This is a genomic window from Arthrobacter sp. 8AJ, assembly GCF_902506025.1.
In the GTDB taxonomy this organism is placed as follows: Bacteria; Actinomycetota; Actinomycetes; order Actinomycetales; family Micrococcaceae; genus Arthrobacter.
This window is the reverse complement of sequence record NZ_LR733289.1, coordinates 2,630,963-2,742,769: the sequence shown is the minus strand read 5'-3', so window position 1 is coordinate 2,742,769 and position 111,807 is coordinate 2,630,963. Positions and strand designations below refer to the sequence as shown.

Here is a 111,807-nt window from a genome sequence, read left to right as displayed (position 1 = left end):
GTCCAGGGCGAGGATCCGGCGGGAAATAGTGGTGTGTGTGGTGCCCAGGGTCTCGGCCACCGCATTGAACCGGCCCAGGCGCGCCACGGTCAGCAGGATGAGCAGGTCGTCGGGGCTGGGCAACCGTCTCGAATCCACGGGCGGCCTTCCTCTTGTGTGCATCAATGCACAGAGCGTCTGTAATTTTTCCCCTTGATTGCACTCTAGCAGGGTGTGATCGTAGACACAGACATGCCGGCAGTAACGCCGGAATGGAAGCAAAGGAGCTTACGCATGGCAGTTATCGGATGGATCGGCCTGGGCAACATGGGCGGCCACATGTCGGTGAACCTGGTGAAGGCCGGGCACGATGTGCGCGGCTTCGACCTTAACCCCGCGGCACTGGCAGCCGCCGAGGCAGGCGGCGTCAAGCGTGCAGCCAGCATCGCCGAAGCGGTGGACGGCGCGGACGCCGTGTTCACCATGCTGCCCAAGGGTGAACACGCCCGCGCCGTCTACCTTGGGGAGGACGGTGTTCTGAAGCATGCGGATACCCGCACGCTGCTCATCGACTCCTCCACCATCGACATCGCCTCCGCGCAGGAACTGCACGACGCCGCTGCTGCCGCCGGCTTCCGCTTCGTGGACGCCCCGGTGTCCGGCGGAATGAGCGGCGCCGAGGCCGGAACCCTGACGTTCATGGTGGGCGGTGAAGAGGGTGCCGTCAAAGACGCCTCGGGCTACATCGGGCCCATGTCCGGAAATATCATTCCCACGGGTGGCCCCACCACGGGCCAGGCAGCCAAGATCTGCAACAACCTGATGCTCTTCATCAACCTCGCCTCCACCGCGGAGGGTGCTGTCCTGGCTGACCGGCTGGGCCTGGACAAGCAGGTCTTCTGGAACATCGCCTCGGTCTCGTCGGGGGACTCCTGGGCGCTGCGGACCTGGTACCCGGTCCCCGGCGTGGTTCCCACCGCGGCCTCCAACAACGACTTCGCACCGACGTTCACCACCGAGCTCGCGAACAAGGACATCGGCCTGGCCATCAGCGCCGCCGAGGACACCGGCACGCCGCTGGAAATTGGCAAACATGTGCAGCAGCTCTTCCAGCGGCTTATCGACGCCGGTGATGCGGGCAAGGACTGCTCCATGATCATCAAGCTCGTGGACGGCTCGCTCCAGCCCGCCGACGGGACGCCGTCCAACTAACCGCGCCGTCCAACGCAGACACGCAGTCCAACCAACCACGCCGCAAGAACCGCAGGAAAAGAGACACCCTTGGAAACCATTCCGCACTACATCAACGGCGCCCGCGTCACCGATGCCGACCGCTTCGGTCCGGTCTTCAATCCCGCCACCGGCCAGCAGGAGAAGCAGGTGGCGCTCGCCTCGGCGGCACGGACAGAGGAAGCCATCGCCGCAGCCCGCGCCGCGCTGCCGGCCTGGCGGGCCACCAGCCTGGCCAAGCGCACCACCATCTTCTTCAAGGTCCGCGAGATCCTCACCGAGCGAAAGTCCGAGCTCGCGGCGATCCTCACCAGCGAGCACGGCAAGGTCCTCTCCGACGCCGAAGGTGAAATTGCCCGCGGCCTGGAGAACATCGACTTCGCCACAGGCCTGTCCCACATGCTCAAAGGCGAACGCTCGGAGCAGGTCTCCAGCGGCATCGACGTGCACTCCGTCCGCCAGCCGGTGGGCGTGGTGGCGTGCATTACCCCGTTCAACTTCCCGGCCATGGTGCCGCTGTGGATGATCGGGAGCGCCCTGGCGTGCGGCAACACGGTGCTGCTGAAGCCCAGTGAGAAGGATCCGTCGGCGGCCGTCTTCATCGCAGAGGCCTTCGCCGAGGCGGGCCTGCCGGCCGGGGTCCTGAACGTGGTCCAGGGGAACAAGGAAGCGGTCGACGTCCTGCTCGAGCACCCTGAGGTGAAGGCAGTCAGCTTCGTGGGCTCCACCCCCGTGGCCCAGTCCATCTACAAGCGGGCAGCTGAGCACGGCAAGCGGGTGCAGGCCCTGGGCGGCGCGAAGAACCACATGGTGGTGCTTCCCGACGCCGACCTGGACATGGCTGCCGACGCGGCGGTTTCCGCCGCCTACGGTTCCGCCGGTGAACGCTGCATGGCCGTCAGCGTCCTGGTGGCCGTGGGCAACATCGCCGACGACCTGGTGAAGGCGATATCCAGCCGCATGGCAGACCTGAAGATCGGTGCGGGAACCGACCCCGCCTCGCAGATGGGTCCCCTGATCACCGCGGAGCACCGCGACCGGGTGGCATCTTACGTTTCAGGTGCCGAAGGCGAAGGGGCCACCGTAGTGGTGGACGGCCGCTCCCAGCAGTTCGACTCCGACGGGTTCTTCATTGGGGTCAGCCTGGTGGACCACGTCAAGCCGGGCATGAAGGTGTACGACGACGAGATTTTCGGCCCCGTCCTGTCCGTGGTCCGGGTCGATACCTACAGCGACGCGGTGCAGCTGGTCAATGACAACCAGTTCGGCAACGGCACGGCCATCTTCACCCGCGACGGCGGGGCGGCGCGGCAGTTCGAGTTCGACGTTGAGGCAGGCATGGTGGGCGTCAACGTCCCCATCCCGGTCCCGGTGGGCACGTTCTCGTTCGGCGGCTGGAAGAACTCGCTGTTCGGCGACACCCACATGTACGGGCCCGACAGCATCCGGTTCTACACCCGCGGCAAAGTGGTGACCACCCGCTGGCCGGACCCCTCCACCTCCGTGATCGACCTGGGCTTCCCGCAAGTGGACTAGGCAAGTGGATTAAGCACCACCACCTGGCACGCGGATTAAACAACACCAGACCGGGTTAAGAAACAACAGGCCGGGGACCGTCATTCGGTCCCCGGCCTGTTGTGTGCAGGGGCTGCTAAGCACCAGGGCGGCTAGCCGTTCATGATGTCGCCGCGGCGCTTCATGTACTCCTCCATGGACAGCTCACCGTTGCTGTACTGCTGGTCCAGCTCCGCGAGTTTCCGCGCCCGGTATCCTTGCGGGCCTGAGGGTGGCGGGGGAGTGGCGGGTCCGGAAGACTGCTCCGGTCCCTGCTGCTGGTAGGGCGCTTGGTACGCCTGCTGCTGGTAGGGCGGCTGCTGGGGCTGCTGCTGGAACGGCGGTTCCTGCCCGAAGCCCTGCGACCCAGCGCCGTGACGGGGGTCCGTCATGGGCGGCTGCCCGTACTGGTACGGCACGGGCGGCTGGCCCGGCTGCCCGGGCCGGCCGAAGCCGCCGGAGAAGTAGTCCTGCTGGGTGTACCCGTCCCGCGGCTGGTTGCTCTGCGGCCCGGCGGAACCGGGGAACTGGCCATAGCCCGGGAACTGGTTGGAACCAGGGAACTGGTTCGGACCTGGAAACTGGCCGGGCAAGCCCTGGCCCCGGTCCCGCCGTGCCATGGATCGCCGGTACGCCCGCATGGCCATGGGGACAACGAAGGACAGGATAATGATCCAGAAAAACAAGCTGCTCACGGTGCCGCGCCTCTCGAGTGTTGTCCTTCCAGCCTAACCCCGGAAGCGTTACCGGCGGCTGGGTTCCGAGGTTCCCAACGGACCCTCGCCGGAACCCAACGGGACGCCCGGGCCAAAGATGGGACCCGGCGTCGGCCGCTTTGCCATGACGCCGTCACCCGAGGACTGGCGCCGCAGCCGGCGCAGCACCCACGGCACGAAATATTCGCGTGCCCACACGAAGTCCCCGCTCCGGGCCTCCCGCCACGTGCGCGGCGGCAGAGGCTTGGGCTGCAGCGGTTCCAGCGAATGCTGAACGTTCAGCGCGTCCAGCACCATGGCGGCAATCGTGTGGTGCCCCAAGGGGGAGAAGTGCAGGCGGTCCTGGTCCCACATCTGCGGGTCGCTCAGCTGCCGCAGCGACCACATGTCCGCGATGACCGCGTCATGCCGGGCTGCCACCGTCCGCAGGTTCTCGTTGTAGATGGCCACCTTGCTGCGGATCCTGCCCAGCACGGAGGAACCCGTGTCCGGCCCGTTGAACAGCACCACCGTGGCGCCGCCCATGGACAGGATCTGGACTACGGAGTCGAGTTTCTCGGCCAGGGCATCAGGATCGCCGCCGGGGCGGATGAGATCGTTCCCGCCGGCGGAGAGGGTGACCAGGTCCGGCTTCAGCTCCAGGGCCGGGGCCAGCTGCTGGTCCACGATCTGCTGCAGCAGCCTGCCGCGGACGGCAAGGTTGGCGTATGCGAAATCCGGCTGGGTGCGGCCCAGCTCTTCGGCAACGCGGTCGGCCCAGCCGCGGTGGCCGCCGGGGCTTGAGGGTTCGGGGTCGCCGATGCCCTCGGTAAAGGAGTCGCCCATCGCCACATACCGGGTCCAGGGGTGGGAACCGGGGTGCGCGGACGGGGTCTGGATGGCACTTGCGTCAGTCACGGTCCTATCCTGCCTTCCGTCTTGCTGCCTACGCGAACGTAGGTTGTTACTTTCCGGTAACTGTAAGAATGGAAACCATGACTGACGCCGAAGTATTTCCTGCCCCCGTTGTCCTGTGGTCCCATCCGGAAGACCAGCGCGCCGGCAAGCCGCTGCTGGTGCTGCTCCACGGCTACGGCGCCAATGAGCGGGACCTGCTCAGCCTGGCCGACCTGCTGCCCGGGGACTTCGCCGTAGCGTCGCTGCGGGCGCCGATCGCCATGGGCCCCGGCTTCACCTGGTTCCCGCTGACGGCCTCGATCGAGTACTCGCTGGAACGGGTCAAGAAGGCTTCGGCCTACGTGCTGGAGTGGATCGACACCATCCGGGTGGGGCATCCGTCCGTCACCCTGCTGGGTTTCTCCATGGGCATGGCGATGGCCACCACGCTCCTGCGCCAGCGGCCCACGGACTTCGCCGCCGTCGTCGGACTGTCAGGCTTCGTGGTGGACGCCGGCGATGACCCCACGTTCAAGGACGCCGAGCTGGACGGAACCGTGCCCATGTTCTGGGGCCGGGACCAGCAGGACCCCGTGATCACCCAGGACAAAATCGAGTTCACCATGGGCTGGGTGCGCAAGCACGTCAAGCTCACCAAGGTGCTCTACACCGGCATGTGGCACGGCATCAACCAGCAGGAGATCGGGCACGTGGGGGAGTTCCTCACCCACGAAGTGCTCAACAAATAGGACGTACGACGGCGCGCGGCGGCTTGGGCGTCCCGGGCGCCCGGCCGGCGCCGTCAGTCAGCGTTGGGCGCGACCACCCGGACGCTCTGGCCGTTGACCGTGACGGTGTCTCCGTTGTGCAGCTGGCGGCCACGGCGGTCATCGATCTCGCCGTTGACCTTGACCAGGCCGTTCTTGATGAGCTCAGCGGCCTCCACCCCGTCCTCAACGAGGTTGGCGAGCTTCAGCAGCTGGCCAAGCCGGATCATGCTGTCGCGGATGGGGACGTCCTCAATGGGGTTGCTCATAGAGCAATAATGCCTGAACTAAGGTGGATTCAATGACCTCCCCTTCACGCCTGCCGGCACTTGCAGGCCTGCCCCTGGCCGTGGGTTCCGGCCTGGCCATCCCCGTCCAGGGCCGCATCAACGGGGCGCTGGGCGCCCGCCTCAATGACGGAATCGCCGCGGCAGCCGTGAGCTTCAGCACAGGCCTGCTGGTCATGATCGTCATTTCCCTGGTCCTGCCGCGGGGACGGGCAGGCCTGGCCGCCATCATCCCGGCGGTCCGCAACCGTGCCTTTCCCCGCATCTACGTGGTGGCCGGTGCCATCGGTGCATTGTTCGTCTTTGCCCAGTCCTTCACCGTGGGCATCCTCGGTGTGGCCCTGTTCACCGTGGCCACCGTCACCGGACAGACTGTCAGCGGCCTGCTGGTGGACCGGCTGGGAATCGGGCCGGCTGGAAAAAAATCCGTCACCGGCATCCGCATCATTGGCTGCATCCTGACCATCGCCGCCGTCGCCTGGGCGGTGTCGCCCCGGTTCAGCAGCGGAGGCTCAGGGGACGGGGCCGCCGGGTTGCTGCTTCCCATCCTGCTGCCCGTGGCGGCGGGGTTCCTCATGAGCTTCCAGCAGGCCATGAACGGCACCGCCACCCTCCACTACGGCACTCCCATTGCCGCGACGTTGGTCAACTTCGTGGCCGGCTGCACCGTGCTCTGGGTCGCGTTGGCCGTGAAGCTCGCGGTGGCCGGCCCCGCCAACCCGCTGCCGGGGGAATGGTGGTACTACCTGGGCGGACCCATGGGCTGCGTCTTCATTGGGCTGGGCGCCCTCCTGGTCCGCAGCCTGGGCGTACTGGTCACCGGGCTGGGCATGATCGCGGGCCAACTGCTCGGCTCGCTGGCCCTGGACCTGGCGCTGCCCGCCCCGGGCACCGTCGTGGCGCCGGCCACCGTGCTGGGAACCCTGCTCACGCTCGGCGCCATTGTCCTGGCCACCCTGCCGTGGCCCCGGGGCGCGCTGCGCAGGCAGCGGCCGGTACGCTAGGACACAAGCTTTTCCACGATCTTCCTTCATCCGCCCCGACCCGCTGCCCTGCGCCCCAGGTGCAAGGCAGCGCCGGGCCTGACAACCCGCGGACCGCACCCAGCGGCCCTGTAGAAATTGGAGTTACCCCATGGCAGCAAAATCCGTCCTCGACCAGGTCATTTCCCTCTCCAAGCGGAGGGGCTTCGTGTTCCAGGCCGGTGAGATCTACGGCGGTTCGCGCTCTGCCTGGGATTACGGCCCCCTCGGTGCCGAGCTGAAGGAAAACATCAAGCGCCAGTGGTGGCAGTCCGTGGTCCGCGGCCGCGAGGACGTGGTGGGCCTGGACTCCTCCGTGATCCTGCCCCGCCAGGTATGGGAAGCATCCGGCCACGTTGAGGTCTTCTCCGACCCCTTGGTGGAATGCCTGTCCTGCCACAAGCGCTACCGGGCCGACCACCTCGAGGAAGAATACGAGGAAAAGAAGGGCCGCCCCGCCGAGAACGGCCTGAAGGACATCGCCTGCGCCAACTGCGGCACCCGCGGCCAGTGGACCGAGCCGCAGGAGTTCTCCGGCCTGCTCAAGACCTACCTTGGCCCGGTGGCCAGCGAAGAGGGCCTGCACTACCTGCGGCCCGAAACGGCGCAGGGCATCTTCGTGAACTTCAACAACGTGCTCACCACCTCCCGGAAGAAGCCGCCGTTCGGCATCGGCCAGATCGGCAAGTCGTTCCGCAACGAGATCACCCCCGGCAACTTCATCTTCCGCACCCGCGAGTTCGAGCAGATGGAGATGGAGTTCTTCGTCGAGCCCGGCACCGATGAGGAATGGCACAAGTACTGGATGAACGAGCGCATGGCCTGGTACACCGGCCTGGGCATCCGCGAGGAGAACCTGCGCTTCTTCGAACACCCCAAGGAAAAGCTCAGCCACTACTCCAAGGGCACCACGGACATCGAGTACCGCTTCGGTTTCCAGGGCTCGGAGTGGGGCGAGCTGGAAGGCATCGCCAACCGCACCGACTTCGACCTCTCCACCCACGCCAAGGCCTCCGGCACGGACCTGAGCTACTTCAACCAGGCCACCAACGAGCGCTACACCCCGTACGTCATCGAGCCCGCGGCCGGCCTGACCCGTTCCTTCATGGCGTTCCTGGTGGACGCCTACACCGAGGACGAGGCCCCCAACGCCAAGGGCGGCGTGGACGTGCGCACGGTACTGAAGCTGGACCCGCGCCTGGCGCCGGTCAAGGCCGCCGTGCTGCCGCTGAGCCGCAATGAGGACCTGTCCCCGAAGGCCAAGGCCCTGGGCGCGCAGCTGCGGAAGAACTGGAACATCGACTTCGACGACGCCGGCGCAATCGGCCGCCGCTACCGCCGCCAGGACGAGATCGGCACCCCGTTCTGCATCACCGTGGACTTCGATACCCTCGAGGACCAGGCCGTCACCATCCGCGAGCGGGACACCATGAGCCAGGAACGCGTCTCCCTGGACAAGGTGGAAGGCTACCTGGCGGCACGGCTGATCGGCGCCTGAGCATGGCCATCGAATACCGCGAATGGCGGGACGGCGACGACCTTGCCCTGCTGGAAATCTGGGGCGGTCCGGAGACCGCGCAGGCCCGCCAGTTCCGCGGCGCCCTCGCCGTGTCCTCCAACGGAGGGAACGGCACCCCGTGGCGCCGCTGCATCGTGGCCGAAGACGTTGTTGACGGCGTCGGCATCCCCGTCGCAGCCGGGGTCGTTTATGAAGCCTCCCTGCACCCGGAACGCCTGTGGACGTACGTTGAAGTCGCGCGGGACCACCGCCGCAACGGCATCGGTGCCACCCTCCTGGCCATGCTGCGCCGCGAGGCCGGGAACGCGCCGTCGGGGGTTTCCAAGCTCCGCGCCAAGGTAGAGCCGGGCAGCCCCGGCGCCGCTTTCGCCGAAGCCGCCGGGCTGGCACCCATCCAGCGTTCCCGGCTGGTCATCGTGGAGCCGGGAGCCCTCCGGCTGCCCGTGTTCCCGGACAAGGACCACGGCGGCCGCCCCATCGACGGTGAGAACGCCGGTTCGGACATCGTCATGGACCTGGCCACCGGCTCGGTGGAGCTGACTGACGTGGTGGGCCGCTACTACACCTCCATCCACGGCTGGGACTCCCCGGGGGTCCTCTCCGTGGGCCAGGTGCAGAAGCTCTTCCTGGACGAGCTCACCGGTGCGCACGGTGCCATCGTGCTCCGCGCCCAGCCGGAATCCGCGTTCGGCCAGGGTGTGGCACCCAGCAAGAAGGGCCGCATCCGGGCGTTCGCGGTCAGCTACGCCGCCCCCGCCGGGCCCGACGACGCACCCAACGCGGAGGTGGGCCCGGGCGTGGACACGCCCACGGACGTTTTCGTTGGCCACGAGCCCTCGCTCGATGCTGACGATGCCGCCGAGGCGGTACGGGACATGCTCGCCCTGATCGCCTACCAGCACCCGGTCATGCTGGAACTGGACGATTCCATGACGGCTCTGCGCGCCGCCGTCGAGCCCCTCCTGGAGAGCGGCAAAGCCCGCCTGGCGGGCGCGGAGACCCTGGTGGTCTCCGACTAACCAGCCCCGCCCCAACTGGGTAGCGCCAAGTGTCGTTTTGACCCCTCAAAACGACACTTGGCGCTACCTACTTGGACGGCTACTTTCCGCGGGGAGCACGACGGCGGCCCGCGGCTGCGTCGGAAGCGTCCAGCAGCTGCCGTTCGGCGTCAGTTGGTGCACCGCCGCCCAGCCGTGCCGGCATCCACCATGCCCCGGGTTCCGGCCGGAGCGGAAAGCCGGCGATGCAGCGGTCGATTCCCGCCTGCAGCGTGCCGCGCAAAGTTTCCGTTGCCGCCTCAACGTCAACGCCGGCCGGAAATACCACCGGCTCGTCCACATGGACCCGCACCGGTGCCCGCCAGCTGCGGCGGAAGGAGAAGCCGTGACCCCGGGTCAGGATACGGTGGGCGCCCCAGATGGATACCGGAATGACCGGAACCCCCGCCTCCGCCGCCATCCGGACAGCCCCCGTGCGGCATTCGCGGACGGTGAAGCTCCTGCTGACCCCAGCCTCGGGGAACACCGCCAGGTATTCGCCTTCCCGCAGCCTGGCCACGGCAGCGGCATAAGCATCTGCGCGGCCGGTATATCCCACCACCACATGGCCGCTGGCGCTGATGGCGGGCCCCGCCAGCCAGTGGTCCGCCGCGCCCTGGTGGACCAGGAACCGCAACTGGGCCCGGCTGCGGCGCCACAGGAGCAGTTCGACGACCGCAAAATCCACGTAGCCGAAGTGCGTCACGGCGAACACCGCGCCGTGCCCGCGGACGGCCTTCCGGGAGGGACCGCGGGCCGGTCCCTGGGCAGGCAGGTGCTCCAGGCCGGTGGCTTGAATGTCCAGTTGCAGGGCCCAGCGCAGGAACTGGCCGGTGCGGACGATCAGGCGGTAGAAGTGGTCGTTGGCCGGGGGACGCCAGGGCACGGCTCCGGCCTACAGGGTGACGTGGACGGAGGACTCGGGAAGCAGATCCGTGAAGGCACGGGACGGCTGGACGCCGGCGCCCGTGCTCTCGGCGAAGGATTTGATGACGAACCCGGTGGCCAACGTCTGCCACACGCGGACCTTCCGCAGCATGAAGTGCCCCACGCCCTTGAGTGAGACGTACTGCATGCTCGCGGCGTCAGCGGAAGCCCGGCGGGCGAAGGCGAGCGACTGTGAGGGGCTGGTCATGTGGTCGGTGGTGCCGTGGATGATGAGGACTTTCCTGCCGGTGACCCTGTCCGCCGGGGTTTCCGGGCCCAGCCAGGGCGCCAGCGCCACCACGGCCTCCACCTGCGGATGGTCTGCCGCGCACATGGCGGTCAGCCCGCCCATGGAGTGTCCCAGCAGGAAAACGGGAACGTCGGGGTGGCGTTCCGCGATCTGCTGCAGGGCCCACCGGGCGTCCTGCAGCGGGGACATGTCCGGGCCGTTCCAGCCGCGGACGCTGTTGCGCAGGGACCAGACGGCCAGTCCGTGTTTCCGGCCGGCACGGTGCAGGTGCCTGGCGAAAGGAATCATCCTGGCCGGGCTCAGGTGCCGTGCCTCCACCGGTTCCCGGCTGTGGGCCTTGCCGCCGTGCAGGACCAGGACCACGCCTTTGGTGCTGCCGGATGCTTCCAGGACGCTCAGCACTGGCCGGTGGGCGGGAAGAAGGGGCGCCTGCCCGGCCCGCACCGCGCCGCTGTCCGGTGTCCCGTTAGTACCGGTCCCGGCCCCATTAATACCGGTTCCCCTGCTGCCGGCCCCCTGTGCACCACGGTTGTCCATGACTGGTTCCTCCCCATCCCGATGGTCCATTTATAAACCCTAAGGCGCCGCACGTAGAGTTCAACCATGAGGTTGTACTGCTGATGGGCGCCGGTCACTCCCACGCTTCATTGGATCATTCGGAGCCGACGCCCCAGGCGATGGCTGCCCGCAGCAAGGCGAACCGCATCCTGGCTGCGGTGCTCATTCCGTTGGCGCTGCTGACCCTGGCAGGGATGGCCGCGCTGTGGCCGTCCGGCAGCAAGGAGGGGGTCTCGCTGGCCAACCCGTACTCCACGGCCCCCGGGGTCACCTTCGATACCGGCACCATCCAGAACGTGGTCACCGGGAACTGCATGCAGGACACCGGCCAGCAGGGAACAAACCAGCAGGGAACAAACCAGCAGGGGAGCGGGCAGCAGGACACCGGCCAGCAGCCAACAGGCCAGCAGCAACCCGCCCAGAAGGCCCCGCAGCAGGCGCCAGGCCAAGGTTCGGACTGCACCTTCGCCTTCACCGAACCGGACAAGGGCGGCAGCCCGGTAAAGGTGGTCATCAACCCTGACGTGGCCGCATCCCACGGGGTCAAACCCGGCGACCAGATCCGGTACCTGAACCTTTCAAACGCCCAGGGCGCCACCGGGTCGCAGGGGTCCCCGGCTTACATCTTCGTGGACTTCGTCCGGACCATGCCCATTGTCCTGCTCGCCGTCCTCTACGCCGTGGTGGTCATCGCCGTCGCCAGGTGGCGGGGGCTCCGGGCCCTGATCGGCCTGGTGGGCGCATACTTCGTACTGGCGAACTTCCTGCTCCCGGGCCTGGTGGAAGGCAAACCGCCGCTCCTGCTGGCGCTGGTGGGCTCCACGGTGATCATGATCGGGGTGCTCTACTTCGCCCACGGGTTCTCCGCACGCACGTCGACGGCGCTGCTGGGCACCATTTTCGGCCTGGCCATCACGGCCCTCCTGGCGGCCTGGGCCACCGACGCCGCCAACCTCGCCGGCGTGGGCAGCCACGACGCCGCCACCCTGGTGAACACGTCGTCGAACATCTCCATCTCCGGCGTCATCCTGTGCGGGCTCATCATTTCCGGCCTGGGCGTCCTGAACGATGTCACCATCACCCAGTCTTCGGCCGTGTGGGAGCTTTACGAACTGGCACCGGCCAGCAGCGCCCGCAAGCTGTTCACGTCCGCCATGCGGATCGGCCGCGACCACATTGCCTCCACCGTTTACACCATCGCCTTCGCCTACGCCGGTGCCGCACTGCCCATCCTGATCATCGTCATGCTCTACGACCGGCCACTCATGGACACCCTCACCAGCGCCGAGCTCTCCGAGGAGGTCATCCGGACGCTCGTGGGATCCATCGGACTTGTCCTGGCCATCCCGGTGACCACCCTGATCGCCGTCCTCGTGGTCAAGGCAACAGGCATCAAGGCAGGCGGCGTGCAGGCACCAATCGCCGGGCCTGGGGACGGAACGCACGACGCCGGGCACAGCCACGCGGACGACGTCGCGGACACCGGGGCGCTCGCCGCAGCCGCCCTTGAGGAACGCAGCCGGCGCACCGCCGTCGAACCCGGCGTCCTGCCCACGGAAGAGGCCGGCACCCGCCGGGGCCGGCGGGCGGACCGCGGCTGACCTGCGTCCAAACCCAAGGCTGGACCTGCGCTCACTGCCTCCGGCGGGTTACTGGTAGTCGGCCAGCCAAAGGTCCGGACCGAAGACTTCGTACTGGATGTCCTTCGCCCGCACGCCTGCGCCCACCAGGGCCGTCCGCACTGCCTGCATGAAGGGCATGGGGCCGCAGAGGTAATACTCGCCGTCGGACGGCAACTGGACGTCCTTGATGTTCATGAATCCGGAATGCACGCTGCCGTCGGCCGAAGAGCCCCCGCTGTCCGCGTTGAGGAACCAGGTATGGAGGGAAGCATCAGGGAGCGCGGCGAGGTCGGCCGTCACCTGTTTCCGCAATGCAAAGGAGGCAGGGGAGTCGTCCGCGTGCAGGAACAGGACCTTCCGCTGCGAACCGGACTTGACCAGGTGGGACAGCATGCCGGCCATGGGCGTGACTCCGATGCCCGCGCTTGCCAGCACCACGGGCCGGTCAGTGTATTCCAGCACCACATCGCCAAAGGGCGCGGAGAGGGTGACCTCGTCGCCCACATTGACGTGGTCGTGCAGGAGGCTGGACATCTCACCGTCCGGCGCACCCTCGGTGCGCACGCGCTTGACGGCGAACCGCCGGTGCTGGCCGTCGTCGGCCTGGGTGAGGCTGTACTGGCGCGGCTGCAGGACGCCGTCGGGCATCTGCATGCGGATGGTGACGTACTGTCCCGGCAGCGACGGCTTGACCTCCCTCTCGTCGGTCCGCTCCACCACGAAACTGACAACGTCGTCGGTTTCCTGGATCTTTTCGGCCACCCGCCAGGTGCGCCAGACAGTTTCCGGGCTCAGCCGGACTGCGTCATAGAGCCCGCGTTCCTTGTTGATGAGCATGTTGGCCATGAGCCAGTAGACCTCGTCCCAGGCCGCGGCCACCTCAGGGGTCACGGCGTCGCCCAGGACATCCACAATGGCCCACATCAGGTTGTCGTGCACCACCTGGTACTGCTCAGGACTCAGGCCCAGGGAGACGTGCTTGTGCGAAATACGGGACAGCAGGTGGTCCGGCAGGTGGGTGGGGTCGTTGACCAGGAAGCCGGCGAACGCGGCAACGGAACCGGCCAGCGCCTGCTGCTGCCGGCCATCGGCCTGGTTGCCGCGGTTGAACAGGCCGTTGAGCAGTTCGGGGTGTTCGCCGAACATGTGCTTGTAGAAACGGGAGGCGATCTCCTGGATATGTTCGCCGACGACGGGAAGGGTCGCCTGGATCACGGGGTATGCGGTGTCGGAAAGCATGGGCAAGTCTCCTTCAAACTTCCTGGCTGGTTGTCCGTCCCCGCGCCACGCTAACAGCCGTCCGAAACCGGGGACAGGTACTTTGGCACTGGACGGGATCACCGATTTGCCCGGCTTTGCAACAATGGACAGGTGACTGTTGCTGCAACTCCTCCCGCCCCCAAGCTGGAACTCCCGCCCCTGAAGCTGGGACCCATCACGGTGGACACCCCCGTGATCCTGGCTCCCATGGCCGGCATCACCAACTCCGCCTTCCGCAGGCTCTGCCGTGAGTACGGCGGCGGCATGTATGTGGCGGAGATGGTCACTTCCCGCGCGCTTGTGGAGCGGACCCCCGAATCCCTCCGCATCATTTCGCACGACGACGACGAAAAGGTCCGCTCCGTCCAGCTGTACGGCGTGGACCCCGGCACGGTCGGCGCTGCCGTGCGGATGCTCGTGGAGGAGGACCGGGCCGACCACATCGACCTCAACTTCGGCTGCCCCGTCCCCAAGGTGACCCGGCGCGGCGGCGGCTCGGCCCTGCCCTGGAAGATCGATCTCTTCACCTCGATCGTGCAGACCGCCGTCAAGGAAGCCTCCAAGGGCAACATTCCGCTGACCATCAAGATGCGCAAGGGGATCGACGACGACCACCTCACGTACCTCGACGCCGGCCGGATCGCCCGCGACGCCGGTGTCGCCGCCGTCGCGCTCCACGGCCGGACGGCCGCGCAGTTCTATTCGGGCAAGGCCGACTGGTCCGCCATCGCCCGCCTCCGCGAAGCCCTTCCGGACATTCCGGTGCTGGGCAATGGCGATATCTGGTCCGCTGAGGACGCCGTCCGGATGGTCCGCGAAACCGGCGTGGACGGCGTGGTGGTGGGCCGCGGCTGCCAGGGGAGGCCCTGGCTGTTCGGCGACCTGCAGGCCGCGTTCGAAGGCAGCGACGTCCGGCACCGCCCCAACCTCCGCCAGGTGGCCGAAGGCGTGTACCGCCACGCTGAACTGATGGTGGAAACCTTCGGCGACGAAGGCAAGGCACTGCGGGAGATCCGCAAGCACATCGCCTGGTACTTCAAGGGCTACGTGGTGGGAGGGGAACTGCGCACCCGGCTGGCGCTGGTGACCAGCCTGGAGGTGCTCCGGGACACGCTGGCCGAGCTGGACCTGGACTCGCCCTACCCCGGAGTGGACGCCGAGGGCCCCCGCGGCCGTGCCGGGTCGCCGAAAAGGCCCGCCCTGCCCAAGGACTGGCTGGACTCCCGGGCACTCAACGAGGACCAGTCCAAGGACATCGCGGCCGCAGAGCTGGACGTTTCCGGTGGCTGAGGCATCCCTGGCCGGACACCCGCCCGCGGGCACCCCCACCGCAGCCCTGGCGCTGCCGGGCTACGACACGCACGATTCCGCCCGTTGGGTGGAGGAACCGCCCAAGAGCACGTACCGCTCCGACTTTGAGCGGGACCGCGCCCGGGTGCTGCACTCGTCCGCCTTGCGCCGGCTGGGCGCCAAAACCCAGGTGGTGGCACCGGACACCGACGACTTTGTCCGCACCCGCCTCACCCACAGCCTGGAAGTGGCACAGGTGGGCCGCGAACTGGGCCGGGCCCTTGGCTGCGATCCGGATGTCGTGGACACCGCCTGCCTCAGCCACGACCTCGGCCACCCGCCCTTCGGCCACAACGGCGAATCGGCACTGAACGAGGTGGCCCACGCCATCGGCGGCTTCGAAGGCAACGCCCAGACCCTCCGGCTGCTCACCCGGCTCGAACCCAAGGTGCTCACCGCCGACGGACAGCCCGCCGGACTGAACCTCACCCGCGCCAGCCTTGACGCGGCGTCGAAATACCCCTGGTCAGCGCTGGAGGCACCGGTGATCCACGGGCAGAGGACCAGCAAGTTCGGCGCCTACGAGGATGATCTCCCCATCTTCAACTGGCTCCGCGAAGGTGCTCCGGAACGCCGGACCTGCCTCGAAGCCCAGGTCATGGACCTGGCGGACGACATCTCCTACTCCGTCCATGACGTGGAGGACGCGATCGTCGCCGGCCACTTCCAGCTGCGCTGGATGGACAACCCGGACCACCGCGCACGCGTGGTGGGCTACGCCAAGCAGTGGTACCTGCCGCACAACGACCCCGCCGCGATTGACGCCGCCCTCGCCCGGCTGGAGGCCACCGACGTCTGGGTGCGCGAGGCCGACGGCAGCCGCAAATCCATGGCGGCCCTGAAGAACATGACCAGCCAGCTGATCGGCCGGTTCTGCCAGAGTGCCCTGGAAACCACCCGCGCCGTCTACGGGCCGGAAAACCTGACCCGCTACAGCGCCGAACTGATGGTTCCCGACGAAACCGTCATGGAGATCGCGGTGATGAAGGGCCTGGCCACCACCTTCGTGATGACCACGGAGCACCGGCAACCCATCTACGAGCGGCAGAGGGAAGTGCTCCATGCCCTGGTGACCGCCCTCAGCGCCGCGGGTGACCGGCACCTGGAGCCGATGTTCGCGGCGGACTGGCGGACGGCGGACGACGACGGCGCGCGCCTTCGCGTGGTCATCGACCAGGTGGCCTCACTCACCGATGGATCGGCCCTGGCCATGTACGAGCGCCTGGTGGGGAGCCTGCCCTCGCTCTGGTGACCCGCCGCTGGCTCCAGCCCGGACGTCCGCCCGATCAACAGCTTCCTTAAAGCATCTACACAGGAACGAAGCGCACCATGGGAGGAAAGACAGGCCGCTAGGAACGGGAGCTGGTCATGAGTACTCGCAGCAGGGGCAAGCGCCTGGCCACCGGGATCACCGCGGCCGTAGGTGTGGGCAGCTTCGCCGCTGCCGGGGTCGCGGCAGCTGCCGTGTACGCCGCAACGCCGTCCGTCATCGCCAGGACCACTCCCGCCACGGACACCAGCACGCAGGGAAGCACCCCTAAAACCGGTCCTGCCCGCTCCGACGACGATGACTACGGGACCCACCAGGACAGCAGCCCCCGCCGCTCCAAGAGCTACGGCAATTACGGCAGCACCACGCCGGTCCAGCCAGGCAACGGCGGTACCGTCCACGGCCGGTCCTCGGGGTCTTGACGTGGCACGTTCCGCAATGGCAGGTCCCGGTGCCCCGGCTGCCAGGACCGCCGAACACACAGCACCCCCGCACGGCACAGCATCTCCGCACGGCACAGCGCACACCAGCTGGACTGTTTGGGGGCTTGAGGCCTCGGTCACGGTCACGGAACCGGCACTGCTTGCCGCGGCCGGGGACATTGTCCGGGATGCCGTGGCGGAGGTTGACCTCGCCTGCAGCCGCTTCCGCGAAGATTCGGAACTGATGATGCTCCAGCCCCACATGGCGCGGGGTGTAAGCATCAGCCCCATGTTCCGGCTCCTCCTTGAACGTGCCCTGGACGCTGCCCGGATGACCGGCGGCGACGTTGACCCCACTCTCGGAGCCGACCTGGCCGCGTTGGGCCACGGCCCGGGAATGCAGGGCAGGCCGGGGCTCACCAGTGTGCCGGTGTCGCAGCAGCCTGGGCCATCCCAGCCGGTACCGCAGCATCGATCGACGCCCCGGGCCCCCGGCTGGTCCCGCCTCCAGCTCGGGGCAGGGACCCTCACCGTGCCGGCCGACCTCCGCCTGGACCTGGGGGCGTCAGCAAAGGCAGTCGCGGCCGATCTTGCGGCCGCAGCTGTCTGCCGGGAGCTGGGCTGCGGGGTGCTCGTGGGCCTGGGCGGTGACCTGGCCAGCGCCGGGCCCGGACCGCAGGAGGACGGCAAGCCCGGCCACTGGCAGATCATGGTGCAGGACCTTCCCGCCGACCCTGCCCAGTACATCTCCCTGGCCCCGGGGTTCGCCGTGGCCTCGTCCAGTACGCAGAAACGCCGCTGGCAGCACCAGGGGATGCAGGTCCACCACATCCTTGACCCCCGCTTTGGCCTCCCCGCCGAGCAGGTCTGGCGTTCGGTGAGTGTCGCAGCGCCCACCTGCCTGGAAGCGAACGGCTTCAGTACCGCGGCCATTGTCCGCGGCTTCGCTGCCCTGGACTGGTTGCGGACCGAAGGCATTGCTGCCCGGCTGGTGGACAGCCGGGGCAGGGTCGCCACCACCGGCGGCTGGCCGCCGGAAACCTGGAACCCCGTTGGGAACACCGGAGAAAGCAATACTCCCGGGGGTGGCGGCCATGGATGAGGCCATGTGGGCGTTCGGCCGGGTCAGCGGGTTCGTGTCCCTGGTACTGTTCACGGCGTCGGTGCTGCTGGGCATCCTCAACCGGTCCGGCCGGCCCCTGTTGGTGCTGCCCCGGTTCTCCATCAGCCTCCTGCACCGGAACATCGCCCTGCTCGCCACACTGTTCCTCGGACTGCATGCGGGGTCCCTGCTCCTTGACTCCTTTGCCAAGCTCAACCCGGTGGACATCGTGGTGCCGTTCCTGGGCTCCTTCCAGCCGTTCTGGCAGGGGCTGGGAACCGTGGCGCTGGACCTTGTCCTGGCCGTGGTGGTGACGGGCCTGCTGCGGCACCGGATCGGGCAGCGCAGCTTCAAGGCCGTGCACTGGCTCAGCTACGGCGTCTGGCCGGTGGCGATGGCGCACGCGTTGGGCAACGGCACCGACGTCTCCAGCGGCTGGTTCCTCCTGCTGGCCGCGGCGTCCGCAGTGGCCGTAGCTGCGGCCCTGCTGTGGCGGCTGAGCCCCTCCTTCCTCGAAACCTCCCACGCCCGGCAAGGACACCTCCCGTGAGCCCCGCCAAGGACACCTACCCGACCGCGCCCCTCCACGCCATACAGGACAACAGGGGGCAGGAACCGCGGCTCCTGGCAGCAGGCCCTGACGCAGACTTGGAACAGCACCTCGGCACCTTCGGACCCTGGGAGCCGAACGCCGCCGGAGCCGGCCTGCTGGAGGCCCTCGCGGAGGCTGGACTGACCGGGCGGGGCGGAGCCGCGTTCGAAACCTGGCGCAAGGCCACTGCCGCTGCCGGGTCCGGCAGGAAGGGCCTGTTTGCGGCCCGGCCGGTAGTGATCGCCAACGGCGCCGAGGGCGAACCGCTCAGCTTCAAGGACCGCACCCTCCTTGCCCACGCGCCCCACCTGGTCATCGACGGGCTGGCCGCCCTGGCCGCGGCCCTTGGCGGCGCAAGCATGTACGTCTACGCACCGGCGGCCGGCCTGCCCCGCGTGCAGCAGGCCATCGGCGAACGCCCCCGGGCCAACCGGATCCGGGTGGTGCAGGCACCCGAAACCTTCATCTCCGGCGAGTCGAGCGCCGTCGTCAATATGATCGGCAACGGCAGCGCTGTCCCCACCGACCAGCGCCGGCGCCTCAGCGAGTCCGGCCTCAACGGCCGGCCCACACTGGTGGTCAACGTCGAAACCCTCGCCCAGGTTGCCCTGATCGCCCGCTACGGGGCGCAGTGGTTCCGCCAGGCGGGCACCGCGGCGGACCCGGGTACCCGGCTGGTGTCCGTTTCCGGGCCTGCCCCGGTCCGGGATGTGGTGCTGGAGGTGCCCGGCGGTGCGCAGCTTTCGGCTGTCCTGCAGGAGGCGGGCATGGACCCTGCCGCCTTGTCCGCCGTCCTGGTGGGCGGCTACCACGGCCGGTGGGTGCGGCCCGCGGCGCACGCGCTCTCACCCGTGGGGCCGCCGGACCGGACCGCCCGGCCGGGCGCAGGCGTGATCCATGCCCTGGATCTGCAGACCTGCGGCATCCAGGCGACGGCGCGGATCGTCAGCTACCTTGCCGACCAGTCCGCCAGGCAGTGCGGGCCCTGCATGTTCGGGCTGCCGGCCATGGCGTCCGTCCTCAACCGGATCGCCGGAGGGGAAACGAATCCCCGCCTTGCCTCCGAACTGGACCGGCTGGGGCGGCTGGTCTCCGGGCGGGGCGCGTGCAGGCACCCGGAAGGGACCACCGGGCTGGTCAGCAGTGCCCTGGAGGTCTTCGCCGCAGACTTCCGCGCCCACCTTTCCGGATACTGCACGGGCCCGGGAGGCGCAGCGGCATGAAAACCCACCTGCATATCGACTGGACCAGCTGCGACGGCCGCGGCCTGTGCGCCGAACTGCTTCCCGGGGTGCTGGACCGGGACGACTGGGGGTACCCCGTGGCGCGCGGGAAGACGGGCCGCGACAGGACCGACGTTCCGCTGCGTGACGCCGACCGTGAAGCTGCACAGGAGGCCGTCTTCCTCTGCCCCAAGCTGGCCCTCAGCCTGCTCGACGGGAGGACACCGGAACCCGGGACGCGGGTGCCCGGGCAGTGACGCCGGGCCGGTGACACTAAGATTGCTGTGTGGCTGGGCTGATTAAACGTGAAGATATTGACGAAGTACGCCAGCGCACGGACATCAAGGAAGTGGTTGACGGCTACGTCACGCTCAAGGGCGCCGGGCTGGGAACCTTCAAGGGCCTGTGCCCCTTCCATGACGAGCGCTCGCCGTCCTTCACCGTCCGTCCCCAGGTAGGCCGTTACCACTGCTTCGGCTGCGGCGAGGACGGCGATGTCATCGCCTTTGTCCAAAAGCAGGATCACAGCTCCTTCCAGGAAGCCGTGGAGAAGCTCGCGTCCAGGATCGGCTACGAGCTCCGCTACGAAGACGGTGGAACCGGTCCCAACCGCGAGGAAGTGGGCCGCCGCCAGCGGCTGCTGGACGCACACAAGATCGCGGACGAATTCTTCCGTGCCCAGATGCTCACGCCCGGCGCCGCAACGGCCCGCAACTTCCTGTTTGGCCGCGGCTTCGACCGGGCCGCCGCGGAACACTTTGGCTGCGGCTACGCACCCCAGGGGTGGGACGCCCTCCTGAAGCACCTGCGCGGCCGCGGCTTCACCGACGCCGAACTCAAGCTCACCGGAATGTTCAGCGAAGGAAACCGGGGCATCTACGACCGTTTCCGCGGGCGCCTCATCTGGCCCATCAAGGACATGGCCGGTGACACCATCGGCTTCGGCGCGCGCAAGCTGTATGAGGACGACCAGGGCCCCAAGTACCTCAACACCCCGGAGACCACCCTCTACAAGAAGTCCCAGGTCCTGTACGGCATCGACCTCGCCAAGAAGAGCATCGCCAAGGACAGGCAGCTGGTGGTGGTGGAGGGCTACACGGACGTCATGGCCTGCCACCTTGCAGGGATTACGACGGCGGTGGCCACCTGCGGCACGGCGTTCGGCACCGAGCACATCAAGATCGCCCGCCGGCTTTTGTCCGACGACGGCACCGGGGGAGAAGTGGTGTTCACCTTCGACGGCGACGCCGCCGGGCAGAAGGCAGCCCTGCGCGCCTTTGAAGAGGACCAGCGCTTCACCGCCCAGACGTATGTGGCTGTGGAACCCACAGGCGCGGACCCGTGCGATCTCCGCCTCAGCCGCGGGGACGAGGCGGTGCACGCCCTGATCCAGTCCCGGCGGCCGCTGTTCGAGTTCGCCATCCGCAGCACGCTCAAGCAGTTCAACCTGGACACCGTTGAAGGCCGCGTCCAGGGCCTCAAGGCATCCGTGCCCGTGGTGGCGGCCATCCGCGACGCCTCCACCCGGACGGGCTACTGCCAGGCCCTGACCGGCTGGCTGGGGATGCCGGACCCCAATGAGGTCCTGCGGATGGTCAACGCCGAAGTGAAGAACGCCGGAAAGCGCGGCGAGACCGGACGCCCCCCGGCTCCGGGCCAGCCGCAGCCAGGCGGCCCCTCCAGCCCGGCCCCTGCCCAAGCGGGGGCACCCGGCCTAGCTGCCGCGCCGTCGTCGGGCGTTGTCCCCTCCTTCCACCGCCCGGACCCGCGCGATCCCGTGGCTTCCATGGAGCGGCAGGCGCTCGAGGTGGCGCTGCAGCAGCCCTCCCTGCTGGCCGGCGGGGTGTGGGACCGCTTTGCCGCTGCCCGGTTCGCCATCCCTGCCTTCCAGGCCGTCCATGACGCCATGCGCGCCACTGGTCCCGGCCTGACCGTCGATCCGGTGCGGTGGGTGGAGCACGTCATGCACGAGGTGCCGGAACCCCTCCGGCCGCTGGTATCCGAGCTCGCCGTCGTGCCGCTGCCGGCCCACACCGAAGAAGCGGTGCTGAAGTACTGCCGCGACATTCTGTCCCGGCTTTTCGAACTCCAGATCACCCGGGTCAAAGCGGACAAGATGGGCCAGTTGCAGCGCCTTGACGCGGCGGCGGACCCGGAGACCTACCAGCGGCTCAACCGCGAGCTGATGATGCTGGAAATGGAACGCCGGGCCCTGCGCGCGGAGTCGTAGGGGTGGCCCGGCCAGCGGACCCGGAGGTGGGCCAGGTCACGGCCCCTCGATTTCGTTTCCGCGCCAAGAGTTTGCTAGGCTAATACCCGCTTCATTCCTCCTTAGCTCAATTGGCAGAGCATTCGACTGTTAATCGAAGGGTTGCTGGTTCAAGTCCAGCAGGAGGAGCTTCCATCCCCGTTCCGGCCTCCGGAACGGGGATTTTTGTTTCCCGGCAGGGCCCTCCGGGCCCGGAAAACCGCCGATTTCCCTTCGGCCGGAATCCTTTGCTAATGTCATACCTGCTTCATTCCTCCTTAGCTCAATTGGCAGAGCATTCGACTGTTAATCGAAGGGTTGCTGGTTCAAGTCCAGCAGGAGGAGCGCAACGAAAAATCCCCGTTCCTCCACATGGAGGAACGGGGATTTTTCTTTCCGCGGGGTGGGAGTTTGTTCAGACGAAATCCATTTCCACCTGCAGGAACCTTTCCGCCTCGGCGATGGCCGCCTGGAAGGCTTCCTGCTCCGTGGGGGACTTCCGGGGTTCACGCGGGCTCCACTCGTGCGGCGCGGAGTGGATCCTCACAAAGCCTGAGTCCGGGGGAGCGTAGAAAATCCCGAAGCGCTGCACCGGCCATTCCGGCGAGGTTTCCGGGGCCACCAGCAGGGCCGCGTTGAAGGCCGGATTGAACCATTGGGCGATGGGCCGGCGGCGGTCTTCCGTGAACAACCCCGCCGCGTAGAGCGCCGCGGACTGCTGTCCGGCCTGCGCACACAGCCGCTCCCACCACAGTGGCAGGATCCGGGCGTCGCACCGTTGCCATGTGGCCGGAAGTGGCGGTTGGTTCTGCCAGTTGGGCACGGCATCATTTTATCGCGGGAGCGGGCCTGGCGGCAGGGAATGCCGCACCGGCCTGCCACAACAAAATCGCGGCACGTCCTTCAGCGGCGGCCGCGGGATCCCGGATTCACCCGGTACAGGATCGCCGCGCCTGCCAGCGTCCCCAGGATGATGCCCCAGGCGGGGTTGCCCAGGGCGCGGCCGGCGAAATAACCCACGACGGCGCCAAGCACCGCCCCGAGGAAGAGTCCCCGTCCATTCCGGTGTGTGCGGCTCACAGGCTGCCTTTCGAGGGGGAGTGGGGACAGGGCAGGCCCGAAATCACGGACCACAGTGGAGGGGGGTCTCAGTGGATCGAGGGTACCGTGCGCGGCCGCACCACCAGCCACAGTGCTGCGATCGCCAGCAGGATGCAGGCCGCCTGCACTGCTCCCATGGGAGCGGCGCTGGTGATGCCGAGCCAGCCCACCACGGGGGAGATGAGCCCGGCCATGAGGAACGTGGCCGCGCCCAGCAGGGAGGCTGCCGTCCCCGCTTGGGCCGCGTGCCCGGCCAGGGCCAGCACCTGGACGCAGGGGAACATGAAGCCGGTGCCCATGATGTAGAACCAGAGCGGAACCATCACGCCCCATAGCCCCAGGCCTGCCCGGTCGAAGACCACGATCAGCATGGCCATCAGGAACATCCAGGCCGTGGCGCCCGCCAGGATCCACTGCGGAGGCACAATCCTGATAAGCCGCGAACTGGTCTGCACGCCGGCCACGATGCCCAGGGAGTTGATGCCAAAGAGCAGCCCGTACTGCTGGGCGGAGAACCCGAACACATCCTGGAACAGGAACGGCGAGGCCGACAGGTAGGTGAAGAGGCCACCGAAGTTGAAGCCCGCCACCATCAGCAGCCCCACGAAGATCCGGTCCGTAAACAGCGCCCGGTAGCGTTGCCGGGCGGTCATTCCGCTCCGGCCCCGCTTTTCCGGCGGAAGCGTCTCGCGGACCAGGAGCAGGGCGGCCACGATGACCAACGTCCCGTAGGCAGCCAGGAACACGAAGATGCCCGGCCACGGCATCACCAGGAGCAGCTGTGAACCGATGACGGGGGCAAGGATGGGCGCAAGCCCGTTGACCAGTGACATCCGGGAGAACATCCGCACCATGGCGTAGCCGGAAAACAGGTCCCGCACCATGGCCATGGCCACCACGCCGCCGCCGGCCGCGCCCACCCCCATCAGTACACGGAAGATCCCCAATGTGGTGATGTCCGTGGACAAGGCCGCGCCCAGGGATGCCGCGATGTGCAGCGCCGTGGCCAGGATCAGCGGAGTCCGGCGGCCGAACTTGTCGCTGAACGGACCCACCACCAGCTGCCCGAACGCGAAACCGACCGTGGTGCCCGCCAGGGTGAGCTGGACCTGGGCCTCGGTCACCCCCAGGCTTGCCTCCAGCGCCGGGAAGGCGGGCAGGTAGAGGTCGATGGTGAACGGACCGAGGGCCGTCAAAGCGCCCAGGAGGAGGATGTACAGAAGCTTCCGGCGGCGGGTCAGCAGGTCGCCCGGATTGGGGGGATTGGTCACGGAGAACAATCCTAGGCCCGGCCATGGCGGTTTTTGCAGCGTTGTAGGCCGCGCCGTCCGGCAAGCCCCCAAGTCCGCCCTGAACCTGAATGGTAGTTTTGGTGGCGTGGACTGTGCGGCTGCACATTTCCGCACTAAACGGATGCAGTATGGACCCATGAACCAGTAAGGCGGAACCGATGAGCGGACGTCACAGCGGGCGTACCAGCCCGGGATTGCGTATCACTGCGCTGCCCGGGACGGCAAGACTCCTTTTCCGGTTGGCCCCCCGCCAGCTCAATGACGAGATCGCCTTCGCCAAGATTGAACTTAAGCGCAAGGGCGTCCAGGTGGGGGTGGCCGCGGCCTTCTTCGCCGTAGCGCTTCTGTTCCTGGCGCTGCTGGTGGTCGGCCTGATCGTCGCTGCCATCATGGGGCTGGCCACCATCATGCCCGCGTGGCTGGCAGCCCTCCTGGTTTCCGCCGCTTTCCTGCTGATCGCCCTCGTCGGGGGCCTGGTGGGCCTCGCCCGGTTCAAGAAGGCCATGCCGCTGATGCCGGAGGAAACCATCCGTGGCATCAGGCACGATATCGGGGTCGCCCGCGAAGGTTCCGCCTTCAACCCGGCCGTCCTGGATCCTGAGAGCCCGGAAGCCAAGGCTGCGAAGGCCGCCAAGGCCGAGGCAGCCGCCAAGGCAAAAGCCGAGAAGGAAGCCAAGGCCGCCCGGCACGACCAGGAGTTCCCGCACGCATCCGAACCCGAGCTGGTGCGCCGCCTGAGCCAGCGCCGCCACCACCTCACCGAGGTCCGCGACGAGCTCGGCACGGAACTGGACGTCAAGACCCAGGCGCGCTATGTGCTGGCCGCCGCCCAGGTCAAGGCGCGCGAAGGCCAGGTACTGGCCCAGCGCGGCCTGGACGAGGCGGGGCAGCGGTTTGCGGCCCTGTCCGCCTCCGCTGACCTGCCCCGGCGCTGGAAGCCGCTGACGGCCCTTGTCGCCGCCGGTACGGTCCTGGTGGTCCTCCTGCGCAGGCTCCTGCGCGCCAACTAGGCCCCTGTTCCGCCACGCAAAAGTCCGGCGGAGGCTGTTTCCGCCTCTGAAGGCACAACCGAAAGACCGCGCCGCGGCGCAGCAGGAAGGAGAGGGGGACGGGTGAAGTTCATAGGTGCAGGCGCCCGCCCCGGCCATCCCCAGGTGGACCATGACCGCGTGGCCACCATTCCCAACCTGCTCACCGTGGTGCGGTTCATGGGTGTTCCGCTCTTCATCTGGCTGGTCCTCGCCCAAAAGGAATACGGCGCCGGCGTGATCGTCCTGGCTGTCATGGCTGGGACGGACTGGATTGATGGCTACATCGCCCGCCGGTTCGACCAGGCTTCCAAGCTGGGCAGGGTCCTTGACCCCATCGCCGACCGCCTCGCCCTGCTGGCGGTGGCCTTCACCCTGGTGATTGCCGGCGTCGTGCATTGGCTGTACCTGGCCGCGCTGGTGGTTCCCGATGCCGTCCTGCTGGTACTCACTCTCTCCCTCTTCCGCGGCCACCCGGACCTCCCGGTCAGCGTGGTGGGCAAGGTGCGGACCGGGCTGCTGCTTTTGGGCACCCCGCTGCTGGTCCTTTCCCGGCTGGACACCGGGTTCTCCGACCAGCTCTTCGCCACCGCCTGGGTGGTGCTGGGCCTGGGCCTCGTGGGTCACTGGATTGCCGCGTACAACTATTTCCGGGCCATGCTGCGCAAGGGCCGGGCATTGAAACAGCACGACGGCGGGAACGGCTGATGGTGTGGTTTGCCGTCGGCCTGGCGGTGCTTGGCGCCTTCTGCCTTGCGTTGGGTGCGCAGCGCCAGGGCAGCGCCGTCAAAGCCGATACCGGCGGCCTGGCCCTGAGCTCCAATGGCTTCCTGCGCCTCCTGCGCAATCCCCGGTGGATGCTTGGACTCCTGCTGCTGTGCACCGGCATGGCGATGAATGCCGTCGCCCTGGTCTCCGCACCGCTCACGGTCATCCAGCCCATCGGCGCCATTGCCCTTGTGATCACCACTGTGGTCAATGCCCGGGACCAGGACCTGACCATCAACCGCGCCACAGCGGTGTCCATTGCCGCGTGCGTCACCGGATCGGCGCTCTTCGTCCTCCTGGCGGTCAACGTCACCCAGGAGAACCACCATGTCAGCCCGGAGGATGAGCTCACCATCGTCCTGCTGCTGGCCCTGGCGGTGGGACTGTTCGGCACGCTGGCCGTGACGTTCAAGCACCGGATGAATGCGTTCATCTATATCCTCGGCGCCGGCATCCTGTTCGGCTTTGTGGCAGTCCTCACCCGGATCATCGGCAAGCACCTCCTGGATCCGAATGGCCTCTTCCTGCTGAATGTCCAGTGGTATTCGGTGGTGGCCATCATCGCGGCCGGCGGCCTGGGGTCCTGGTTCGTGCAGAGTGCGTACTCCACCGGTCCGCCGGACCTGGTGATCGCCGGACTCACAGTGGTGGACCCCATGGTGGGCATTGCCATCGGCGTCATCATCCTGGGCGAACTGCGCCCCGACGTCCATGCCGTCATGGCCATTGCGATGGGAACGGCTGCCGCCCTTGCTATCGTTGGGGTTATCGCCCTTTCCCGGCACCACCCGGAGGTCACCAAGCGCAAGAAGGACGCGCGGAAGGCCGCCGGCAGGCCGTCCCGCTAGTCCATTCCCGTCCGTAACCAGCAATCCCACGAAGCCCGGCGCCTTGCGCCAGCGGCCAACCGTGCTGTCAGTTCCACGCTGTCCGCACCGTGACCATCAGGAGTACTCCCCATGACCACGCCCGCCGACCAGCGCCCCCTGACAATCCTCATCGCCGCAGACACCTATCCGCCGGACGTCAACGGCGCGGCCCAGTTTGGCTACCGGCTGGCCAAGGGAATGACTGCCCGGGGCCACAACGTCCATGTCCTGGCGTCCCGCGACAGCAAGGGAAAGAGCTTCACCGAGTTCCGCGAGGAAGCAACCGTGCACCGGCTCCGGTCGCACAAGGCGTTCACCCACGAGAGCTTCCGCCTCTGCTTCCCCTGGGAAATCAAGAAGGAAATCAGCCTCCTCTTCGACCGGGTGAAGCCCGACGTCGTGCATATCCAAAGCCACTACATGATCGGCGAGCACGTTCTCTATGAGGCTGTGAAGCGCGGCGTCCGCATCATTGCCACCAACCACTTCATGCCCGAAAACCTCAACCCCTTCCTGCCGTTCCCGCAGTGGTTCAAGGACATCATTGGGCGGGTTTCCTGGAAGGACATGGGCAAGGTCATGGGCCAGGCGGACGTGGTGACAACGCCCACGCCGCTTGCCGCCCGCGCCATGCACGAGCACGCCTTCCTCCGCAAGGTTTTGCCGCTGTCCAACGGCATCGACTCCGCCGCCTACGAACTGCAGCCCGGTGAGCACATCGAGCCGCACGCCCACCCCACTGTCCTGTTCGCCGGCCGCCTCGCCGAGGAAAAGCACGTGGACGTGCTGATCGAGGCCATCGGCAAAACGCCGCCGGAGCTGAACGTACACCTGGAGATCGTGGGCGGCGGCGAAGTGCGCTCCGCCCTGGAGGACCTGGTGCGGCGGCTCGGCCTCACCAGCCGGGTCAAATTCCTGGGCCTGGCCAGCGACGAGGAACTGCGTACCGCCTACATCCGGGCCGACCTGTTCTGCATGCCCGGAACGGCGGAACTGCAGTCGCTGGTGACACTGGAAGCGATGTCCGCCTCCACCCCCGTGGTCCTGGCGGACGCCATGGCGCTGCCGCACCTGGTCCGCGACGGCGAGAACGGGTACCTCTTCACTCCCAACGACAGTGATGACCTGGCCAAGAAGATCACCCAGGTGCTGGAACTGCCCAAGGACCAACAGCAGGCCATGGGCCGCGCCAGCCGGCAGCTGGTGGAGCCGCACAGCATCCAGGGGACGCTGCAGACCTTCGAGGACCTGTACCGCGGCGCCTCCTACGAGGACAAAGTGGTCTGAACCCTTTCCCGGGTTTGCTAGAGTGTTTTTGCCCTGCCGGAGCATGGCGTCCGAACACCTGCTCCCGGGGCTTGGGGGGCTATAGCTCAGCTGGTTAGAGCGCGGGACTCATAATCCTAAGGTCCTCGGTTCAAGTCCGAGTAGCCCTACCTCAACCGCGGCCAACGAGTTTTTCGTTGGCCGCGGTTTTCTTGGTTAACCCAGCACCCTGCGGTATGTTACTGACCAGTAACATACCGTGCTCCGCTCCGCGGCATGGTCAGCGCTGATCATCAAAGAAGGTAACCATGGCCACCTCCGCAGCCGATTTCCCAGAGCTTCCCTACGCCGACGGCGACTTCTTCGCCTTCGAGCAGCTTCTCTCCGGCAAGGAGCAGGACCGGCTGGCCGAAGTCCGCGACTTCCTGGCGCGTGAGGTCAAGCCCATTGCGGTGGACTGCTGGAACCGCGGAGAGTTCCCCATGGACCTGGTACCGAAGCTTGCCGGGCTGGACCTGGTCAGCCCGGTGCGGAGGCAGGGGTATTCCAACCTCTTCGCCGGCATGCTGCACGCCGAAGCCACCCGTGCGGACGCCTCCATCGCCACGTTCCTGGGCGTGCACGACGGACTGTTCACCGGCTCCATTGAGTTGCTGGCGTCCAAGGAGCAGCAGGACGAATGGCTTCCCGATATCTACGCGCTGAAGAAGATCGGGGCCTTCGGCCTGACCGAGCCGCTGGGCGGCAGTGACGTGGCCGGCGGAACGCGCACCACGGCGCGCAGGGACGGGGACAACTGGATCCTCAACGGCGCAAAGCGCTGGATCGGCAATGCCACGTTCTCCGACTGGGTGGTGGTGTACGCCCGCGACGTGGCGGACAACCAGGTCAAGGGCTTCCTGGTGGACACCACGCTGCCTGGATACAGCGCAACAAAGATCGAGAACAAGATCTCCCTGCGGACTGTCCAGAATGCCGACATCGTCCTGACGGACGTCGTGGTGCCGGACCACTTCAAGCTCGCCAACGCCAACAGCTTCCGCGACGTCAACAAGGTGCTCAAAGTCACCCGCCTGTCAGTTGCCTGGCAGGCCGTGGGCCTCCAGATGGCCGCCTTCGATGTTGCCCGCCGCTATGCCGTGGAGCGCCAGCAGTTTGGCCGCCCCCTGGCCTCCTTCCAGCTCATCCAGGACCAGCTGGTCCGGATCCTGGGCAACACGGTCAGCTCCATGGGCATGATGGTCCGGCTCTCCCAGTTGGAGGACGCCGGGGAGGCGAAGGACGAACAATCCGCACTGGCCAAGGCCTTCGCCACCGACCGCATGAGGGAGAGTGTGGCGCTGGGCCGCAGCATCCTGGGCGGCAACGGCATCGTGACCGACTACGGGATGGCCAAAATCTTCGCCGACGCGGAGGCCATCTACTCCTACGAGGGCACGGCCGAAATCAACACCCTGGTGACAGGGCGGGCCATCACCGGGATCTCGGCGATCGTCTAGGCGGGACGCCCCCACGGGGAGTTGTCTGACTGACTGATGCTCCGGGGCCATGCCTGCGTTCTCCGTGGCTATGGTCCACCGGCTACCGGCAGCAGGATGGACGGGCGGAGGTCCAGGACGAACTGCAGGGGATTGACGTAGTCCTCTCCTTCCCGCACGCCCCAGTGCAGGCACTGCGCCGCCGGACAATGCCCCGGCAGCACAGTGCCAATGACCTCGCCCCGGGCCACGGTGGCGCCCACGGCCAACGTGCTTTCCACGGGTTCGAAACTGCTCCGCAGGCCGCCGCCATGGTCGATGGTGATCACGGGACGGTCCACCACCACGCCCGCGAAACTCACCGTTCCGGCTGCAGGTGACAAGACCTGCGTGCCTGTGCCGAAGTCAAGGTCTACGCCCCGGTGCCCGCTCAGCCATGGCTTGGGCGGCGGATCGAAAGGGCGCAGCACCGGCGGGCGCGGTGCCAAGGGCCACTGCCAGGAAGGGGTGGCACCCGCCCGGGTGGCCGTCGTCGTACTTCCCCGCCGGGCGGCGGCCGCATGGCTGAAGCCGGCGGCACTGTTCGGGATGGCTGCGCTGTTCGGGATGGCTGCGCTGTTCGGGATGGCTGCGCTGTAGGGGAGGGCCACGCTGTTCGAAAGGCCCGCGCCCGGGGTGGCAATCGACGCCGGCAGCAGCAGGAAGGCGGCCAGCAGGACTGATGTCTTCATGCGACCAGCCTGCCCGCCTGCACCGCGCGCCGACAGGGCCGGTTCCGGCTATGTGGACAACGGCCCGGGCAGGCACGGACTGTCCGGCGGGCGCGGGTGCCTGTAGTACACTTGATGGAGCAGTTTGCTGCGCCCTCAACGCGTTACGTCCCAGTGGTCCACCCCCGCGGTGCATCCCCCTGTCCGCATCGCGTCGGCACATCTCATTCAGGAGTGTGGGGGAGCAGCGGCTGACTACGCGCATCCAGCCCTCCGGCAGCCAACGCCCCGGCGTCGTCCATGGAGGATCGCGCTTCCTGCGGTCAGGCTTTCGTCCTGATGGGAAGTGCGGGGGATGCCAGGAGCACGGCCCGTCCGGGCCACGCTGATCAACCGTCAACTATTGGCAGGGTAAGAAGCCTCCGGGTTTTCTCATGAATGACCTGCCGGAAAATAAGGAGCGCCGGAATGCCCGTCGTAACCATGCGCCAGCTGCTTGACAGCGGCGTCCACTTTGGACACCAGACCCGCCGTTGGAACCCGAAGATGAAGCGCTTCATCTTCACCGAGCGCAACGGCATCTACATCATCGACCTGCAGCAGTCGCTGTCCTACATCGACCGCGCCTACGAGTTCGTCAAGGCCACTGTTGCCCACGGCGGCACCGTGCTCTTCGTCGGCACCAAGAAGCAGGCCCAGGAAGCAATTGCCGAGCAGGCAACGCGCGTGGGCCAGCCCTACGTCAACCAGCGTTGGCTCGGCGGTATGCTGACCAACTTCCAGACGGTTGCCAAGCGTATCCAGCGCATGAAGGAACTCGAAGAGATCGACTTCGACGACGTCGCCGGTTCCGCTTACACCAAGAAGGAACTCCTGCTCCTCAAGCGTGAGCTCACCAAGCTGGAGTCCAACCTGGGCGGTATCCGCAACCTGACCAAGGCTCCGTCCCTGCTGTGGGTTGTTGACACCAAGAAGGAACACCTTGCCGTTGACGAGGCCAAGAAGCTGAACATCCCGGTTGTGGCCATCCTGGACACCAACTGCGATCCGGACGAAGTCGACTTCCCGATCCCGGGCAACGACGACGCCATCCGCTCCGTGAACCTCCTGACCCGCGTTGTTGCCGACGCTGTTGCAGAGGGCCTGATCGCCCGCAACAACCGCGGCACGGGCGCCACCGAAGCTCCGGAAGAGCCGCTGGCCGAGTGGGAGCGCGAGCTCCTCGAAGGCAGCAAGGCAGAAGCTGCTGCCGCTCCGGCTGAGAACGCTGAAGCCCCGGCCGCCGAGGAAGCTCCGGCTGCCGCCGAGGCTCCCGCCGAAGACGCCAAGTAACACACGCAAAATCCGGATTCTCCGCGCTGTCCGCAGCCGGAGCTGCTGACAGGATGGCAGCCCACCCCCGTGGGCTGCCGTCCTGTCGGTCCGTACACCACCACACATTTCTAGACAGAGGGGTTCACATGGCGAACTACACTGCCGCGGACATCAAGGCCCTGCGCGAGCGCACCGGCGCCGGCATGATGGACGTCAAGAAGGCTCTTGACGAAGCCAACGGTGACGCCGAGAAGGCCATCGAGATCATCCGCATCAAGGGCCTCAAGGGCGCTACCAAGCGCGAGGGCCGCTCCACCGCTGAAGGCCTCGTGGCCGCCAAGGTCAGCAACGGGGTCGGCGTCATGATCGAGGTCAACTGCGAGACCGACTTCGTCGCCAAGGCTGACAAGTTCATCCAGCTGGCCGACAAGGTCCTGGCCGTGGCCGTCGAGTCCGGCGCTGCCGACCTCGAGACCCTGCTGGCCACCGACGTTGACGGCAAGCCGCTCTCCGAGGTTGTCGTCGAAGAAGGCGCCATCCTGGGCGAGAAGGTTGTTGTCCGCCGCATCTCCCGCGTTGAGGGTGCAACGGTTGACGCCTACCTGCACAAGACGTCCAAGGACCTCCCGGCCCAGGTCGGCGTTCTGTTCGCTGTCGACGGTGAAGGCGAAGCCGCCACCGCCGCTGCCCACGACGTCGCCGTGCACATCGCCGCCATGGCCCCGAACTACCTCACCCGTGAGGACGTTCCGGCCGAGCTCGTCGAGTCCGAGCGCCGCATCGCGGAAGAGACCGCCAAGGCCGAGGGCAAGCCTGAGGCTGCCCTCACCAAGATTGTGGAAGGCCGCGTGACGGGCTTCTACAAGGGCGAGGTCCTGGTTGACCAGGCATTCGCCAAGGACGCCAAGAAGTCCGTGGCACAGGTCCTCGAAGAGGCCGGTGTCAAGGGAACCGCCTTCACGCGTTTCCGCGTCGGCTCCTAGCCGAAACTGCAAGGGGGTGGCCACTTCGGTGGCCGCCCCTTTTGCATGCGCCCAAACGGCTGGCAGTCCAGTCCATTTGGACCGCGGCCGGTTCCGGGCACCGGATCCGGCAGGATACCCTTTTTTCAGAGTCACCAACGGGAAGGCATCATGGAAGCCGTCAACACTGTCACGCATTCGGAAAAGAGCCGGCGGCGGGTCCTCCTGAAGCTCTCCGGCGAGGTCTTCGGCGGTGGGAAGCTCGGTGTCGACCCCGAGACCGTCCGCAACGTCGCCAAGCAGATCGCAGCAGCCGTCCCCGAAGTGGAGGTGGCCATTGTGGTGGGCGGCGGAAACTTCTTCCGCGGCGCCGAACTGTCCCAGAGCGGCATGGACCGCTCCCGCGCCGACTACATGGGCATGCTGGGAACGGTCATGAACTGCCTGGCGCTGCAGGATTTCCTGGAGCAGGCGGGCGTGGAAACCCGCGTCCAGAGCGCCATCACCATGGGCCAGGTGGCCGAGGCCTACATTCCCCGCCGCGCCATCCGCCACATGGAAAAGGGCCGCGTGGTCATTTTCGGCGCCGGCGCAGGCCTGCCCTACTTCTCCACCGACACCGTGGCCGCCCAGCGCGCGCTGGAAGTCCACGCCGACGTGGTCCTCATGGCCAAGAGCGGGGTGGATGCCGTGTACACCGCGGACCCCAAGAAGGACCCCACCGCGGAGCGGTTGGAGACCCTCAGCTACGACGATGCCCTGCGCCGCGACATCCGCGTCATGGACCAGACGGCCATGACCATGTGCAAGGACAACGACCTCTCCATGGTGGTTTTCGGCATGGAGGGTGAAGGCAACGTCACCCGCGCCATCCTTGGCGAAAAGCTGGGCACGCTGGTCACCGCCTAGCTGCGGCTAGGATGATTTCAGGACAGTTCCGTCCCCGCCCCTCCGGGCGGGGACGGAACCAGCAACAAAGAACCACGTGAGTGCATGGATCCGGCACCCCGGACTGCACCAGAACCGTCAGGAGAGACCGTGATCGAAGAAACCTTGCTCGAAGCCGAAGAAAAGATGGACAAGGCGGTAGAGGTAGCCAAGGAAGACTTCGCCGCCGTCCGCACCGGCCGCGCCAACCCGGGCCTCTACAACAAGGTCCTGGTGGACTACTACGGCTCGCCCACGCCGCTGCAGCAGCTGGCCTCCTTCGCCATCCCGGACGCCCGCACCATCCTGATCACCCCGTTCGACAAGACCGCCATGCGGGACATCGAACGTGCCCTGAGCGATTCCGAGGTCGGCGCGAACCCGTCCAACGACGGCAACGTCATCAGGATCACCATTCCTGAGCTGACCAAGGAACGCCGCAAGGAATACGTGAAGATCGTCAAGACCAAGGGCGAGGACGCCAAGATCTCCATCCGCAACATCCGCCGCAAGGCCAAGGAAACCCTGGACCGCCTGGTCAAGGACGGCGAGGCGGGCGAGGACGAAGGCAACCGCGCCGAGAAGGAACTGGACAGCCTCACCAAGGCCCACGTGGATGGCATCGACGAACTGCTCAAGCGCAAGGAAGCAGAGCTGCTCGAAGTCTGATGGGCCAGGCAGATCAGGCCCCCGCACCACGGGCGCGCACACGGGGGAAGCAGCCCAGGAGCAACCCGACGCCGAAGGCCGGGCGGAACCTGCCCGCCGCCGTCGTGGTGGGCCTGGCCATGCTTATCGCCGTACTCGGCGGGCTGCTGTTCCTCCCGCTGGCGTTCGTAGCCATCGTCACCGCCTTTGCCGTCTTTGGCGTGTGGGAGATCTACCGGGCGCTGGAAGCCAACGGCACCAGGATGCCCATCGTGCCGGTCATGACCGGCACGCTGGCCATGCCTTTCGCTGCCTACTTTGGCGGCATCGAAAGCCAGCTGTTCGCGCTGCTGCTCAGTGCGGTGGCCGTCCTGCTGTGGCGCTCGATCGAAAGTGCAGCGGGATCGGCCAACAGCATCTTCGCCGGTGTGTTCACCCTGGGGTGGGTTCCCTTCTTCATCAGCTTCGCCGCGCTGCCGCTGCACGCCGCAGGCACCACCCCGCTGGGGCTTTGGCCCGGCGGCATGGCCCCCATCGGCGCGTGGGAGATCGCCGTCATGCTCCTGCTGGTGGTCTCCAATGACACCTTCGGCTACCTGGTGGGCGCGTCGCTGGGAAAGCACCCCATGGCACCGAAGATCAGCCCCAAGAAGTCCTGGGAAGGCTTCGCCGGGTCGGTGGCAGGCGCCATGCTGATCGGCGTGCTGGCAGCCCTCTTCGTGCTGGACAAACCGTGGTGGGTGGGCGCCGTGCTCGCTGTCGGAACCGTGGCCGCGTCCACCGCCGGCGACCTCGCCGAGTCCATGGTCAAGCGTGAACTGGGCGTCAAGGACATGAGCAGCATCCTGCCCGGGCACGGGGGAGTGATGGACCGGCTGGACTCCATCGTCTTCGCCTCGCCGGTGGCGTTCATCCTGTACGGCCTGGTGGCCGGCGCCTGACCCTCCAGCCCGGCGCGCCGGGCCCCCGACACAAACATGGTCCCGGGCGGCCGCACCAATCGGGGCCCCCTAGACTGGTGCGGAAGCACTACCGCTGAAGAGCATTGAAGGAAACGAAGTGGCATTGGACATTCATCGGCAGATCCCTGCGTCCTTTGAGCGCGTGCAGCGCAGCGAGTACGGGTACAACGCCAGGCAGGTTGACCAGTTCCTGCAGCGGGCACGGATCTCCCTGGAAACACCCCAGGCCGCCACCGACCCCGTCAACAGCGCCGACGTGAGGGCCGTGTCCTTCGATCCCGTCAAAGGCGGCTACTCCGCCACGGTCGTGGACGCCGCCCTGGACCGGCTTGAGGACGCCTTCGCCCGCCGGGAACGGGATGAACTGATCGCGGCCCGCGGCGAGGAAGCCTGGCTGCGCGAAATCGGGAGCCTCTCCGGCATCCTCCGGGGCCGCCTGCACCGGCCCGACGGAGACCGCTTCCGGCGGCCCACCAAGAAGAAGGCCCGCAGCTACAACATTGACGACGTCGACCGGCTGTGCCGCGAGCTCGTCGCCTACCTCGAACAGGACAAGCCGTTGAGCGTGGACAGCGTGCGCCGCGCCGTCTTCCGTCCCGCAGTGGGCCGCGACGGCTACGAGGAATCACAGGTGGACGCCTTCCTGGACCGCGTTGTCGAGCTGATGGCGGCCATCGACTGACACGTCTCTGCTGCCGGGGCTTTCAGTCCCTGGCCGGCGGGGTGGGGGAAAGCGGCGTGAAGCGGCGCCACACGTCCCGGTAGCTCCGGTACCCGCGCGCCGCCGACACCGCCAGGAACGCCACGCCGCAGAGGGCCCCCACGATGAGGCCGCCCGCTGTCCCTGCCCCGGCGAGCGTTACCAGCAGCCCGGCAACAATGGCAATCAAGGCAGCGTTCGCCGTCGTCATGAAGATCATGCTGCTGCCCGCCACATGGCTGAAAGAGCCGCGGTTGCCGAAGAAATAGTAGGTCTGCACCGAACCGGCCTCGTCGTCGTGGTGCGCGGCCATCAGGTACGGCGCCACGCCCGGGTCGAGGTCCACGTACGCGGCCCGCAGCCTGTTCATGGCCGTGACGTACATCAGGTCCTCATGGGCCACGTTCATCACCCGGAGCTGGGTCAGCAGCCCGATCGCGGTATCGATGAACAGGACAACCACTGCCAGCAGGACGAAGGCATCCGAAAAGCCGGTGGCCTGGCCCACCAGTGCCACGCTGACAATGCTGGCCGAAGTGAACGTCAGGAACATGCTGATGCGGGTCAGGACCTCGCCCTGGGCCGTGCTGCGCGATGCCAGCAGGCCCCAGTGCTCCGTGGCGAGCAGCTGGGCCCGCACGGAGGCCGGGACCCCGCCGTGCTGGTGGGAGGTGCCGCCGTCCTCGATGGACATGGCGTTATTGTCCTCCCGATCACCGTTCCGTCGCCAGCGGCCGTTCCGGGGTGTGCAGGCGGGTCATGATCCGCGGCATGGTGCCCGGGATCCGGTGGGAAGTGGCCCGGGACACGATGACCATCACCGCGAACGCGGCAGGCACGCTCCACGCCGCCGGCTGGGCGAGCCAGGGCGGCGTCAGGCCCGAACCCGATACTGCGCCCGCAATCATCGCCCCGCCGCACAGCACCCCGCCGGTCACCATGCCGGCGATGGCCCCGGCATCGGTCAGGCCGCGCCACCAGATGCCCAGCAGCAGGACGGGGCAGACCGTGGAAGCGGTGAACGCGAAGACCAGGCCCACGCTGCCGGCGAGTGCCAGGGAACCGGTCATGAACGCAAAGCCGAGCGGGACCAGGGCGGAGACGACGGCGGCGAGCCGGAACCCGCGGACGCTTCCGCCCAGGACGTCCTGGCTGATCACGCCGGCCAGGGAGACCACCAGGCCGGAGGTGGTGGACAGGAACGCCGCGAACGCCCCGGCCACCACCAGGGCGCTGAGCAGGTCGCCCGGTACCCCGCCCACGAGTTCGCCGGGCAGCCGCAGGACCATGGCGTCCGGCTGCCCCGAGCGGGCCAGGTCGGGGGCAAACATCCGGGCCACCAGCCCGTACGCGGTGGGGAAGAGGTAGAACACGGAGAGCAGGCCCAGGACGATCAGCGTGGTCCGCCGGGCCGAGTGCCCGTCCGGGTTGGTGTAGAAACGCACCAGCACGTGCGGCAGTCCCAAGGTGCCGAACAGCAGCGCCACGAGCAGGGACACGTTCTGGTACAGCCCGGCCGGTGCCACGCCCGTGGGGTTGACCGCGGGCAGGGACTGGGGCTCCGCCCCCTGGCCGGCCAGCACGAAGACGATGAACAGGATGGGCACGGCCAGGGCCGTCAGCTTCAGCCAGTACTGGAACGCCTGGACAAAGGTGATGGACCGCATCCCGCCTGCCACCACCGTGAGGCACACCACCACCACGACGGCAACGGAACCCACCCAGGACGGCAGGCCCGTGGCGATATGGATGGTCAGTGCCGCCCCGTGCAGCTGCGGCACGATGTACAGCCATCCCACCATCACCACCACCAGGCTGGTGACGCGCCGGACCGTCCGGGAGGCGAGCCGGGACTCGGTGAAGTCCGGAATCGTGTAGGCGCCGGACCGGCGCAGCGGGGCGGCAACGAAGAGCAGCAGCATCAGGTAGCCGGCGGTGTACCCCACCGGGAACCAGAGTGCATCCGTCCCGGACAGCAGGATGAGGCCTGCCACACCCAGGAAACTGGCTGCGGACAGGTATTCCCCGCCGATCGCCGACGCGTTCCACCAGGGGCGCACGGTCCGGGATGCAACGTAGAAGTCGCCGGTGGTGCGTGAGATCCGGAGCCCGTAAAACCCGATGATGGCCGTGGCGAGGGACACCACCGCGACCGCTGTGATGGCGACGCCGGCATTCACCTGCGCATCACTGTTCCCCTGCCAGGTCCCGGTACCGCGCCTCATTGCGTGCCGCCGTCCTGACGTACAGCCATGCGCTCAAGCCGATCACCGGGTAAATTCCCGCGCCCAGCAGCAGCCAGCCGAACGGGATGCCGGCGATCCGGGTATCGGCCAGGCCCGGAACCACCACCAGGGTCAGCGGGAATGCGGCCAGGATCAGCAGGAAGCCGCCCGCCACCACCAGGGCCAGCCGCAGCTGGGACCTGATCAGCGACCGGACAAACACCTGCCCCACCTCGGAGTCCTGCGCCGCTTCCCGCGACTCGAGCGCGCGGGGTGTGCCGCGCACCGCGGTGCGCGCAGACGCGCGCGGGGCCGTAACCCGGACCCGGGTCATGCGTGCGGCCTGATCCTGGTTGCCTCCAGCTTCTCCCGCACGATGGGCAGGTGCCGGCGGCTGATGGGCAGGCCGGCACCGGCCACCGTGACCCGCGGCCCGTCGGCGGCCAGCTTCATCGAGGACACATGCTTGAGTGCCACCAGGTAGGAGCGGTGCGTGCGGATGAAGCCGGCATCCGCCCACTGCTGTTCAAGGTCCGCCAGGGGCACCCGGATGAGGTAACTGGCGTCGGCGGTATGCAGCCGCGCGTAGTCGCCCTGTGCCTGGACGTACGTGACGTCGTCGCGCCGGATCATCCTGGTGGTCCCGCCCTGGTCCACCGTGATCATCTCCGGTGCCGCCCCGCCGTCGCGCAATTCGCTGATCCGCCCCACGGAACGTGCCAGGCGCTCGGCGCGCACCGGCTTGAGCAGGTAGTCCACGGCGGCGAGTTCGAACGCAGCCAGGGCATGGTCCTCATCGGCAGTGACAAAAACAACGGCCGGCGGATTGCTGCTGCGGGCGATGGCCCCGGCGATGTCCAGGCCTGACACCGCAGGCATATGGATGTCCAGGAAGACGGCGTCGATGCCGCCGGCGGACAGGGCCGCAAGCGCTTCAGCGCCGGACGTGGCACGCAGCACCTTCCCGATGCGCTCGTCCCTGCCCAGCAGGAAAGCCAGCTCCTCAACGGCGGGCAGCTCATCATCAACGACGAGGACGTTAATCATTCTCCTAGGGTACTTCCAGCGGAACGGCGCTCCTCACGCATCATGCCCGGGCTGGGACTTCGGCACCCGCATGGTGATCAGCGTTCCCTCGCCCGGCGCCGTTTCCACCACCAGGCCGTGATCGTTGCCGTACACCTGGCGGAGGCGCGCATCCACATTCCGCAGCCCCACATGGTCCCCGTCGGTATGGCCCGCCAGCACGGACCTGAGATGCTCCGGATCCATCCCTACGCCGTCGTCCTCGATGGTGACCTCGGCGAAGGCCCCGGCGTCCTCCGCCGTGATGCTGATGTGCCCGGGGCCCGCCTTGGCCTCGAGACCGTGCCGGACGGCATTCTCCACCAGCGGCTGCAGGCTGAGGAAGGGGATGACGGTGCCCAGCACCTCCGGGGCGATCCGCAGGCTGACCTGGACGCGCTCGCCGAACCGGGCACGCTCCAGGAGCAGGTAGCGGTCAATGCAGCGGAGCTCCTCGGCAAGGGTGGTGAAGTCCCCGTGCCGCCGGAATGAGTAGCGGGTGAAGTCCGCGAACTCGACCACCAGCTCCCTGGCCCGCTCCGGATCGGTGTTGATGAAGGATGCGATGGCGTTGAGCGAGTTGTAGATGAAATGCGGGCTGATCTGGGCGCGCAGCGCCCGGACTTCCGCTTCCATCAGCAGCGTGCGGGAGGCGTCCAGCTCGGCAAGTTCCACCTGGACCGCGACCCAGTCGGCCACTTCCCCCGTTGCCCTGACCAGGCCTGCCCCCGCGGAAGGGGCGAAAGCTGCCACCGCGCCCACCACCCGGGTGCCCGCGCGCACCGGGGCGATGACCCCGGCAAGGTGGCCGCCGGTTCCGTCTGCACCGGCGGAGAGAACTGCTGTCCGGCCGGACGCCAGGACATCCGCTGCGAGTTCCATCAGGCGTGGCCTGATGTCCTCGGCACCGCCGTCCCAGGCCAGGACACCGTTGGTATCCGTGATGGCCAGGGCATCGCAGGCCAGCAGGGCCCGCAGCTGGCGGCTGGCTTTCGCGGCGCCCGCCGGGTTCAGCCCGCGGCGCAGGTGCTGCCCGGCCTGGGAGGCAGCGTGGAGCGTGTGGTACGTGGCGCGTTCTGCGTCAGTGCCCAGCTCACGGAAGGAACGGAGCACCTTCAGGCCCACGCCGACGACGACGGCAATGGCCATGGCGATCACCGCAACGGCCGCGGCGGTGAGGAGGGGGGAGTCCGGCATGGTGCCCAGCGTAGCGGCGGGTGCCGCTTGCCGCAGCATCGCAACCGTTGAGCGACAGTGGGCGGTGAAGTGCTGGAACACAGCGGCGCGCGGGCGGCAGAGTGATTGGTGTCACATCTGCGGTGCCCCTGCGTGGTGCTGCCGGCCAGGCCCCCTGTCCAGCAGTCCGGGGCCCTCCGCCCGGTGTGTTCCGGCAACTCAATGAGGAGGAACGATGGGTAATGATGCCCATACTCCGGACGCAGCGGCGTCCGTGGACTTTGAACAAGTCCAGTCGACCGGGCAGTTCCAGGAATTGCGCAAGCGTCACCGCAGCTTTGTCTTCCCCATGGCAGTGGCCTTCCTGCTGTGGTACTTCGCCTATGTGCTGCTCGCCGACTACGCGGTGGGATTCATGTCCACCAAAGTCTGGGGCAACATCAACATCGGCCTGATCCTGGGCCTGCTCCAGTTCGTCTCGACCTTCGCCATCACCGGCTGGTACGTGCACTACTCCAACAAGCGGCTGGACCCCATCGCCACGGAGATCAGGCACGAAATCGAGGGGCACGAATTCGATAAGAACGGAAACCGAGTGGGCGGAGCCAACAAATGATCGCAATTCCCGCCGCGGTGGATGTCGCCGCCCTCAAGGACACCACCCTTCTGAACATGGGCATCTTCGGCCTGTTCGTGGCCGTGACCATGGTGATCGTGTTCCGCGCCAGCCGCAACAACAAGACCGCCGCCGATTACTACGCCGCCGGACGCTCCTTCACGGGCTCGCAGAACGGCACCGCCATCGCCGGCGACTACCTGTCCGCCGCCTCCTTCCTGGGAATTACCGGGGCCATCGCCATCAACGGCTACGACGGATTCATGTACTCCATCGGCTTCCTGGTGGCGTGGCTCGTGGCGCTGCTGCTGGTGGCTGAACTGCTGCGCAACACCGGCAAGTTCACCATGGCGGACGTGCTGTCCTTCCGTCTGAAGCAGCGGCCGGTCCGGATCGCCGCCGCCATCTCCACCCTCGCGGTCTGCTTCTTCTACCTGCTGGCCCAGATGGCCGGCGCGGGAAGCCTGATCTCCCTCCTGCTGGGCATCAGCGACTGGGGCGGACAGGCTTTGGTGATCATCGTCGTCGGCGCCCTCATGATCATGTACGTCCTGATCGGCGGCATGAAGGGCACCACCTGGGTCCAGATCATCAAGGCCATGCTGCTGATCGCCGGCGCCGCCGTAATGACCCTCTGGGTCCTGGCCATCTACGGCTTCAACCTCTCGGCCCTGCTGGGCGGCGCCGTGGAGACGGCCAAGAACCCGGCCGTCCTCAACCCGGGCCTGCAGTACGGCAAGTCGGACACCTCCAAGCTGGACTTCATGTCCCTCGGCCTGGCGCTGGTGCTGGGCACCGCCGCCCTGCCACACGTGCTGATGCGCTTCTACACGGTCCCGACCGCCAAGGAAGCCCGCAAATCGGTCGTCTGGTCCATCTGGCTGATCGGTATCTTCTACCTGTTCACCCTGGTGCTGGGCTACGGCGCCGCAGCGCTGGTCGGAGCTGACACGATCAAGGGCGCCCCCGGCGGGGTCAACTCGGCAGCTCCGCTGCTGGCATTCCACCTGGGCGGCCCGCTGCTGCTCGGCTTCATCTCCGCGGTGGCGTTTGCCACCATCCTGGCGGTGGTGGCCGGCCTGACCATTACGGCCGCAGCATCGTTCGCGCATGACATCTACGCCAATGTCATCGCCAAGGGCAAGGCCGACGCCGCCACAGAAGTCCGGGTTGCCCGGCGAACCGTGGTGGTCATCGGCATCCTGGCCATCCTGGGCGGCATCTTCGCCAACGGCCAGAACGTGGCCTTCCTGGTGGCACTGGCCTTCGCCGTCGCCGCATCGGCGAACCTGCCCACCATCATCTACTCCCTGTTCTGGCGGAAGTTCACTACGCAGGGCGCGCTGTGGAGCATGTACGGCGGCCTGGCTTCGGCGATTCTGCTCATCATCTTCTCCCCGGTGGTCTCGGGACTGAAGACCTCCATGATCCCCGGGGCAAACTTCGCCCTCTTCCCGCTCAGCAACCCGGGCATCGTCTCGATCCCGCTGGCCTTCTTCCTGGGCTGGCTGGGCACCACCCTGGACAAGAGGCGGGAGGACGTGACGAAGCAGGCCGAGATGGAAGTCCGCTCGCTGACCGGCATCGGTGCCGAAAAGGCGGTGGACCACTAAAGCCGGGACACTCCACGAACCGGGACACGCCGGAACGGGGAGGGCCTGAAACAGGGACCACACCCACCAGCGCCGAACGTGTTCCGGCGCAACGTGAAGAGCCTCCTGCCGCGGACTGCGGCACGGAGGCTCTTTCGTTGGGGACGGACCCGGTGGGTTTTCCTGCGGGCGGTCAGCGCTGGTGGTGGCCGCCCGGTGCCAGGTTCCCGTGTTCACCATGCGGCACGGCGTACTGGCCGGCCGTCGAGGCGGCGAGGCCCGGCGTCGTAATTCCGGCCACCAGCACCGCGCCGGCGAACGCTGCCAGCAACAGCCTCCCCGGGCGCATGCCGGCCCCTGCCGGCTGCCGCGCGCTGTCTTGCTGTGCACTGTCTTGCTGTGCACTGTCCTGCTGGCCACGGTGCCGCTGGAGCCACCCGAGCGAGGCGATGATCATCAGCGTCAGCAGGAGCGCCGAAAGCTGCGTCAGGCTGAGCCCGGAGGTGGTGGACGTGGGGAACGCGATGGCGGCCAGGTGGGCCGCAGCCGCGCCTGCCAGGGCGTACCGCGCCCACCGGTTGCCGGCCAGCCGGTCCTTGGCCAGGAAGGCCACGGCTCCGGCCAGGAGTGCGGCTCCCCACAGGCCGGCCGCCACACCCGCAAGAAGCCCTGCCGGTCCAGGGGAGTCCGCTGCGAGGAAGCTGGAGGAGATGGCCAGGTTGACCGAGCCCGCACCGAAGCCGGCGAACCCGGTGACCAGGCGAACCGAAGAGTCCGCCTGGGGCGCCGTGGACTGCACCGTCACCGGGTGGGCGGGCGGTGCCGTGGGCCGGAGCGAAACCATGCCGGACCTTGGCATGCTAGGCGCGGGCAGCGGCCGGGGACTTGTCCAGGGACAGGCCCACGCCGAGGAGGAGCACGGCGCTGGCGAGGTGGAGGACGTTGTCGGCACCGTTCAGGGCGATAATGTTCAGCGGCGAGTTCAGCAGGAACAGCCCCACGATGCCCACCAGGAGGTAGACGGCGCCGACGGAGGAGTTCACGGTGCGTGCGCTGTCAGTCCCGCGGAGGCCGGCGAAGAGCAGCGCGGCGCCGATGGCCAGGTGGATGACGTTGTGCAGCGGGTTGACCTCGAAGATGATCAGGTTGGCGCCTTCCGTGGCGACAAAGCCGACGCCTGACGTTACGGCGAAGCCCAGGAGGCCCACCAGCAGGTAGACAGCTCCGAAAATGGTGGCGACGAGGCGGTTGGGTGAGTTGCGCATGGTCCGAATCCTTCCTTCAGGGCGGGTGGATTGTCCCGCCGGACGGGGCCCCCGGACGGGGCCCTCGGAAGCGATTCGGATCATTGCCGGGGTCGGATGGGTGAAAAGGTCAGTACCCTTTGCATTTTCCGTCCGGCTGGTCCCGGCTAGGCCGCGGGGCGCAGCTTGATGTTGGTCATCAGCAGCTTGTCGGTGCCCTGGAAGCGGTAGGCCAAGTCAACCTTCTTTCCGGTGCAGCTGATCTGGCCCACCACCTCGGCGGACTTCACGCCGTTATCAGTGGCAACCTTGAGGTTGTTGTAGGCCGGCTGGCAGGAACTGTCCATTTCCAGGCTCTTAACGCCGGAGATGAAGGCCTCCTTGGAAAGCTGCTTCTTGAGGTCCGGGTCAAGGTATTCGTCGTAGGCGCCGGACGAATCGCCGGCAATCACCTTCTTGGTGAAATCATCCGCAAGGCCACGTGCCTGGTTGGTGGCGCTTCCCACCACGTTCACCAGGATCACGATGCCGAGGATCACCAGGAGCAGCACCCCGCCAATGCTGCCAAGGATGATCCACAGCTTCCGCGGGCTCCGCTGGCGTGGCGGCTCCCCGGGAAGGCCGAACGGCGCGGGCTGCTCCGGCAGCCGGCCAAACTGCTGTGGCGTGAAGCCCGCCTGGCCCTGCCGGTACGGATCCTGGGGACTGCTCAAGGGTGGGCCTTTCGTGGAACAGGCGCTCTGGCGCCCGGCGGACTGCCCCGGACCGTCCCGGCCCGGCACATGACTGCAACCAGCCTATAACCCAGGCCGCCGCCGTCGTGCCTGAAGTGCGGCACCGGAGGTTCCGCTGCTGCTAGCTGCCTTCGGAGGCGCGGTCCAGCAGGGGCTGCACCCGGAAGGGGATCAGCTCGCCCATGGCCAGTGCCGTGTCTGCCCGCTCCACGCCGTCGCACGCCAGGATCTTGCCGTTGATGCGGAAAAGGTCCTCGGCGTCCCTGGCCACCACGCGCAGCAGCAGGTCTGCCGACCCCGTCAGCCCGTAACCCTCCAGGACCTCGGGGATGGCGGCGATTTCCCCGGCAAGCCGCCCGAGTTTCTGCTGCTGGACGTGGACGGAGATGAACGCCATCAGCGGATAGCCCAGTGCCACCGGGTTGAGGCGCCGCTCGAAGGACAGGAAGACGTGCTTCTTTTCCAGTTGGGCCATGCGCGCCTGGACGGTATTGCGGGACAGGCCAAGCTTCTGCGCGAGGGCCACCACGGTACGGCGCGGATCCTGCGCCAACGCCGACAGCAGGCGGGTGTCAGTGCCATCCAAAGCTCGCATAATGCGCAACGCTAGCACGGTGCCGGGGCGCGGGACAGGGCACTTTGCTCAGAAACAGCGGCGGTGGTTGTACCCTCTGGGCATTGTGAGTAGGGTCACAGTATCTGGGGCAATGACGCCCGGAAGGCCGGTGGCGGCAGGGGCCAAAAGCCCGCAAACCACGGGTCAACGACGTTCGAAGGTTGCGGCAATCGTGTCTACAGACCAAACGGCCCATGACGGCGCTAACACCCCACAAAGCGCAGGGAATCCGGGAGAAACCGGGCCGGAATTCCTTCAGCTGATTACCCCGGCCGGTGAACGGATCAGCCACCCGGAGTTCGATTTCTGGGTCCGGGACGTCACCGATGACCAGTTGTGCTCCCTCTTTGAGGACATGACCGTCATCCGGCGGATTGATGTTGAGGCCACAGCCCTGCAGCGGCAGGGGGAGCTGGCCCTCTGGCCCCCGCTCCTGGGCCAGGAGGCGGCCCAGATCGGGTCCGGACGGTCACTGCGCGCAGACGACTTTGTGTTCTCCAGCTACCGCGAGAACGGCGTGGCCTACTGCCGCGGCGTGGACCTGACGGACCTCCTGCGGGTCTGGCGCGGAAACGCCTCCGGCGGCTGGGACCCGTACAGCATCAACATGGCCACCCCGCAGATCATCATTGGCGCCCAGACCCTGCATGCCACCGGCTACGCCATGGGCATCCAGAACGATGGTGCCGATGCCGTGGCCGTCACCTACTTTGGCGACGGTGCCACCAGTGAGGGCGACGTGAACGAGGCCATGGTGTTCGCGGCCAGCTTCCAGGTCCCGGTGGTGTTCTTCTGCACCAACAACCACTGGGCCATCTCCGAGCCCGTGCGCCTGCAGTCCCACATCCAGCTCGCGGACCGCGCCACCGGTTTCGGAATCCCCAGCCTGCGGGTGGACGGCAACGATGTCCTGGCGGTCATGGCCGCCACCAGGCTGGCCCTTGACCGCGCACGGCGCGGCGGCGGCCCCACCTTTATCGAAGCCGTCAGCTACCGCATGGGGCCGCACACCACCGCCGACGACCCCACCCGGTACCGGGACGCCAATGAGCTGGAGGACTGGGCCGCCAAGGACCCCATCAGCCGGCTGGCCGGCCTCCTGGAGCGCAAGGGACTGCTGACCGGGGAGCTGCAGCAGCACGTCAAGGACAAGGCCGACACCGTGGCCGCGCAGATGCGCCGCGGCTGCACCACCATGCCGGAGCCCCAGCCCATGGACATCTTCAAGCATGTCTACAGCACGCCCAATTCCTGGCTGGAACGCCAGCAGGACCACTATGCACGGTATTTGGCCTCCTTCGGCGATCCCGCAGGTGCCGTTTCAGAGGAAGGTGCACGCTGATGACCCAGTTGACCTTTGCCCGCGCCATCAACGCCGGGCTCCGGAAGTCGCTGGAAAACGACTCCAAGGTGGTTCTCCTCGGCGAGGACATCGGCGCCCTGGGCGGTGTGTTCCGCGTGACGGACGGCCTGCAAAAGGACTTCGGAACCCACCGCGTGGTGGACACCCCGCTGGCGGAGTCCGCCATCGTGGGAACCGCCGTCGGCCTGGCCTACCGCGGCTACCGGCCCGTCGTGGAAATACAGTTCGACGGGTTCATCTATCCGGCCTTCGACCAGATCGTCAGCCAGGTTGCCAAGCTGCACTACCGCACCCGTGGGGCCGTCAAAATGCCCATCACCATCAGGGTCCCGTTCGGCGGCGGCATTGGCTCACCGGAGCACCATTCCGAATCCCCGGAAGCCTACTTCACCCATACCTCGGGGCTGCGGGTGGTCACCGTGGCCAACCCCCAGGACGCCTATACGGTCATCCAGCAGGCCATCGCCTGTGACGATCCCGTCCTCTACTTCGAGCCCAAGCGCCGCTACCACGACAAAGGCGAGGTGGACGAGAACGCAGATCCCGCCTCGACCCTCCCCATGGACAAGGCCCGGGTGCTGACCGACGGCAGTGACGTGACCCTGGTGGCCTACGGGCCACTGGTCAAGACCGCCCTGGACGCAGCCTCCGCCGCCGCGGACGAGGGCATCTCCATTGAAGTCATCGACCTGCGCTCGCTGGCCCCCGTGGACTACGAACCGGTGGTGGCCTCGGTGCGCAAGACCGGGCGCCTGGTGGTCACGCACGAGGCTGCCCAGTCCGGCGGGCTGGGAGCGGAAGTGGCGGCCAGCATCACCGAACGGTGCTTCTACCACCTCGAGGCCGCTCCGGTCCGGGTGACGGGGTTCGACATTCCCTACCCCTACTCCAAGCTGGAAATGCACCACCTCCCGGGCCTGGACCGCATCCTGGACGGCGTGGACCGTGCCCTTGGCCGCCCCAATTCCCTGAGTGGACTGGAAGGATGAGCGCCACCATGATCAAGGAATTCCGTCTCCCGGACCTGGGGGAGGGACTCACGGAGTCTGAAATCCTCAGCTGGAAAGTGGACGTCGGCGACACCGTCAGCCTGAACCAGGTCATCGCCGAGGTGGAGACCGCCAAAGCCGTGGTGGAGCTCCCGTCGCCCTTCGCCGGGGTCATCAAAGAACTTCATGAACAGCCCGGTTCCGTGGTGGAGGTGGGCAAGCCGATTGTCTCCTTCGAGGTGGCGGACGACGCCGGGTCCGCACCTTTGGCGCCGTCCGGCGCCGCGGGCGCGGGGTCCGGGGAGGCTGCGCTGGACACCCCGAAAAGGGAACCGAACCTCGTGGGGTACGGCGCCGTCGTCGAAGGTTCCGGGCGCCCGACGCGCCGGGCGCGGAACTTTGCCCCGGTGGTTGAGGCGGGGGGAACCAAAGCCCCGGAGGCCGGCCCGGTCGAGCCTGCAGCTGTCCAACCAGCACCTGTGGAGGGCAAGGCCGCCGAACGTCCCCGGTCCACGCCCCCGGTCCGCAAGCTGGCCAAGGACCTGGGCATGGACCTCGCCCAGGTTCCCGGGACCGGTCCCGGCGGTCTGATCACGCGGGAGGACGTGCAGGAGTTTTCCGGCCACGCCGCGGAACCTGCCCTGCAGGCGCAGGGGGCCGCGTCCCCAGGCGGAGCCAGGCCGGGGGAGCGGGAGACCCGGACCCCCATCAAGGGGGTACGCAAGCACACCGCTGCCGCGATGGTGCAGAGCGCCTTCACCGCGCCCCATGCCACCGAATTCCTGACCGTGGATGTCACGCCGAGCCTTGAGTTGCTGGCCAAACTCAAGACCAGCAGGGAGTTCGCGGGTATCAAGCTCACCCCGTTGACGCTCGCCGCCAAAGCCCTCCTGATCGCCCTGCGCCGCAACCCGGCACTGAACTCCCGCTGGGACGAAGAAAACCAGGAGATCGTCACCTTCAATTACGTGAACCTGGGCATCGCGGCGGCCACGCCGCGCGGACTCACGGTTCCGAACATCAAGGACGCCGAGGCCCTTCCGCTCCCGCAGCTGGCCCAGGCGCTCACCGCGCTTGCCGAAACCGCACGCGCGGGCAAGACCACGCCGGCGGACCTCTCCGGCGGCACCATTTCCATCACCAACATCGGCGTCTTCGGCATCGACGCCGGCACCCCCATCCTCAATCCGGGGGAGGCGGCGATCCTCGGCCTGGGGGCGGTCCGGACCATGCCATGGGAATACCGGGGCGAGGTGGCGCTGCGCCAGGTGCTGACGCTGAGCCTGTCCTTCGACCACCGCCTGGTGGACGGGGAGCAAGGCTCCCGGTTCCTGGCGGACGTGGGGGCCATCCTGGCCGAGCCGGGCATGGTGCTCACCATGGTGTAGCGGCTCCTGGCCTGCACATCACCGGCCCCGGCCCGCATAAGCGGTGCTGCCAGGGGCCGGTTGTGCTGCCAGGGGCCGCTCGTGTGGTGCCGAGTGCCGGGCGGGTCAGGCCGAGGGTACGGTCAGGGCGGCGAGCGCCATCCGTTCCAGCAAGGGACGGGCGACGCCGGCTGCCATGCGCCTGCCATGGCTGCGGACCGAGTGCGGGGTGGAGTTGATCAGGCCGAACGTGGCGTGGGCGCGCATCCGCAGCTCAGCGTGGTCGGTCGCGGGATGGACCTTGGCCAGGACGTCCACCCACACCTCCACGTAGCTGCGCTGCAGTGTGCGTACGGCCAGCTGGTCCTGCTCGGACAGGTTGGTGAAGTCCCGGTCCTGCACGCGGATCACGTCCGGCTTGCCGAGGGCGAAATCCACCTGGAACTCCACCAGCTGACGGAGCGCGGCCTGGGGGTCGGCAGTATGCTCCACCACCTGGCGGCCGCCGTCAAGCAGTTCCTGGCTCACCGTGACCAGCAAGTCCGCCAGGACTGCCTGCTTGCCCGGAAAGTGGCGGTACACCGCAGGTCCGCTGACGCCTGCCGCCGCGCCCAGGTCCTCCAGCGAGACCCGGTTGAAGCCGTTGGCCGCGAACAGCGAGGCAGCAGCGGACAGCAAAGCCTGCCGCCGGTTCTCCTTGGCCCTGCCGCGCTGGGTTGTTGGCGTGGGGGGAGTGGCGGCCTGGGCCATGGGGGCCTGGGCTGTGGTGGCTTGGACTGCAGGGGCTTGGGCGGCAGGGGCCGGCTGCGCTGTATTGCTGGACACTTTTCCTCCTTGAGCCAGCCCAGAGTCTAGCAACGCGGCGATGTGTTGGACATCACAGTTAATCGAGACTAACCTGAATTTCAGTTATTAGTCACTAACCGAGTTGGCCTGGCGGCCGCCCGGACCCACACAAGGACGGAACGTCGATGGAGACCCTGGCCACCCGGCTCGACCCGGCAAGCGAGTCCTTCCGCACCAACCGGGACGAGCAGCTCTCGCTCGCCGGGGAGCTGCGGAAGAAGCTGGCGGATGCGGCGCTGGGCGGGCCCCAAAAGTCGCGGGACCGCCACGTGGCCCGGGGCAAGCTGCTGCCGCGGGACCGGATCGACCAACTGCTGGATGACGGCAGCCCCTTCCTGGAAATTGCGCCCCTTGCGGCCAACGGGATGTACGGTGACGACGCACCCGGCGCAGGAGTGATCGCCGGAATCGGCCTGGTGCATGGCCGCCACGTCCTGGTGATCTCCAACGACGCAACCGTCAAGGGCGGAACCTATTACCCCATGACGGTGAAGAAGCACCTCCGCGCCCAGGAGATCGCGCTGGAAAACCGGCTGCCCTGCATCTACCTGGTGGACTCGGGAGGCGCCTTCCTGCCCAAGCAGGACGAGGTGTTCCCGGACAAGGAGCACTTCGGCCGGATCTTCTACAACCAGGCGCGACTCTCGGCGGCCAAGATCCCGCAGCTCGCCGCCGTCATGGGCTCCTGCACGGCGGGCGGAGCCTACGTCCCCGCGATGAGTGACGAGACCGTCATTGTCCGGAACCAGGGCACCATCTTCCTGGGCGGCCCGCCGCTGGTAAAGGCAGCCATCGGGGAAATCGTCACCGCCGAGGAACTGGGCGGCGGAGAGGTGCACTCCCGGGTCTCCGGAGTGACGGACCACCTGGCCGAAAACGACGAACATGCCCTCCAGATCATCAGGGACATCGTTGCCACGCTGCCGCCTCCCGCCGCGCCGGCCTGGCAGGTGGAACCCGCCGTCGAACCGGCAGCGGACCCGGAAGGGCTCTACGGCGCCGTGCCCACGGACGTCAACGCACCTTACGACGTCCACGAAGTCATCGCCCGCCTGGTGGACGGCAGTAAATTCCACGAGTTCAAAAAGGACTACGGCACCACCTTGGTCACGGGATTCGCCCGGATCGATGGACACCCCGTGGGCATCGTGGCAAACAACGGCGTGCTGTTCAGCGAGTCCTCCCTCAAGGGCGCGCACTTCATTGAGCTGTGCGACCAGCGCGGCATCCCGCTGCTGTTCCTGCAGAACATCTCCGGCTTCATGGTGGGCCGGGACGCCGAGCAGGGCGGCATCGCCAAAAACGGGGCCAAGATGGTGACCGCCGTTGCCACAGCCCGCGTCCCCAAGCTGACAGTGGTCATCGGCGGCTCCTTCGGCGCCGGCAACTACTCCATGTGCGGCCGTGCCTACTCGCCGCGGTTCCTGTGGATGTGGCCCGCTGCCCGGATCTCGGTCATGGGCGGCAACCAGGCGGCCGGCGTACTGGCCACCGTGAAGCGGGACCAGTACGAAGCGGCGGGGGAGGAGTGGGCGGCAGAGGACGAGGAAGCCTTCAAAGCGCCCATCCGCCGGCAGTACGAGGACCAGGGCAGTCCCTACTACTCCACCGCCCGGCTGTGGGACGACGGTGTCATCGACCCCGCCGATACGCGCACCGTCCTGGGCCTGGCGCTTGATGTCGTCTCCCGCACCCCCTTGCCGGAGACCTCCTTCGGCCTCTTCCGGATGTGAGCCAGCAATGACCATGCAGACCAATACCGCCATGCACCAAGGCACCACCGGCGCCCAGGCCGGAGAAGCCGGCACCAGGCCCCTCTTCAGCGCCGTCCTGGTGGCCAACCGTGGTGAAATTGCGTGCCGCGTCATCCGCACGCTGCGGCTCCTGGGAATCCGGTCGGTCGCGGTCTACAGCGATGCCGACGCCGGCGCCCGCCACGTGCGCGAGGCTGACACTGCCGTGCGCATTGGCCCCGCCGCGGCAACCGAAAGCTACCTCAGCATCGACGCCATCCTGGCGGCGTGCCGGCAGTCAGGCGCTGACGCGGTCCACCCCGGTTACGGCTTCCTGAGCGAAAATGCGGACTTCGCCCGTGCCCTCGAAAAAGCCGGCATTGCCTTCATCGGTCCCGGCGTGGAAGCCCTGAACGTCATGGGCGACAAGATCCGCGCCAAGAACCATGTGGCAGGGTATGGCGTGCCAGTGGTCCCCGGCATTGCCAGGCCCGGCATGACGGACAGCGAACTGGTGGACGCTGCTGCCGCCGTCGGCTATCCCCTCCTGATCAAGCCCTCTGCCGGCGGGGGCGGCAAAGGCATGCACGTCGTCGAAAAGCAGGCGGACCTGCCCGCCGCCCTGGCCACCGCACGGCGTGTGGCCGCAGCCGCCTTCGGGGACGACACCCTGTTCCTGGAGCGACTGGTGACCACACCGCGGCATATCGAGGTGCAGGTGCTGGCGGACGGCCACGGCAACGTCATCCACCTCGGCGAACGCGAGTGCTCCCTGCAGCGGCGGCACCAGAAAGTCATCGAGGAAGCCCCTTCGCCCCTGCTGGAAAGCCTCCCCAACGGCGCGGACGTCCGTGCGCGGATCGGAGAGGCCGCCTGCAACGCCGCCCGCAGCGTGAACTACACCGGGGCCGGAACCGTGGAGTTCCTGGTCTCGGACAATGCGCCGGATGAGTTCTTCTTCATGGAGATGAACACCCGGCTGCAGGTGGAGCACCCGGTCACCGAAATGGTCACCGGAATCGACCTGGTGGAATGGCAGGTACGGATCGCCGCCGGTGAGCCGCTGACCGTCCGGCAGGCTGACGTCAGCCTTTCCGGCCATGCGGTGGAGGCGCGGGTCTACGCCGAGGTGCCGGAGAAGAACTTCCTCCCGTCCACCGGGACGGTCCTCCAGCTGGACGAACTGCCGGACGCAACGGACAGCCGCGTCCGGGTGGATTCATCCCTGGTGGAGGGCCTGGAGCTCTCCGCGAATTACGACCCCATGATCTCGAAGGTGATCGCCTGGGGCACGGACCGCACTGAGGCCCTGGAATCCCTCGACGCGGCGCTGGCCGGCTACACGGCGCTGGGCATTGAGACCAACGTCGAGTACCTGCGGCTCCTGGTCAACGATTCCGATGTCCGAGCCGGGCACCTGGACACCGGGCTGATCGAACGGAAGCAGCCGGCGCTGGAATTCCGGCGCGTCGGCACCCCCGAACTGGTGGCCGCCGCCCTGTACGCCCTCACCCGGGAGGCGCAGGACCACCCCGCGCCGGCCGGCGGACCGTGGCAGGCCCGCAGCGGGTGGCGCCTGGGTGCGCCCGCGCCGCGCCGGATCAGCCTGGGAACGCCCGACGGCGGTGTGGCAACGGTGCAGGTCAGCGGAAGCCCCACCGGCGCCGACACTGCCGTGGTTGCTGTTGACGGCGGCGCCCGGCAGGCCGCGGCGCTGAGCCTGGCGGAGGACGGCAGCGCAGTCCTGACCCTTGGCGGGGAGGCACGGGAGTACCAGGTGGCCGTACCGCACGGGCAACCGCTCCAGCTCTTCCTCGGCAACGGCGGCTGGTCCTGCCGGCTGGAACTCCTGACCCGTGAAGCGCGGCTGGAACGGGTACTGGCAGCCGTGCAGCGCCAGGAAGGTGCGGCCGACCCCGAGGTGCGCTCGCCGATGCCGGGAACCGTGGTGGCCGTCCCGGTCAGCGACGGGGATGCGGTGGAGGCCGGGGAGGTCCTGGTGTCCGTGGAGGCCATGAAGATGGAGCACCACCTGGTGGCCCCCCTGGCAGGAACGGTCCACCTGGCCGCCCGCACCGGTGACCTTGTGAAGGCGGATCAGATCCTGGCCACCATCCACCCGCATCCCACCGGTGCGGAACCCGCTTCCACGGACACCGGCACAGACGCAGACACAGACACCCAGCAAGGCGAAGGAGCCTGACCATGACCGGTTTTGAACTTACCGAGGAATACCAGGACCTCAGCGACACCGTCCGCGACTTCGCGGACAACGTGGTGGCCCCGGTCTCCGCCAAGCACGACGAAGAGCACAGCTTCCCCTATGAAGTGGTGAAGCAGATGGCGGAGATGGGCCTGTTCGGGCTGCCGTTCCCGGAGGAGTATGGCGGCATGGGCGGGGACTACTTTGCCCTGGCGCTCGCGCTGGAGCAGCTGGGCCGTGTGGACCAGTCGGTCGCCATCACCCTGGAGGCCGGCGTGTCCCTCGGTGCCATGCCGGTGTACCGGTTCGGCACGGACGCACAGAAACAGGAATGGCTGCCCATGCTGGCGTCCGGCCAGGCGCTCGCCGGGTTCGGGCTCACCGAACCCGAAGCAGGCTCCGACGCCGGCGGCACCAAGACCCACGCCCGGCGGGAGGACGGCCACTGGGTCATCAACGGCAACAAGGAGTTCATCACCAACTCCGGAACCGACATCACCCGGTTGGTCACCGTCACGGCGGTTACCGGGCAAAAGGAGCGCGAAGACGGGTCCATTCAAAAAGAGATTTCCACCATCCTGGTACCCACCGACACACCCGGCTTCAAGGCCGAAAAGCCCTACAACAAGGTGGGCTGGAACGCCTCGGACACCCACCCCCTCACCCTGAAGGACGTCCGGGTGCCGGAGGAAAACCTGCTTGGCGCCGAGGGGCGCGGCTACGCCAACTTCCTGTCCATCCTGGACGAGGGCCGGATCGCCATCGCCGCACTGGCCACCGGTGCCGCCCAGGGCTGCGTCGACCAGTCCGTCAAATACGCCCGCGAGCGCCGGGCGTTCGGCCACGAAATCGGCAAGTACCAGGCCATTTCGTTCAAGATCGCCCGGATGGAAGCGCGGGCGCACACGGCCCGCCTGGCCTACTACGACGCGGCCGCAAGGATGCTGGCCGGCAAGCCGTTCAAGACCCAGGCGGCCATCGCTAAGATGGTCGCAGGCGAGGCGGCCATGGACAATGCGCGGGATGCCACCCAGGTGTTCGGCGGCTATGGCTTCATCAACGAGTTCACCGTGGCACGCCACTACCGCGACTCCAAGATCCTTGAAGTGGGGGAGGGCACCACGGAGGTCCAGCTGATGCTGATCGCCCGCGAACTGGGACTTTAGCCGGCCCGAAAGGATCAATGATGATTGACAAGGTTGTTGCCAGTGCAGACCACGCCGTTGCGGACATCCCCGACGGCGCGTCGCTGGCCGTGGGCGGGTTCGGGCTCTGCGGAATTCCGGTGGCCCTGATCGACGCCCTCCACCGGGCCGGCACCTCGGGGCTGGAAACCGTCAGCAACAACTGCGGCGTGGATGACTGGGGGCTCGGCATCCTGCTCCGTGACGGCCGCATCCGCCGCACCATCAGCTCCTACGTAGGCGAGAACAAGGAATTCGCCCGCCAGTACCTGGCCGGCGAGCTCGAGGTGGTGCTCACCCCGCAGGGCACGCTGGCGGAAAAACTGCGGGCCGGCGGGGCCGGGATTCCGGCGTTCTACACCAAGGCAGGGGTCGGCACGCAGGTGTCCGACGGCGGCCTGCCGCAGAAGTACGACGCCAACGGCGGGATCGCGGTTGCTTCCGCCCCGAAGGAAGTGCGCTCCTTCGGGGGAGTGGATTACGTCCTGGAAGAGTCACTCACACCTGACTTCGGGTTGGTGCACGCGTGGAAGGGCGACCGGCACGGCAACCTGGTTTTCCACGCCACGGCCATGAACTTCAACCCGCTGTGCGCCATGGCAGGGCGCATCACCATCGCCGAGGTGGAGGAACTCGTGGAGCCCGGCGAACTGGACCCGGAGCACATCCACACCCCCGGGATTTTCGTCCAGCGGGTGGTCCTGGCCCAGGACGGGGAAAAACGGATCGAAAAGCGGACGGTGGCACTCAACCAGGCAGGAGCATGACCATGGATCCCAACAGCCCCGAAGCGCCCCGGCCCGAAGCAGTACGCCCGGAATACCGGCGGGCCGGTTCCCGGCAGTATTCCGGGCCCGGTGACTCCACATCGGCGGAAACCAAAGGCTGGACGCGGAACGAACTCGCCGCACGCGTAGCCAGGGAACTCCGCAACGGCCAGTACGTGAACCTGGGCATCGGGATGCCCACCCTGATCCCCAACTACATCCCGGCGGGCGTGGAAGTGGTGCTGCACTCCGAGAACGGAATCCTCGGCGTCGGACCCTACCCAACAGAGGAAGCCATCGATCCCGACCTGATCAACGCCGGCAAGGAGACCGTCACGGTCAACAGGGGAGCGGCGTTCTTCGACTCGGCCACGTCCTTCGGCATGATCCGCGGCGGCCACGTTGACGTGGCCGTGCTCGGCGCCATGGAGGTGGCCGCCAACGGGGACCTGGCCAACTGGATGATCCCGGGAAAGATGGTCAAGGGCATGGGCGGGGCCATGGACCTGGTGTTCGGGGCCAAGCGCGTGATCGTGATGATGGAACACGTCGACCGCAACGGCAACCCCAAGATCGTCCAGGAATGCTCGCTCCCGCTGACCGGGAAGGGCTGCGTGGACCGGATCATCACGGACCTGGCCGTCATCGACGTCGTCCGGGACGGCAGCGGATCGCGGCTGGTCCTGAGCGAACTGGCCCCCAACGTCTCCGTGGAGGATGTAGTGGCCGCCACCGGTGCGGACCTGTTCGAGGAAGACCGGGAACTCACCGTATGACCGGCAGCAACCACGCGGACGGCAACCCCACGGACGGCAACCCCGCGGACCGTAAACCCACGGAAGACGGCGGCCGGCGGGTCATCGAGCAGCGCGGCCTGTACTTCGACGAACTTGAGGACGGCCTGGTGTATGCGCACCGTCCGGGCCGGACGGTGACGGAAACCGACAACGTCCTCTTCAGCACCCTGACCATGAACACCCAGGCGCTGCACCTGGACGCCGCCTGGAGCGCCGGCCAGCCCTTCGGGCAGCGGCTGATGAACTCCATGTTCACCCTGGCCACCATGGTGGGCCAGTCCGTCACCCAGCTGACCCAGGGGACCATCATCGCCCAACTGGGCCTGACGGACGTTGCCTTCCCGCACCCGCTGTACCACGGGGACACGCTGTACACGGAGACAGTCGTCACCGGCAGGAGGCTTTCGGCCTCACGCCCGGGCCAGGGCATCGTTACCTTGGAGCACACCGGCCGCAACCAGGACGGCGCCGTGGTGGCACGTGCCACCCGCAGCTGCCTGATGTGGACCCGGGAGGCACATCAGAACGCGCAGAGCAGCCAAAACGTCGGAGAATAGCCTTATGACCTTTGTGATGGGCCCCGCCCTGCTCTTCTGCCCCGCCGACCGTCCCGAGCGCTACCAAAAGGCCGCCGCCCGCGCGGACGCCGTCATCCTGGACCTCGAGGACGCGGTGGCGCCGGCAGACAAGCAGCGGGCCCGCGGCGCCATCCTGGCCCAGCTGGGCACCACAGGCGTCGAGCCCGAGCTTGAGCCCAGCTGTACCATTGTCAGGGTCAACCCCGTGGGCACGGAGGACTTCGAAAAGGACCTGCACTGCCTGGCGCACACGCCCTACCGCACCGTGATGCTGGCCAAGGCTGAATCGGCCGACCAGCTCAAGGCGCTGGAGGGATACCAGGTGATTGCGCTGTGCGAAACGGCGGTGGGCGTCCTCAACGCCCCGGCGATCGCCGCGGCGCCGAATGTGGTGGGCCTGATGTGGGGGGCTGAGGACCTGCTGGCTTCCCTGGGCGGTACGTCCAGCCGGACGGACGACGGCGGCTACCGGGCAGTGGCCCTGCACGCCCGCTCGTCAGTGCTCCTGGCAGCGCGGGCGCACGGCAAGGAAGCAGTGGACGCCGTGTACACCACCATCCCGGACCTCGACGGGCTGGCTGCTGAAGCGGCCGACGCCGTGGCCTCCGGCTTCAGCTCCAAGGCCTGCATCCATCCCAGCCAGGCAGCCGTGGTCCGCAAGGCCTATGCGCCCTCGGACGATGAGGTGGCCGCAGCCACCGCCCTGCTGGACGCTGCCGCGTCGGCGGGCTCCGGGGTCTTCAAGTACCAGGGCAAAATGATCGACGGCCCCATCCTCAAGCACGCCCAGGAGATCGTCCGGCGCGCTGCCGTGGAGGCATAACTACCGTTGCCGTCCCTCCGGCCGCCGGAGGGACGTGGCCGGGATCGGCTCATACAGCAGCGTCCGCACCCAGCGGTTCCCTGTTTTCCGGAACTCCTTCCGGCTGGCGAAGCGGTAATGGAAACTGCGCACGCGCACCCAGCGTGGCGCGGCGCCGTCGAACGGGTCCTTCCGCAGCAGCCGCAGCATCTGCCGGTCCGCCGCCAGCAGCTTGCCCAGGAAGGCGTAGAACCATTCCTCGTGCACGGTCCGCAGCGGCAGGAACCACATCAGCCAGTCCAGCCGCAGGTGATACGGAGCCCACTGCCGCGGAATCCGGCGCACGTCCCCCGGCTTGCCCTTGAAGCCGTACTCGCGCCAGTCCGAACTGTCACCGGGGTCCTCGTCCAGCGTGCCCTCCACCACGATCTCGATGCGCTGCTTGGTCACCGTGCCAAACGCGCCGTAGGCGTTGACCAGCTGCCACCGGTTGAAGCTGGCGTTCATCAGCTGCCGGCGGGAGAAGAGGTTCCGCAGCGGCCAGTAGCTCAGCACCAGCAGCAGGACCGACGCCGCCAAGGTCACGGCCAGCCACCACAGCGGGGTTTCCGGCCGGGCACCCGCGGCGGCATTCCAGTCCGCGGGGATGGCGGGGATCACGGCGTGCGCCACGGGGTCGCTGACCGCCGCGAACGCCAGCACGATCGCCATCCAGTTCAGCCAGGCGAAGTTGCCGCTGGCCACCAGCCACAGCTGGGTCACCACCACCACTCCCGCCGCGACGCTTGCCACGGGCTGGGGTGCGAACAGCAGGAACGGCACCACCAGCTGGGCGATGTGGTTGCCCACCACCTCGATCCGGTGCAGCGGCCTGGGCAGCAGGTGGGCCTGCCGGCTCAACGGCCCGGGCATGGGCTGGGTTTCGTGGTGGTAGTACAGGGCGGTCAGGTCGCGCCACTCCCTGCCGCCGCGGATCTTGATCATTCCTGCGCCGAACTCCAGCCGGAACACCAGCCACACGGTCAGGATCAGGATGGTCCGGGGCGGCTCCGTCTGGTTGGAACCCAGGAAGCCCACCGTGAAACCCGCCTCCAGGAGCAGCATTTCCCAGCCGAACCCGTAGAAGGTCTGGCCCACGTTCACGATGGACATGTACAGCAGCCACAGGGCCAGGAACGCAATCAGCGGCACCCAGGGCGGGCCCAGCTGCGGGATTCCGGCCACCAGCAGCGCCGACACCACCAGCCCTGCGGCGCAGACTCCGCGCAGCAGCCCGTCCGAGTACCGCCAGCGGAACAGCGTAGGCCGGCGAAAGCGGGAGAACGCGGACAGGAACCCGGGCACCGGGAGGAGGCCGCGCTCGCCGAGCAGGGCGGGGAACTGGTTCATCGTGGACAGGAACGCAACAAAATACAGCGCCGCCACACCCCGTTGCAGCACCTGCCGGGCGAACCCGTATTCCGGCGCGTCAAACCACCACAGCCAGTCCACGGATTCCACGTTACGCCCGGTCACGCGGGGGTCAAGGTGCACCATCGGGTCCGGGCGGAGCAGGGCCAGGGGCGTCAAAGGGGCCCGGACGGGTGCGGGATACTTAACCCATGCAGCCACGCAGAATCGTCCTCCTCGGATCCACCGGTTCCATCGGCACCCAGGCGATTGACGTCGTCGACGGCGCCCCGCACCTGTTCGAGGTGGTGGCGCTCAGTGCCGGGGGCGGCAACCTGGAACTCCTGGCGCAGCAGGCGGTCCACACCGGCGCCGCGGCGGTGGGGATTGCCGGCGGGGATCCTGCCCGGCTGGCGGCACTGATCAGCGACGCCGCCGCTGCGGCAGGCCGCCAGGGGTACCGGCCGGAGATCGTGGCGGGCCCGGACGCGTCCGCCCGCATCGCCGCGATTGAGGCGGACGTGGTGCTCAACGGCATCACCGGATCCATCGGCCTGGCACCCACGCTCGCGGCCCTCAAGTCCGGGGCCACCCTTGCCCTTGCCAACAAAGAGTCCCTGATCGTGGGCGGCAGCCTGGTCAAGGCCGCAGCCCGCGAAGGCCAGATCGTCCCCGTCGATTCGGAGCACTCCGCCATCGCCCAGTGCCTGCGCTCCGGCACTCCCGATGAGGTGAACAAGCTCATCCTCACAGCTTCAGGAGGACCGTTCCGGGGCAGGAGCCGGGAAGAGCTCCACTCCGTCACCCCCCGGGAAGCCCTGGCCCACCCCACCTGGGACATGGGCGTCATGGTCACCACCAACTCGGCCACCCTGGTGAACAAGGGCCTGGAAGTCATCGAGGCGCACCTTCTGTTCGACATTCCCCTGGACCGGATCGACGTCGTCGTGCACCCCCAGTCCGTGGTCCATTCCATGGTCCAGTTCGTGGACGGCTCCACCATCGCCCAGGCGTCCCCGCCCGACATGCGCCTGCCCATTGCCCTGGGGCTCGGCTGGCCGGCCCGCGTGCCCAACGCCGCCGTCCCGTGCGACTGGACCCAGGCCGCCACCTGGACCTTCGAGCCGCTGGACACGGATGCCTTTCCCGCCGTCGGGCTGGCCAAGGACGCCGCCAAGCAGGGAAGCACCTACCCTGCTGTCTTCAATGCGGCCAACGAGGAAGCGGTCACGGCGTTCCATGCCGGCCGGATCCGGTTCACCGACATTGTCGACACCGTGGGCAGTGTGCTCAGCGAACACGCAGGTTCCTCCGGGCTGACGGTGGAATCCGTGCTGGATGCTGAAAGCTGGGCACGCGCCCGGGCCCACGAACGTTTAGCAGTCAGCAGTCTCTAGGAAGCAGCAGCACCTCCATGACCCCTGTCCTACTTTTCATCCTCGGCGTTGTCTTCGTCGCCCTTGGCATCGCCGTGTCCATTGCGCTCCACGAAGTGGGCCACCTGGTGCCCGCCAAGCTCTTCAAGGTCCGCGTCACCAAGTACATGATCGGGTTCGGCCCCACACTGTGGTCGCGCCGGAAGGGCGAAACCGAATACGGCGTGAAGGCCGTGCCGCTGGGCGGCTACGTCTCCATGATCGGCATGTATCCGCCGAACAAGGAGGACGGCTCGGTCCGGCCTTCGAGCACCGGCATGTTCCAGACGCTGGCCACCGAGGCCCGTTCCATGGCCCACGAGGAAGTGGGGCCCGGCGACGAAAACCGGGTCTTCTACCGCCTGCCGGTCTGGAAGAAGGTCATCGTGATGCTGGGCGGCCCGGCCATGAACATGATCCTTGGCGTGCTGCTCACCGCCATTCTGCTGATGGGCTTCGGTGTTGCGACGGCCACCACCACCATTTCCGACGTGTCCAAGTGCCAGGTAGCCGCAGGGCAGACCGTCGACCCCGATTCCGCCGACTGCCAGTTGACGCCCGCCGCCGCGGCCGGCCTGAAGCCCAATGACACCATCACCTCCTTCGACGGCAAACCTGTCACCAGGTGGGACCAGTTGACGGAATGGATCCGCACTTCCGCCGGCAAGGAAGTCGCTATTACGGTGCAGCGGGACGGCAACCCGGTATCCACCACCGTGACCCCCGTCCTGTCGGCCCGGCCGGTCATGGGAACCGACGGTCGCCAGGCCACCGACGCCGCCGGCAACCTCCAGTACCAGGACGTCGGATTCCTTGGCATCGGCGCGCAGACGGCGCTGGTGCCCCAGCCGGCGTCGTCCGTCCTGCCCATGGCGGGGGAGAACATCCGCCAGGTGGCCGGTGTTGTCTTCAACCTGCCTGCCCGCGTGGTGGGCGTGGCCAAGGCTGCGTTCAGCGAAGAGCCGCGCGATCCCAACGGGCCCATCAGCGTGGTTGGCGTGGGCAGGGTTGCAGGCGAGGTGGCAGCCATGGAGGCCGTGCCGATGCAGTCCCGGGTGGCAACCCTCGTCGGACTGCTGGCCGGCCTGAACTTCGCACTTGCGGTGTTCAACCTGGTCCCGCTCCTCCCACTTGACGGCGGCCACGTTGCGGGCGCCCTGTACGAGGGCGTCCGGCGCCGGGTGGCAAAGCTGCGTGGGCGGCCGGATCCCGGGGCCTTCGACATCGCCAAACTGCTTCCCGTCACGTACGTGGTCGCGGCGCTGTTGATGGGCATGAGCGCGTTGTTGATTTACGCGGACATCGTCAAGCCGGTCAATCTGTTCGGATAATCGCCCCGTATCGGTTGACTTTCGAAAATCAGCCAAATCTGATTGATTGATCAGTCTCAACCGCCTATGGTTGAGGGATGTTCGTCATGACCATCGATCAGCGCGGAAGTACCGGTGACCAGGACCGTGTACCGGCCCTGCTGGACCAGCTTGCCGGCCTTGAGCTGCCCGACCCGGAACAGCCGGTCTTCGAGCGCTCCGTAGGGGATGAAGTCCAGGGAGTGGTGCGGGACGCCTCCGCCGTGGTGGAGATAGCCCTGCACGCGCTCCGCGGCGGCCACTGGTACATAGGCATTGGCGTTGGGACCGTGGTCCTGCCGCCCCACGCCAGTCCCCGGGAAGGAACCGGAACGGCCTTTGTTGCCGCGCGGAAGGCTGTTGAGCTTGCCAAGGGCGCCGGTTCCCAGGTGCCGTTGTCGGTGGTGCCCGGCATCATGGCAGGGGAAGCGGCCAAGGGTGTCGCTGCAGCGGAGGGGGTGCAGGCTTGTGCCAATGCGGAGGCGGTGCTCCGGCTGCTGGGCCGGCTTGTCCAGGACCGCACGGAAGCGCAGTGGCGGGTGGTGGACGCCCTGCGCCGCCTGGGCGCGCGGGGCCAGAGCCAGGGCCGGCACGGAAGCCAGAAGCACGTGGCGCTTGAACTCGGAATTTCGGAGCAGTCGGTGAGCCGTACCGTGCTTCGCTCCGGGTGGCAGGAAGAATGGGCAGCCAGACCGGCCGCGTCCATGCTCCTTGGTTTTGCCGACTCCCGGGTTGGCCGGGCCGAAAAGGATGTCCCTGCGCAGCAACAGGTACCCGTGCGGCGGCAGGGGCCTGGGCAGCAAAAGCCGGCGGACCGGACTGAAGGAGACACGTGACCGCACTGTGGGTGGCAGTGGCCTTGGTGGTGGCGGGCTTTGCCGGCTGGCCGGTCACTGCGCTGGTGTTCAAGCTCGCCCGGACCATCGACGACAGGGCAGATGCCGCCAAGGCCGCGGAGGAAGCCCGGGCGGCGGAAGAGGACCCGTCGGCTGACGTCACCGTCGATGACCCTTCCCCTGCCTCCGCGGGGCCGCGCGGAGGCACCGTGCCGGCGGCGGGCGCAGACCCGGATCCTGACGCAGATCTGGCTCGTGACGCAGACCCGGCTCGTGACGCTGCCGGCGGTGCAGGCAACCAGGCAGTGGACCGTGAGCTGACCGCTACTCCCGGCCGGCCGGCGTCGGACGGTCCCGCAGCCGGACCCGCCGCACCCAGCCAGCGCATCCTGCGCGGCGGGGCCATCATCGGCGTGCTGGAGCGGCTGGGGGTGTGCCTTGCCATCCTTACCGGCCAGCCCGTGGCCATCGCCTACATCGTTGCGATCAAGGGCCTGGGCAGGTTCGCCGAGCTGAAGGAGACGCCGGTGGCGGCTGAGCGTTTCATCATCGGGACCCTCACTTCCATGCTCTGGGCCGCCGGCACCGCTGCCGCGGTCAAAGTCCTCTTCCTGCACTGACTGCAGCCCACTGGGCGCAGTCCGCTCCGCCCCGGCACATCCTCCGGCATTGGGGATTGGGACGGTACCAGGGCGGCCATGGCGATAGGGTAGCGGTATGACAGTTTTTGCCGTTGAGTACGTTTATGCCGCCAACTCCACCGAAACCCGCAATGAGGTCCGCCCCGCGCACCGGGAATGGACAGGCGGCCTGGCACAGGACAGCGTCATCGTGGCCAGCGGCCCCTACGGCGACGGCGCGGGTGCCCTGCTGATCTTCAAGGCGTCAGATGAAGGCGCCCTCAACTCGATCCTCAAGAAGGACCCTTTCGCCGAAGCCGGTGTGATCGCCGGAACCCGCATCACCGAATGGTCTCCGGTAACCGGCATGCTGGCCGGGATTGCCGCGTAGCCGCCTTTTTACCCTTTCAACTCAAGGAGTCCACGTGACCTCGGTCAGCCTGGGAATGCCGTCAGCACCACCGCCCGTCCTTGCCCCCCGCCGCAAGACGCGCCAAATCAAGGTCGGCTCGGTAGGCGTCGGATCTGATTTCCCCATCAGCGTGCAGTCCATGACCACCACGCCCACCACGGATATCAACGCCACCCTGCAGCAAATCGCCGAGCTCACGGCGTCCGGCTGCGACATTGTCCGCGTGGCCTGCCCGTCCGCCGACGATGCCGAGGCGCTGCCCATCATCGCCCGGAAATCACAGATCCCGGTCATCGCGGACATACACTTCCAGCCCAAGTACGTCTTCGCAGCCATCGAGGCCGGCTGTGCGGCAGTGCGCGTGAACCCCGGAAACATCCGCAAGTTCGATGACCAGGTCAAGGAGATCGCCGCCGCCGCCAAGGACCACGGCACCTCCATCCGCATCGGGGTCAACGCGGGCTCCCTGGAGCCGGGCATCCTCAAGAAGTACGGCAAGGCCACCCCCGAAGCGCTGGTTGAGTCAGCGGTCTGGGAAGCCTCGCTCTTCGAGGAACACGGCTTCCACGACTTCAAGATCTCCGTAAAGCACAACGACCCCGTGATCATGGTGGCCGCCTACGAGATGCTCGCGGAAAAAGGCGACTGGCCCCTGCACCTGGGCGTCACCGAAGCCGGCCCCGCCTTCCAGGGGACCATCAAGTCCGCCACGGCCTTCGGGGCGCTCCTCTCCCGCGGCATCGGCGACACCATCCGGGTGTCCCTCTCCGCGCCGCCGGTGGAGGAGATCAAGGTGGGCAACCAGATCCTCCAGTCGCTGAACCTGCGCCCTCGCAAGCTTGAAATTGTGTCCTGCCCTTCCTGCGGCCGTGCCCAGGTTGACGTGTACACTCTCGCAGAACAGGTCACCGCCGGGCTGGAAGGGATGGAGATCCCGCTGCGCGTGGCAGTCATGGGCTGCGTCGTCAACGGCCCCGGTGAGGCCCGCGAAGCTGATCTTGGTGTTGCCTCCGGCAACGGCAAGGGCCAGATCTTCGTGAAGGGCGAGGTCATCAAGACTGTTCCCGAGAGCGCAATTGTTGAGACACTGATCGAAGAGGCTATGCGTATCGCGGAAGAGATGGGGGAGGCCGATGGCGAAGATGCTGTCAAGGGTAGCCCCGTGGTTAGCGTCTCGTAAGGACGCGGCGGACCCCGCGGGTCTTTCTGTCCGTACCCTCGACGGCCAGGACACCCCCGCGCTGACATCGCTCGCCGGGCAGGACCCGGTAACCAACGTATTCATCCTGGCGCATCTTCGTGCCACGGGAACGGCGGCACCCACCAGCGGCGGTGCCGGGGTCATCGGCGTTTTCGACGACGGCATCCTTGCCGGTGCGTGCTGGGCCGGAGCCAACCTGGTTCCGGTCCAGCTCGATCCCGCCCTGGCCCCCCTGGTGGCCGAGGCCGCCAACAGCTCCGGGCGCCGGTATGCGTCTGCCTTCGGTCCGGCGGATGCGGTGCTGGCGCTCCATGCCGAACTGGCGGAGCTCGGCCACCGTGCCCACGAGGTCCGGGCGGACCAGCCACTGATGGTCATTGAGGGACCGCCCCTGGTGCAGCCCGATCCCGGCCTGGCCCTGGGGAACCTGGCCGACTTCGACCGCATCCTCCCGGCCTGCGCCGCCATGTTCGAGGAGGAGGTGGGCTACTCGCCGTACCTTGGCGGCAGGGAGTTCTACAGCCGCCGCGTCGAGGGCCTCATCCGGCAGGGTCATTCCATGGTCCACCTCAATGACGCGGGGGAGGTGGTGTTCAAAGCCGAGCTGGGGGCGGTCACGGACGATGTCACCCAGGTCCAGGGGGTCTGGATGAATCCGGTCTTCCGCGGCCAGGGGTTGAGTGCCGGCTACATGTCGGCAGTCGTGGAAAAGGCCCAGCAGATAGCGCCCGTGACCAGCCTTTATGTCAACGGCTTCAACACCAGGGCAAGATCCACGTACGAACGCGTCGGCTTCCGCCAGGTGGGCACCTTCGCTACAGTTCTCTTCTAGCCGGCGGTCGCCGGTTCCAAGCAGAATATTGGGGGAAAAGTGAAGACATCGGTGCTGGGAACTTTCGGGGCTTCAGTCCTTTTGGCCGTAGCAGTTTCTGCGTGTGGGGGACCCGGGCCGCAGGCCGCAGAGTCCTCACCCGCACCGTCCGCGGGGTCCGGCACCACAGCCGCCGGCCCCACCGCCACGGCAACTCCTACGCCAACCCCGACGGCGAAGGCATACACGGCCGAAGAGCTGGCTGCCATAGTGGGCCAGGTGCGGGACGCGGCCGACCGGAGGCTGACCGTCCTGCCCAGTGCCGATATCAACACCACGCTGGAGCAGACGAAGTCGATGCTTGCCTCCATCGACGTCAAGCCGGAGGAGTGCAAGGCGCTGGCTGCCGCAAGCACCGTGCCTTCGGTTGACGGAGCAGCCATGGCGGTGGGCATGAGCAATGATGCGTCCACAGGCGCTGTCACTGCCCTGTCTTTGGTTGCCGGCCTGGACCAAAGCTTCCTCAGCAAGGTTGCCGACCCATCGGAGCAGTTGGCGAAATGCTCTTCAATGACCATGACTGCCTCGGGTATGGACGTCTCGGTCACCATCACGCCGGTGGACGCCGGCACGCAGCCCGGTGCGGTCGCCTACCGCACGGACAGTGCCCTGCCGGACGGCCGTACCCAGTCCACCATCACGGCGCAGCTGGTCCGCCAGGGCGTGGTGCTCACCTCGGTTGCGTCCGGCGGTGCAAGCGAGGCCGACGCCGTCCGTCGGGCAGGTGCGCTCCTTGACTCCGCGGCCGCCCTGGTGAAGTAACAACCGGCAACGGCAGTGACAACCGGCGGCAAACACGGGGCAAACGGATTCCCAAAATAAAAACACTTGTCAAACGTGTGCACGATCACATAAGTTCGATCTAGCTGCGCTGGAAGTGGGGTGGGCGGCCTCACCAGTCCTCACCAGTACTCAGGCGATAACGGCGTTGAGCCACGCCCGGATGCGATGACCAGCCCTATTGGGGGGCCAGGGGCTTTGTATTCCCGGGCGTGGCTCTACTGTGTCCGGGGGTGGTCCCTGGTGCTCCCGCCACCGCCAGTAAGTCCCGCCGGTTGAGTGCCGGTAGATTAGTACCCAGACGAATTTGTCCGGCCCTGCTGACCCAGCACTTCCCCAGAAACGGATACCACCCGTGGTCCTACGACTGTCCCAGCTTTTCCTGCGCACGCTGCGCGAAGACCCCGTCGACGCCGAGGTTGCCAGCCACAAACTCCTGGTCCGCGCCGGCTACATCCGCCGCGCCGCCCCCGGCATCTACACCTGGCTGCCGCTGGGGCTGAGCGTCCTGCGCAAGGTCGAGGAAATCATCCGCGAGGAAATGACGGCCATCGGCGCCCAGGAAGTCCACTTCCCGGCCCTGCTGCCCCGGGAACCGTATGAGGCCACCAACCGCTGGACCGAATACGGCGAGGGCCTGTTCCGGCTGCAGGATCGCAAGGGCGCCGACTACCTGCTGGCCCCCACGCACGAGGAAATGTTCACGCTCCTGGTCAAGGACCTGTACTCGTCCTACAAGGACCTGCCGCTGAGCCTGTACCAGATCCAGAACAAGTACCGCGACGAGGCACGTCCCCGGGCAGGGCTCCTCCGCGGCCGTGAGTTCATCATGAAGGATTCCTACTCCTTCGACGTCGACGACGCCGGCCTGGATGCCAGCTACGCAGCGCACCGCGCCGCCTACCTGAAGATCTTCGACCGCCTCGGGCTTGAGGTTGTGCCGGTAGCGGCCACTGCCGGCGCCATGGGCGGATCCAGGAGCGAGGAATTCCTGTTCCCCACCGAGATTGGCGAGGACACGTTCGTCCGCTCCGCAGGCGGCTACGCGGCCAACGTGGAGGCTGTCACCACGGTGGTCCCCGAGCCGATCGACTTCACCAATGCTCCGGCCGCGGAAGTCCTGGACACCCCGGACACGCCCACCATCGAGACCCTGGTTGCCGCGTCCAACCAGATTGCCCCGCGGGCAGAGGCCGACGGCGGCGCCTGGACTGCCGCCGACACGCTCAAGAACGTGGTCCTCGCCGTCACGCTGCCCACTGGTGAGCGTCAGCTGGTGGTCATCGGCGTTCCCGGCGACCGCGCGGTGGACCTCAAGCGCGTCGAAGCCAACATCGGCGCCTTCCTGCCCATCGCGGGCGAGATCGGACTTGAGCAGGCCGGCGAGGAGGACCTGAAGAAGCAGCCGCTGATCGTCAAGGGCTACCTGGGCCCGGGCCTTTCCCTGGACCAGGCCCTCCTCGGCGCCGAGAGCGCCACAAAGCTCCTCTACCTGGTGGACCCGCGCGTGGTCAGCGGCACCGCCTGGATCACCGGTGCCAACGAGGCGGGCAAGCACGTCTTCGGTTTGGTCGCGGGCCGCGACTTTACCTGGGACGGCGTGATCGAGTGCACCGAAGTCCGTGCCGGCGATCCTTCGCCCGACGGCTCCGGCCCCCTGGAAACCGCCCGCGGCATCGAAATGGGCCACATCTTCCAGCTGGGCCGCAAGTACGCCGAAGCCCTGGACCTCAAGGTGCTGGACCAGAACGGCAAGCAGGTAGTGGTCACCATGGGTTCCTACGGCGTCGGCGTAACCCGGGCCGTGGCAGCCCTGGCCGAAGCCAACCACGATGACCGCGGCCTGGTCTGGCCCCGCACCGTGGCACCTGCCGACGTGCATGTGGTGGCCGTGGGCCGCGGCGAAGAGATCTTCCAGGCAGCGGAGAAACTCTCGGCAGATCTCGAAGCGGCAGGCCTGTCGGTCATCTACGACGACCGTCCCAAGGTCTCGCCCGGCGTGAAGTTCGGCGACGCGGAACTGGTGGGCGTTCCCACCATCCTCGCCGTGGGCCGCGGGCTGGTGGACGGTGTGGTGGAAATCAAGGACCGCCGCAGCGGTGAAGCCGAGAACATCGAGGTGGACAAGGCCGTCGACTACGTGGTCAACGCCGTCCGCAACCAGTGATCTCCGGCTTCGAATCGATCCAGCTCAACACCATCATCCTGATCGTGGTGGCTGGATTCGCAGCCGGCTGGGTTGACGCGGTGGTGGGCGGCGGGGGCCTTATCCAGCTTCCCGCACTGCTGCTGGTTCCCGGCATCGCGCCGGTCCAGGCGCTGGCCACCAACAAGATGGGCTCCATCTTCGGGACCGCCACCAGCGCCGCCACGTACTACCGGAGGGTGGGGCCGGACCTTCGGACGGCCGTCCCCATGGCCGTCATAGCCCTCGCGGGCAGCTTCGGCGGGGCGAGCCTGGCGGCCACCCTGCCGGCCGGGGTCTTCAAGCCCATCATCGTGGTGGCGCTGGTCGCCGTCGCGCTTTTCACCGCCCTCAAACCCAGCGTCGGCGAGCTGACGGCACTGCGGCACGAAGGCCACCGGCACTATGTGGTGGCCTGCCTCATCGGTGCGGTGATCGGGTTCTATGACGGACTCATCGGCCCCGGGACGGGGTCCTTCCTGGTCATCGCCCTGGTGTCCGCCATGGGGTATGCGTTCCTGGAAGCGAGCGCCAAGGCCAAGATCGTGAACATGGCCACGAACGCCGGGGCGCTGCTGTTCTTCCTCCCGCACGGCTCCATCCTGTGGGGCATCGGCCTGCTGCTCGGGGCAGCGAACATGGCCGGAGGCTACCTGGGCGCCCGGACCGCCGTGCAGCAGGGCAGCAAGTTTGTCCGGGTGGTCTTCCTGGTGGTTGTCGGGGCCTTGATCGTCAAGCTCGGCTACGACGTCTGGCAGGAGAACTTCGCCTGACCCCGGCCCGGGAACTGGTTCTCGTGACCCGGGCGTGCCCGGCGTAGCATGCAGGTATGGCACACGGCGACGACGGGTATGCCGCGGCGTTGGCAGCCGCAGCAGGGCACTCGCAGGCCTGGCTGGCCAGCCTCCGGGACCGCCCTGTAGGCCCCCGCGTGCCTGCCTCTGACCTTGCCGGCGTGTTTGGCGGCCCACTGCCCGCAGCAGGCATGCCCGCTGCTGAGGTGATCGATTTCCTTGCCACGCAGGCCGAGCCCGGGCTGATGGCCATGCCCTCGGGCCGGTTCTTCGGCTGGGTCATCGGCGGTACCCTGCCCGCTGCCCTGGCCTCAGACTGGCTGGTGAGCGCCTGGGACCAGAACGCGGCCATGCGCTACGCCACCCCCGCCACAGCCGCCATAGAGGACGGCGCCGGAAAGTGGCTGCTGGACCTGCTGGGGCTGCCCGGCGGGTCCGACGTCGGCTTCGTCACCGGGGCCACCATGGCCAACTTCACTGGGATGGCCTCCGCCCGCTGGCGGCTCCTGGCCGACGCCGGATGGGACCTGGACCGGGACGGCCTGTCCGGGGCGCCGCGGATCCGCTGCTTCGTGGGCCGGGAACGGCACGACACTGTCGACCTTGGCCTCCGCTACCTTGGCCTGGGGAAGCCAATCCAGGTCGACGCCGACGCGCAGGGCCGCCTGCTTCCCGCCGCGCTGGACGCCGCCCTCGCCGCCGGGTCCGGCCCCGCCCTGGTATGCCTCCAGGCGGGCAACGTGCACTCGGGCGCCTTTGACCCCTTTGCCGAGGCCATCGCCGTCGCACGCAAACACGGCGCGTGGGTCCACGTCGATGGCGCCTTTGGCCTGTGGGCCGCCGCTGTGCCGGAACTGCGGCACCTCACCCGGGGGTTTGAAGAGGCGGATTCGTGGGGCACCGACGCCCACAAGACCCTGAACGTGCCCTACGACTGCGGCATCGCCATCGTCCGGGACCCGTCGGCACTGCGGGCTGCGATGGGCCTGCATGCCAGCTACCTGGTGCATGACGCCGAAGGCCCGGGCGACCCTTTCGAAAAAGTCCCCGAGCTGTCCCGGCGCGCACGGGGAGTGCCGGTCTGGGCGGCCCTGAAAAGCCTCGGCCGCGACGGGGTGGCCGCGCACGTGGGCGGCCTGGCCGCGGCAGCAACGGCCATCGCGGAGGGGGTGGCGGCCCTGGACGGGGTGGAGGTACTCAACGATGTCGGCTACACCCAGGTGTGCCTGGCATTCGGGGATGACGACACCACCCGCGCAGTCACCGCCCGCATCATCGAGGAGGGAAAGGTGTGGATGTCCGGTTCGCACTGGCGGGACCGCGACATCCTCCGGGTTTCGGTGAGCAACTGGCACACGGCGGGTGAGGATGTGGCCACGGCAGTGGACGCTGTCCGGTCAGCCCTTGCCGCGGTGCGGAACTCCTGACCATCCAGCACCAATGCCCGCCTTCCGGCAGCAGGGCGGGACCCTATCCGCCCTGCCCAGGTTCCGGCAGCGAATGGGGATGCGGCAGGCCCTCCAGGGTGTTTCCGGCGAGGGTGCTGGCTACCCAAAGCGACCGCGCCAGGTCACCCCTATGGCCCTTCCCGGCATACCACAGCGCGTTTTCCACCTCCCTGGCGATGCCCCATTCCCTGGCCGCGTCCGGGTCCAGCCCGGCGGCGGTGCTGAAATCGTGGCAGCGGCCGAGGAGCGCTGGAGCGGGCCGGGCCGCGGGCAGGTCTCCCAGGCGGTTCCAGAGCAGCGGCGCAACCGCGAACTCGGGCTCACCGATCATGGGCTGGGGGTCGATCGCCGCATAGCCGGCCGCGGCTGCCTCCGCTGTTCCAGGCCGGGCCAGGATGTTCAGGAAATGCAGGTCCGTGTGGACCAGGAGATCCCGGCCGGACCGGCGTCCCACCGCGCCGCGTGTCTGGCACACCTCCAGCGCCGCTTCCAACAGCCACCGGGGAAACGGCCGTCCCATTTGTTCCCAGTCCGCGGGCAGGTCATCGCTCCATTGTTCGGCCCGGGCAGCTATGTGGGTGAACTCCTGCCATTCCGGGCGATGGTCCGGGACGAGTCCCAGCTGACGCACCAATCCGCCCCACACCTGCGCTGCCTCATCCAGCGGCAGGTCCGCCAATGACCGGCCGGCGTCGAGGCGCTCCAGGAGCATGGCACAGGATCCGCTGTCCGAGGCCAGCAGGAGGACGGCACCGCGGCCGTCCCAGAGCGCCAGCGCATGCCGCTCCACCTTGGCCTCATCGTGGGGAAAAGCGATTTTGAGGGCTGCCGGCGAGCCGTCATCCTGCCGTACCGGCACGACCAGGCCGCCGTGGCCGCTCCAGGGGAAGCAGCCCGGCGCCAGGTCAACCTCCAGATGCCACTGTTCCAGGCGCTCGGCCAGCAGGCGCGGAAGACTGCCCAGCCAGTCCCGTCCCGCACTGCTGCGGGCATAGCGGGAAGCGAGGTCAGGGGGAACGGGAACGGCAGCCGGCACGGCGCCCGGTGACAAGGGGCCGGGCACCACGGGATCAGACAACACCGGAGGCGCCGAGCAGGTTGCCGATCACGAACGTTGCCGCGAGGGCCAGGGCGCCGCCCACCACCACGCGGACAGCTGCCCTGGTTTTCGAGCCGCCGCCAATCCAGGCACCGAGTGCACCTGTCAACGCCAGGGCCACCAGCACCGATATGAACGTCAGCGGGACCCGGATCCCTGGCGGCGGCAGCAGGATGGCCAGCATGGGCAGGATGGCGCCAATAGTGAAGGCAATGGCCGAGGCGAAAGCCGCGTGCCAGGGACTGACAATGTCCGCTTCGTCGATGTTGAGCTCGGCGGACAGGTGCGCTGCCAGGACATCATGGGCCGTAAGCTCGCTGGCGACCTTGGCCGCCGTCTCCGGGGTGAGGCCCTTGGCCTGGTAGATGGCGGTCAGCTCAGCCAGTTCCGCTTCCGGGTCCTCCGCCAGCTCGCGGCGCTCCTTCTCGATCAGCGCCCGCTGGCTGTCGCTTTGGCTGCTGACGGAAACATATTCGCCCAGCGCCATGGACACCGCACCGCCCACCACCCCGGCTACGCCCGCCGTGAGGATGGGGCCCAGCTCGGCGGTGGCCCCGGCCACGCCCACGACGATGGCGGCAACAGAGACGATGCCGTCGTTGGCGCCCAGGACACCGGCGCGCAGCCAGTTCAGCCGGTGCGCTGTATCGTCGCCGTGCGGCTCAGTCTCCAGGTGGCGGTTCAGGTCCGGGCCGGCTGCATTGGTCCCCGGGGCATCGGCCGGTTCGTCCGCGTTCATCCCTTCAGCAAACCACCCCCGCCCGCCCAATGCCACCCTCCACAAGGCCTTCCTTCGGGACCGGATCCAGGGCGGGACGGCGGTCCGTTCAGCGGGGGTCAGGATGCGGCGGCCGACGGCGCCAGGCCGGTCCCGGCGGGAAGGGCAGGCAGTTGCCCGGTGTCCAGGAGCAGGCCCGGCACAGGCCCGGGGTCTGCTCCCCAGCGCAGGGCACGGCCTGCGGCGGAGCGAAGGGCTGCCAGGGCCCATGTCCGGTCCTGGCCCTGCGAGACGGCCACAACGTCGCCATACGAGGCCAGCGTTGCCGCCTCAAGTTTGCCCAGCCCGGCGGCCGGGGCAGCCAGGAAGCCCGGATCGAGGACGTACCCGGGCTGTTGCGGCACGGGGCCGCCGCAGGCCGCCCGGAGCCGTTCCGCCGCGGCCGCAGCCAGATCCTTGTGCACGCCCAGGAATTCCGACGCCGGACCGGCCTCGGCGGGAGCGAGGCGGGGGAGCGCCGCCTGGTAGCCGTAAACGGCCCGCTGCTCGGCGGAAACGGCCGCGGCCAGGGCCTGGCGCGTGCCGGGGGCAGTGCCTGGCGCCGCGCTGTCCTTGGCGGACGGGGCTGAGACGGACGGGGCTGAGGCGGGCGGGGCTGAGGCCGGCGTGCCTGAAGGGGCCGGGGACAACATGGCCTGGACTGAAGGCGAGGGGCACGGGGAAGCGGCTGCTGCTGTCCCGGGCGCCTCGGCGTCGGGTCCTGGGGTTCCCTGCGGTGCGGGGACCCCGGCGGCAGCGGCAAGACGCCCGGCCGCGATGAGCTGCGCGGTGCCGGCGCCCGCGAGAAGCCGTGCCATGCCGCCGTCGGCCGTTTCAGCGTCCCTGAGCCGGATGGCCCCGCTGGTGGCCAGGGCCTGGACCAGCTCCGCGGTGTTTCGTGGACCGGCGACGGACGCTGGTGACGCACCTGCCTGCGGCGATGCCTGGGGCGGGCCGCCCGCAGGCCCGGTCGGGGCACCGGTCACGGAGGCGGCGCCCGGGGGCATCAACGCCCTGGCCTGAATGGTCAGCAAGGTCACAACAGGGTCCACAGCGGTGGAATCCGCGGCGCCCGCGGAAGCGAGCTGCATTCCGGCGGCCCGCAGATCGAGGGCCGCACTGAACGCTGCCGCCCGGGCGCGCTCAGAAAACGGAGGCTCGGCAGGGGCAGGTTTTTCCGCGGGAATCAGGGCGAAACCGAGGCTCAGGACAACCAGGGCAGCAAGCGCAAAGACGGCAAATCGGATCGGGCGCATGCGGGGGTCGGTGTCCTGGCGGCGGTCTTTCACAACAGACCATGGTGTCACGCTGAGGGGGCACCCCGGTGCACCACTGGACCGGTAAAATAGCTACGCTAGTAAACACCACATCATCTATAGGGAGGGCGGCCGGCATCGTGAGCAATGCAGAAGCCACGGCTTCACCAGACCATACCGGTACGGGAAGCGGATCCGCGCCGGCCCACAATCCTGAAGCTGCCAGGCTCCGGGCCCGCCTGGAACCCGCGGTCCAGGCCAACCGCCTGTACCTCGAGGATGTTGCCATCATCCCCGGCTCCCACCGGGTGGTCCACGTTGTGGTGGACCTGCCGCAGGAGGAGACCGGCGGAGTCAGCCTTGACGTCATCGCGGACATCTCCCGGGTGCTCTCTGACGTGCTGGACAACGACCCCAACGACGACGGGCGGCCCTACGACCTCGAGGTGTCCTCACCCGGCGTCGGGCGTCCCCTGACCGAACCCCGGCACTGGCACCGCGCCCGCGGCCGGATGGTCAAGGTCAACGTCATCCAGGGCGAAAACGTCACCGGCCGCATCCACGCCGTGGACGGCGGGGGAGTAACGGTTATCCCCGAAATGCCCGTCAAGAAGGGCATGAAGCCCCGGCAGGGTGACCCGGTAAAACTTCCTTTCGACAGGATCCGCAACGGAAAAGTCGAGATCGAATTCAGCCACCTCCCGGAGGACGGTCTGGAACCTGAACACAATGGACCTTCCGAGGAGGCCTGATGGATATTGACATGAGCGCACTGAGACTTTTGGAGCGTGAGCGTGAAATCCCGCTGGACCTCCTGATCCCCACCATCGAGCAGGCGCTCCTGGTGGCCTACCACAAGTCACCCGGCGCCTTCGAAAAAGCCCGCGCCGAACTGGACCGCAAGAGCGGCCACGTCACCATCTGGGCTGTCGAGATTGACGACGACGGCGCGCCCATCGGTGAATTCGAGCACACCCCGGAGGGGTTCGGCCGCATCGCTGCCAGCACCGCACGGCAGATCATCCTGCAGCGGCTCCGCGACGTTGAGGACGACAACGTCCTGGGCGAGTTCAAGGGCCGCGAAGGCGAACTGGTGTCCGGCACCATCCAGCAGGGCAACAACCCGCACATGATCCAGGTCAACCTGGGGTCGATCGAGGCTCTCCTGCCGCCGCCCGAGCAGGTTCCCGGTGAAAAGTACATCCACGGCAACCGGCTGCGCGCCCTGGTCATCGATGTGCACCGCGGCACCAAGGGCCCGTCCGTCACGCTGTCCCGGTCGCACCCGGGCCTGGTCCGGAAGCTCTTCGAACTCGAAGTGCCCGAGATCGCCGACCACTCCGTGGAAATCGTGGCGCTGGCCCGCGAAGCCGGGCACCGCACCAAGATCGCCGTCAAGGCGAACACCCCGGGAATCAACGCCAAGGGTGCCTGCATCGGTGAAATGGGCTCCCGCGTCCGCGCCGTCATGACCGAGCTGAACGACGAAAAGATCGACATCGTCGATTTCAGCGAGAACCCGGCCACGTTCATTGCCAGTGCCCTGTCGCCGTCGCGCGTGAATTCGGTCACCATCACGGACGAGGCAACGCGCTCCGCCCGGGTGGTGGTCCCCGACTACCAGCTGTCCCTGGCCATCGGCAAGGAAGGCCAGAACGCCCGCCTGGCGGCCAAGCTGACCGGGTGGCGCATCGACATCGTCTCCGACGCCGCGGGCAACCGCGATAAGTGAGGTCCGGGCAGGGTGGCTGCTGCACCGCAACAGCCACCCGGTTTCGGGCAGAACGGCCCGGAGGGGCTAGAATAGATAAGACCGCGCCTAACGGCCGGTAGCCGTGTGCCTTGGGCGTGCTCGTTTCCGTTACTGCGGAAACGGTAAAACCTGCGGCCAGCAGAAAGAACGTCAGGACGATGACCGTGGCAGAAATGCTTTCCACCGGGAATCAGCCCCAACGTACCTGCATCGGATGCCGGAAGAAGGGTCCGCGGTCGCAGTTGCTCCGGCTCGTCGCCGAAGGCAGCGGGTCAACCGCTGTCCTGGTGGATGAACGACGCCGGATGGCTGGCCGGGGTGCATGGCTGCACCCCAGCGCATCGTGCCTGGCTCTGGCGATCAAGCGGCGAGCATTCGGGCGTGCCCTTCAGGGCGCAACCGGGACCGCCGCCGTCGAACACCGGATCACGTCAGGCCCGAACGTTGACGCCGCCCCGGTGGCTGCAACACCAACCGTCCAACCTGAAAGCGGGTCAGAAATCTGATGGAAACCCGATGAGTTCCCAGCGATGAGTGCGTAACGATGACAACTTTGTTGCGCTCTGCAATGGGCCCCTTCGCATCAACAGCGGCTGGGGTCCGCAGTAAGAAGTAGACGGTTCGTGCCTGGCTCGGTGCGGACCGAGACAGGAGAAATGTGGCCAAGGTCCGCGTACATGAGCTCGCCAAAGAGCTCGGTATAACTTCCAAAGATGCAGTGACAAAACTGCAGGAACTGGGCGAATTCGTTCGCTCCGCCTCGTCAACTATCGAGGCCCCCGTTGTGCGTAAACCCGCAGCACCGTCTGCGGGTGCTCCTTCCACGGGTGCCAAGCCCGGTGCACGCCCGGCCCCCAAGGCCGAGACCCCGGCTCCCTCCGCCCGTCCGGGTGGATCCACACCGGGTGCCTCCGGCCCCCGTCCCGGCGGACCCCGTCCGGGCAACAACCCCTTCGCCACTTCCCAGGGCATGCCCCGGGGCCGCGGCGGAGACGGTGAGCGCGCCCCGCGCCCCGGCAACAACCCGTTTGCCACCTCGCAGGGCATGCCCCGTCCCGGCGGCAGCCGCACCGACGGCGACCGTCCCGGTGGCCCGCGCCCCGCAGCAGGTGCAGGCGGACCGCGTCCCGGTGGGCCGCGTCCCGCTGCCGGTGCCGGTGGGCCCCGCCCCGCCGCAGGTGCAGGCGGACCCCGTCCGGGTGCACCGCGTCCCGGTGGTCCCCGTCCCACGCCCGGCATGATGCCCAACCGCACTGAGCGTCCCGCACCCGCAGGTGCAGGCCGTCCCGGCGGCGGCCGCGGTCCCGGACGCCCCGGTGGCGCTCCCGGCACCGGTGGTCCCGGTGGTGGCGGCGGTGCTCCCGCCGGCGGCGGTTTCGGCAAGGGCGGCCGCGGCCGCGGCGGCACCCAGGGTGCCTTCGGCAAGGGCGGCGCAGGCCGTGGCAAGCAGCGCAAGTCCAAGCGCGCCAAGCGCCAGGAACTTGAGCAGATGAGTGCCCCGTCGCTGGGTGGCGTGAGCGTACCCCGCGGCGACGGCAACACCGTCATCCGGCTTCGCCGTGGCTCGTCCATCACGGACTTCGCCGACAAGATCGAGGCAAACCCCGCCGCACTGGTCACCGTGCTGTTCCACCTCGGTGAAATGGCCACGGCCACCCAGTCGCTGGACGAAGAGACCTTCGCCCTGCTTGGCGAGGAACTGGGCTACAAGCTCCAGGTTGTCTCGCCGGAGGACGAGGAGCGCGAGCTGCTCTCCGGCTTCGACATCGACTTCGACGCTGAGCTCGAAGCCGAAGGCGACGAAGACCTTGAGGCACGTCCTCCAGTAGTCACCGTCATGGGCCACGTCGACCACGGTAAGACCCGACTGCTCGATGCCATCCGCAAGTCCGACGTCATGGCCGGCGAACACGGCGGCATCACCCAGCACATCGGTGCCTACCAGGTCACGCACAACCATGAAGGCACCGACCGCAAGATCACCTTCATCGATACCCCGGGCCACGAGGCGTTCACCGCCATGCGTGCCCGTGGTGCCAAGGTCACCGACATCGCCATCCTGGTGGTCGCAGCGGATGACGGCGTCATGCCGCAGACCGTTGAGGCCCTCAACCACGCCCAGGCGGCCAATGTGCCGATCGTCGTGGCCGTGAACAAGATCGACAAGGAAGGCGCCAACCCGGACAAGGTCCGCGGCCAGCTGACCGAGTACGGCCTGGTTCCCGAGGAATACGGTGGCGACACCATGTTCGTCGAGGTCTCTGCCCGCCAGAACCTCAACATCGACGAGCTGCTTGAGGCCGTCCTGCTCACCGCGGACGCTGCCCTGGACATGCGCGCCAACCCGAACAAGGACGCCCGCGGCATCGCGATCGAAGCCAACCTGGACAAGGGCCGCGGTGCTGTTGCCACCGTCCTGGTCCAGTCCGGTACCCTGCGCGTCGGCGACACCATCGTGGCAGGCACGGCCCACGGCCGCGTCCGTGCGATGTTCGACGACGACGGCAGCGCCCTGACCGAGGCCGGCCCGTCCCGCCCCGTCCAGGTGCTGGGTCTGTCCAACGTGCCGCGCGCCGGCGACACCTTCTTCGTGACCGCTGACGAGCGCACCGCCCGCCAGATCGCCGAGAAGCGTGAAGCAGCCGACCGCAACGCCGCCCTGGCCAAGCGCCGCAAGCGCATCAGCCTGGAAGACTTCGACCAGGCCGTCGCCGAGGGCAAGATCGACACCCTCAACCTCATCCTCAAGGGTGACGTGTCCGGTGCCGTGGAAGCCCTCGAAGACGCGCTGCTCAAGATCGACGTCGGCGAAGGCGTGCAGCTGCGCGTCATCCACCGCGGTGTGGGTGCCATCACGCAGAACGACGTCAACCTGGCAACGGTCGACTCCGCCGTCATCATCGGCTTCAACGTCAAGCCCGCCGAGCGGGTTGCCGAACTGGCAGACCGCGAAGGCGTCGACATGCGCTTCTACTCCGTCATCTACGCAGCAATCGATGACATCGAAGCAGCGCTCAAGGGCATGCTCAAGCCGGAATACGAAGAATTCCAGCTCGGCACCGCCGAGGTCCGCGAAGTCTTCCGCTCCTCCAAGTTCGGAAACATCGCCGGCTCGATCGTCCGCTCGGGCATCATCCGCCGCAACACCAAGGCGCGCGTCAGCCGCGACGGCAAGATCATCGGCGACAACCTCACCATCGAGACGCTCAAGCGCTTCAAGGACGACGCCACCGAGGTCCGCACGGACTTCGAGTGTGGTATCGGTCTTGGGTCGTACAACGACATCACCGAAGGCGACATCATCGAGACCTTCGAGATGCGCGAGAAGCCGCGCGTCTAAGCTGGTCCGCCTTCGGGCAGTCAGCAGTGCCAGGTGCGGGGCCGTTGGATTTTTCCGGCGGCCCCGCCCCTTCGCTGGGCGGCCTACGTCTTACGACGTCGGCCACCCAGCTCCGGCAGGCCCGATGCCACTCCCTGGCCGCCGGAAAAATCCAACGCAGGTCCGTCGTGCACTCGCCACAGCGCGGGGCAGCCGGCCCCAGGTGCGTGGCAGATAACTGAAACGTCCGATCGCGGCCCCCGTGCCGCCGTCGTGCGTCCCTAATTTTTTCTTCTTATAGGAGTTGTTCATGGCTGATCCGGCACGTGCTGCCAAGTTGGCGCAGCGGATTAAGGTTGTTGTTGCTGAGGCTCTGGGCCGGAAGGTCAAGGATCCCCGGCTGGAGGGCATTACTGTTACTGATGCCCGCGTGACCAATGATCTGCAGCATGCCACTGTTTACTACACCGTCTTTGGCGACCAGGCTGTCCAGGCCGACGCTGCCAAGGGGCTTGAGAAGGCCAAGGGCGTGCTCCGGCAGGAGGTGGGCCGGAACATCACCGTACGCCTGACCCCCACCCTGGAGTTTGTGGCTGACCAGATTCCGGTGGTCGCGTCCAACCTCGAAGAACTGCTCCGCGAGGCCAAGAGGCGCGACGCCGAGGTGGCCGCCCTTGCCGCCAATGCGCGGCACGCAGGCGACGCCGACCCGTACAAGTCCGACGCGTCCGCCGACGTGGACATCGACGAGGACGACTTCGACGAAGAGGACCTGGACCTCACCGACGACGAGGACCTCGACGAGGACGGCCACAAGTAAAGACGCACACCAGGGCCCGGGAACGTATCCCGGGCCCTGAGGCATTTAATCCCGCCGCGCCCTGCCGGCGGAGGAGGCTGCCGCTACCGGAGGTCGGCCTTGATGACCTTGCCCGCAGGCGGCTGCGACGGGTCACCCAGGGCGTCGATGGTGGCGTAGAGCGTATGGCCGCTGATGTCGACATCGGCGGGCATGTTCACCGCCAGGAACTGGGAGCGGTCCCCGTCACAGGTGAACTTCAGGATCTCGCCGCCGAACAGCGATGCAACATAGACATCACCGTTGCCTGCTACCGCCAGGCCCGTGGGGCTGAGGATGTCCTCTGCCCAGAGGTCGGTGTCGCCGTTCCACGGGTTGATCCTGAAAATGGCACCGCGGGCCCCGAGTTCAGGTCCTTCCGGGCCGCCCGGCAGGGACGTCACATACAGCATCCCGTCAGGTCCGATCCCCACATCCGTGGGAACCGGTTCAAAGGCATACTCATGGCCCACCACGCACGCGGGCACCTCCACCGTGTTTCCCATCATGTCCGTGGGAATCCGCAGGCCCGCCGGAACCACGGCCGGCCGCGGCGGCAGCACGGCGACAGTGTCGATGTCACCGTTCTTCAGGTTCACCTTGAGCACGGCGTTCATGCCTGCATCCGCAACATAGGCAGTGTTGTCGCGCACCGCCAGCGCATATGGATGGGAATCCACGATGCCCCTGTAGCTGGGGGGCGGGAACTGCGGCCACGCGGCGAGGCACTGGGCGCTGACGTCGTCGCCGAATCCGTAGTGCTGGTCACCGTCGGGGTTGTGGCTCCGCTCGTAATCGGCAAAGTCGGCGATGGTCTCAACATCGCCCCGGGCGTCAATGGACTTCAGGTACCCGTGCAGCCCTGCGGGGTCGCCCTGGCCGGCGCCCACGCTTTCAAGGAAGTACGTCGTGCTGCCGCGGGTGTCGGCCCCGGCCACCTCCCAGCCCTGGGGAGTGTCCGTGGAAAGGTCCTCCGTGGACCCGTCCCGGTCGATCCGGGTGAGCTTTCCGGCAAAATCCTGGGACACCAGGACGGATTTTCCGGGTCCGGCAGTGACATGCAGCGGCGAGACGAAGCCTCCTGCAACCACATCGTAATCCGGTGTCTTGGCGGAAGCGGCGGCAGGGCCTGCGGACGCGATGGCAGCGGCCGAGGCCGCCGTACAGGCTAAGAGTGCGAGTCTTTTGTTCATTGGGTACTCCGGGGTGCGGGCCCTTGCGGGCTGGATGTGGAGCCTCCGCGGAGGCAAAATGGATCCCCCGGGCGCAAGCGTAGGCCCGTACCGGCTGGTAGTGGTTGGGGGCATCTCCCCTTTTTGGCCCCCTTTCCATCCCCCTCCGGGGCGCCCGTGGCTAGGATCGTGCTATGACCTCCGCGGACCAAGGCAACAGCCCTTCCATCGACCCTGAGTTGAGCCAATACCTTGGGCAGGCCGTGGACCTGGCCACGCGGAACGTCGGCGAGGGCGGCGGCCCCTTCGGAGCGGTGGTGGTGACCCCCGACGGGCGCGTCCACGCCGGGGTCAACCGGGTGACCCGGGACAACGATCCCACCGCCCACGCCGAGGTGGTGGCCATCCGGGCCGCGGCGGCAGCGACCGTGAATTTCGACCTCACCGGCTCAGTCCTCTACGCAAGCTGTGAGCCGTGCCCCATGTGCCTGGCATCGGCCCTGTGGGCCAGGATCGGCCACGTCTACTTCGCCGCCGACCGGCACGGGGCAGCGGCTGCAGGCTTTGATGACGCGCTCTTCTACGACTACTTCAATGGCGCCGCGCCGGAGCTGATGCCGGTGACCAGGGGTGACATCCCTACGTCGGACCTCCCCTTCCAGACGTGGCGCGCCTTTGACAGCAGGAAGAAATACTAGCCATGGAACCCACACTCGTCAGCTGCCCCAGCTGCGGGAAGACCAACCGCGTGCCCGCACAGGCTGCCGGCCACCCCCGCTGCGGCAACTGCAAGGCAGACCTGCCGTGGATCGTGTCCGCGGGCGATGGTGACTTCGCTGCCGTGGCGGAGCAGTCCCCAGTTCCGGTGCTGGTGGATTTTTGGGCGGCCTGGTGCGGACCCTGCCGCATGGTCAGCCCCGTCCTGGACAAGCTGGCCCGTGAACGGCCGGGGAAGATCAAGCTGGTGAAGGTGGACGTGGACAAGTCGCCCGGCCTGTCGCGGCGGTTCGACGTGCAGGCCATCCCCACGCTGATGGTGCTCGTGGACGGCAAGGTCGCGGCCCGCCAGGCAGGCGCCGCGCCGGCAGAGGCGCTGCGGTCCTGGCTGGACAAAGCGTTGGCCGGCGCCCGCAGCTGATACTGCCTGGCCCGGGTTTTAACGGCCGGCGGCAGGAAGCCGGGACAGTCCTTCCAACAGATCCTGCTTCCGGCCGCACAGCGCGATCCGGACCCACCCCTCGCCGATGGACCCGAAAGCGGTCCCGGGAGCCAGCGCCACCCCGGAGTCGGCCAGGAACCGCCGGACCCAGCTCCGCACATCGCCGCCGGTTACGTGGGACATGTCCGCCCACAGGTAGAACGCGCCCTGCGCCGGCAGGTAGCGGATGCCCTTCGCCGCCAGGACCGCGGACGCCGCATCCCGGTTGTCCCGATAGTGCTGGTGCGCGTGCCGCACGTAGTCCTGCGGCCCGGTGAGGGCTGCGAGCGCGGCGTACTGCGGGGCGGACGCCACGCAGGAGACGATCGATTCCATGACGTTGTCCATCTGCTGCTCCAGCCCCGGCGGGCAGATGAGCGCGCCGATCCGCAGGCCGGTCAGGCCGTAGGTCTTGGACAGCGTCAATGAGGTGAACACCCGCGCATCCTCGGCCGTGCCGCCGTCGAATTGTGCCGGGCTGACGTGCGGGACATCGTAGGTGAATGCCTCGTAGCACTCGTCGGAGATGACCCAGATGTCATGCCTTCGGGCCAGCTCCACCAGCTCACGGACCAGGTCTTCACTGAGCACGGCGCCGAGCGGGTTGGACGGGGAGTTGAGTACCAGGACCCGGGTGCGGCTGGTGATCAGGGCTTCCACGTCCGCGACCCGGGGCTGGAAGCCGTGGTCCGGGTGCAGGGGATAGCCGACGGGAACGGCGTTCAGCAGCCGGCTGGTCATGGCGAAGGTGGGGTAGCCCGGGTTCGGGATCAGGATCTCGTCGCCGGGGGAGAGCAGCAGGCTCATGGCGAAGTGCAGGCCCTGCTGCGCGCCGGAGACCACGTACACCCGCTCCGCGCCGACGTCCACGCCCTGTTCCTCCCGGAACCTGGCGGCGAACGCTTCGCGGAGGGCCGGGATCCCGGCGTTGGGCGTGTAGTTGGTCTCGTCCCGGTCCAGGCAGGCGATGCCGGCGTCCAGTACGTGGCGGGGGAGGGGGAAGCCGGGCTCCCCGATGCTGAGCACCACGGCGCCGGGAGTGCGCCAAGCGGCCTCGGTAATCTCACGGATCTGGTTGACGGGCACGTCGCGGACATGGGCGGCAAGCTCAGGCATGCCAGCCATCCTAGCCGTCCCCTGCCCTGCCTCCGCCCCGTCCGGTGACGTGGCCGCCGTGGTGGGGCGCCGCCGTCGTCCGCTCCCTGCCGGTTCCCTGCACATGCGCTCCAACCTGCGCCCATATACTGGGAGGCGTGCTTTCTGGACTGGTGATAGTGGACAAGCCGCAGGGATGGACCAGCCATGATGTGGTTGGCCGGATGCGGCGCCTCGCAGGGACCCGGAAAGTGGGGCATGCAGGAACCCTCGATCCCATGGCCACCGGTGTGCTGGTGCTGGGCATCAACAAAGCCACCCGGCTGCTGACCTACATCGTGGGCACCTCCAAGACCTACACCGCCACCATCCGGCTGGGCCAGTCCACGGTGACCGACGACGCGGAGGGCGAGGTCACGGCCACCACCAGCGCGGCCGGCATCACCGACCAGCAGATTCACGACGGCGTCGCGGAGCTGACGGGCGACATCCAGCAGGTGCCCAGCAGCGTCAGCGCGATCAAGGTCAACGGCGAACGCGCCTACGCCCGCGTGCGGTCCGGCGAGGACGTCAAGCTCGCCGCGCGCCCCGTCACCATCCACCGGTTCGACGTGCATGGCATCCACAGGGACGCGGCAGCGGACGTGGTGGACCTGGATGTAACGGTGGAATGCTCCTCCGGCACGTACATCCGTGCCCTCGCCCGGGACCTGGGCAACGCCCTCGGCGTCGGCGGCCACCTCACCGCGCTCCGCCGGACCCAGGTGGGGCCCTACTCGCTGGACCAGGCGCGGACCCTCGAACAGCTCGCCGATGAGCTCAATGTCCTGGACATGTCCCTCGCCGCCAGGGCGCTGATGCCCAACCGGGAACTCACCGCCGAAGAAACCGCCGAGATCTCCTTCGGCCGGCGGATCGCGGCCGGTGCTGCAGCCGGGACGCCCGGCGCCGCCACGGTGGAGCACCCTGCCGCGGCCTTCGCTCCCGACGGCACCCTGGTGGCCCTTCTCGCCGACGCGGGAAGCTACGCCAAACCGGTCCTGGTCTTCGCCCCCGGCACCGGGCCTGGCGCCGGGGCCGGACCTGGCGACGGTGCGGCAACAACCTCCGCAGCGGAGGCATAGGCGTGGACGCGTACTTTTGGATCATCCTGGTGGTCGGCCTGGTATCCACCCTGCTGTGCCTGGGCGCCGGGATCCTGAAGAAGGCACCCAACGACGTCACCATCCTGTCCGTCGTGGCCGTCGAAGTGGCCCTGGTGGTCTACCTGGTGGGGTCGATCGTCCGCGTGATCGCCGGCGAACCGATCGCAGGGGAAGCCTGGGAGTTCTGGGGCTACATGGCCACCGCGATGCTCCTGCCACCCGCCGCCATCTACTGGTCCATCCTGGAGCGCACGCGGTGGAGCAACTTTGTCCTGGCCGCTGTCGGCGTCACGGCGCTGGTGATGGCAGCCCGAATGAATCAGATCTGGTACTGAAGTGGAAGAAGCAGCAGAAATGAAAGACCAGCAGGCCCAGCCCGCCACCGGAGAAACCGTCCGCAACACCCGCAATACCGGGCCCGGGCGCCTCCTGATCGCGGTGTACGGGGTGTTCGCCATCTCGGCCACCGCCCGCGCCGGCTACCAGATCCTCACCAAGTTCTCCGAGGCACCCCTGGCCTACCTGCTCTCCGCCTTTGCCGCCCTGGTCTACATCCTGGCCACCGTGTCACTGGCCAAGGCCGGAACCACATGGTTCAAGGTTTCGGTTGCGGCGGTGCTGGTGGAACTTGCCGGCGTCCTGGTGGTGGGGACCCTGAGCATCCTGGACTCCGTGCAGTTCCCGCATGAGACCGTCTGGTCGCTGTTTGGCCGCGGCTACGGTTTCATCCCGCTGCTGCTGCCCATCCTGGGGCTGGTGTGGCTTTACCGGCGCCGGCCCTCACAGGCGAAGACTGCGCAGTGACGGGCAAAGCTGCACAGTGAATCCGGGTAATCTTGAAGAGTTCCGCGGCCGGAAGGGTCCCGGAACGTTGATGCTTTCAGGCAGCTTAAGGCGAGGGTGATGGTTTACATCTGGAACGATCCGTCCGATGTCCCGGCGGACTTCGGCCCATCTGTTGTCACTTTCGGCAACTTCGACGGCGTTCACCGAGGCCACCAGCAGGTGCTGTCCCAGCTGATCCGGTCGGCCCGCCTCTCCCATGCCAAGGCAGTGGCCGTCACGTTCGACCCCCACCCCGCGGTGATCCACCGGCCGGAGGCTGCACCGGAGCTCATCATGGGCCTGGATGACAAGCTGGAGGCGCTGGGCGAGCTGGGCCTGGACGCGATCCTGGTGGTCAAGTACTCCCTGGACCTCGCCAGCCTCACGGCCGAAGAGTTCGTGGAGCAGTACCTGGTGGACTGCCTGCACGCCAGCCACGTGGTCATCGGCCACGATGCCCGGTTCGGCCGCGGCAACTCCGGCGACCTGGACACCATGAAGGCGCTCGGCGAAAAATTCGGCTTCGATGTCCAGGTGATCAGCGAATTCGGGGCCGAAGGCTACCCGCTGCATGACGACGACGGCACGGACCGCCGCTGTTCCTCCACCTGGGTGCGCGAAGCGCTGCAGGCCGGAGATGTCACCACCGCTGCATCGGTCCTGGGGCGGCCGCACCGGATGCGCGGCGAGGTGGTCCACGGCGCCGCCCGCGGCAGGGCACTGGGGTTCCCCACGGCGAACCTTGCCTCCAACGCCACAGGGCTGATTCCCGCCGACGGCATTTACGCCGGGTGGCTGGTGGACCAGGCCGGCAAGCGCTGGCCCGCGGCCATCTCCGTGGGGTCCAACCCCACGTTCGACGGCGTCAGCCGCCAGGTCGAGGCGCACGTCATCGACAGGCCCAAGGAAGCCGTGGAGGACTTCGATCTGTACGGCCAGACAGTGATCGTTGAATTCGTGGAGCGGCTTCGCGGCATGGTGGCCTACCGTGGCCCTGAGGCACTGGTGGAACAGATGCGGCTGGACGTGGCCCAGGCCCACCAGCTCCTGGGCGGCCGTTGACAGTACGGCCCGGGTGACAACAACGAAAGGCAGGACGTGTCCGTCGAGAAGAACACCCGCAAGCTGGATAAGGGGATTGTCCGCGACTTCAGCTCACGGATGAGCTACGCCTCCTACCTGCAGCTCCCCACCCTGCTCAGTGCCCAGCAGCCGGTCAGCCAGCCCGAACACCACGACGAACTGCTGTTCATCATCCAGCACCAGACCACGGAGTTGTGGCTGAAACTGGTCCTGCATGAACTGCGCAGCGCCGCCGCCTGGCTCCGCGACGACGACCTCGGTTCGGCGCTCAAGGGCATCGCCCGGGTCAAGCACATCCAGAAGACCCTCACCGAACAGTGGTCCGTGCTGGCCACCCTGACACCCACCGAGTATTCGCAGTTCCGGGGCTTCCTGGGCAACTCGTCAGGGTTCCAGTCCGCACAATACCGGGCCGTCGAATTCGTCCTGGGAAACAAGAACCGCAAGATGCTGCCGGTCTTCGAATCCGATCCTGAGGCCCACGCAATGCTCGAGGAACTTCTTGCTGCTCCCAGCATCTACGACGAGTTCCTGGCCTACCTCTCCCGGCAGGGCTTCGACGTCCTGCCCGCAGTCCTGGACCGGGACGTGACCCGCGCCCACGAGTTCACCCCGGAGCTGGTACCGCTCTTCAAGCACATCTACGAGAATGCCGCGGACAACTGGGCGGCCTACGAGGCCTGCGAGGAACTGGTGGACCTGGAGGATAATTTCCAGCTCTGGCGGTTCCGGCACCTGCGCACCGTCCAGCGGACCATCGGCATGAAGACCGGCACCGGCGGATCCAGCGGTGTGACCTTCCTGCAGAAGGCCCTGGAACTGACTTTCTTCCCGGAACTATTCGCGGTCAGGACGGAGATCGGACAATGAGCATCCACCAGGAAAACATCGCCGGCGTGACAGCGGAAACGCTCCGGCAGCGCGCCGGGGAGCTGGACCGGAAAGACGCCCTGGCGCACTACCGCGACCACTTCATCGGCACGGACACGCCCCTGTCCTACCTGGACGGTAACTCGCTGGGCCGGCCCCTGAAGCGGACGGCGGACGACGTCGCTGCCTTCATCCGCGACGAGTGGGGCGGCCGGCTGATCCGCGGCTGGGACGAACAGTGGCTCGCCATGCCGCAGGCCATGGGCGACCAGCTGGGCCGTGCCGTCCTGGGTGCGGCGCCGGGGCAGACCATCATCGCCGACTCCACCACCGTGGTGCTGTACAAGCTGATCCGGGCAGCCCTCGCCGCCGCGGCGGACCCGGACCGGAACGAGTTGGTGCTCGACACCGAAAACTTCCCCACCGACCGCTACCTGGTGGAGGGCATCGCCCTCGAGGAAGGCCTGACACTCCGCTGGATCGAACCGGATCCCGCCGCAGGGGTGACCCTTGAGCAGGTGCGCCAGGCCACCGGGCCGCGCACCGCCGTCGTCCTCCTCAGCCAGATCGCCTACCGTTCAGGCCACCTCGCTGACCTGCCGGGCATCACCAAAGCAGTGCACGACGCCGGCGCCCTGGTGGTGTGGGACCTGTGCCATTCGGCGGGGTCGGTGGAGATCGACCTGGACGGCGCGGACGTGGACTTCGCCGCGGGCTGCACCTACAAGTACCTCAACGGAGGCCCCGGCTCCCCGGCGTTCGCCTACGTCAACGCACGGCACCTGCCCGCACTGAACCAGCCGATCTGGGGCTGGATGGGACGCAAAGACGCTTTCGAGATGGCGGCCGGCTACCAGCCGGCATCCGGCATCCGTGGGTTCCTCAGCGGCACTCCCGCGATCTTCGGCATGATCGCCATGCAGGGGACCCTGGACCTCATCGAAGAGGCCGGCATGGCCGCCATCCGGTCGAAGTCCGAAGACCTTACCGCCTTCGCCGTTGAGGTCTTTGACGCGTGGCTGGAACCCCTGGGAGCCGAACTGGCCACGCCACGGAATCCGGGGGAGCGGGGCGGGCACATCACGGTGGACCACGCGGACTTCACGAAGGGAACCGTCGAGGCCCTGTGGGACGGCGATGTCATCCCCGACTTCCGCTCGCCGCACGGCATCCGGGTGGGCCTGTCACCCCTGAGCACCAGCTTTGCCGAAGTGCTCCACGGCATGGCCGCCATCCGGGACAGGCTGCAGGGCTGACCACGGCGGTGATCCCGCCGCACGTGTTTCGACAAGGTTAGGCCCGGGCCGGTAAACTGGACGATGGATCCGGCTGCAGTCCGTGGCGGCTGGTTCCTGTTGGTGGCGGCCCCTTCCGGATTACCGGGGCGGACGAACACGGCAGACCCGGCAGTGAGTTACTGACCTGGGCCCTCACGGCACATTCCCAAGGAGTTATTGTGGCACTTGACGCCGCTGTAAAGCAGTCCATCATCAAGGAATACGCAACCGCCGAAGGCGACACCGGTTCACCGGAGGTCCAGGTTGCCGTCCTGACCCAGCGGATCAAGGATCTGACTGAGCACATGAAGGAGCACAAGCACGACTACCACACCCAGCGCGGTCTGCTGGCCATGGTTGGTCGCCGCAAGCGCATGCTGAGCTACCTCAAGAAGACTGACATCGCCCGCTACCGTTCGCTCATCGAGCGCCTCGGCCTGCGCCGCTAGTCTGGCTTTGGGGCGGCCCTTTCCATCCGGAACGGGCCGCCTTCTTCAAATGAAAAACTAAACAGGAGGATCAACCGCATCACGCATTCGCGGTCCTCGGTAGTGATCCCCGGGAACGGCTTCGTTGACTGAAGCCGGCGGCCCGTGGGTCTCGATCGATGACCGGGTGCAGGGCCAGTAGACAGATGCTGGCCGGGTTGATGCGGCTGGACTTCCGTAAAAAAGAAACGGAGGTGACTCTCTTGGAGGGTCCCGAAATCCAGTTCTCGGAAGCAGTCATTGACAATGGCCGTTTCGGCAAGCGCGTAATCCGCTTCGAAACCGGCCGGCTTGCCAAGCAGGCAGCCGGCGCGGCCATGGTGTACATCGACGATGACACCGCGCTGCTGTCCGCAACCACCGCCGGCAAGCACCCGCGTGAAGGCTTCGACTTCTTCCCGCTGACCGTCGACGTCGAAGAGCGCATGTACGCTGCCGGCCGTATCCCGGGCTCATTCTTCCGCCGCGAAGGCCGCCCGTCCACCGAAGCCATCCTGGCCTGCCGCCTGATGGACCGCCCGCTGCGCCCCGCCTTCATCAAGGGCCTGCGCAACGAGGTCCAGATCGTGGTCACCGTCCTGGCCATCAACCCGGACGAGCTCTACGACGTGGTGGCCATCAACGCCTCCTCCATGTCCACGCAGCTGTCCGGCCTGCCGTTCTCCGGCCCCATCGGCGGCGTCCGCGTTGCCCTGGTGAACGACGAAAACGGATCCCAGTGGGTTGCTTTCCCCAAGCACTCCCAGCTGGAAAACTCCGTGTTCAACATGGTGGTTGCCGGCCGCGTTGCCGGTGACGACGTCGCCATCATGATGGTCGAGGCCGAAGCCACGGACAACTCCTGGAACCTCATCAAGGAACAGGGCGCCACCGCCCCCACCGAAGAGGTTGTGGCCGAGGGCCTGGAGGCTGCCAAGCCGTTCATCAAGGCCCTGTGCGACGCCCAGGCTGACCTGGCCGCCCGCGCTGCCAAGCCCACGGTCGAGTTCCCGGTCTTCCTGGACTACGAGGACGACGCTTACGCCGCCGTCGAGTCCGCTGCCGCCGACAAGCTCGCCGCCGTCTTCCAGATCGCCGACAAGCAGGAACGCGACAACGCTTCCGACGCACTCAAGGACGAGGTCCTCGCCGGCCTCGCCGGCCAGTTCGAAGGCCGCGAGAAGGAACTCTCCGCAGCGTTCCGCTCGGTCACCAAGCACGTTGTGCGCCAGCGCATCCTCAAGGACCAGGTCCGCATCGACGGCCGTGGCCTGACGGACATCCGCCAGCTCACCGCCGAGGTCGAGGTCCTGCCCCGCGTCCACGGCTCCGCCATCTTCGAACGCGGCGAGACCCAGATCATGGGTGTCACCACGCTGAACATGCTCAAGATGGAACAGCAGATCGACTCGCTGTCGCCGGTCACGCGCAAGCGCTACATGCACAACTACAACTTCCCGCCGTACTCCACCGGTGAAACCGGCCGCGTGGGCTCGCCCAAGCGCCGCGAAATCGGCCACGGCGCCCTGGCCGAGCGCGCACTCGTGCCCGTCCTGCCGTCCCGCGAGGAATTCCCCTACGCCATCCGCCAGGTGTCCGAAGCCCTCGGCTCCAACGGTTCGACGTCGATGGGTTCCGTCTGCGCCTCCACCCTGTCCCTGCTGAACGCCGGTGTGCCCCTGAAGGCCGCCGTCGCCGGCATCGCCATGGGCCTGGTCTCCGACCAGGTGGACGGCCAGACCCGCTACGCAGCCCTGACCGACATCCTCGGCGCCGAAGACGCCTTCGGTGACATGGACTTCAAGGTTGCCGGTACCTCCGAGTTCGTCACGGCCATCCAGCTGGACACCAAGCTCGACGGCATCCCGGCCTCGGTCCTGGCCGCAGCCCTGAAGCAGGCCCGCGAAGCCCGCCTGCACATCCTCGAGGTCATCAACTCGGCCATCGACACCCCGGACGAGCTCTCCGAGTTCGCACCGCGCGTCATCGCCGTGAAGATCCCCGTGGACAAGATCGGCGAGGTCATCGGCCCCAAGGGCAAGATGATCAACCAGATCCAGGAAGACACCGGCGCCGACATCTCCATCGAGGACGACGGCACCGTCTACATTGGCGCCACCAACGGTCCGTCTGCCGACGCAGCACGCTCCGCCATCAACGCCATCGCGAACCCGCAGGTCCCGGAAATCGGCGAGCGCTACCTGGGTACGGTCGTCAAGACCACCACCTTCGGTGCCTTCGTATCGCTGACCCCGGGCAAGGACGGCCTCCTGCACATCTCCGAGCTCCGCAAGCTGGCCAACGGCAAGCGCGTGGACAACGTGGAGGATGTGGTCTCCGTCGGTCAGAAGATCCAGGTGGAAATCACCAAGATTGACGACCGCGGAAAGCTCTCGCTCGCCCCGGTGGTCGCTGAGGAAGAGGCTCCGGCCGACTCCGAGCGCGCTCACGCCACGGAGCCTGCCGAAGGCGCTGACGTCTAACAGCCCGGGCTTCCCGGCACAAGCATGAAGCGGCGGGACCGGTGGATGATCCACCGGTCCCGCCGCTGTTACGATGGCAGCCAGATCCGGCTGCCCGTCCTGAAAGGCATCAATGACTGTTGTACCCCTGCCGCTTGAGCAGAACCACGCCGGCGACACCCTGGTCCACGGCTCCGACGGCGGGTCCGAGGTTCGGCGTTCCGTGCTGCCGGGGGGAGTGCGGGTACTGACGGAAGCGATGCCGGGCCAACGGTCAGCCACCATCGGGTTCTGGGTGGGAGTAGGCTCCCGCGACGAAGCTCCCGGCCAGCACGGATCCACCCACTTCCTTGAACACCTGCTGTTCAAGGGCACCAGGCGCCGCACGGCCCTGGAGATCGCCTCCGCCTTTGATGAGGTGGGCGGCGAATCGAACGCGGCCACCGCCAAGGAAAGCACCTGCTACTTTGCCCGGGTCCTGGACTCGGACCTGCCGATGGCCATCGACGTCATAGCGGACATGATCACCGGCGCCGTGCTGGACCCTGACGAGATGGAGCAGGAACGGGACGTCATCCTCGAGGAAATCGCCATGGACAGCGATGACCCCACCGATGTTGCCCACGAGCACTTCGTGGCCAAGGTCCTGGGCAGCCACCCGCTTGGCCGTCCCATCGGCGGCACCCCCGCGGCCATCAAGGCCGTTGCCAGGGACTCCGTGTGGGAGCACTACCGCAGGTACTACAAACCGGAGGAACTGGTCATCACCGCCGCGGGCGGCCTGGACCACGACGTCGTCTGCGGCCTTGTGGTGGACGCCCTCCAGGCCGCGGGCTGGTCACTGGAACCGGACGCGGCACCGGTGCAGCGCCGCTCCACCGAACGTGCCCTGATCACCGGAACCGCCGGCCTGCACGTGGTCAAGCGCGCGGTGGAGCAGGCGAACATCATCATGGGATGCCCCACCATCGTTGCCACCGACGAGCGCCGCTACGTCATGAGCGTCCTGAATGCGGTGCTGGGCGGCGGCATGTCCTCCAGGCTGTTCCAGGAAGTCCGCGAGAAGCGCGGCCTGGTGTACTCCACCTACTCCTTTGCCTCGTCCTACGCCGACGCCGGCTATTTCGGCATGTACGCGGGCTGCACACCATCCAAGGTCCGGCAGGTGCTGGACCTGCTGGCGATCGAGCTGGACAAGCTCGCCGAACACGGAATCTCCGAGGACGAGCTCCGCAAGGCCGTGGGACAGCTTGGCGGCGGAATCGTCCTGGCCCTGGAGGACACGGGCTCGCGGATGTCCCGGCTGGGCAGGGCCGAACTGGTGTCCGGCGAATACCAGGACATTGATGAGACGCTGCGCCTCATCAAGGCCGTCACCGTTGAACAGGTCCAGGAACTGGCTGCCGAACTCGCCGCAGCGCCGCGGACCGTCACAGTGGTTGGCCCGTTCGAGGAGAACGAGACCTTCGGGCTGTAGCCAACCGGCTGCATACGGCACAGAGGCTGGCGGCGCCACGCAGAAGAGTCCATCCTGAGGTGCAAGGGATTCATGTCTGCAGGCGGGGCGATGGGCGGTGCACGAAATGGAGCAAGGGCATCCTGCCCTGTCCGGCCTTCTGGGCCACTGGCGGGGCCAAACCCACGTCGCTGCAGGCCCATGGGGGCCCGAACGCAGTGTCGACGCCGAGGTGACCTACAGCCGGGTGGCCGCGGGACTGGGCGTCGTGCAGAGCTACCGCCACGTCGAACCGGACGGCAGCCATTTTGAAGGCCACGGCATCTTCACTGTCGATCCGGTCCACAACGACGTGCTCTGGTATTACGTGGACAGTACTGGCGTGCCGCCCGGTACTGCCGCGCGCTGTACCTGGCGCCACGGCGTCCTCCGCGTTGATCGTCCCAGCGACGCCGGATGGACCCGCCACTCCCTCCTGCTCCGTGACGGTGTCCTGACCCACGTCACCGAGTTGCGCTCAGTTGCCAGGGACGACGACGGCGGTGCAGCAGGTGCGGAAGCCGCTGCGGATGGACGAAGCCCGGCCTACAGGCCGTTTATGCGCTCGGTCTTCCACCGGGTCTGAGGTGCTTCGACTGGCTTGAACTGCTCGCCGGGGCCTTCGCTGCGGCTCAAGGCTCAAGGCTCAAGGCTCAGGGCTCAGCCTCAACGATGCGCGTCCGGGGTGCTCCAGCGAGGGCAGGGGCGTTGGCAAGGGACCGCCAGACGTTTTCGCGGAGGTTCGACAGCAGCCGCTCTGCCTGGTCCCGGTCAGCGAAGTCCAGCTCCACCACGACGTAGTGGGGGTCTCCGATCGGCCGGCCGATCCTGTGCGCCAGCACGCCCGAGGCGGCACGGCCCACCGGGTCACGGTCGAAGGCCGACTTCCAGGTGGGGAAGTCGGTGATGGAGTGTTCGATCTGCAGCGTGTACATGGGAAGCCCCTTTTCCTCTAGCCAGGATGAGATGCATGACACTGCCTAAAGTAGGCGGGCCGGAATCCTCCGGGTATCCCAGAATTCTGGATGGCACATCCACGCAAACGATGCGGGAGGACCGGCGCATACTGGAGGCATGAAGAGGGCCTGGGCGATGGACCGAAGCCTGGACCACATCCGGGTTCTCGCCGGGTCGGGACTGGACCACCAGGCCCTAAGGAAGGCCGTGCTGGGGGAGTTGGGCAGGACGCTGCCCTTCGATGCCTTCGTGTGGCCGCTCTGCGACCCCCGCACCACGGTGGGAATGGCGCCCCGGGCCAGGATTCCCTGCCCCCGGGAGTTACCCGCACTCATCCGGCTCAAGTACCTCTCGGAGCCGGCGCGCTGGACGGGGCTCATGGACTCGTCGTCCCCGGCGCTAAGCCTTCAGCATGCAACCCGGGGGGAGCCCGCGCTAAGCCTGGCATGGAGGGGAGTAATGAAGGGCTGCGGCGTCCGGGACGTGCTGTCAGTCGTCGTTGCCGACAAATACGGATGCTGGGCGTGGCTTGATCTCTGGCGGACCGGAACCGCAACGGACTTCACCCTGGATGAAGCCAAATACATGGGCAAGGTGGCAGCCGAATTAACCGCGGGGCTGCGGCGGTCTGTTGCCGGGCAGTTCCAGGCAGGCCCCGTGTTCCAGGCAGGCCGCGCACTCGAGGCCGGCCAGGTGTTCCAGTCAGGCACAGGGCAGCGGGACCTGCCCGAACAGGCCGTCCTGACGTTGGACGAAGATCTGTCGGTGGCCGGCCAGAGCGCCTCGGTTGCCGGATGGCTGCGGCTGCTGCAGCCCGGGCCGTCCCCTCACCATCAGGTGCCCGCCGAGGTCCTGAACGTTGCGGCCCAACTGCTCGCCAGGGAAGCGGGAGTCGACGCGCACGACGCGGAATGCAGGGTCCATATCGGCGAAGGCCGCTGGGCCATGCTGCGGGCCACCCGTATGGACTCGGGGCAGACCGGTGCTGTGAATTCCGGGCAGGACGCAGCCGCGGCGCCCCTGGCCGTAACCATCCAGGGCTGCCCACCTTCGGACCGGCTGGACATGTTCGCCAGGTCTTTTGGCCTGACGCCCCGGCAGCGGGAGCTGCTGCTGCTGTCCGCCGCCGGCGCGGACACGGGAACAATGGCTGAGGCCCAAGGGGTGACCTCCTACACGGTGCAGGACCAGTTCAAGCAGATCTTCCAAGCCTGCGGCGTCCACAGCCGCGCGTCCATGCTGGCCAAGGCGTTGGGGAGTTAGCAAGGCCAGTGCACGGCATGCCCTTCCTAGGGCCACGGCTGCATCGTCTTCCAGCAGTCCTTCAACGGGTCCGGCGGGAGCAAAATTGGGCGCGAATAGAACGCCTCCCACAGGGGGTCGTCGACCGGAATATCCTCCGGCTCATCGAGCGCTTGCTCTATGGGTTCGCCGTCGTGCAGCTCCACGCCTCCCGTTCCTGCGTAGTAGTTTTCCGGCACGGTCGATGCTGGCGGCGCAACCGGCAGACCCAGCCCTGGCGGCCAGTGGGTTGGTTCTGCATCCTGATGCTCTGGGTTGTAATGGCGTCCGGTGGGTGAAGTCCAGCCGGGCGGTTCGTGATTGTTGGCCGGCCCGGGTGTCCACCTGCTGTTGTGTTTGAGCCGGTGGTGCCTTGGGCACAGCTGAGCCAAATTACTTGCTCCGGTAACGCCGCCGTGTTGCCACGCTTGTAGGTGGTCGGTTTCGTTGTCGGGGGTGCGGTTGGTGCAGCCGGGGAACGTGCACTTGGCGTCGCGCATCCTGATCCAGCGTTTGATGGTTTCGGTGAGCCGGTCGTTTTTGCGGCCTATCTCCAGGGGTGCCCCGTCCCTGGGGTCGACGAGGACCCGGTAGAACGAGTCAGCCCCGTCGGCGACAAGTTTGCGGGCCATGGAGGCCGGAATCGGCCCGAAACCATCGAGCATTGCGGTTTCATCGGTCTGACCGAGCAGGGAGAATACGGGCACCATCACCAGGACGTCTGCCCGCGGGGTGGGGACCTGCCCGACCGCCGGGGGTTTCCCGGTCTGTGTGGTGTTCCCAGTGCCGAGAAGCAGTGATGCGGCGATGTCGGGGCGGAGTTGGGTGAGGGTGCGGGGTTCGTCGGGGCCTTGGAGTCCGCGGGCGGTGGCGGTGGTCCGGTTCCAGACGGCAGAGGCGGTATCTCCAGGAAGGTAGAGCGAGACCCAGGCCATGCCGTCCTTGTCGGGGGTGTATTCCATCCGCCGGTCGGCCAGTCCCTTTGCGTGGCGTTTCTCGATCGACTCGGGGTGGTGGCGTTCCCGCCAACCACGGACCTTCGCCCGGAACCGGGACGGAACGAGGTCGCCGGGGGCCGCGCCACGGGCAGGCTGGGGTGCGTCGGGGTCGAAGAAATGCGCAACCAACGCAACAGCACCAGCCCCATCGAGACTCTCGGTTTCGTCCGCGACAATCCGGGCGTGCTGCCACGACATGTCCCCGGCGGACAGTACATCGAACACCAGCGGCAGGGAACAAATCCGCCGCGACTGCTCCACGAACACCCCAGCCGCGGCAGAGCTGAGGGTCAGGACCCCGGCGATCTCCTCCACCGTCGACATCTGCGCGTAGGTGCGGTCCTGGACCGAAGCATCCGGCGGCGTCATCGCCTCCTGCAGTTCAACGGCCCGCGCAGCCTGCCGGGACTTTACCGCGGCGAGCTGCGCCTCCAGCCGGGCCATCAGCTCCAAGCCTTCCAGGCACAGCTCGTACCGGTGCTGCAGCACGTCAATATCGCCAGCCGCAGCTTTCAGCGCTGAATGTTCGAGGTTCCGGTCTTCAAGAGCGAGAGCATCAAGGGCAGCAACAGAGGTATGAACACCCTCCAACACCGCCCCAAGACCACCGCTGATTCCCATACCCACATCATCCAGCGTGGGTCTGACAATCAAGCCCCTACCGCGAAACCCCGACAGTCAAAACCGTCATGGCTCCAGCAGCCCTAAGCGCCTAGCCCCCGGCGAAGGGCGGCAGCACGTCCACGACGTCGCCGGGGCCAAGGACGGTTGCCTGGTCCCGCACGGCCACCTCATTGAGCAGGAAGCTGCTCCGCGAAAGAAGCCGGGGAAGCGGCGGAGTGCCCGCCGGAGGCTCCGCGCGCTCCACGGCGGCGATGGCTGCCAGCAGGTCCGCTACCGTGGCGCCCTCGGGCAGCTGGAACTTTTCTTCCTCGAAGCCGGCTGCAGCGCGCGCGGCAGCAAAATAGCGTACAAGCATCTGTGTCAGCCCCCGATGGCGCTCATGCTGCGGTCCGGCTGGACGAAGTCCGCAGCGTCAAGTCCCACGTGGTCCATGCCGTGGGCCTTTGGTTTGATCCACATGGCGTCCTGCCACCGCTGCGCCAGTTCCGCATCGGAGGCGCCCGCGCGCAGCAGGCCCAGCAGGTCGAACTCCTCGCGTGAGAACAGGCAGCTCATGATCTTGCCCTCGGCAGTAATCCTGGTGCGGCGGCAGTCGGCGCAGAACGGTTCGGTGACGGAGGCAATGATGCCCACTGTTCCCAAAACCGGGCTGTCGGTATCAGCGGAACCCGCCACCCGCCGTCGTACTTCAAACCGCTCCGCGGGAGCGCCGTCACGCGCCCGGGGATCCGGGGTGAGGACGTAGTCCCGGGACAGCAGTCCGCGGATTTCGGCGGCGGTGATCATGTTGCGCCGCGTCCAGCCATGGTCGGCATCGAGCGGCATCTGCTCAATGAACCGCAGTTCGTACCCGCGCTCCAGCGCCCACGCCAGCAGCTGTGGCGACTCGGCGTCGTTGATGCCCCGCATCAGGACCGCGTTCAGTTTGACCGGGCCCAGCCCGGCAGCCCAGGCAGCGTCCACGCCGGCCAGGACCTGGTTGAGGAAAGGGCGCCGGGTCAGCTTGGTGAACGTCTCTTCATGCAGCGAGTCCAACGACACGTTGATGCGGGTCAGCCCGGCGTCCTTGAGCGCCGCCGCCTTCTTTGCCAGGCCGACGCCGTTGGTGGTCATGGAGATCGGCAGGTCCGGGTGGTTGGCCCGCAGAGCCGCGATGATGTCCACCAGGTCATGCCGGACCAGTGGCTCACCGCCGGTCAGCCGCAGTTCCCGGACGCCCAGCTGCTCCACGCCGACCTTGACGATCCGCACGATTTCCCCGGCCGACATCACTGCCTGCTTGGCGAGCCATTCCAGGCCTTCCGCAGGCATGCAGTAGGTGCAGCGGAGGTTGCACTTGTCCGTCAGAGACAGCCTCATGTCCGTGGCGCGGCGGCCATACCGGTCCGCCAGTCCCGCCGGCGCATCCGCGGGCCGTCGTGCGGGGACGCCGGGCAGCGCCGATGCTGCTTCCTCCCGCGGCTGCGGCATGCCTAGCTGGACACTCATGAATTCAGGCTACGCCACGTTGCGCCGCGCATCACACCTGTGACCGGGAAGCGGAAGCACCTGGCGCATCCGGGGACATCATCCACGCGCGGAGCGCCGGCGAACCTATGCTGGAAGTTGTGAGGAGTTCCCGGCAAAGGCACGGAGCGGACGACGACGGCGCCGGCCTTGGGGAGCGTGCGGAAAGTCCCGTCCGGCACCGGGCAGTCCTGCGCACCGGGGCCCGCTGGGCCGCGGCTGCCGGAATAGGTGCAGCCGCCGGCGGCGTCGCCGTGGGGGAGCTGGCGGCAGGTCTTGCCAGCCCCTCCCTTTCACCGCTGACCGCTGTGGGCGGGGCTGTCATCGATGCCGTCCCGCCCGGTGTCAAGGACTGGGCCATCGCCCTCTTCGGCACGGCGGACAAGGCTGCGCTCCTGGCGGCCATGGCGCTGGCCATTGCCGTGCTGGCCGCAGTTGCCGGCGTCCTCGAGCGCCGACGGCGGTTCGCCGGTGCCGCCGTGATGGGCATCTTCGGGCTGGCCGGCGTGGCAGCGGTCCTGACACGGTCCCAGGTGACCCCTGCAGCCCTCGTGCTTCCGCTCCTGGCCGCGGCAGTCGCCGTCGTGCTGTTGCGTTTCCTGGCCCGGCGGCTGCAGGCGTGGGAGGACCTGGAACCTGGAGACGCAGGCCCGGAAGGCGAAGGCCCCGGCGACACAGGGCCTGCCGGAACCGGCACCGCCGCTTCCCGACGCAGTTTCCTCCAGGCCCTTGCCACCACTGCCGCGGCCACTGCTTTGGGCGGAGTGCTGGCGGGAATCTGGCGCGGCGCCGCCGCAGCGGTCAGTGAAGCCAGGGCACGCATTTCCCTTCCCCTGCCGGCGTCAGCCGCGCCGCCCATTCCCGCCGCTGCAGAGCCGGGCGTGGCCGGCATGCCGCCGCTGGTCACCCCGAACCCGGACTTCTACCGAATCGACACAGCGCTGGCTGTCCCCGCGGTCAGCCCGGAGACGTGGGTCCTCAAAGTCACCGGACGGGTGGCCCGCGAAGTCCAGCTTTCCTTCGCCGACCTCCTTGCCAAGCCCTTGGTTGAACGCCACGTCACCATTGCCTGCGTGTCCAATGAGGTGGGCGGGGACCTGATTGGCAACGCCCGCTGGCTCGGCTGGCCGGTGCGTGAACTGCTGGCCCTGGCCGGTCCCCAGCCGGGCGCGGATATGGTCCTCTCCCGAAGCGCCGATGGCTGGACCGCCGGAACGCCGCTGGATGCCCTGACCGACGGCAGGGACGCGCTGCTTGCCGTGGGCATGAACGGTGAGCCGCTGCCGCTGGAGCACGGCTTTCCGGTGCGCCTGGTGGTCCCCGGCCTTTACGGCTATGTGTCAGCCACCAAGTGGGTCACCGAGCTCAAGGTCACCAGGTTCGCCGACGACGCCGGGTACTGGACGCCGCGGGGCTGGTCCGCGCGCGGGCCCATCAAGACGTCGTCGCGCATCGACGTGCCCCGCAGCGGGCGCCCGGTCAGCGCAGGAACCGTGGTTTTCGGCGGAGTTGCCTGGGCCCAGCACACCGGCATTGGGAAAGTGGAGCTGCGGGTCAACCGGGGACCGTGGCAGGAAGCCGAGCTGGCCCAGGGCATCTCGGTGGACACGTGGTACCAGTGGAAGCTGGCCGTCCACCTCACCCCGGGGCAGTACGAGGTCCAGGTCCGGGCCACGAACCTGTTGGGTGAACCCCAGGACGAAACGGCGCGGCCCCCGGCGCCGGACGGAGCTACGGGATTCCACACGGTTAGAGTGGACGTGAAATCCTGATGGCCGCGACCAAAGGCGTACCCATGACCAGCCACCCCCACGGCAAGGCCGAGCCTGCGCGGAGCGTCGCTGCGCATGCGGCCGCCGTTGCGGAACTCCTCCAGCCGCTCCGCTCGCCGGAGCGCACGGAAGTCCTGCCGCTCATCCAGGCGCTGGGCCGCGGCCTGGTGGACCATGTCGCCGCTCCGATCAGCCTTCCTCCGTTCGCCAACTCGCAGATGGACGGGTACGCCGTCCGCTCGGGCGACCTGTCGGGCGCCGGCGCGGACCTGCGCATCGTGCCCCCGGTTCCAGCCGGGTCCAGCCCGCAGCCGCTGGCGCCCGGAACGGCCGCCCCGATCATGACCGGTGCCATGATCCCGGAGGGGGCTGACGCCGTCGTACCTATTGAAAAAGCGGTGCCGGACCGCTTCCCGGAGCCCGCCCCGGACGGCGCAGTGAACTGGAACGGCACAGTGAAACTGAACGGCACAGCGAACTGGAACGGCACAGTGAAACTGCCTGCCACCGCCCCGGGAACGTATGTCCGCGCCGCCGGCAGCGACATTGCTGCGGGGGAGCGGGCCCTGGCTGCCGGTACCTGCCTGGGGCCGGCGCAGTTGGGGCTGCTCGCCGCGCTGGGCATCCCGGAAGTGACGGTTTCTAAGGCCGCCACCGTCCTGCTTGTCACGACCGGGGACGAGGTGGTGGATCCCGGCCGGGACCTCGCGCCGGGCAAGATCTACGACTCCAACGGAACCCTCCTGGAAGCCGCCATGCAGCAGGCCGGGCTGACTGTCCGGCGCACCGCCATTTCCACCGACAACCCCGCGGAACTGCTCGCGCTGCTGCGCGCCGGGAGCCCGCGCGCGGACCTGATCGTGACCACGGGCGGGGTCAGCAAGGGCGCTTACGAGGTGGTGCGCCAGGCGATGGCAGGCCAGCCTGTCGAGTTCCTGCACGTGGCCATGCAGCCCGGTGGTCCCCAGGGAATCGGAACATTCGACGGCGTTCCCTTCCTTGGATTCCCGGGCAATCCGGTCAGCTGCCTGGTGTCCTTCGAAATGTTCCTCCGTCCCGCCCTGTCAGCATTCCTCGGGGCGCCGGCACCGAGGCTGCCCCTGCGTGCCCGCCTGGACCAGCCCCTGGCGTCCCCCGCGCACAAGCACCAGGTCCGCCGTGGAAGCCTGCAGCCGGACGGGACCGTGAAGCTGGAGGGCGGCGAGGGCTCGCACCTGATGCACGCGCTCGCCGGTTCCAACGTCCTGGTCCACGTTCCCGCCGGCGTAACGGAGCTCGCCGCCGGCGACGAGGTGGAAGTATGGATGTTGTGAAAGCAGAACAAACCCCCGCACTGACGCACCTGCGCCAGGACGGCAGCGCCCAGATGGTGGATGTTTCCGCCAAGGCAGAAACAACCCGCGAGGCCACGGCCACCGCCACGGTCCGGACCACCCCGGAGGTGATGCGGCTCCTGGGCACCGGGGGGCTTCCCAAGGGGGACGCGCTGGCCGTCGCCCGCGTCGCCGGCATCATGGCGGCCAAGAAGACCCCGGACCTGATTCCGCTGTGCCATCCGCTGCCCCTCGCCAAAGTCACGGTCGATTTCGACCTCGGCGAAGATGCCGTCTCCATCAGCTCCACTGTCAAGACACGGGGCGTCACGGGAGTGGAAATGGAGGCCCTGACCGCCGCGTCGGTGGCGGCCCTCAGCGTCTACGACATGATCAAGGCCGTGGACAAACATGCCGTCCTGACAGACATCAAGGTGCTGGCCAAGAGTGGCGGCAAGAGCGGAGACTGGGCCCTGTGACCACCCCCCACATCCTGCATCTCCCCGAACCGCACCGGCACGGCGACGTGCAGGGGCGGAAGGCCGGCGTCGTCATCGCCTCCACCCGGGCCGCCGCCGGCATCTACGACGACGAGACCGGACCGGTCATCACCGACTGGCTCACTGAACATGGCTTCGACGTCTTCCCGGCCATGGTGGTCCCCGACGGCGATCCCGTGGGCGCCGCCATCCGGGCGCTCCTCACCCAGCACCCCGCCGTCGTCATCACCAGCGGCGGCACCGGCCTCAGCCCGGACGACCGGACACCGGATGTCACCCTGCCGCTGCTGGACCGGGAAATCCCCGGCATCATGGAGGCGATTCGCCGCGCCGGCGCTGCCAAGACCCCGCTGGCTGCCCTCAGCCGGGGATATGCCGGTGCCGCCGGGCGTACCTTCATCGTGAACCTGCCCGGATCGCCCAAGGGCGTCATGGACGGGCTGACCGTCCTGGACCCGGTGATCGGACATCTTTGTGACCAGCTGGAAGGCGGACATGGGCACTGAAGCATTCGAAGTAGTGAGCGCGGTCCTAAGCGCGGAGCCCATCTCCGTGGACCAGGCAATCGCAGCAGTGGAAAGCGACACGGCCGGCGCCGTGGTCAGCTTCAGCGGCGTGGTGCGCAACCACGACGGCGGCAAGGCCGTTGAGCGCCTCAGCTACAGTGCGCACCCGACGGCGCACCAGGTGATGGCCGACGTCGTCGCGCGCCTCGTTGCCGAACAGAACGCCGAAGCAGGTGCCGGCACCGGACAGCCCGTCCGGATCTGGGCGGCGCACCGGATCGGGATGCTGGAGATCGGGGACCCCGCCCTGGTGTGCGCGGTGTCCGCCGCGCACCGCGGGCAGGCGTTCGCCGTCTGCTCCGATCTGGTGGACCGCATTAAGGAACAGGTGCCCATCTGGAAGGAACAGTTCTTCTCGGACGGCACCGTCGAATGGGTCGGCGCAGGCAGCTGACGCTGCTACCCGGACGGCCCCCGGGTGCGAGGTAACGCACGCCATCCGGTTCCTGCCCGCACCCGTCCCGCCGGTAGGGTTAATGCCATGACCGAACAACTCTCCGTTCCCAAGCTGGTGGCCGTCCTTGGTGCCAATGGACGCATGGGCGCCGAGGCCGTCAAGGCCATCGACGCCGCGCCCGACATGAAGCTCGTTGCAGCCCTGGGACGGGGTGACTCGCTGGAGCAGCTGGCAGCCTCATGTGCCCGGTACGTGGTGGACCTGACGGTTCCCGAAAGCACCGAAGCGAACGTCCGCTTCGCCGTCGAGCATGGCATCCACGCCGTGGTGGGAACCACCGGCTGGGACACGGGGCGGCTGTCCGCCCTGGAATCCCTGCTGGCAGCGCACCCGGAGACCGGCGTTCTCATCGCCCCCAACTTCGCCCTGGGCTCGGTGCTGGCCTCTGCCTTCGCCGCGAAGGCGTCCAAATACTTCGAATCGGTGGAGATCATCGAGCTGCACCATCCCGACAAGGTGGACGCCCCTTCCGGCACCGCAGTCCGCACCGCTGAGCTGATCGCCGCCGAACGCCGGGCAGCGCAGGTGCCGCCCAGCCCGGATGCCACCACCAGTGAACGTGCCGGCGCCCGCGGCTGTGAGGTGGACGGCGTCCGGGTCCACAGTGTCCGGCTTCGCGGCCTCGTGGCACACCAGGAAGTCCTCCTGGGTGGCCCGGGCGAACAACTGACCCTCCGCCACGATTCCTTCGACCGCGCCTCGTTCATGCCCGGCGTGCTCCTGGGCCTGCGCAACGTTGCCGCGCACCCGGGGCTGACCTTCGGCCTGGACGGCTACCTGGACCTGGGGCTCTAAGCCGTGAACGGGCTCCTTGCCGGCTTCCGGAAGAACCGCACCAAGATCTGGGTGGGCGCTGTGACGCTGCTGCTGGTCTTCTACCTGGTGGTGTCGTTCCAACGCTCACTCCTGCTCCTGACGGACAGCAACCTCACGGCCAAGGCCATCGGCGCCGCCTACCTGGTGCTGCCTGTGGTGGGTGCCTGGGCCCTGATCCGCGAGCTGATGTTCGGTGCCCGCACCGAGCAGATGGCCAAGGTCCTGGAAGCCGAAGGCGGGCTGCCCGTCGATGAGCTTCCGCGCACGCCGGGCGGCAGGATCGTCCGGGCCGCGGCGGACGCTGAATTCGAAAAGTACCGGGCCGAAGCCGAGGCCGCTCCCGATGACTGGCGTTCCTGGTTCCGCCTCAGCTGTGCCTACGACGCGGCTGGCGACCGCAAACGTGCGCGGGCGTCCATGCGTGACGCCGTGAAGCTCTTCACCGCCGCCTCCTGATACCGGCCTGCGCCAGCCCTGCTCCCGCAGGCCCCGCGCTCCGCGGCCTCCTGCGCCGTTTAGTGCGATGGGCATTTCTGCCCATCGCAGTCCGTTGCCGTCCGCGGTAGGTTTTGTTTAGTAAAGACTCTTTAGCTTTGGGGGAAAGCATGAGGTTGGCCATGTCCATGCCGCGGGCGTGGGCCAGCTGTACCCCAGGCCCTCTCCCCGGGCAGCCGCACCCATCCCTGCCACGCACCAGCGCTCCCTTGCCGCGTGCCGGGAAGCCGGAGGCTGCCTGATGCTGCACGCACCCCACCCTTGAACCGCCCGCACACCTGCACCCGTGCACCCAAGAACCCGCACCTTTGGACAGAAGGACCATCCATGAGCCACCCGAATTTCCCCAACCCATCGCAGAGCGGGCCGTCCGCTCCGCCCATTCCGCCGGCCCCGTCCACCTTCGGCGGACAATCCACTTTTGAGGGGCACTACCCCGGAGCTCCGCAGGGGGATTACCAGCCGGGGCTCCACGGCAGCGGCCCCTACCCGGACGGTCCCCGGAAGTCGTTCATGACAACCTGGATCCTTTCGCTGCTGCTGGGTAGCTTCGGCGCGGACCGCTTCTACCTTGGCAAGATCGGCTCGGGCATCGCCAAGCTCCTGACGGCCGGCGGCCTCGGCATCTGGGCCATCGTGGACCTGATCATCACCTTGACCGGAAACACCAGGGACAAGGATGGCCGCCCGCTTGAGGGCTACCCGGAGAACAAGAAGAAGGCCTGGATCATCACCGGCGTCGTCTGGCTCATCAGCATCATCACCGGAATCCTGCTGACCATCATGTCCGTCGCCATGATCGGAGCTGCCCTAGACAACCGGAAGCTCCCCGTATCTCCCGAGCTTCCGTCGGCCTCGCAGGCAGCGCCCAACCCGTCACGTGGAACAACCCCGTCGAACGGAGCCGCTCCGTCCAGTGGCGCCGACGCCGGTGCAAACTCCTTCGTTGCCACCGTGTCCGAAGGCAACACCGTCAAGATCAGCGTCCTCGATTCCATCTACACAGCCGAAATCCCGGGCATGACCTACATGCAGCCGAAGAACGGCGGTTTCCTCGCGGTCAAGGTGTCCTGGGAGACGCTGACCGGAAGCAGCTTCTCCAGCCCCTCGAATTTCAAGGTCTACGACGCCGAGGGCAAAGAGGGCGAACTGGTCTATCTTGACGATGGCATGGGCGCCCTGCCCACCGACGAGGTCGGTGCCGGCGATGTCCGCCAGGGCGTCATTGCGTTTGATGTGAAGAAGGGCCCCACCCAGGTTGTTGTCAACGATGACTTCGGCGACAAGACGGCCACCTTCACCCTGACCCCGCAGTAGCAGCCGAAGCACTGCAGCCGGTTTCAGAACGGAACCCGCGGCCCCACTTTCCGGTGGGGGCGCGGGTTCTTTTTCATTCCAGGGCGGGGCGAAGCCGGGCCAGACGAGGTACACGGCCTTGGTTCAGGAGAGGGCCTTGAAGCCGCCCCGGCCCACCACGGCCGCCGCATGGCCCGCCCATTCCAGCGGGCCGCGCCAGGACAGCCGCGCAAAGACAATGCCGACAGTGATGGCAGTGGCCGCCTGGGCAAAGTACATCCCGTCCTCCGTCCAGCCGGCAGGCAGGGGTTTCAGATAGAAGCTGGACACCACCCAGACGTGCACTGTGTACAGGGTCAGCGTCATGGCGCCGGCCCCGCGCAGCGGAAGCAGCAGGTCCAGGTCCACCCACTGCGCGAGGCGCCCCAGCAGCAGGCAGGCGCCAATGACTGCCGCCGCCACTGCCGAGGTGTGCAGCAGGTCAAGCGGAGTTCCCGAGTGCGGTGCGGCCGATGCCAGCCACCACCAGGAGCCCTCCTGGGGGATACCTGTCAGGTTGACCTGCAGCACGCTGCCCAGCGGATACCCCGGGGAATTGAGGACCTTTTCCAGCGCTGCCAGGCCGCCCCAGTCCTCCATGGCCGCTGCCCCCAGGGCCTTGGCTGCCACGGCCACCACCGTTCCGGCCGCCAGCAGCAGTATGGGAACCAGTGCCTTGGTGAGGGCCAGGCGGCCGATCAACAGTCCCACCAGCAGGTAGGACAGCCACTGGAACACCGGGTAGTACCCGGTAAAGAACACATCCGCGAGCAGCCGGGAAGGTGTTCCGAGGTCTTCCCAGCCCGGGTTGTGGCCCAGCTTCAGGGGAGGCTCAGGGGCAAGGAGCCAGGGCCGCATGAGGTATGCCAGCACCGGCGAGGCAAGGATCCAGCCACCGGCCCAGGCGCACAGCGGCTTCACGCCAAGCCCCAGGAAGGGGAGGATGCACAGGAACAGCACGGCGTAGTGGACCAGGATAATGGCCACGTTCACCTCCAGGCCGCCCAGGGTAAGTCCGACGGCGGCAATCACCAGGGCGCGCAGCGCCACACCGCGCCGGGCGGCGGAGAGCCCGGGGCCTGCCAGCGGCTTGTCCTTCCCGGTGGACAGGGCAAGTCCCACGCCGGCCAGCACGGCGAAGAGGGCGGCGGCGCGTCCCGAGAAGGTGAGGCCAATCCAGGTTGGCGTGAGGTTTGCATTCGATTCGAACGTCGGCAGCAGGTGGGTGGCCATCATGCCCAGCAACGCCACGCCGCGGGCGGCGTCGATGCCCCGGAGGCGCCCCTGTTGTTGCCTGCCTGGGGCCTTGCGGGACCGGGTGGCCGGGCTTCGGGACGTCATGACCAGATCGTCTCACATGCTGCTCCTGGGTCGCTTGTCACAGCGGGCGCCAGCGGTGCCCGGAGCGCCAGCATCCCTTGTATTCGAATATATGTTCGAATAGCATGTCGGGTATGGAAATGACGTCGTCCGGAGCATCCGGATCCAGGGGAGGAGCGGCCGGGGGAGCCGCCCATAAAACCAGCGGGCAAGGGCGCCGGCAGCCGGAAGCCCCGCCGGGCAGTCTGCAGGCGGCCCCGGTGCGGGAGGGCAATGTGCAGGCGGGTCCTGCATGGGAGGGCCGTGCGCCGGCAGGCGCCCCTCAGGCGGACCATGTGCAGCCCGGGAGCCTGCCGCGCCGTCACGCCCCGGACGTCCTTCCGCCCGGGGATCCTGGCGCCGCCGACGGGCCACTGAAGGCGATGAGTCCCGGAGTGGTGGACTACCTGTTCCGCCAGCTTGTTTCCGGGCGGCCAGCGGAGGACGTCGCGTGGGAACGGGAAGGCGTCAGCCTTGCGGCCCAGCCGGAGGGGGCAGAGCTGGCCCGCAGGCTTGCTGAAACGGATCTTGATGCCCTGACGCCCACGGAGTTGTTCCATTACGTGCGGGCGGCGCAGCGGCTCGCATCCTGGGCAGAGGGCCTTCGGCAGTCGGCGGTCGGCCGCTATTGCCATGCGGGGGCGGACGCTCCACGGCCAGAGCGGCGCCGTATTTGACGTTCGTCACGCCCGTGGCATTGTCCTAACCAGCCGGGGACAGGGTAACGTTTTTTCCATGGCTGACTCTTCCGCGCACATCCCTGCCCTCGGTACCCTCCTGACCGCCATGGTCACGCCGTTCACCAAGGACGGCGCAGTGGATTACGACCAGGCGGCAGCGCTGGCCAGCAAGCTGGTCGACGACGGCTGTGACGGCCTGGTGGTCACCGGCACAACCGGCGAGACCTCCACGCTGACTGACGAAGAGAACCTCGGCATGTTCCGCGCCGTGAAGGACGCCGTGGGCGGCCGGGCGGCCATCATTGCCGGGACCGGCACCAATGACACCGCGCACTCGGTCCACCTCTCCCAGCAGGCTGCTGCCCTCGGCGTCGACGGCCTCCTCCTGGTGACCCCTTACTACAACAAGCCCAGCCAGGCCGGTGTCCGCGCCCACTTCGAGACCATCGCCTCCGCCGTGGACGTACCCGTCATGCTGTACGACATCCCCGGCCGGTCCTCGATTCCGATCGAACCCGACACCATGATCCGGTTGGCGCAGCACCCCAACATCGTCGCCGTCAAGGACGCCAAGGCAGACCTCACCGCAGCCACCCGCGTCATGGCGGAAACCGACCTCCTGTTCTACTCGGGCGACGACGGGCTGACCCTTCCCTGGATGGCGCTGGGCGCCGTCGGCCTGGTGGGTGTCACCACCCACGTCGCCACCCGCCGCTTCCGCGAGCTCATCGACGCCGTCAACGCCAATGACCTTGGGACTGCGCGCAAGATCAACTTCGAGCTGCAGCCCGTGGTCCGCGCAACCATGACCCGTGTCCAGGGGGCCGTGGCAGCCAAACAGATTCTTAAATGGCAGGGAGTCCTGCCCAACTCGATTGTCCGTTTGCCCCTCGTGGAGCCGGACGAAACCGAGATCGAAACCATCCGCGGGGATTTGGCGGAAGCGGGGCTGGTCTTCTCCTGAGGCTAAGACCGGCACCCTTCCGCCTGGAAAGAAGTGCACTATGACCCAAACTGCCCTTACCGGCCTCGTCACCCCTCCGCGCCTGCCCCAGGGCACCCTGCGGATCGTCCCGCTTGGCGGGCTGGGGGAGATCGGCCGGAACATGGCCGTGTTCGAAATCGACGGCAAACTGCTGATCGTGGACTGCGGCGTCCTCTTTCCCGAGGAAACCCAGCCCGGCGTTGACCTGATCCTGCCGGACTTCTCGTACATCGAGGACCGGCTGGACGACGTCGTGGCCGTGATCCTCACACATGGCCACGAGGACCACATCGGCGCCGTGCCGTACCTGCTGCGCCTGCGCAACGACATCCCTCTGGTGGGCTCCCAGCTGACGCTGGCCCTGATCGAGGCGAAGCTGCAGGAGCACCGCATCCGGCCCTACACGCTGACCGTTGAAGAAGGCCAGGTGGAGAAATTCGGGCCGTTCGAATGCGAGTTCGTCGCCGTCAACCACTCCATCCCGGATGCCCTTGCCGTGTTCATCCGCACGGCCGGCGGCACGGTCCTGCACACCGGTGACTTCAAGATGGACCAGCTGCCGCTGGACGGACGCATCACCGACCTGCGCCACTTCGCCAAGCTGGGCGAGGAGGGCGTTGACCTCTTCATGTCCGACTCCACCAACGCCGACGTGCCCGGATTCACCACGGCCGAGAAGGAAATCGGCCCCACCCTGGAGCGGCTTTTCGGCCAGGCCACCAAGCGCATCATCGTGGCGTCTTTCTCCTCCCACGTCCACCGCGTGCAGCAGGTCCTTGACGCCGCTGCCAAGCACAACCGCAAGGTGGCCTTTGTGGGCCGCTCCATGGTCCGCAACATGGCCATCGCGGAGAAGCTGGGCTACCTGGACGTCCCTTCCGGGCTGATCGTCGACATCAAGAACATCGACAACCTGCCGGACAACCGCGTGGTCCTCATGTCCACCGGCTCCCAGGGCGAGCCCATGGCGGCCCTGTCCCGGATGGCAAACGGCGACCACCGCGTGGTGGTGGGCGACGGCGATACCGTCATCCTGGCGTCCAGCCTCATCCCGGGCAACGAGAATGCGGTGTTCCGGATTATCAACGGCCTCCTCAAGCTCGGCGCCGACGTGATCCACAAGGGCAACGCCAAGGTCCACGTGTCCGGCCACGCAGCAGCCGGGGAACTGCTCTACTGCTACAACATCCTCGAGCCGCTCAACGCCATGCCCGTGCACGGCGAGACCCGCCACCTGATCGCCAACGGCAAGATCGCCATTGAGTCCGGAGTCCCGGAAGCCAGCGTCATCCTTGCCGACAACGGCACGGTCATCGACCTCCGCGACCACCAGGCGGACATCGTGGGCCAGGTGGAGGTTGGATTCGTCTACGTTGACGGCTCCAGCGTGGGCGAAATCACCGACGCGGACCTCAAGGACCGCCGCATCCTGGGCGATGAAGGCTTCATCTCGATCATCACGGTTATCCACCGGGCCACCGGCAAGGTGGTGTCCGGGCCCGAGATCCACGCCCGCGGTGTTGCCGAGGACGATTCAGTCTTCGACGACATCATCCCCAAGATCAACGCGGCACTGGAAGAAGCAGTCCAGAACCACGCCGACCACACCAGCCACCAGCTCCAGCAGGTGGTGCGCCGCGTCGTGGGCACCTGGGTCAACCGCAAGCTGCGCCGCAAGCCCATGATCATCCCGGTGGTCCTCGAAGCCTAAGATTAGCTCCGCTGTCGCAGGGCAGGTTCGGAAGGCCCCGGTTCACCGTGAACCGGGGCCTTCCGCGTGTCCGGGCGGTGCGGCCGGCGCCCCCAACCGATGCGCTCCCCGGGCCCCGATATCCCCGGAATCACAGCATGCTTCCGGTACCGTGGCTACTATGGCCACACGTACTACTTCCGCGCCCAAAGGTACCGGCAGGGGCAGCTCCGGCAGCAAATCCGGGAGCTCCACAGCCCGCGGAACCGGCTCCACTGCCAGCAAGGCCGGGCGCGGCGGCTCATCCAGCACCGCACGCACGCGCCCGCTTCCCGCCGTCGAACACCACCAGCCGTGGCTGCTGCGCGTGGTAGGCGGGGCATGGCTGGGCATGGGCCACCTGGTGGGCGGGGGAGTGCGCCGCATCGGCCATGACGTCAGTGACCTTCCCGCCGAGGACCGCCGCGACGGCGCCGCGCTGTTCAACCTGGCGCTGGGGGTTTTCATCGCCACGTTCGCCTGGTGGGGCCTGACGGGCTGGTTCCCGGACGCCGTCTACGCCGTGGTGAACGGCACCTTCGGCTGGATCTCCCTGCTGCTTCCGCTCATGCTGTTCGTCTGCGCCTTCCGGTTGTTCCGGCAGCCCTCCGACGGCCGGGGCAACAACAGGGTGGGCATCGGCTTCCTGATCATGACGTTCGCCGGCTGCGGCCTGGCGCACATCCTGGGCGGCCAGCCCACCGTCGCCGACGGCTTCGACGGCCTCCGCAAAGCCGGCGGCATGCTTGGCTTCCTGGCGGCCACGCCGCTGGCCGCCATCCATCCCGCCGTTCCTGTGGCCCTCTACGGCCTGCTCGCCTTCGTGTCCCTGCTGATCATCACGGCCACCCCGTTCACGGCCATCCCGCGCCGCATCCGCGGAGCCTACGAGCACCTCATGGGCATCGACCTGATGGACCAGGAACGGCCCGACGTCCACGACCGCAGCTACCTGGAACGGACGGCCCCCGCCGCACCCCGCAAGAAGAAGCGCAAGCTCTTTGGCAAGGACCAGGAGTCCGAGCCAGGCCTTGAGGGCTACGTGGGCGACGAAGCGTTTGAGCACGCCGTCATTGACGACGACGAGCAGGAACCTGCCCGGCCCGCGCCGGGCGTGCGGCGGCCCACCCAGGCGGAGATCGCCGTCGAAAAAATCAAGGCAGCCCAGGGCCTGGGCGCCGCGTCGCAGGCGTCACTCCCGGACAACGCCACCGAGGCCATCCCACTGGTCATCCCGGGGGCTGCTGCTCCCGGCAAGCCCGCAGCAGCGCCCACCGTGCCCTCCAACCC

At 67.6% G+C, this 111,807-nt stretch carries 110 protein-coding genes, 3 tRNA genes and 1 pseudogene (1 of these 114 running past the window's edge); 82 read left to right on the top strand and 32 right to left on the bottom strand.

Annotated elements, in window-relative coordinates; genetic code table 11:
* Positions 1–162, bottom strand: partial view of a LysR family transcriptional regulator gene (locus BACI349Y_RS12820; RefSeq protein ID WP_159632417.1) — the start only. 771 nt of this gene lie to the left of the window's left edge; 162 of the gene's 933 nt are visible here — the first part of the coding sequence; its start codon is at positions 160–162; its stop codon lies beyond the left edge, outside the window.
* A gap of 111 nt (positions 163–273) precedes the next feature.
* On the opposite strand from BACI349Y_RS12820, the gene mmsB reads away from it, so the two are divergent.
* Positions 274–1,191 (top strand): 3-hydroxyisobutyrate dehydrogenase, encoded by a 918-nt coding sequence (mmsB, locus tag BACI349Y_RS12815; RefSeq protein WP_159632416.1) that lies wholly within the window; start codon positions 274–276, stop codon positions 1,189–1,191.
* 69 nt (positions 1,192–1,260) lie between these two features.
* Complete coding sequence (locus tag BACI349Y_RS12810) at positions 1,261–2,745, top strand: CoA-acylating methylmalonate-semialdehyde dehydrogenase (protein WP_159632415.1); 1,485 nt, start codon at positions 1,261–1,263, stop codon at positions 2,743–2,745.
* A gap of 131 nt (positions 2,746–2,876) precedes the next feature.
* On the opposite strand, the gene BACI349Y_RS12805 is transcribed toward BACI349Y_RS12810, so the two are convergent.
* Positions 2,877–3,458 carry a hypothetical protein gene (locus tag BACI349Y_RS12805; protein ID WP_159632414.1) on the bottom strand — a complete coding sequence of 194 codons (582 nt, stop codon included), beginning with the start codon at positions 3,456–3,458 and terminating at the stop codon, positions 2,877–2,879.
* Between the two features lie 48 nt (positions 3,459–3,506).
* Positions 3,507–4,376, bottom strand: a complete 870-nt coding sequence (locus BACI349Y_RS12800; protein WP_159632413.1) for an SGNH/GDSL hydrolase family protein — start codon at positions 4,374–4,376, stop codon at positions 3,507–3,509.
* Between the two features lie 77 nt (positions 4,377–4,453).
* Here BACI349Y_RS12800 and BACI349Y_RS12795 point away from each other — a divergent pair, with 77 nt between their 5' ends.
* Complete coding sequence (locus tag BACI349Y_RS12795; protein WP_159632412.1) at positions 4,454–5,104, top strand: alpha/beta hydrolase; 651 nt, start codon at positions 4,454–4,456, stop codon at positions 5,102–5,104.
* A gap of 53 nt (positions 5,105–5,157) precedes the next feature.
* Here BACI349Y_RS12795 and BACI349Y_RS12790 read toward each other — a convergent pair whose 3' ends face one another.
* A complete protein-coding gene (locus BACI349Y_RS12790; RefSeq protein WP_159632411.1) occupies positions 5,158–5,391 on the bottom strand; it encodes an RNA-binding S4 domain-containing protein in 234 nt (77 codons plus the stop codon).
* Positions 5,392–5,423: 32 nt separating this feature from the next.
* Between BACI349Y_RS12790 and BACI349Y_RS12785 the strand changes: the two genes are divergently transcribed.
* The 3 genes from BACI349Y_RS12785 to BACI349Y_RS12775 all read left to right on the top strand — a co-directional run bounded on the left by BACI349Y_RS12785 (position 5,424) and on the right by BACI349Y_RS12775 (position 8,969).
* Complete coding sequence (locus BACI349Y_RS12785; RefSeq protein WP_159632410.1) at positions 5,424–6,413, top strand: DMT family transporter; 990 nt, start codon at positions 5,424–5,426, stop codon at positions 6,411–6,413.
* Positions 6,414–6,543: 130 nt separating this feature from the next.
* Positions 6,544–7,929, top strand: coding sequence for a glycine--tRNA ligase (locus BACI349Y_RS12780; RefSeq protein ID WP_159632409.1), 1,386 nt, complete (start codon positions 6,544–6,546; stop codon positions 7,927–7,929).
* Positions 7,930–7,931: 2 nt separating this feature from the next.
* Complete coding sequence (locus BACI349Y_RS12775; protein WP_159632408.1) at positions 7,932–8,969, top strand: GNAT family N-acetyltransferase; 1,038 nt, start codon at positions 7,932–7,934, stop codon at positions 8,967–8,969.
* 79 nt (positions 8,970–9,048) lie between these two features.
* Here the strand turns inward: BACI349Y_RS12775 and BACI349Y_RS12770 are convergent, their stop codons facing one another.
* Positions 9,049–9,873, bottom strand: a complete 825-nt coding sequence (locus BACI349Y_RS12770; RefSeq protein ID WP_159632407.1) for a lysophospholipid acyltransferase family protein — start codon at positions 9,871–9,873, stop codon at positions 9,049–9,051.
* A gap of 9 nt (positions 9,874–9,882) precedes the next feature.
* On the bottom strand, positions 9,883–10,731 hold the full coding sequence (locus BACI349Y_RS12765) for an alpha/beta hydrolase (protein ID WP_236560821.1): 849 nt from the start codon (positions 10,729–10,731) through the stop codon (positions 9,883–9,885).
* A 110-nt stretch (positions 10,732–10,841) separates the two neighbouring features.
* On the opposite strand from BACI349Y_RS12765, the gene BACI349Y_RS12760 reads away from it, so the two are divergent.
* A complete protein-coding gene (locus BACI349Y_RS12760) occupies positions 10,842–12,323 on the top strand; it encodes a YibE/F family protein (RefSeq protein ID WP_159632406.1) in 1,482 nt (493 codons plus the stop codon).
* Positions 12,324–12,371: 48 nt separating this feature from the next.
* Here the strand turns inward: BACI349Y_RS12760 and BACI349Y_RS12755 are convergent, their stop codons facing one another.
* Positions 12,372–13,583 carry a globin domain-containing protein gene (locus tag BACI349Y_RS12755; RefSeq protein WP_159632405.1) on the bottom strand — a complete coding sequence of 404 codons (1,212 nt, stop codon included), beginning with the start codon at positions 13,581–13,583 and terminating at the stop codon, positions 12,372–12,374.
* Between the two features lie 132 nt (positions 13,584–13,715).
* Here BACI349Y_RS12755 and dusB point away from each other — a divergent pair, with 132 nt between their 5' ends.
* From dusB to BACI349Y_RS12705, 10 genes are all read left to right on the top strand, one after another.
* Positions 13,716–14,894 (top strand): tRNA dihydrouridine synthase DusB, encoded by a 1,179-nt coding sequence (dusB, locus tag BACI349Y_RS12750; RefSeq protein WP_159632404.1) that lies wholly within the window; start codon positions 13,716–13,718, stop codon positions 14,892–14,894.
* Positions 14,887–16,206, top strand: a complete 1,320-nt coding sequence (locus BACI349Y_RS12745) for a deoxyguanosinetriphosphate triphosphohydrolase (protein WP_442858416.1) — start codon at positions 14,887–14,889, stop codon at positions 16,204–16,206. Before dusB ends, BACI349Y_RS12745 begins: the two co-directional genes overlap by 8 nt.
* 116 nt (positions 16,207–16,322) lie before the next feature.
* The gene (locus BACI349Y_RS12740) at positions 16,323–16,646 is read left to right on the top strand and encodes a hypothetical protein (protein WP_159632403.1); all 324 of its coding nucleotides are present in this window, start codon (positions 16,323–16,325) and stop codon (positions 16,644–16,646) included.
* A 1-nt stretch (position 16,647) separates the two neighbouring features.
* A complete protein-coding gene (locus BACI349Y_RS12735) occupies positions 16,648–17,748 on the top strand; it encodes an FAD:protein FMN transferase (RefSeq protein ID WP_236560820.1) in 1,101 nt (366 codons plus the stop codon).
* Entirely contained in the window at positions 17,741–18,298 is a 558-nt protein-coding gene (locus BACI349Y_RS12730) for a ferric reductase-like transmembrane domain-containing protein (protein ID WP_236561037.1), read from the top strand. The genes BACI349Y_RS12735 and BACI349Y_RS12730 overlap by 8 nt, the downstream gene beginning before the upstream one ends.
* On the top strand, positions 18,295–19,563 hold the full coding sequence (locus tag BACI349Y_RS12725; RefSeq protein ID WP_159632402.1) for an NADH-ubiquinone oxidoreductase-F iron-sulfur binding region domain-containing protein: 1,269 nt from the start codon (positions 18,295–18,297) through the stop codon (positions 19,561–19,563). The genes BACI349Y_RS12730 and BACI349Y_RS12725 overlap by 4 nt, the downstream gene beginning before the upstream one ends.
* Positions 19,560–19,820, top strand: a complete 261-nt coding sequence (locus BACI349Y_RS12720) for a ferredoxin (RefSeq protein ID WP_159632401.1) — start codon at positions 19,560–19,562, stop codon at positions 19,818–19,820. The genes BACI349Y_RS12725 and BACI349Y_RS12720 overlap by 4 nt, the downstream gene beginning before the upstream one ends.
* 29 nt (positions 19,821–19,849) lie before the next feature.
* A complete protein-coding gene (gene dnaG / locus BACI349Y_RS12715; RefSeq protein ID WP_159632400.1) occupies positions 19,850–21,793 on the top strand; it encodes a DNA primase in 1,944 nt (647 codons plus the stop codon).
* Between the two features lie 95 nt (positions 21,794–21,888).
* Positions 21,889–21,961, top strand: a tRNA-Asn gene (locus BACI349Y_RS12710).
* A 122-nt stretch (positions 21,962–22,083) separates the two neighbouring features.
* Positions 22,084–22,156 (top strand) — tRNA-Asn (locus BACI349Y_RS12705).
* A gap of 70 nt (positions 22,157–22,226) precedes the next feature.
* Here the strand turns inward: BACI349Y_RS12705 and BACI349Y_RS12700 are convergent.
* From BACI349Y_RS12700 to BACI349Y_RS12690, 3 genes are all read right to left on the bottom strand, one after another.
* Positions 22,227–22,634 (bottom strand): hypothetical protein, encoded by a 408-nt coding sequence (locus BACI349Y_RS12700; protein ID WP_159632399.1) that lies wholly within the window; start codon positions 22,632–22,634, stop codon positions 22,227–22,229.
* A gap of 80 nt (positions 22,635–22,714) precedes the next feature.
* A complete protein-coding gene (locus BACI349Y_RS12695; RefSeq protein WP_159632398.1) occupies positions 22,715–22,891 on the bottom strand; it encodes a glycine zipper 2TM domain-containing protein in 177 nt (58 codons plus the stop codon).
* Positions 22,892–22,959: 68 nt separating this feature from the next.
* Positions 22,960–24,183, bottom strand: a complete 1,224-nt coding sequence (locus BACI349Y_RS12690; protein WP_159632397.1) for a multidrug effflux MFS transporter — start codon at positions 24,181–24,183, stop codon at positions 22,960–22,962.
* Between the two features lie 179 nt (positions 24,184–24,362).
* Between BACI349Y_RS12690 and BACI349Y_RS12685 the strand changes: the two genes are divergently transcribed.
* The 6 genes from BACI349Y_RS12685 (at position 24,363) to BACI349Y_RS12660 (ending at position 29,634) form a co-directional block, all read left to right on the top strand.
* A complete protein-coding gene (locus BACI349Y_RS12685) occupies positions 24,363–25,214 on the top strand; it encodes a phage holin family protein (RefSeq protein ID WP_159632396.1) in 852 nt (283 codons plus the stop codon).
* A gap of 102 nt (positions 25,215–25,316) precedes the next feature.
* Positions 25,317–25,940, top strand: coding sequence for a CDP-alcohol phosphatidyltransferase family protein (locus BACI349Y_RS12680; RefSeq protein ID WP_159632395.1), 624 nt, complete (start codon positions 25,317–25,319; stop codon positions 25,938–25,940).
* On the top strand, positions 25,940–26,848 hold the full coding sequence (locus tag BACI349Y_RS12675) for a DMT family transporter (protein WP_159632394.1): 909 nt from the start codon (positions 25,940–25,942) through the stop codon (positions 26,846–26,848). The genes BACI349Y_RS12680 and BACI349Y_RS12675 overlap by 1 nt, the downstream gene beginning before the upstream one ends.
* A 111-nt stretch (positions 26,849–26,959) precedes the next feature.
* Complete coding sequence (locus tag BACI349Y_RS12670) at positions 26,960–28,156, top strand: glycosyltransferase (protein ID WP_159632393.1); 1,197 nt, start codon at positions 26,960–26,962, stop codon at positions 28,154–28,156.
* 75 nt (positions 28,157–28,231) lie between these two features.
* Positions 28,232–28,305: transfer RNA gene (locus BACI349Y_RS12665), tRNA-Ile, on the top strand.
* A gap of 138 nt (positions 28,306–28,443) precedes the next feature.
* Positions 28,444–29,634, top strand: a complete 1,191-nt coding sequence (locus BACI349Y_RS12660) for an acyl-CoA dehydrogenase family protein (RefSeq protein WP_159632392.1) — start codon at positions 28,444–28,446, stop codon at positions 29,632–29,634.
* A 68-nt stretch (positions 29,635–29,702) separates the two neighbouring features.
* On the opposite strand, the gene BACI349Y_RS12655 is transcribed toward BACI349Y_RS12660, so the two are convergent.
* Positions 29,703–30,344, bottom strand: coding sequence for a M23 family metallopeptidase (locus BACI349Y_RS12655; RefSeq protein WP_159632391.1), 642 nt, complete (start codon positions 30,342–30,344; stop codon positions 29,703–29,705).
* Between the two features lie 447 nt (positions 30,345–30,791).
* Between BACI349Y_RS12655 and rpsB the strand changes: the two genes are divergently transcribed.
* The 6 genes from rpsB (at position 30,792) to BACI349Y_RS12625 (ending at position 35,818) form a co-directional block, all read left to right on the top strand.
* Complete coding sequence (gene rpsB, locus BACI349Y_RS12650) at positions 30,792–31,655, top strand: 30S ribosomal protein S2 (RefSeq protein WP_110544706.1); 864 nt, start codon at positions 30,792–30,794, stop codon at positions 31,653–31,655.
* Between the two features lie 128 nt (positions 31,656–31,783).
* Complete coding sequence (gene tsf / locus BACI349Y_RS12645) at positions 31,784–32,620, top strand: translation elongation factor Ts (protein WP_141161028.1); 837 nt, start codon at positions 31,784–31,786, stop codon at positions 32,618–32,620.
* 150 nt (positions 32,621–32,770) lie between these two features.
* Positions 32,771–33,508, top strand: coding sequence for a UMP kinase (pyrH, locus tag BACI349Y_RS12640; RefSeq protein ID WP_159632390.1), 738 nt, complete (start codon positions 32,771–32,773; stop codon positions 33,506–33,508).
* 129 nt (positions 33,509–33,637) lie between these two features.
* Positions 33,638–34,195, top strand: coding sequence for a ribosome recycling factor (gene frr / locus BACI349Y_RS12635; protein ID WP_141161026.1), 558 nt, complete (start codon positions 33,638–33,640; stop codon positions 34,193–34,195).
* Positions 34,195–35,115: a phosphatidate cytidylyltransferase gene (locus BACI349Y_RS12630; RefSeq protein WP_159632389.1), complete on the top strand. Its 921-nt coding sequence runs from the start codon at positions 34,195–34,197 to the stop codon at positions 35,113–35,115. Before frr ends, BACI349Y_RS12630 begins: the two co-directional genes overlap by 1 nt.
* A 118-nt stretch (positions 35,116–35,233) precedes the next feature.
* Positions 35,234–35,818, top strand: a complete 585-nt coding sequence (locus tag BACI349Y_RS12625) for a DivIVA domain-containing protein (RefSeq protein WP_159632388.1) — start codon at positions 35,234–35,236, stop codon at positions 35,816–35,818.
* Between the two features lie 22 nt (positions 35,819–35,840).
* Here the strand turns inward: BACI349Y_RS12625 and BACI349Y_RS12620 are convergent, their stop codons facing one another.
* From BACI349Y_RS12620 to BACI349Y_RS12600, 5 genes are read right to left on the bottom strand one after another with little or no spacing between them, the layout of a single operon-like run.
* A complete protein-coding gene (locus tag BACI349Y_RS12620; protein ID WP_159632387.1) occupies positions 35,841–36,530 on the bottom strand; it encodes a hypothetical protein in 690 nt (229 codons plus the stop codon).
* A gap of 19 nt (positions 36,531–36,549) precedes the next feature.
* On the bottom strand, positions 36,550–38,016 hold the full coding sequence (locus BACI349Y_RS12615) for a sodium/solute symporter (protein WP_159635633.1): 1,467 nt from the start codon (positions 38,014–38,016) through the stop codon (positions 36,550–36,552).
* Between the two features lie 7 nt (positions 38,017–38,023).
* Complete coding sequence (locus BACI349Y_RS12610) at positions 38,024–38,395, bottom strand: hypothetical protein (RefSeq protein ID WP_159632386.1); 372 nt, start codon at positions 38,393–38,395, stop codon at positions 38,024–38,026.
* On the bottom strand, positions 38,392–39,108 hold the full coding sequence (locus BACI349Y_RS12605; protein WP_159632385.1) for a LytR/AlgR family response regulator transcription factor: 717 nt from the start codon (positions 39,106–39,108) through the stop codon (positions 38,392–38,394). The genes BACI349Y_RS12610 and BACI349Y_RS12605 overlap by 4 nt, the downstream gene beginning before the upstream one ends.
* Positions 39,109–39,141: 33 nt before the next feature.
* Positions 39,142–40,323, bottom strand: coding sequence for a sensor histidine kinase (locus tag BACI349Y_RS12600; protein ID WP_159632384.1), 1,182 nt, complete (start codon positions 40,321–40,323; stop codon positions 39,142–39,144).
* A 214-nt stretch (positions 40,324–40,537) separates the two neighbouring features.
* Between BACI349Y_RS12600 and BACI349Y_RS12595 the strand changes: the two genes are divergently transcribed.
* Positions 40,538–40,918: a DUF485 domain-containing protein gene (locus tag BACI349Y_RS12595; protein ID WP_159632383.1), complete on the top strand. Its 381-nt coding sequence runs from the start codon at positions 40,538–40,540 to the stop codon at positions 40,916–40,918.
* The gene (locus BACI349Y_RS12590) at positions 40,915–42,531 is read left to right on the top strand and encodes a solute symporter family protein (RefSeq protein ID WP_159632382.1); all 1,617 of its coding nucleotides are present in this window, start codon (positions 40,915–40,917) and stop codon (positions 42,529–42,531) included. Before BACI349Y_RS12595 ends, BACI349Y_RS12590 begins: the two co-directional genes overlap by 4 nt.
* A 172-nt stretch (positions 42,532–42,703) precedes the next feature.
* On the opposite strand, the gene BACI349Y_RS12585 is transcribed toward BACI349Y_RS12590, so the two are convergent.
* The 4 genes from BACI349Y_RS12585 to BACI349Y_RS12570 all read right to left on the bottom strand — a co-directional run bounded on the left by BACI349Y_RS12585 (position 42,704) and on the right by BACI349Y_RS12570 (position 45,083).
* Positions 42,704–43,354 (bottom strand): hypothetical protein, encoded by a 651-nt coding sequence (locus BACI349Y_RS12585; RefSeq protein ID WP_236560819.1) that lies wholly within the window; start codon positions 43,352–43,354, stop codon positions 42,704–42,706.
* A 16-nt stretch (positions 43,355–43,370) separates the two neighbouring features.
* On the bottom strand, positions 43,371–43,775 hold the full coding sequence (locus BACI349Y_RS12580; protein ID WP_159632381.1) for a DUF4383 domain-containing protein: 405 nt from the start codon (positions 43,773–43,775) through the stop codon (positions 43,371–43,373).
* 146 nt (positions 43,776–43,921) lie between these two features.
* Entirely contained in the window at positions 43,922–44,467 is a 546-nt protein-coding gene (locus BACI349Y_RS12575) for a hypothetical protein (RefSeq protein ID WP_159632380.1), read from the bottom strand.
* 142 nt (positions 44,468–44,609) lie between these two features.
* Positions 44,610–45,083, bottom strand: a complete 474-nt coding sequence (locus tag BACI349Y_RS12570) for an Lrp/AsnC family transcriptional regulator (RefSeq protein ID WP_159632379.1) — start codon at positions 45,081–45,083, stop codon at positions 44,610–44,612.
* A 193-nt stretch (positions 45,084–45,276) separates the two neighbouring features.
* Here BACI349Y_RS12570 and pdhA point away from each other — a divergent pair, with 193 nt between their 5' ends.
* From pdhA to BACI349Y_RS12555, 3 genes are read left to right on the top strand one after another with little or no spacing between them, the layout of a single operon-like run.
* Positions 45,277–46,446 (top strand): pyruvate dehydrogenase (acetyl-transferring) E1 component subunit alpha, encoded by a 1,170-nt coding sequence (pdhA, locus tag BACI349Y_RS12565; RefSeq protein ID WP_159632378.1) that lies wholly within the window; start codon positions 45,277–45,279, stop codon positions 46,444–46,446.
* Positions 46,446–47,456, top strand: coding sequence for an alpha-ketoacid dehydrogenase subunit beta (locus BACI349Y_RS12560; protein ID WP_159632377.1), 1,011 nt, complete (start codon positions 46,446–46,448; stop codon positions 47,454–47,456). The genes pdhA and BACI349Y_RS12560 overlap by 1 nt, the downstream gene beginning before the upstream one ends.
* Complete coding sequence (locus BACI349Y_RS12555) at positions 47,453–48,844, top strand: dihydrolipoamide acetyltransferase family protein (protein ID WP_159632376.1); 1,392 nt, start codon at positions 47,453–47,455, stop codon at positions 48,842–48,844. Before BACI349Y_RS12560 ends, BACI349Y_RS12555 begins: the two co-directional genes overlap by 4 nt.
* Positions 48,845–48,949: 105 nt before the next feature.
* Here the strand turns inward: BACI349Y_RS12555 and BACI349Y_RS12550 are convergent, their stop codons facing one another.
* Positions 48,950–49,573: an SACE_7040 family transcriptional regulator gene (locus BACI349Y_RS12550; protein WP_159635627.1), complete on the bottom strand. Its 624-nt coding sequence runs from the start codon at positions 49,571–49,573 to the stop codon at positions 48,950–48,952.
* 221 nt (positions 49,574–49,794) lie between these two features.
* Here BACI349Y_RS12550 and BACI349Y_RS12545 point away from each other — a divergent pair, with 221 nt between their 5' ends.
* The 7 genes from BACI349Y_RS12545 to BACI349Y_RS12515 are packed head-to-tail and all read left to right on the top strand — an operon-like array spanning position 49,795 to position 57,754.
* Positions 49,795–51,402 (top strand): carboxyl transferase domain-containing protein, encoded by a 1,608-nt coding sequence (locus tag BACI349Y_RS12545; RefSeq protein WP_159632375.1) that lies wholly within the window; start codon positions 49,795–49,797, stop codon positions 51,400–51,402.
* Between the two features lie 7 nt (positions 51,403–51,409).
* On the top strand, positions 51,410–53,605 hold the full coding sequence (locus BACI349Y_RS12540; RefSeq protein ID WP_442858415.1) for an acetyl/propionyl/methylcrotonyl-CoA carboxylase subunit alpha: 2,196 nt from the start codon (positions 51,410–51,412) through the stop codon (positions 53,603–53,605).
* A gap of 2 nt (positions 53,606–53,607) precedes the next feature.
* Positions 53,608–54,771, top strand: a complete 1,164-nt coding sequence (locus BACI349Y_RS12535; RefSeq protein WP_159632374.1) for an acyl-CoA dehydrogenase family protein — start codon at positions 53,608–53,610, stop codon at positions 54,769–54,771.
* A 20-nt stretch (positions 54,772–54,791) separates the two neighbouring features.
* Positions 54,792–55,556: a CoA transferase subunit A gene (locus tag BACI349Y_RS12530; protein ID WP_159635621.1), complete on the top strand. Its 765-nt coding sequence runs from the start codon at positions 54,792–54,794 to the stop codon at positions 55,554–55,556.
* Positions 55,553–56,332: a CoA transferase subunit B gene (locus tag BACI349Y_RS12525; protein ID WP_442858414.1), complete on the top strand. Its 780-nt coding sequence runs from the start codon at positions 55,553–55,555 to the stop codon at positions 56,330–56,332. The genes BACI349Y_RS12530 and BACI349Y_RS12525 overlap by 4 nt, the downstream gene beginning before the upstream one ends.
* A complete protein-coding gene (locus BACI349Y_RS12520; RefSeq protein WP_236560817.1) occupies positions 56,329–56,910 on the top strand; it encodes a MaoC family dehydratase in 582 nt (193 codons plus the stop codon). Before BACI349Y_RS12525 ends, BACI349Y_RS12520 begins: the two co-directional genes overlap by 4 nt.
* 4 nt (positions 56,911–56,914) lie before the next feature.
* The gene (locus BACI349Y_RS12515; protein ID WP_159632372.1) at positions 56,915–57,754 is read left to right on the top strand and encodes an HpcH/HpaI aldolase/citrate lyase family protein; all 840 of its coding nucleotides are present in this window, start codon (positions 56,915–56,917) and stop codon (positions 57,752–57,754) included.
* On the opposite strand, the gene BACI349Y_RS12510 is transcribed toward BACI349Y_RS12515, so the two are convergent.
* Positions 57,755–59,224: a lipase maturation factor family protein gene (locus BACI349Y_RS12510; protein WP_159635615.1), complete on the bottom strand. Its 1,470-nt coding sequence runs from the start codon at positions 59,222–59,224 to the stop codon at positions 57,755–57,757.
* Between the two features lie 110 nt (positions 59,225–59,334).
* On the opposite strand from BACI349Y_RS12510, the gene dxr reads away from it, so the two are divergent.
* From dxr to BACI349Y_RS12455, 11 genes are all read left to right on the top strand, one after another.
* The gene (dxr, locus tag BACI349Y_RS12505) at positions 59,335–60,519 is read left to right on the top strand and encodes a 1-deoxy-D-xylulose-5-phosphate reductoisomerase (protein ID WP_159632371.1); all 1,185 of its coding nucleotides are present in this window, start codon (positions 59,335–59,337) and stop codon (positions 60,517–60,519) included.
* A gap of 17 nt (positions 60,520–60,536) precedes the next feature.
* Positions 60,537–61,868 (top strand): M50 family metallopeptidase, encoded by a 1,332-nt coding sequence (locus BACI349Y_RS12500; RefSeq protein ID WP_159632370.1) that lies wholly within the window; start codon positions 60,537–60,539, stop codon positions 61,866–61,868.
* Positions 61,869–61,945: 77 nt separating this feature from the next.
* Positions 61,946–62,722, top strand: coding sequence for a MarR family transcriptional regulator (locus tag BACI349Y_RS12495; protein ID WP_236560816.1), 777 nt, complete (start codon positions 61,946–61,948; stop codon positions 62,720–62,722).
* Positions 62,719–63,342 (top strand): hypothetical protein, encoded by a 624-nt coding sequence (locus BACI349Y_RS12490; protein ID WP_159632369.1) that lies wholly within the window; start codon positions 62,719–62,721, stop codon positions 63,340–63,342. The genes BACI349Y_RS12495 and BACI349Y_RS12490 overlap by 4 nt, the downstream gene beginning before the upstream one ends.
* A 97-nt stretch (positions 63,343–63,439) precedes the next feature.
* A complete protein-coding gene (locus BACI349Y_RS12485) occupies positions 63,440–63,733 on the top strand; it encodes a YciI family protein (RefSeq protein WP_159632368.1) in 294 nt (97 codons plus the stop codon).
* Between the two features lie 34 nt (positions 63,734–63,767).
* Complete coding sequence (gene ispG, locus BACI349Y_RS12480; RefSeq protein ID WP_018771945.1) at positions 63,768–64,934, top strand: flavodoxin-dependent (E)-4-hydroxy-3-methylbut-2-enyl-diphosphate synthase; 1,167 nt, start codon at positions 63,768–63,770, stop codon at positions 64,932–64,934.
* Complete coding sequence (locus BACI349Y_RS12475; protein WP_159635612.1) at positions 64,897–65,787, top strand: GNAT family N-acetyltransferase; 891 nt, start codon at positions 64,897–64,899, stop codon at positions 65,785–65,787. The genes ispG and BACI349Y_RS12475 overlap by 38 nt, the downstream gene beginning before the upstream one ends.
* A gap of 39 nt (positions 65,788–65,826) precedes the next feature.
* Positions 65,827–66,588: a hypothetical protein gene (locus tag BACI349Y_RS12470; protein WP_159632367.1), complete on the top strand. Its 762-nt coding sequence runs from the start codon at positions 65,827–65,829 to the stop codon at positions 66,586–66,588.
* A 373-nt stretch (positions 66,589–66,961) separates the two neighbouring features.
* Positions 66,962–68,773 carry a proline--tRNA ligase gene (locus tag BACI349Y_RS12465; protein WP_159632366.1) on the top strand — a complete coding sequence of 604 codons (1,812 nt, stop codon included), beginning with the start codon at positions 66,962–66,964 and terminating at the stop codon, positions 68,771–68,773.
* The gene (locus tag BACI349Y_RS12460) at positions 68,770–69,564 is read left to right on the top strand and encodes a sulfite exporter TauE/SafE family protein (protein WP_159632365.1); all 795 of its coding nucleotides are present in this window, start codon (positions 68,770–68,772) and stop codon (positions 69,562–69,564) included. The genes BACI349Y_RS12465 and BACI349Y_RS12460 overlap by 4 nt, the downstream gene beginning before the upstream one ends.
* Before the next feature lie 56 nt (positions 69,565–69,620).
* Positions 69,621–71,012 carry a pyridoxal phosphate-dependent decarboxylase family protein gene (locus BACI349Y_RS12455; protein ID WP_159632364.1) on the top strand — a complete coding sequence of 464 codons (1,392 nt, stop codon included), beginning with the start codon at positions 69,621–69,623 and terminating at the stop codon, positions 71,010–71,012.
* Between the two features lie 43 nt (positions 71,013–71,055).
* On the opposite strand, the gene BACI349Y_RS12450 is transcribed toward BACI349Y_RS12455, so the two are convergent.
* The 3 genes from BACI349Y_RS12450 to BACI349Y_RS12440 all read right to left on the bottom strand — a co-directional run bounded on the left by BACI349Y_RS12450 (position 71,056) and on the right by BACI349Y_RS12440 (position 74,178).
* Positions 71,056–72,114 (bottom strand): aminoglycoside phosphotransferase family protein, encoded by a 1,059-nt coding sequence (locus BACI349Y_RS12450; protein WP_442858413.1) that lies wholly within the window; start codon positions 72,112–72,114, stop codon positions 71,056–71,058.
* On the bottom strand, positions 72,104–72,871 hold the full coding sequence (locus BACI349Y_RS12445; RefSeq protein WP_159632363.1) for a VIT1/CCC1 transporter family protein: 768 nt from the start codon (positions 72,869–72,871) through the stop codon (positions 72,104–72,106). Before BACI349Y_RS12445 ends, BACI349Y_RS12450 begins: the two co-directional genes overlap by 11 nt.
* A gap of 98 nt (positions 72,872–72,969) precedes the next feature.
* The gene (locus BACI349Y_RS12440) at positions 72,970–74,178 is read right to left on the bottom strand and encodes a DUF4439 domain-containing protein (RefSeq protein ID WP_236560815.1); all 1,209 of its coding nucleotides are present in this window, start codon (positions 74,176–74,178) and stop codon (positions 72,970–72,972) included.
* 107 nt (positions 74,179–74,285) lie between these two features.
* Between BACI349Y_RS12440 and rimP the strand changes: the two genes are divergently transcribed.
* The 5 genes from rimP (at position 74,286) to rbfA (ending at position 80,037) form a co-directional block, all read left to right on the top strand.
* Positions 74,286–74,897: a ribosome maturation factor RimP gene (gene rimP, locus BACI349Y_RS12435; RefSeq protein ID WP_159632361.1), complete on the top strand. Its 612-nt coding sequence runs from the start codon at positions 74,286–74,288 to the stop codon at positions 74,895–74,897.
* Positions 74,897–75,877, top strand: coding sequence for a transcription termination factor NusA (gene nusA, locus BACI349Y_RS12430; protein ID WP_159632360.1), 981 nt, complete (start codon positions 74,897–74,899; stop codon positions 75,875–75,877). The genes rimP and nusA overlap by 1 nt, the downstream gene beginning before the upstream one ends.
* A gap of 179 nt (positions 75,878–76,056) precedes the next feature.
* Positions 76,057–76,404 carry a YlxR family protein gene (locus BACI349Y_RS12425; protein WP_159635606.1) on the top strand — a complete coding sequence of 116 codons (348 nt, stop codon included), beginning with the start codon at positions 76,057–76,059 and terminating at the stop codon, positions 76,402–76,404.
* A 152-nt stretch (positions 76,405–76,556) separates the two neighbouring features.
* Positions 76,557–79,238, top strand: coding sequence for a translation initiation factor IF-2 (infB, locus tag BACI349Y_RS12420; protein WP_159632359.1), 2,682 nt, complete (start codon positions 76,557–76,559; stop codon positions 79,236–79,238).
* A gap of 289 nt (positions 79,239–79,527) precedes the next feature.
* Positions 79,528–80,037, top strand: a complete 510-nt coding sequence (gene rbfA / locus BACI349Y_RS12415; protein ID WP_159632358.1) for a 30S ribosome-binding factor RbfA — start codon at positions 79,528–79,530, stop codon at positions 80,035–80,037.
* Positions 80,038–80,120: 83 nt separating this feature from the next.
* Here the strand turns inward: rbfA and BACI349Y_RS12410 are convergent, their stop codons facing one another.
* Positions 80,121–81,248: a ScyD/ScyE family protein gene (locus tag BACI349Y_RS12410; protein ID WP_159632357.1), complete on the bottom strand. Its 1,128-nt coding sequence runs from the start codon at positions 81,246–81,248 to the stop codon at positions 80,121–80,123.
* A gap of 173 nt (positions 81,249–81,421) precedes the next feature.
* Here BACI349Y_RS12410 and BACI349Y_RS12405 point away from each other — a divergent pair, with 173 nt between their 5' ends.
* Both BACI349Y_RS12405 and trxA read left to right on the top strand, forming a co-directional pair.
* Positions 81,422–81,925 (top strand): nucleoside deaminase, encoded by a 504-nt coding sequence (locus BACI349Y_RS12405; RefSeq protein ID WP_159632356.1) that lies wholly within the window; start codon positions 81,422–81,424, stop codon positions 81,923–81,925.
* Positions 81,926–81,927: 2 nt separating this feature from the next.
* On the top strand, positions 81,928–82,365 hold the full coding sequence (gene trxA / locus BACI349Y_RS12400; protein WP_159632355.1) for a thioredoxin: 438 nt from the start codon (positions 81,928–81,930) through the stop codon (positions 82,363–82,365).
* A gap of 18 nt (positions 82,366–82,383) precedes the next feature.
* On the opposite strand, the gene BACI349Y_RS12395 is transcribed toward trxA, so the two are convergent.
* Entirely contained in the window at positions 82,384–83,541 is a 1,158-nt protein-coding gene (locus BACI349Y_RS12395; RefSeq protein WP_201302439.1) for a pyridoxal phosphate-dependent aminotransferase, read from the bottom strand.
* A gap of 137 nt (positions 83,542–83,678) precedes the next feature.
* On the opposite strand from BACI349Y_RS12395, the gene truB reads away from it, so the two are divergent.
* From truB to BACI349Y_RS12345, 10 genes are all read left to right on the top strand, one after another.
* Positions 83,679–84,644 (top strand): tRNA pseudouridine(55) synthase TruB, encoded by a 966-nt coding sequence (gene truB / locus BACI349Y_RS12390; protein WP_159632353.1) that lies wholly within the window; start codon positions 83,679–83,681, stop codon positions 84,642–84,644.
* Between the two features lie 2 nt (positions 84,645–84,646).
* A complete protein-coding gene (locus BACI349Y_RS12385) occupies positions 84,647–85,000 on the top strand; it encodes a hypothetical protein (protein ID WP_159632352.1) in 354 nt (117 codons plus the stop codon).
* A gap of 19 nt (positions 85,001–85,019) precedes the next feature.
* On the top strand, positions 85,020–85,469 hold the full coding sequence (locus tag BACI349Y_RS12380; protein ID WP_159632351.1) for a hypothetical protein: 450 nt from the start codon (positions 85,020–85,022) through the stop codon (positions 85,467–85,469).
* 99 nt (positions 85,470–85,568) lie between these two features.
* On the top strand, positions 85,569–86,552 hold the full coding sequence (locus BACI349Y_RS12375) for a bifunctional riboflavin kinase/FAD synthetase (RefSeq protein ID WP_159632350.1): 984 nt from the start codon (positions 85,569–85,571) through the stop codon (positions 86,550–86,552).
* A 36-nt stretch (positions 86,553–86,588) separates the two neighbouring features.
* Positions 86,589–87,443 (top strand): tryptophan 2,3-dioxygenase, encoded by an 855-nt coding sequence (kynA, locus tag BACI349Y_RS12370; protein ID WP_159632349.1) that lies wholly within the window; start codon positions 86,589–86,591, stop codon positions 87,441–87,443.
* Positions 87,440–88,699 carry a kynureninase gene (locus BACI349Y_RS12365; RefSeq protein ID WP_159632348.1) on the top strand — a complete coding sequence of 420 codons (1,260 nt, stop codon included), beginning with the start codon at positions 87,440–87,442 and terminating at the stop codon, positions 88,697–88,699. Before kynA ends, BACI349Y_RS12365 begins: the two co-directional genes overlap by 4 nt.
* 200 nt (positions 88,700–88,899) lie before the next feature.
* The gene (gene rpsO, locus BACI349Y_RS12360) at positions 88,900–89,169 is read left to right on the top strand and encodes a 30S ribosomal protein S15 (RefSeq protein WP_043452786.1); all 270 of its coding nucleotides are present in this window, start codon (positions 88,900–88,902) and stop codon (positions 89,167–89,169) included.
* A 242-nt stretch (positions 89,170–89,411) separates the two neighbouring features.
* On the top strand, positions 89,412–91,670 hold the full coding sequence (locus BACI349Y_RS12355; RefSeq protein WP_159635603.1) for a polyribonucleotide nucleotidyltransferase: 2,259 nt from the start codon (positions 89,412–89,414) through the stop codon (positions 91,668–91,670).
* Positions 91,671–91,782: 112 nt separating this feature from the next.
* Positions 91,783–93,126, top strand: a complete 1,344-nt coding sequence (locus tag BACI349Y_RS12350) for a M16 family metallopeptidase (protein ID WP_159632347.1) — start codon at positions 91,783–91,785, stop codon at positions 93,124–93,126.
* A 106-nt stretch (positions 93,127–93,232) separates the two neighbouring features.
* Entirely contained in the window at positions 93,233–93,730 is a 498-nt protein-coding gene (locus tag BACI349Y_RS12345; RefSeq protein WP_159632346.1) for a DUF1579 family protein, read from the top strand.
* Between the two features lie 67 nt (positions 93,731–93,797).
* Here the strand turns inward: BACI349Y_RS12345 and BACI349Y_RS12340 are convergent, their stop codons facing one another.
* Complete coding sequence (locus tag BACI349Y_RS12340; RefSeq protein ID WP_159632345.1) at positions 93,798–94,079, bottom strand: hypothetical protein; 282 nt, start codon at positions 94,077–94,079, stop codon at positions 93,798–93,800.
* 139 nt (positions 94,080–94,218) lie between these two features.
* Here BACI349Y_RS12340 and BACI349Y_RS12335 point away from each other — a divergent pair, with 139 nt between their 5' ends.
* A complete protein-coding gene (locus tag BACI349Y_RS12335) occupies positions 94,219–95,364 on the top strand; it encodes a helix-turn-helix transcriptional regulator (RefSeq protein ID WP_159632344.1) in 1,146 nt (381 codons plus the stop codon).
* Between the two features lie 26 nt (positions 95,365–95,390).
* On the opposite strand, the gene BACI349Y_RS12330 is transcribed toward BACI349Y_RS12335, so the two are convergent.
* From BACI349Y_RS12330 to moaA, 3 genes are all read right to left on the bottom strand, one after another.
* On the bottom strand, positions 95,391–97,001 hold the full coding sequence (locus BACI349Y_RS12330) for an HNH endonuclease signature motif containing protein (protein WP_159632343.1): 1,611 nt from the start codon (positions 96,999–97,001) through the stop codon (positions 95,391–95,393).
* A gap of 91 nt (positions 97,002–97,092) precedes the next feature.
* Positions 97,093–97,359, bottom strand: coding sequence for a MoaD/ThiS family protein (locus BACI349Y_RS12325; protein WP_159632342.1), 267 nt, complete (start codon positions 97,357–97,359; stop codon positions 97,093–97,095).
* Positions 97,360–97,364: 5 nt separating this feature from the next.
* Positions 97,365–98,492 (bottom strand): GTP 3',8-cyclase MoaA, encoded by a 1,128-nt coding sequence (moaA, locus tag BACI349Y_RS12320; protein WP_201302438.1) that lies wholly within the window; start codon positions 98,490–98,492, stop codon positions 97,365–97,367.
* Positions 98,493–98,611: 119 nt separating this feature from the next.
* Between moaA and BACI349Y_RS12315 the strand changes: the two genes are divergently transcribed.
* The 8 genes from BACI349Y_RS12315 (at position 98,612) to BACI349Y_RS12280 (ending at position 105,746) form a co-directional block, all read left to right on the top strand.
* Entirely contained in the window at positions 98,612–100,282 is a 1,671-nt protein-coding gene (locus BACI349Y_RS12315; protein WP_442858412.1) for a molybdopterin-dependent oxidoreductase, read from the top strand.
* Positions 100,283–100,305: 23 nt separating this feature from the next.
* Positions 100,306–101,595, top strand: a complete 1,290-nt coding sequence (locus tag BACI349Y_RS12310) for a molybdopterin molybdotransferase MoeA (protein ID WP_159632340.1) — start codon at positions 100,306–100,308, stop codon at positions 101,593–101,595.
* A complete protein-coding gene (gene moaC / locus BACI349Y_RS12305; RefSeq protein WP_159632339.1) occupies positions 101,583–102,074 on the top strand; it encodes a cyclic pyranopterin monophosphate synthase MoaC in 492 nt (163 codons plus the stop codon). Before BACI349Y_RS12310 ends, moaC begins: the two co-directional genes overlap by 13 nt.
* Complete coding sequence (locus BACI349Y_RS12300) at positions 102,071–102,601, top strand: MogA/MoaB family molybdenum cofactor biosynthesis protein (RefSeq protein ID WP_159632338.1); 531 nt, start codon at positions 102,071–102,073, stop codon at positions 102,599–102,601. Before moaC ends, BACI349Y_RS12300 begins: the two co-directional genes overlap by 4 nt.
* Positions 102,591–103,055 (top strand): molybdenum cofactor biosynthesis protein MoaE, encoded by a 465-nt coding sequence (locus tag BACI349Y_RS12295; RefSeq protein ID WP_159632337.1) that lies wholly within the window; start codon positions 102,591–102,593, stop codon positions 103,053–103,055. The genes BACI349Y_RS12300 and BACI349Y_RS12295 overlap by 11 nt, the downstream gene beginning before the upstream one ends.
* Before the next feature lie 87 nt (positions 103,056–103,142).
* Entirely contained in the window at positions 103,143–103,913 is a 771-nt protein-coding gene (gene dapB / locus BACI349Y_RS12290) for a 4-hydroxy-tetrahydrodipicolinate reductase (RefSeq protein ID WP_159632336.1), read from the top strand.
* A 3-nt stretch (positions 103,914–103,916) separates the two neighbouring features.
* Positions 103,917–104,390, top strand: a complete 474-nt coding sequence (locus tag BACI349Y_RS12285; RefSeq protein ID WP_159632335.1) for a hypothetical protein — start codon at positions 103,917–103,919, stop codon at positions 104,388–104,390.
* A gap of 366 nt (positions 104,391–104,756) precedes the next feature.
* Complete coding sequence (locus tag BACI349Y_RS12280) at positions 104,757–105,746, top strand: TM2 domain-containing protein (protein ID WP_159632334.1); 990 nt, start codon at positions 104,757–104,759, stop codon at positions 105,744–105,746.
* Between the two features lie 123 nt (positions 105,747–105,869).
* Here the strand turns inward: BACI349Y_RS12280 and BACI349Y_RS12275 are convergent, their stop codons facing one another.
* Entirely contained in the window at positions 105,870–107,105 is a 1,236-nt protein-coding gene (locus BACI349Y_RS12275; RefSeq protein ID WP_159632333.1) for a heparan-alpha-glucosaminide N-acetyltransferase domain-containing protein, read from the bottom strand.
* Between the two features lie 113 nt (positions 107,106–107,218).
* Between BACI349Y_RS12275 and BACI349Y_RS20290 the strand changes: the two genes are divergently transcribed.
* The 4 genes and pseudogenes from BACI349Y_RS20290 to BACI349Y_RS20285 form a co-directional block, all read left to right on the top strand.
* Entirely contained in the window at positions 107,219–107,800 is a 582-nt protein-coding gene (locus tag BACI349Y_RS20290; RefSeq protein WP_236560814.1) for a hypothetical protein, read from the top strand.
* 58 nt (positions 107,801–107,858) lie between these two features.
* The gene (gene dapA / locus BACI349Y_RS12265; protein WP_141940780.1) at positions 107,859–108,767 is read left to right on the top strand and encodes a 4-hydroxy-tetrahydrodipicolinate synthase; all 909 of its coding nucleotides are present in this window, start codon (positions 107,859–107,861) and stop codon (positions 108,765–108,767) included.
* Positions 108,768–108,807: 40 nt separating this feature from the next.
* Positions 108,808–110,499, top strand: coding sequence for a ribonuclease J (locus BACI349Y_RS12260; protein ID WP_159632332.1), 1,692 nt, complete (start codon positions 108,808–108,810; stop codon positions 110,497–110,499).
* Between the two features lie 160 nt (positions 110,500–110,659).
* Positions 110,660–111,807: pseudogene (locus BACI349Y_RS20285) on the top strand (DNA translocase FtsK); the annotation flags it as partial.

What these genes read in the sequence shown, in the direction of transcription:
- BACI349Y_RS12325 (WP_159632342.1), bottom strand. Translation starts at nt 97,359, where the DNA reads ATGCTTGTACGCTATTTTGCTGCCGCGCGCGCTGCAGCCGGCTTCGAG.
- BACI349Y_RS12485 (WP_159632368.1), top strand. Translation starts at nt 63,440, where the DNA reads ATGACAGTTTTTGCCGTTGAGTACGTTTATGCCGCCAACTCCACCGAA.
- BACI349Y_RS12545 (WP_159632375.1), top strand. Translation starts at nt 49,795, where the DNA reads ATGGAGACCCTGGCCACCCGGCTCGACCCGGCAAGCGAGTCCTTCCGC.
- dxr (WP_159632371.1), top strand. Translation starts at nt 59,335, where the DNA reads ATGCAGCCACGCAGAATCGTCCTCCTCGGATCCACCGGTTCCATCGGC.
- BACI349Y_RS12410 (WP_159632357.1), bottom strand. Translation starts at nt 81,248, where the DNA reads ATGAACAAAAGACTCGCACTCTTAGCCTGTACGGCGGCCTCGGCCGCT.
- BACI349Y_RS12525 (WP_442858414.1), top strand. Translation starts at nt 55,553, where the DNA reads ATGACCATGGATCCCAACAGCCCCGAAGCGCCCCGGCCCGAAGCAGTA.
- BACI349Y_RS12345 (WP_159632346.1), top strand. Translation starts at nt 93,233, where the DNA reads ATGGAGCAAGGGCATCCTGCCCTGTCCGGCCTTCTGGGCCACTGGCGG.
- BACI349Y_RS12455 (WP_159632364.1), top strand. Translation starts at nt 69,621, where the DNA reads ATGGCACACGGCGACGACGGGTATGCCGCGGCGTTGGCAGCCGCAGCA.
- BACI349Y_RS12380 (WP_159632351.1), top strand. Translation starts at nt 85,020, where the DNA reads ATGAAAGACCAGCAGGCCCAGCCCGCCACCGGAGAAACCGTCCGCAAC.
- BACI349Y_RS12335 (WP_159632344.1), top strand. Translation starts at nt 94,219, where the DNA reads ATGAAGAGGGCCTGGGCGATGGACCGAAGCCTGGACCACATCCGGGTT.
- BACI349Y_RS12580 (WP_159632381.1), bottom strand. Translation starts at nt 43,775, where the DNA reads ATGCGCAACTCACCCAACCGCCTCGTCGCCACCATTTTCGGAGCTGTC.
- BACI349Y_RS12560 (WP_159632377.1), top strand. Translation starts at nt 46,446, where the DNA reads ATGACCCAGTTGACCTTTGCCCGCGCCATCAACGCCGGGCTCCGGAAG.
- BACI349Y_RS12280 (WP_159632334.1), top strand. Translation starts at nt 104,757, where the DNA reads ATGAGCCACCCGAATTTCCCCAACCCATCGCAGAGCGGGCCGTCCGCT.
- BACI349Y_RS12670 (WP_159632393.1), top strand. Translation starts at nt 26,960, where the DNA reads ATGACCACGCCCGCCGACCAGCGCCCCCTGACAATCCTCATCGCCGCA.
- BACI349Y_RS12755 (WP_159632405.1), bottom strand. Translation starts at nt 13,583, where the DNA reads ATGCTTTCCGACACCGCATACCCCGTGATCCAGGCGACCCTTCCCGTC.
- BACI349Y_RS12790 (WP_159632411.1), bottom strand. Translation starts at nt 5,391, where the DNA reads ATGAGCAACCCCATTGAGGACGTCCCCATCCGCGACAGCATGATCCGG.
- BACI349Y_RS12655 (WP_159632391.1), bottom strand. Translation starts at nt 30,344, where the DNA reads ATGAAGACATCAGTCCTGCTGGCCGCCTTCCTGCTGCTGCCGGCGTCG.
- BACI349Y_RS12425 (WP_159635606.1), top strand. Translation starts at nt 76,057, where the DNA reads ATGACCGTGGCAGAAATGCTTTCCACCGGGAATCAGCCCCAACGTACC.
- BACI349Y_RS12405 (WP_159632356.1), top strand. Translation starts at nt 81,422, where the DNA reads ATGACCTCCGCGGACCAAGGCAACAGCCCTTCCATCGACCCTGAGTTG.
- BACI349Y_RS12685 (WP_159632396.1), top strand. Translation starts at nt 24,363, where the DNA reads ATGAGCGGACGTCACAGCGGGCGTACCAGCCCGGGATTGCGTATCACT.
- trxA (WP_159632355.1), top strand. Translation starts at nt 81,928, where the DNA reads ATGGAACCCACACTCGTCAGCTGCCCCAGCTGCGGGAAGACCAACCGC.
- BACI349Y_RS12785 (WP_159632410.1), top strand. Translation starts at nt 5,424, where the DNA reads ATGACCTCCCCTTCACGCCTGCCGGCACTTGCAGGCCTGCCCCTGGCC.
- BACI349Y_RS12310 (WP_159632340.1), top strand. Translation starts at nt 100,306, where the DNA reads ATGACCAGCCACCCCCACGGCAAGGCCGAGCCTGCGCGGAGCGTCGCT.
- rpsB (WP_110544706.1), top strand. Translation starts at nt 30,792, where the DNA reads ATGCCCGTCGTAACCATGCGCCAGCTGCTTGACAGCGGCGTCCACTTT.
- BACI349Y_RS12780 (WP_159632409.1), top strand. Translation starts at nt 6,544, where the DNA reads ATGGCAGCAAAATCCGTCCTCGACCAGGTCATTTCCCTCTCCAAGCGG.
- BACI349Y_RS12795 (WP_159632412.1), top strand. Translation starts at nt 4,454, where the DNA reads ATGACTGACGCCGAAGTATTTCCTGCCCCCGTTGTCCTGTGGTCCCAT.
- dapB (WP_159632336.1), top strand. Translation starts at nt 103,143, where the DNA reads ATGACCGAACAACTCTCCGTTCCCAAGCTGGTGGCCGTCCTTGGTGCC.
- BACI349Y_RS12765 (WP_236560821.1), bottom strand. Translation starts at nt 10,731, where the DNA reads ATGGACCATCGGGATGGGGAGGAACCAGTCATGGACAACCGTGGTGCA.
- mmsB (WP_159632416.1), top strand. Translation starts at nt 274, where the DNA reads ATGGCAGTTATCGGATGGATCGGCCTGGGCAACATGGGCGGCCACATG.
- pyrH (WP_159632390.1), top strand. Translation starts at nt 32,771, where the DNA reads ATGGAAGCCGTCAACACTGTCACGCATTCGGAAAAGAGCCGGCGGCGG.
- BACI349Y_RS12260 (WP_159632332.1), top strand. Translation starts at nt 108,808, where the DNA reads ATGACCCAAACTGCCCTTACCGGCCTCGTCACCCCTCCGCGCCTGCCC.
- nusA (WP_159632360.1), top strand. Translation starts at nt 74,897, where the DNA reads ATGGATATTGACATGAGCGCACTGAGACTTTTGGAGCGTGAGCGTGAA.
- BACI349Y_RS12590 (WP_159632382.1), top strand. Translation starts at nt 40,915, where the DNA reads ATGATCGCAATTCCCGCCGCGGTGGATGTCGCCGCCCTCAAGGACACC.
- dapA (WP_141940780.1), top strand. Translation starts at nt 107,859, where the DNA reads ATGGCTGACTCTTCCGCGCACATCCCTGCCCTCGGTACCCTCCTGACC.
- BACI349Y_RS12775 (WP_159632408.1), top strand. Translation starts at nt 7,932, where the DNA reads ATGGCCATCGAATACCGCGAATGGCGGGACGGCGACGACCTTGCCCTG.
- BACI349Y_RS12675 (WP_159632394.1), top strand. Translation starts at nt 25,940, where the DNA reads ATGGTGTGGTTTGCCGTCGGCCTGGCGGTGCTTGGCGCCTTCTGCCTT.
- BACI349Y_RS12585 (WP_236560819.1), bottom strand. Translation starts at nt 43,354, where the DNA reads ATGGTTTCGCTCCGGCCCACGGCACCGCCCGCCCACCCGGTGACGGTG.
- BACI349Y_RS12720 (WP_159632401.1), top strand. Translation starts at nt 19,560, where the DNA reads ATGAAAACCCACCTGCATATCGACTGGACCAGCTGCGACGGCCGCGGC.
- BACI349Y_RS12595 (WP_159632383.1), top strand. Translation starts at nt 40,538, where the DNA reads ATGGGTAATGATGCCCATACTCCGGACGCAGCGGCGTCCGTGGACTTT.
- BACI349Y_RS12530 (WP_159635621.1), top strand. Translation starts at nt 54,792, where the DNA reads ATGATTGACAAGGTTGTTGCCAGTGCAGACCACGCCGTTGCGGACATC.
- rbfA (WP_159632358.1), top strand. Translation starts at nt 79,528, where the DNA reads ATGGCTGATCCGGCACGTGCTGCCAAGTTGGCGCAGCGGATTAAGGTT.
- moaC (WP_159632339.1), top strand. Translation starts at nt 101,583, where the DNA reads ATGGATGTTGTGAAAGCAGAACAAACCCCCGCACTGACGCACCTGCGC.
- BACI349Y_RS12610 (WP_159632386.1), bottom strand. Translation starts at nt 38,395, where the DNA reads ATGACCCGGGTCCGGGTTACGGCCCCGCGCGCGTCTGCGCGCACCGCG.
- BACI349Y_RS12760 (WP_159632406.1), top strand. Translation starts at nt 10,842, where the DNA reads ATGGCTGCCCGCAGCAAGGCGAACCGCATCCTGGCTGCGGTGCTCATT.
- BACI349Y_RS12550 (WP_159635627.1), bottom strand. Translation starts at nt 49,573, where the DNA reads ATGGCCCAGGCCGCCACTCCCCCCACGCCAACAACCCAGCGCGGCAGG.
- BACI349Y_RS12570 (WP_159632379.1), bottom strand. Translation starts at nt 45,083, where the DNA reads ATGCGAGCTTTGGATGGCACTGACACCCGCCTGCTGTCGGCGTTGGCG.
- tsf (WP_141161028.1), top strand. Translation starts at nt 31,784, where the DNA reads ATGGCGAACTACACTGCCGCGGACATCAAGGCCCTGCGCGAGCGCACC.
- BACI349Y_RS12495 (WP_236560816.1), top strand. Translation starts at nt 61,946, where the DNA reads ATGTTCGTCATGACCATCGATCAGCGCGGAAGTACCGGTGACCAGGAC.
- BACI349Y_RS12535 (WP_159632374.1), top strand. Translation starts at nt 53,608, where the DNA reads ATGACCGGTTTTGAACTTACCGAGGAATACCAGGACCTCAGCGACACC.
- BACI349Y_RS12730 (WP_236561037.1), top strand. Translation starts at nt 17,741, where the DNA reads ATGGATGAGGCCATGTGGGCGTTCGGCCGGGTCAGCGGGTTCGTGTCC.
- BACI349Y_RS12365 (WP_159632348.1), top strand. Translation starts at nt 87,440, where the DNA reads ATGAGCATCCACCAGGAAAACATCGCCGGCGTGACAGCGGAAACGCTC.
- BACI349Y_RS12500 (WP_159632370.1), top strand. Translation starts at nt 60,537, where the DNA reads ATGACCCCTGTCCTACTTTTCATCCTCGGCGTTGTCTTCGTCGCCCTT.
- BACI349Y_RS12375 (WP_159632350.1), top strand. Translation starts at nt 85,569, where the DNA reads ATGGTTTACATCTGGAACGATCCGTCCGATGTCCCGGCGGACTTCGGC.
- BACI349Y_RS12330 (WP_159632343.1), bottom strand. Translation starts at nt 97,001, where the DNA reads ATGGGAATCAGCGGTGGTCTTGGGGCGGTGTTGGAGGGTGTTCATACC.
- BACI349Y_RS12740 (WP_159632403.1), top strand. Translation starts at nt 16,323, where the DNA reads ATGAGTACTCGCAGCAGGGGCAAGCGCCTGGCCACCGGGATCACCGCG.
- BACI349Y_RS12340 (WP_159632345.1), bottom strand. Translation starts at nt 94,079, where the DNA reads ATGTACACGCTGCAGATCGAACACTCCATCACCGACTTCCCCACCTGG.
- BACI349Y_RS12445 (WP_159632363.1), bottom strand. Translation starts at nt 72,871, where the DNA reads ATGAACGCGGACGAACCGGCCGATGCCCCGGGGACCAATGCAGCCGGC.
- BACI349Y_RS12605 (WP_159632385.1), bottom strand. Translation starts at nt 39,108, where the DNA reads ATGATTAACGTCCTCGTCGTTGATGATGAGCTGCCCGCCGTTGAGGAG.
- BACI349Y_RS12475 (WP_159635612.1), top strand. Translation starts at nt 64,897, where the DNA reads ATGCTGTCAAGGGTAGCCCCGTGGTTAGCGTCTCGTAAGGACGCGGCG.
- BACI349Y_RS12275 (WP_159632333.1), bottom strand. Translation starts at nt 107,105, where the DNA reads ATGACGTCCCGAAGCCCGGCCACCCGGTCCCGCAAGGCCCCAGGCAGG.
- BACI349Y_RS12555 (WP_159632376.1), top strand. Translation starts at nt 47,453, where the DNA reads ATGAGCGCCACCATGATCAAGGAATTCCGTCTCCCGGACCTGGGGGAG.
- BACI349Y_RS12350 (WP_159632347.1), top strand. Translation starts at nt 91,783, where the DNA reads ATGACTGTTGTACCCCTGCCGCTTGAGCAGAACCACGCCGGCGACACC.
- BACI349Y_RS12630 (WP_159632389.1), top strand. Translation starts at nt 34,195, where the DNA reads ATGGGCCAGGCAGATCAGGCCCCCGCACCACGGGCGCGCACACGGGGG.
- BACI349Y_RS12295 (WP_159632337.1), top strand. Translation starts at nt 102,591, where the DNA reads ATGGGCACTGAAGCATTCGAAGTAGTGAGCGCGGTCCTAAGCGCGGAG.
- moaA (WP_201302438.1), bottom strand. Translation starts at nt 98,492, where the DNA reads ATGAGTGTCCAGCTAGGCATGCCGCAGCCGCGGGAGGAAGCAGCATCG.
- BACI349Y_RS12660 (WP_159632392.1), top strand. Translation starts at nt 28,444, where the DNA reads ATGGCCACCTCCGCAGCCGATTTCCCAGAGCTTCCCTACGCCGACGGC.
- BACI349Y_RS12395 (WP_201302439.1), bottom strand. Translation starts at nt 83,541, where the DNA reads ATGCCTGAGCTTGCCGCCCATGTCCGCGACGTGCCCGTCAACCAGATC.
- BACI349Y_RS20290 (WP_236560814.1), top strand. Translation starts at nt 107,219, where the DNA reads ATGGAAATGACGTCGTCCGGAGCATCCGGATCCAGGGGAGGAGCGGCC.
- BACI349Y_RS12540 (WP_442858415.1), top strand. Translation starts at nt 51,410, where the DNA reads ATGACCATGCAGACCAATACCGCCATGCACCAAGGCACCACCGGCGCC.
- BACI349Y_RS12620 (WP_159632387.1), bottom strand. Translation starts at nt 36,530, where the DNA reads ATGTCCATCGAGGACGGCGGCACCTCCCACCAGCACGGCGGGGTCCCG.
- BACI349Y_RS12515 (WP_159632372.1), top strand. Translation starts at nt 56,915, where the DNA reads ATGACCTTTGTGATGGGCCCCGCCCTGCTCTTCTGCCCCGCCGACCGT.
- BACI349Y_RS12600 (WP_159632384.1), bottom strand. Translation starts at nt 40,323, where the DNA reads ATGCCGGACTCCCCCCTCCTCACCGCCGCGGCCGTTGCGGTGATCGCC.
- BACI349Y_RS12520 (WP_236560817.1), top strand. Translation starts at nt 56,329, where the DNA reads ATGACCGGCAGCAACCACGCGGACGGCAACCCCACGGACGGCAACCCC.